The sequence below is a fragment of the Streptosporangium sp. LJ11 genome (assembly GCF_051918945.1).
Classification (GTDB): Bacteria; Actinomycetota; Actinomycetes; order Streptosporangiales; family Streptosporangiaceae; genus Streptosporangium.
In genome coordinates this window covers 112,038-226,553 of record NZ_JBPXMB010000019.1, presented here as the reverse complement: position 1 = coordinate 226,553, position 114,516 = coordinate 112,038, and the positions used below count along the sequence as shown (strand labels likewise).

The window sequence follows — 114,516 nt, the reverse complement described above, 5'->3', positions numbered from 1 at the left end:
GCCTCCACGGCGGGCGGACCGAGCCCCGCGGGAGCGTCGAGCACCTCCCGCACCCCGGGCGCCGGAGCCAGGGCGCGGTCGGGCCCGTAGATCAGGGCCATGGTGCGCAGCCGCTCGACCGTCTCCTTGAGGGCGCTCTGGAACTCCGGATCGGCCGCTCCAGGAAGGGCGCGGGCCATCTGGGCACGCAGTGACCTGTAGGCGACCGGGCCGGGCAGCACGGCCAGCGTCTCCACGACCGCGAGCGTGAACCGGTCGAGCCGGTCGAGTGCCCTGCCCACCGCCGACGGGCTGCTCGCCCGTCCGGCAAGTCCTTCCAGGTGGGCGGGCACGGGGGTGATGAGCTCGGGCCGCACGGAGACGAGAGCCCGCAACCGGTCGTCGCTCCGGCCGCGCAGCCACTCGGTGAACTCCGTGCTCATTCCGCCAATGGTAGGAGGCTTGACCGACATCGCGCGGCCTGGGGGAATTTCGGGATCCCGTGAAGAGGGCCGGCCGATCACGTGATGGACGGTGAATGGGGGAAGAAGCTCACGAGCGAGACGATGTCGAGAGAGGATGGCCAGTGTGATCGAGCGTGCGGACCAGCTCGTCCTGGACTACGTCAGCAAGGCGGCCGACGCGGCCCACGGCGTGCTGCCGCCGAGACAGCGGATCGACTTCGTCGCGGTGCTGCGCAGGCGGATCGACGCCGAGCGGGCCGGAGTGGACGACCCCGCCGCCGTGGCGAGGGTCCTGGCCCGGTTCGGCGACCCGGCCGCGCTGGTCAGTCGCGAGTTGCGCCGCCTGGGGAGGGAGGCGCCCTCCCGGGCTTCGGAGAATCCACCGGGGCGCCCCGAGCCGCGGGTTTCCGAGAAGGGTTCCCGGGGTTCCCGGAGATCCGGGGGTTCCGGGGGTTCCGGGGGCTCGCGTGAGGACTCCGGCACGGTTCCCAGGCCCCGGGAGGATCCCGCGGGGACCGCCGGCCGCTCCATCCGCGCCACGGATCTCACCGTCACCTCAGCCGTCGATCCGGTGGCCGCCATGCCTCTCTCCGCCCCCACCCCGGAAGGTTCGGTCCCCGAGGACCACGACCCCCCTCGGGGAGGGCACGTCCCCGAGGACCGCGACCCCACCTCCGAGAGGCCCGGTCCCGAGGATCCCGCTCCCACGCCGCAGGATGCGGTCTCCGGCCCGGGCGGTCCCGGTCGCACGCCGGAGGGTTCACCGTCTCCGGCCACCCCCGATCCAGCGGCGCCCTCGCCCACGCCTTCACCCACGCCCTCGCCCTCGTCTTCACCCGCGCCGGGTGAGGCGGAGACGGCCGGACGTGCCTCGTCGGCCGCCCGCGAGAGCACGCCGGGGGATCCCGGTCTCCCGCCCTCCCGCCGCCCCGTTCGGGGGCATCCGTACGCCTCGACCGGCGCCGGCCCGGACGCCGGCGAACCCGCGCGGGGTCATCGCACCCCGGATCGTCCCGAGCCGGAGCGCCCGGAGCCGGATGCTCCCGGGTCCTCGGCCTCGCGCGGGTCCAGGTGGGTGGAGCGGATCTTCCCGGCCCGCGCGCGGTCGTCATCGGCCGTCCCGGAATCATCGGCCGTCCCGGAATCATCGGCCGTCCCGGAATCATCGGCCGTCCCCGGATCATCGGCCGTCCCGGAAGAGGACGAGCCCGACATCCCCCCCGGTAGCCGCCCGGGAAGCGGGGGAGACGCCGCGGACGAGTGGGAGGACGCGGTGGAGAGCGACCCGCCGACCGAGGAGATCCCGTCCGTACAGGACCCTCTCCCGCCGCCGGTGGCACGGCGGGAGACACCGGAGCCGCCTCAGGAGCCTCAGGAGCCGAGGAAGCCGCGGGAACTTCAGGGGGAGCGGGTGGAGGATCCGAAGGGAGATCGAGTGGAGGCGCCGCGCGGGAAGCCGGGAGGCGCGGAGGGCCGCCCGGGGCTTCCGCCCGGCGTGGCCAGGGGAATGCGGGAGGCCGAGGAGCGGCTGGCCAGGAAGCAGGCGCGAAACCGGCCCGGCTGGCTGCGCCGGCGACGCCCGGCCCGGTCGAGGGAGGACGTCGTCCCCGGTACCCAGGACGCCCGGACGATCCTGCTGGGCCACCGGCGCGAGATGGTCGGTCTGGCCCTGCTCGCCCTGGCCGGTCTGCTGATCCCCTTCCCGTTCGCCCCGATCGCGATCTTCAGGATCCCGGTGCTGGTCTGGGCCGTCGCGGCGCTCGTCGTGATCGCCTGCGAGAACTGGCACACCTCCGACAAGGCGCTCGGGCTGGCCGCTCCGATCGTGAGCTACTCCCTTGGTGGCGGACTGGTCGCTCTCGTAAGGGCCAGGAACGACCTCGGCACGGTGGTGGACGAGTTCTTCACCATCAGCGGGCTCATGTTCATGCTCGGTACGGCGTGGGCCGTCTTCTGGCTGGCCTACCGCCTTCTCAATCCCCCGGTCCCCGTGGGAAGGGGAGTCCGCTGGCCCGGGTGACACCGGTGGAGTCCTCCCGGTCCCCGAAGGGCCGCCGGGCCTGTCAGCCGATGGCCTGGACCGCCGGCCGGGGCAGCAGGCCGAGGGCGAGGCGCACCCAGGAGGCGACGAAGCGGTCGCGCTCCACGCGACCGGGAGGCTCACCCACGGTCTCCTCGAACAGCTGGTAATTGATCACCGCCCCGCCGAGTACGGCACCGATGGCGGGCCAGTCGGCGGCGGCTCCGGCGTACTCGGGCTGGGCGCGGAACCACATGGTGATCGCGTCGAACATGGGCTGCAGCAGACCTTCGCGCACGGTCGCGACCAGCTCGGGGAACTGGCTCAGGTCGCGGAAGAAGACGCGCGTCAGCTGCCTCTCCTCACGGACCTTGGCCAGCCCCAACCCGCACAGGTGGGCCAGCCGTTCCTCGACGCCGGTCGAGGTGTCGACGACGCTGAGCTCGGCCAGGGTCTCGGTGATCTGTGCCCGCGTCCTGGCGGCGTGCTCGTTCATCGCCGCGGCCAGCACCTCGTACTTGGACTTGAAGTGCCGGTAGAGGCCACCGGCGCCGGGAGACAGCCCGGAGGCGGCCTCGATCTCGGCTACCGAGGTCGCCGCGTAGCCCCGTTCGGCGAACAGGCGCAGCGCCTCGTCGATGATCCGTTCGCGCGTCGATCTGGTCATTCTCTGCCGATACCTCCTCCGTGACCTTATCCAGTGCCACCCGGACCGGGTCGCACCGCACCGCGGCGCGCCGCTTCCCGCCCGTGCCGAAGGACCGCGGGTCCACCCGCGAGGCGGCCCACCGACCGGCCTCACCACCCGGTTCGGCTGCCCGGCCTCACCGGCCGGTCCACCGGGCGCTCGCGGACCCGTACACGGACCGGCACGATGGGTGGTCCCGAGGGGGGGAACCGGTCCCCGGGCCTGTCTTCGTGGACAGACCCACGGACAGGCCCATGGAGACCGGTCCGCGAAAACCCGTCCCGGAGGCCGGCCGCCCGGAGAAGCGCGGGAGAGGGACGCGCACCCAACCTTCCGGATAAGGAAATCTTTTCGCGAAGGGTTCCACAGCGAGGGGTCTCATGTACAACGCTTAGGATTAGCCATGTTTAGGGTGATTTGGCATTCTTTGAGGGCTTCTCGGAGAATCCTCTTCGCGAAGCCGACAAGGAGCGGTGAGTGACCTGATGAACTCCGTGGGATTCGACCTCGATCTGACGCTCGCCGACACGCGCGCGGGCATCGCCGCCGTTTACGACGAGGTGGCGCTGCGTACCGGCGTCTTCATCGACAGCGTCGCCGTGGTGGCCAGGCTGGGGCCGCCGCTGGAGTGGGAGCTGGCCAACTGGATGCCCGCCGAGGAGGTCCCCGCGGCCGCCGACGTCTACCGGGAGCTGTACCCGTCGATCGCCATCCCGGTCACCACCCTCATGCCCGGCGCGCGCGAGGCCGTCGAGGCCGTACGGCGGGCGGGGGGCCGGATCGCCGTCGTGACGGGGAAGAACGCCCGCGACGCGGCGAGCACGGTCGAGTTCCTCGGCCTGGAGGTGGACGAGGTCGCCGGGTCGGTTTTCGGGGCGGCCAAGGGTCCGGCCCTCGCGGCTTTCGGCGCCGCCGCATATGTTGGAGATCATGTCGCGGACATCGACGCGGCACGAGCGGGGGGAGTCGTCAGCGTGGCGGTGGCGACGGGTGTCTATCCGGTGGGAGAACTACGTGATCACGGAGCCGATGTGATCCTGGGTGATCTGACCGAGTTCGTCGAATGGTTCGACGGCTGGCGAACCCCCGCCGCTCTCGTGTAATTCGGGTCCCAATACACGGTCGCTCTCAGCGCCCGCGGGGCATAACCTACATCCATTCCTTTTCACGACAGTCTGAACGAGGTCACCCCTGTGCCGAGTGGCAAGGTCAAGTGGTACGACGCCGACAAGGGATTCGGCTTCCTCACCCGCGACGACGGCGGCGAGGTCTTCGTGCATTCTTCCGCGCTACCCTCCGGCGTGGACTCCCTCAAGCCGGGCCAGAAGGTCGAATTCGGCGTGGCGGAGGGGCGCCGTGGCCAGCAGGCGCTCTCGGTCCGAGTGATCGACCAGCCCCCCACCCTCGCCAAGACCGCCAAGCCCAAGGGCAAGCGCAAGAAGCCCGACGAGATGGTCGTCATCGTGGAGGACCTGATCAAGCTTCTGGACACGGTCTCCACGTCGTACCAGAGGGGCAAGCAGCCCGAGGCCGCGCACGCGAAGAAGATCGCCGCCGTGCTCCGGGCCGTCGCCGACGACCTGGACGACTGACACCCGCCGACCGCCCGCCGGTCGACCCGATCTCCCGTGCCCGCTCCGCGGCTCAGCCGTGCGGGTCCAGGCCCTCCCCGAACGCCGAACGCCCGGAGACCCTCGCGGCTCAGCCGTGGGGGTTGGTGAGCGGTCTGGTCCGCTTCTCCGTCGGGGGGTCCCCGTGGTGCACGACCGTGGTGGTCGTCCCGGCGGGGCGCGGCCTGGCCCGCTCCTCCGGCGTCGCGCCCCGCGAGGGCCGCTCTCCGTCCGTCGCGGGGTGCGGCCCGGACGGGGCGGGGCGCGCGTCCCTGGCGGCCTCGACCCTGGCGTCCACCTCGCGGACCCGCCTGCGGCGGCGTACCAGCAGCCAGCCGAGCGAGCCGGCCAGCACCGCGGCCATCACGGCCAGCCCCGCCGACCCGCCCGCGAACAGCGAGAGCCAGAGCCCGACCAGGCCGCCCAGCACCCAGGCGATCTGCAGGAAGGCCTCCACCACCCCGAACGTGGACGAGCGCACCTCCTCGCCGATCTCCCGCTGCACGATCGCGTCCAGCGCGAGCTTGCCCAGCCCCTGGGCGAACGCGGCCACCAGCGCGACCGCCACCGCGCTCCACAGCTGGAAGACGACGGCCGCCAGTATCGTGATCGCGGTCGTCATGGCGAGCGTGCCCAGCACGATGACCTGCGGGGAGTGGTTGCGCACCCACGAGGCCACGGCGGTGCCCGCCAGCCCTCCGACCCCGGCGGCCACCGCCAGCACGCCGATGGCGACCATCGGCGGCAGGCCGGGCAGGTTCTTGTCCTGGACGAGGAAGAGCAGATAGAAGAGCAGGAACCCGGAGTAGAGGCGGATGGCCACGTTGGCGTGCATCGCCTCGGCCACCACCGGGCCCACGTTCAGCATCGTGCGCCAGCGGGGCGGCCGTTCCTCTCCCTCGTCGTCCAGTCCCTCCAGGTCGGGGGAGTCGATATGGCGCGGGAGCCGTACGGCCAGCACGCCCTGGAGCAGGAAGAGCACCGTCGCCCCGCGCAGCACCCACTCGGCGCCCAGCCAGGCGCTGGCGCCCGCTCCGATCGGCACCGCGACGCCCGCCGTGACCAGCGCGAACAGGGCGACCCGCGCGTTGGCCGTGACCAGCGCGATGTCGGCGGGCAGCACGCTCGGCATGATCGCCGCGCGGGAGACGTTGTAGGCCTTCGACAGCACCAGCACGGCCAGCGCCGCCGGGAAGATCGTGAACACGTCGCCGGGGACGATCGCCGCCGCCATCGCGAAGCAGAGGAGCCCGCGGCCGAAGAGGGTTCCGGCCATCACGAAACGCCGCCCGGAGCGGAACCGGTCGAGGACCGGGCCGACGAACGGCGCGACCACCACGAACGGGATCATCGTGATCAGCAGGTAGAGCGCGACCTGGCCGCGTGCCTCGTTCACCGGGAGCTTGAAGAGGGTGCCGGCCAGGGCGGCGGTGACCAGGGCGTCGCCCGCGCTGTGCGCGGCGGTCAACTCGATCAGCTGGCCCAGCCCGGTGCGGCCCGCGCCCTGCGCGTGGGTCAGCCGCCGCGCGGCCCGGCCCGCCCGCTGGGTGCCGCTGACCGCCCCCCGGCCCGCCCGCGCCGTCGCCCGGCCCGCTCCCTTGCCGGCTCGCGCCGTCACCCGGCTCGTGCCGCGGCCCGCGCGCGCGGCGGCCCGGCCCGCGGCGGCGGCGGCCCCGCCGACCCGCCGAGAGGCCTCGCCCACCGTCTTCCGCGCCCGTTCCCACCCAGCTGCCACGTATCCAGTCATACCCGAAGGGCGGGTGAGTTGTCCGGTGCGCTAGGTCACTCCGTGGACGATGGGATGTCCACGGTGCCGTTCGCTCCGGTCATGGGCGAGAATGAACTGTGAGCGCAGTGAGCGAGCGAGCCAGTAGGGACAGCAGCCGTCGTGCTGCGAGGCTGACGGGAGACGACTCGTGAGCCGGACTCGATCCCGCGCCGTGGTCCTTGACCAGGCGTGCGTCGCGGCCGTCGACCTGGCCAGAGCCGCGGTCGAGGAGAACGTCAGGCCCGGAGAGGTGGGCGACCACCTCGGGGTCGAGGGCGAGGGAGACCGCGTCGTCACCCATTACTTCGCCTGTCTCGACCGTGCCTACCGGGGTTGGCGCTGGGCCGTCACGGTCGCCCGGGCCTCGCGGGCGCGCAACGTGACGGTCAGCGAGGTCGTGCTCCTGCCCGGCGCGGGGGCCCTGATGCCGCCGCAGTGGGTGCCGTGGAGCGAGCGGCTCCTGCCCGGTGACCTCGGCGTGGGCGATCTGCTGCCCACCTCCGACGACGACGACAGGCTCGCGCCCGGTTTCACCGAGACCGACGACGACTCCGACCATCAGATGATCTTCGAGTACGGCCTCGGCCGGGCCCGGGTGCTCTCCCCGATCGGCCGCGACCGCGCCGTGCGGCGCTGGCACTCCGGCGAGTCGGGGCCGCACACCCCGCTCGCGCACGCCGCGCCCGCCCAGTGCTCCACCTGCGGCTTCTACTGGCCGCTCGCGGGCGCGCTGCGCACCGGCTTCGGGGTCTGCGCCAACGAGTACGCCCCCGACGACGGACGGGTGGTCGCCGCCGACCACGGCTGTGGTGCGCACTCCGAGGCGGCCGTGCTGCCGCACCAGGTCGAGCCGACCTCGCCGATCCTCGACGACCTCTCCTACGACACCGCGGAGAACGGCACGGAACCGGATCTGGCCGGATCGGTGGACGACACCGCCTCCGAGCCGCTCGGCCACTCCTGACCCGGCGCCGCAGGGCCGTTCCCAACCCGGGGCACCGGGTCCATCCCGCCCCGCCGCCGTCCCGGCGGCACACCCGGCCGTCGCGGCCGGGCGCCGCTCCCGTGGCGTCCCGGCCGCCTGGGCCGTTCCGGCCGTTCCGGCCGGGACGCCCGGCCGTGCGGGGCATCGACCTTTGGAAGCATCGCCTTGACTGACATCTTCGGCACCGAACGACTGCGCTCCGCCGTCCTGGCCGCCTGGACCGCCTCGCCGGCCCGTTTCCGCGAGGACGCCAACGCGGAGGAGGACTTCGCGCTCGGCGGCTACCGTGACCGGCTGATCGTCGAGCTGGCCCAGAACGCCGCGGACGCCGCGCTCCGCGCCGGGGTGCCCGGGCGGCTCCGCCTCTCGCTGCGCGAGGGTGTGCTGTCGGCCGCCAACACCGGCGCCCCGGTCGACAGGGCCGGGATCGAGGGGCTGTCCACGCTGCGCGTCTCCGCCAAGCGCGACGACACCCACGCGGCCGGCCGTTTCGGCGTCGGGTTCGCGGCCGTGGTGTCGGTCTGCGACGAGCCGGTGATCGGCTCGCTCGGTTCCGGGGTCGTCCGCTGGTCCCGCGACCAGACCGCCGCCCTGGTGGCCGCCGAGCCCGAGCTGGCCAAGGAGCTGGCCGAGCGCGGCGGGCACGTCCCGCTGCTGCGCCTGCCCTTCCCCGCGGGCCCGGTCGAGATCCCCGCCGGGTTCGACACGCTCGTGCGGCTGCCGCTCCGTGACGAGGCGGCCGAGGAGGCCGTACGGGCGATGCTGAGGGAGACCAGCCCCGCCCTGCTGCTCGGCCTGCCCGCCCTGGAGTCGATCGAGGTCGACGTGGACGGCGAGACGCGGACCGTCACCTCCGAGGGCTGGAAGGTCGTATCGGCCTCCGGGCGGTTCACCCCCGAGCAGGTGGCCGAGCTCTTCGCCGACCGCCCGACCGAGGAGCGCTCCCGGCCGCACTGGCTGGTCCGCTGGGCCGTACCCGTCACCGGTCCCGGATCCGCCGGTCCCGGATCCGCCGGTCCCGGGTCCGTCACCGGGTCCGGGTCCGGTTCTGGATCCGCCGGGTTCGCGCCCGCCGCCGGTTCCGCGTCCGCCGGGTTCTCGGGCGGTGCCCCGGGCGGGACCGCGGCCGGTTCGGGGAAGGAGACGCCGGTCGGGGAGCCCCGGCCGCTGCCCGCCCTGGTGCCGCCCGTGGTGCACGCGCCCACGCCGAGCGACGAGCCGCTGGACCTGCCCGCGCTGCTGATCGCCTCGTTCCCGATGGCCACCGACCGGCGGCACGTCGCGCCGGGTCCGCTGGCCGACTTCCTGGTCGAGCGGGCCGCCGACACCTATCTGGAGCTGCTCGCCGGCCTGCCCCGCACGCCGCGGCTCCTCGACCTCGTCCCCGGCATGATGGGCAAGGGCGAGCTCGACGCCCGCATCCGCCGGGCGATCCTGCGCAGGCTCCCCGACACCCCGCTGCTCCCCGCGCTCTCCCCGCCCGCGGACCCGGCCTCGACGGGCAGGCCGGGCGGTTCCGGCACCTCGCTCCTGCTTCCCGACCCCTCCGAGGTGGCCGCCGGAGGCGGCGCCTCCCCGGCCCCGCTCTCCGAGGGTGAGGAGCTGGTCGTCTCCGGGCGGCAGGCCTCCGTGGTCGCGGCCCCGGCCGAGCTGCTGGAGCGGGTCGCCCCCATGATCCCCGGGCTGCTGCCCGCGGGGTGGCCGTCCCGGCATCCGGCGATCACCGCGCTCGGTGTCAGCCGGGTGCAGCTCTCCGAGATCGTGGACATGCTCTCCGGCGACGCCGTCAAGGACAGGGACCCGGCCTGGTGGCGGTCGCTGTACGAGGTGCTGCCCGCCGACGACCCCGAGGCCCTCGGCGCGCTGCCGGTGCCGCTGGCCGACGGCCGCCTGGTCAGGGGGCCGCGCGGCACGCTGCTGCTGACCGACGGCTCCGCGCTGGACCCGGCCGTCCTCGCCCCGCTCGGGCTGCGCGTGGTGCACCCGGACGCGGCCCATCCCCTCCTGCTCAGGCTCGGCGCGGGCGAGGCCACCCCCCGCACCGTCCTGGAGGACCCGCTGACCCGCTCCGCCGTATCGGAGTCGCTCGACAGCCCCGACTCGGAACCGGTGGCCCAGGCGGTGCTCGCGCTGGTCGACGCCGCGGGGCTGACCGCGGGCGACGCCCCCTGGCTGTCCGAGCTGGCGCTGCGCGGCGCCGACGGCGAGCTGTACCCGGCGGGCGAGCTGCTCCTCGCCGACGGGTCGCTGGCCGGGCTGCTCGACAGGGAGACGCACTTCGGCACGGCCGCTCCCGAGCTGGTGGAGCGGTACGGCCCCCGGGTGCTCGCCGCGGCGGGGGTGCTCGACGGCTTCGCCGTGGTCAACGACTCCGACGTCATGATCGATCCGGACGAGTGCGACCACGACCTGGATCGCGAGGACGAGTGGCTGGAGACCGTCCTCGACCTGCTGCCCGAGATGGACGTACCGCCGGTCGCCCGGGAGTTCTCCGCCGTACGCGACCTGGAGTACGTCGCCGACTGGCCCGCCGCCCTCGCCCTGCTGTCGCGCCCGCCGCTCCGCTCGGTGCTGCACCCGCTGCGGATCCTGGTGGCGGGGGAGATCGTGGAGGTCCCGTCCTACACCGCCTGGTGGCTCTCCACGCACCCGGTGCTCGCCGGCAGGCGCCCCACGCAGCTGCGGCTCCCCGCGGGCGACCCGCTGCTGTTCGGCCTGTACGGCGACGCCCCGGCCGTTGTCGACGAGGCCGCGCTGGCGATGATCGGAGTCCGGAGCACGCTGGCCGACCTCCTCGCCTCCCACGGCGGTCCCGACGAGCTGCTCGACCTGCTGGGCGACCCCGCGGTGGAGGTCGACCGCGCCCAGCTCCGCTCCCTGTGGGTGGCCCTCGCCGGTGTCGACCCCGCCCGCGTCGGGCCCCCGCGCGCCGTACGCGCCGTCCTCGGTGACGCGATCGTCGCCGTCGACGCGGAGGACGGCCGCCCGCTGTCCACCGGCACCGATGCCGGGGATGAGGCGGGCGAGCCGGGGGAGCCGGTCGTGGTCGAGGCGCCGGACCTGCTGCCGCTCGTCGCGGGCCGGCCGCTGATCCTGGCCCCGTTCGACCTGGCCGAGGCGCTGTCGGAGCTGCTCGACCTGCCGCTGGCGGGGGAGGAGGCCGCGGGTGAGGTGACGTCCTCGGGCGAGACGCGCGACGTCCCGGCCGCCGTACGGTCACTGCTGCCGACCGCGCCCGCGACCTACGTGGAGCACGAGAGGCTGCTGGTGGACGGTGTCCCCGCGGCCTGGCGGTTCTTCGAGGGCACGGTGCACGCCTCGGGGGTGGAGGGGCTGGCGCGCGGGCTCGCCTGGGCGTCCGGCCAGTGGGGTGACCGGCTCGCGGTGGCGGCGCTGCTGCGCGATCCGGCGGCGGTGCCGCTGCTGCTCGCCGAGGCCGACCTGGACAGCTGGACCGCCTCGACCTAGACGATCGCCCGGGAGCGCGTGGGGGTCACAGGATCGCGGTGGTCGGCTCGATCGGCTCTTCGGGCGGGGGCGGCGGGCGGCGGTTGCGGCGGCGTACGTACCAGAGGCCGAAAAGACCGCCGCAGATGCCCGACACGCAGGTCCAGATCCACCAGCGGTACTCGGGATCCGGCTGCACGACCAGGAGCACGACCAGGGCGATGACCCACATACCCGTACCCGTGAGGATCGTGAGCGTGTCGTTGGTCCTCAACGGCTGCAGATCCGGACGTCGTGGCTGGTTCACGCGCTCCAGACTAGGTGACGACGTCCCACTGTTCGCAAAACGGATTACGTCAAGACGCGAATCCATCTCGAAACCATCACCATCACCATCCGGGTCTTCCGGGATGGGAATCCCGCTGTCACTCTGCGTGAGTGAAAGATGTTAAAACCACCCAAATAAGTGGGATTGACCGTTTCTTCTTCATCTCCGACCGTGGCTCGTCCGTGGGCCGGGAGGTGCGCGGCGGGTTCGCCACGTTCTTCACGATGGCCTACATCGTCGTGCTCAACCCCTTGATCATCGCCACCGTCAAGGACGCCGAGGGCCAGTTCATCGGCGACGGGAGCACGCCCAACATCCCGCTCGTCGCGGCCGGCACCGCCCTCGTGGCCGGACTGCTCAGCATCCTGATGGGGGTCATCGGCAAGGTCCCCTTCGCGATGGCCGCGGGTCTCGGCCTGAACGCCTTCGTCACCTACGGCATCGCCTCGCAGATGTCCTGGGAGTCGGCGATGGGTCTGGTGTTCCTGGAGGGCGTGATCATCGCGCTCCTGGTACTGACCGGGTTCCGCACCGCCGTGTTCAACGCCATCCCACCCCAGTTGAAGACGGCGATCAGCGTCGGCATCGGCCTGTTCATCGCCCTGATCGGCTTCGTGGACGCCGGCTTCGTCCGCCGGGTGGCGGCCGGGCCGCCGCTGGAACTCGGCATCGCGGGCTCGCTGACCAGCTGGCCGATCCTCGTCTTCGTGGTCGGCCTGCTGCTGATCGTGCTGCTGGTGGCGCGCCAGACCAAGGGCGCCATCCTGATCGGCATCATCGCCACCACCGTCCTCGCGATCATCGTCGAGGCCATCGCCAAGGTCGGGGCCTCGGTGACGCCGGGCCAGCCGCCGAACCCCGCGGGCTGGCAGCTCGTCGTCCCCCGGCTGCCCGAGCAGATCTTCGGCTTCAACAACCCGCTGGTGCTGTTCAGGGAGTTCGATCCGCTCGGCGCCTTCGGCTCCATCTCGGTCGTCCTGGCCCTGCTGCTCATCTTCACCCTCCTGATCACCGACTTCTTCGACACCATGGGCACGATCGTGGGCGTCGGCGGGCAGGCCGGGCTGATCAGGGAGGACGGCACCCTGCCCAGAACCCGCGAGATCCTCCTTGTCGACTCGATCGGCGCGGCGGCCGGAGGCGCGGCCTCCGTCTCCTCCAACACGACCTATATCGAGTCGGCGGCGGGTGTCGGCGAGGGCGCCCGCACCGGCCTCGCCAGCGTCGTCACCGGCGTGCTGTTCCTGCTGGCCATCTTCGTCTCGCCGCTCGTCGCCGTCGTCCCCTACGAGGCCGCCGCCCCCGCCCTGGTCGTGGTCGGCTTCCTGATGATGACCGCCATCCGTGAGATCGACTTCACCGACTACGAGATCTCCATCCCGGCGTTCCTCACGATCGTCCTGATGCCGTTCACGTACTCGATCGCCACCGGTATCGGTGCGGGCTTCGTCACCTTCGTACTGATCAAGGCCATCAAGGGCAAGACCCGTGAGGTCCACCCGCTCATGTGGACGGTCGCCGGTCTGTTCGTGATCTATTTCGCGCTCGGTCCGATCAAGGCGCTGCTCAGCCTCGGCTGAGCGACGATCCGAAGGCCGTCATGGTGACCCAAGAAGATGATCGCCGTGACGGCTTTCCGCGTTCTCGTCCGCCGTGCCGGAGAGCGGAACCGCGGCGGACGGATCGCGGCCGCCGGGCGACGGTCGCCGACGCGCCAGGCATTCCATCCGCGATCCGAGTCCGTTCCAGGTCATGTCGGCAAGACGGTGGGTTCCGTTTTTCCGAAGAGGGATGGCAGGTCCACGAGGAGCACGTCGCCACGGCGGCGTGCGATCGTCACGAGGTCGGGGTGGAAGCCCTCCAGCGAGAAGATCGCCAGCCGGGTGGAGGTGACGTCATGCCCCTGGCCTCGGAGGATCTCCTTCAGCCGGTCGAGCCGTTCCAGGTCCGCGGGGCCTCGCCTTACGAGAGTGGCCTTCGCCTCCCCGATGAGCCCCACCGTGGCGCGGCCGGACCTCCGGTCCAGGGCGATGACGTCGATCTCGTGTTTGGCCCGTCCGCCTTGATCGTTGACCACTGTCGAGGCGATCGTGCTCGTTCCCGCGCGGAGGGAGGGGTCGGTGCGGCGGCGGAGCCACTCGCGTGAGCATTCCTCGAAATGAGGGCCCAGGATGCGAGAGATGAAGGTGGGCTGGGACTCGCGCCATGCCTGGGCGGAACCGCCCGTCTCGATCAGGTCCCGTTTCGGAACGGTGATCAGGTTGTGGAAGCGGATGATGGGATCCGCGACGGTGACCACCGGGCGGCGCTCCCAGAGCGGGTCGGTCGAGTAGTCGAGGTATCCCGAACTCGTCAGCATCTCAAGCGGACGGGTCAGGGACGTGCGATCACGTTCGACCAGTCCGCCGATCTTCGTTGGACTGGTGGCGCCGGTGGCGACCGCGTTGATGATCGCGTAATGGAGTGAGCTCCCGGTGAACCGCGGGTCCTCCCGCAGCAGGTACTCCGCCTCGCTCCGCGAGAAGAGCGCCTGGCCGGGATTGAGAACCGTCGCCGGGATCCAGGCGTCGAACTCCTGCGGGGTCTGAGGCGAAGGCACCGAGGTCAGGTTGCGGTATCCGGGAGATCCGCCGAGCGTGGCGTGCAGTCGCAGGGCGGTCGCCAAATCGTCGACGCCCCAGTGCCGTGCGGTGGTGCTCGGATCGAACGGCTGGAGACGCATGTCGACGGCCGCCCGCCCGCGCAGCGCCTTCGTGCCGGACAGGAGATCGTTCATCACGGACATGGCCGATCCGCAGACGATCACTCGTCCGCCCTCGTGGCCGTGACCGGTCTGTGAACGGTCGTAGAGCAGCTGGAGCAGGCCGGGAAGCTCCGGAGAGTGCGTCATCCAGTAGGGCAGTTCGTCGATGACCAGCAATCCGGAGGCGCCGCGTCGTCGTATGGTCAGGCTGATCGCCGAATCGAGGAGAGACTCCCAGCCGGCATCGTCGCGGAAGAGGCCGGAGCTCACTCCCGCGTATCGCGCGAGGTCGTCGGCGAATCGCTGCCGTGCGGTCACCGTGCCCTCCTCTGCGACAGCGGAGACATAAAGGCCGTCCATCGTGTCGGCCAGCGTGCGGAGGAGGTAACTCTTGCCGACCCGCCGCCGTCCTGACAGGACCGCCAGTCGCAGATGGGGGTCGGGATGCGTGACGAACTCGATGAGTGTGGACCATTCAGAGTCGCGTGCAAGCAGACGGGACGGCTTGAGCACTGATGCCTCCTAAACTGTAGGTTTCCAAGCATACAGTTCAGGTAGCAGCCGCACATGGGTTTGCTGGACCGTCCGCCGATGCGGGTCACGCAAGCGGTACGGGGTGTCGGAACGTGTATTCGTGCCGGTCGAAGTCGAGGGTCCAGGCGTACTTGTCGAGGAAGGCATGGGACAGCAGGCCGTCGACGCGTACGCCGCCGAACGATGCCCAGGGCACGCGCCGGGTCGGGGTCGTGGCCACGAACTGGTCGTCCTGGCGAAGCGGTCCCAGGTGGATCGGTTCGTCGACGACGAAGTGCGGGCGGGTCGCGCGGGCCCGACTCACACCCCAGGAGCGGTATCGCCGCGCGGTCGTGTAGAGGCATGCCTGGCGGGGCGGTGAGCCGTCCTCCTGGATGACGTAGACCAGTCCGGAGTCGATGAAGAAATTGAGGTCCTGCCGGGTGCCGAAGCCTCCGCGGGCGAACATGTAGTGGTCCGCCCACAGGTAGAAGGGGATCCGGGCGAGTTCCGGCTGGTCGTCGAGAAGCGCGAGATGGTCGGCCGCCTGCCGTGGGTCGCGGCGTCGCGACAGGAGCAGGCGCCCGCGGGGGTGGTCGACGGTGGTGAGAAACCGCTGCAGCACGTTGGTGCCGATGATGACGAGATCCTGGTCGCCGCGCAGCGTCGGCATGGCCTCCACCGGAACGTTGGTCAGGACGGCGTCGCCGAGCGTCAGCTCCCTGGCGATCCCGGTGTAGAGGTCGGTGCGGGTCGTACCGTGATGATCCTTTCCGTCGGGGGTCAGCCGGATGCCCAGCGCTTCGGCGCGCCCGGTTCCCATGACGAGGAACGTCCCGCCGGTGTCGATGTGGGCGCGTACGGGGTGGCCGTCGAGCGTGGCGTCCACGGCGGGCAGGTAGGGCGCCAGCGCGTGGTCGGCGAAGGGAAGGACGGTCGTGCGGTCGAGCTCGACTCTCAGCGGGTGATCCATCCGCGCCACGAGGTCGGGAGGCATCGGTCGTTTCCCCCGGCGCCGCTGTACGTGCGCGTGGGCCTCGGCCGGCCGGTCCAGATGCAGCAAGGCGTGCGCGACGGGTTCGTCCAGTTCCGTCCAGGCCGGATAAAGGCGGCGAACGGCCTCGTAGTGAGTCAGCGCCTGCTCGTAGTCTCCGCGCACGTAGCTGGTCAGGAACCGGAGGTGCGCGTGTTGCCGCCGGTCGGCATGGCCGGCCAGACGCTCGGCCTCGTCGATGTCCCCGCGCTCCCAGGCCCGCCACGCGGCGCGGGCGGACGCTCCCCGTGCGTGCCACCGGCGGGAGACCCGGCTCATTCCCCCGCCTCCCCGGTTTCCCCTGCCGTCTGATCGCCTCCGGCGCTCAGGTCCAGGGTGGCCGCGATAACGGTGAGCAGCGGGACCAGTGCGTGGGCGGCGAGCTCGTACTCGCCTCGCCGGGGCTGGACGAGCAGGCCCGCCGCCTGTAACCCGCGCAGGTGGTGGTAGAGGTGCCCGGTGGAGGTCGCCTCGCCGAGGACCTCCTGGAGCTGGGCGCGGGTGCGTGTCGTGCCGAGCACCGCGGTGAGCAACGCCAGGCGCGCCGGGCTCCCGAGGCACTCCAGCACGGTGGCGGTGCCCGACCGCTCCGCGCTGACAAGGTCGCGAACGGTGTGCTGCTTGGCCCACAGATACTCGCGGCCAGCGCGGCCGACGGCTCCCGCGTACGCGATCGCGCCGGTCGCCTCCAAGGGGCCGGGAGCCTGCCCGTCGTCGGTGCCGCCGACGTGCTCGCGCAGCCGGTCGAGCAACCGTAGAGGCGCGTCGCCGGTCGAGCCGCCGGCCGCCCGCTCCTTCCGCTGGGTGACCGGCGCAGTCTCCAGCCGTTCCACCCGCCTCTCCAGAGCGGCGAGCCGCTGCTCCGTCGTGTCCATTCGCACGCATCCTCAGGTCGCCATCGGGAGACAATTCCGTAATTTCGGAATAGCGTACATATGGTCTACGTGAGGGTCAACGACCCGTACGCGCTCGACCGGCCGCCCGGCCTGACGATCATCGCTTGCGGGGAAAGGTCGTCCTTCGTGGAAGGGCTTCCGCGTCCTGCTCAGCGCCCCCTCCCGTGCGCCGTCGTGCTCAGTGCCCTCCGGGGCCACGGCCCGCGTGCCGTCCTGTTTCTCTGGCCGGGCCCGCGTGCCGTCGTGCTCTCCTAGCGCCCTCTGGGGCCACCGGGGAGCAGCCCCGCGCGGTACGCCTTGAGGACGGCGTCGGATTCGGCCTGGGTGAGCGTGCCGGCGGTGACGGCCGCCTTCAGCCGTTCGGCCATGGCCGCCTCGGCCTCGGCGCCGCGTTGCCGGTGGAGCGTCTCCAGTGCGGCGGCGACCTTGTCCGCCGTGAGACCGAGCTTGGCGGCCAGGGCCTCGGCCCTGGCCCGTACGGCGGCCTGCCCGGCCTCCTCCCGCGGGGCGGCCTGCTCGGCGTCCTTGGGCGGGCGGCCCGGTCCGCCCTCCTTCCGGAGCTCCTCCAGGGCCGCGGTGACCTTGGCCTCGTCGACACCGAGGATCTCGGCGAGTTTGGCGGCCATCTCCCCGTGATGGCCACGGACGCCGGGACCGCCGTGGCCCCCGCGGGGGCCGTGCTCGGCGCCGTCGTGGCCGGTACCGGGGGTCACCGGAGAGGGGGACGACGGCGTGGGGGTGGGACTGGTCGCCCAGGCCGCCACGGGGACGGCCAGTCCGCCGGCCAGAGCGGCGCCGACGCCGGCGATGATGATCATGCGCTTGGTGCGGTTCATGTGACTCCTAGTCCGATGTGAAGCACCTACCGGACCGATGGTCGGGCGACCACATGAGACCCCTCTCATCCCTGTCTGAGAATCGGATGAGATCCGGAGTCCGCGAATCGGACGGCTGCCCAGGCGGGCGGAATCCCGTCCGGCCGGTCGCCCCGATCACCGGGAGCGCGGGGCGGCCGGTCCCCCCAGGAGCGCGGGAGCGCGAAGAGATAAAATGGCGGTTCTGGTGTACGAGGTCGCCCCGTCGAGGGCTTTCGGCTTCCGCAAGGGGAAGTACGGCCAGATCCGCTGGCGCTTCCAACAGGAGCCCCGCGCGGCGAACCCCTCGGATCTCCTGCGCTTTTCCCCGGGTTTCCGGGGGGCGGAGCCCGGCGCTCGGGGCGGGGTTGGCGATCCCTCATCCGTCTGGCACGCTGTACGGCCCGCTCCGAGTAGGAAACCCGCTGGAGGGAATCGCGTGCGTCCATATATTGTTAGCAAAGCTAATGAGTTACGCAAATGATGAAGGACCCCAGGAAGGACCACGTCGCGAACCTGCGCAGCGACGCCGGTCTGGCTTCGGCTCTGCGCGTGTCGCTGGCACGACTGAACAGACGCCTGCGCAGGCAGGCCGCGGTGCACTCGCTGACGCCCACCCAGCTCGCGACGCTCGCCGCCGTAGAACGGCATTCCGGGATAACCCCCGGCGAATTGGCCGAGTTGGAGAAGGTCCAGCCGCCCTCGATGACCCGCGTGATCGCCGTGCTGGCCGAGCGGGAGCTGGTGTCACGTACACCGCACCCGACCGACCGGCGCCAGGTGACCGTGGGCGTGACCGAGCAGGGCTCAACCCTGCTGAGGGAGGAGCGTCGCCTCAAGGAGGCGTGGCTGACGCAACGGCTGAAGGAGCTGACACCCGAGGAGAGGGCGACGCTCCGGCAGGCGGCTCCGATACTGGAGAAGCTCAGCCGGATCTAGCCGACCCCGAGGAACCCGAGGCCCCGGCGACCCCGCGCGACGCCGGGGCATCCGCCGCGCCGGGCGGAGAACCAGGGACGAAACCGCAGGAGGGACCGGGCCGGGAGCCCGGCGGGAAGACCGGGCTGAGGGCGAGGGTCCGGCGGTGGCGGGCCGCGAGGGCCGCCGCCACCGCGAACGAGTTCCAGGCCACGGAGAGCGGGACGGCCCAGCCCGTGCCCGAGACGCGGGGCGGGATGTTCCGGTCCCTGCGCGTCTACAACTACCGGCTGTTCGCGGCCGGAGGCGTGGTCTCCAACGTCGGCTCGTGGATGCAGCGCACCGCGCAGGACCTGCTGGTGCTCGACCTGACGAACGGCAGCGCCTTCGCACTGGGCGTGACCGTCATGCTGCAGTTCCTGCCGTTGCTGCTCTTCGGCCTCTGGGGCGGCATGCTCGCCGACCGCTATCCCAAGCGGCGACTGCTGATCGTCGCCCAGTCGCTCATGGGCCTGCTGGCGCTCACCATGGGCGTGCTCGTCGTGACCGGCTCGGCCCGGGTCTGGCAGGTGTTCGTGATGGCGTTCCTGCTCGGCCTCATCGCCTGCGTCGAGGTGCCGACCCGGCAGTCGTTCGTCGTGGAGATGGTCGGCCGCAAGGACCTGTCCAACGCGATCGCGCTGAACGCGTCGAGTTTCAACCTGGCCCGCGTGGTCGGTCCGGCCGTCGCGGGTGTCCTGATCTACGCGCTCGGCGGCACCGGCCCGATCTTCCTGATGAACGCGCTGTCCTTCGCGGGCGTGCTCGCCGGCCTGATGCTCATGCGCACCTCCGAGCTGACCACCCCGGAACCGGTGCCGAGGGCCAAGGGGCAGCTCCGCGAGGGTCTGCGCTACGTGATGGTGCGGCCCGAGCTGCTCATGCCGATACTGCTGATCGCCTTCGTCTCGTTGTTCACGCAGTCGTTCTCGATGTCGATCGCGCTCATGGCGCGCCAGGTCTTCGGGGCGGGCGCGGCCTCGTTCGGGCTGGCCTCCAGCATGTTCGCGGTCGGCGCGCTGGCGGGCGCGCTCATGGCGGCGCGGCGGGTACGGCCCAGCCGGCGGCTGCTGGTCGGCGGCGCGGTCGCGTTCGGCCTGTTCCAGATCGTCAGCGGCCTGGCGCCGTGGTACCCCCTCTACCTGGTCTCCCTGGTGCCCGCCGGTATCGCGTTGATCTCGGTGAACACCGCGGCCAACGCCAGCGTGCAGCTCGCCACCTCGCCGGAGATGCGCGGCCGGGTGATGGGGATCTACGTGCTCGTGTTCACCGGGGGAGCCCCCTTCGGCGCGCTGCTGCTCGGCTGGATCTCCGAGCTGGGCGGCCCGCGCGCGGGGGTCATGGTGGGCGGCGCGCTCACCCTGATCGGCTCCGGGGTGGCCATAATGCTGACAAAGGTGATCAGCAGGAGGTCGCATGCGGCTGTTCGTGGGGTTGCTGCCGCCGCCACCGGCGCGCGATGAGCTCATCCTCGCCCTCGAAGCCCACCGGCCGCGCTGGCCGGGGCTCCGCTGGCTGGACCCGGCGAGCTGGCATGTGACGCTGTCGTTCCTCGGGGAGGTGCCCGACCGGGTGCTGCCCGAGCTACGGGCGCGGCTCGCCGACGCCGCCACGCGCCACCCGCCGATGACGCTGTCCTTCACCGGTGCCGGGGCGTTTCCCTCGGCGGGCCGGGCGCGGGTCTTCCTGACCGGTTTGGGGGGCGACCGCGCCGATCTCGCCCGCCTCGCCGGTCAGGTGGGGGCCGGGGCGCTGGAGGCCGGAGCCGGGCAGACGGATCGCCGGCGGTTCACGCCGCATCTGAGCCTGGCCCGGTGCCGCGCCGACACGGACGTGAGCGCTCTGGTCGAGGCGTTCGGGACGTTCTCAGGAGCCGCGTGGGAGGCGGGGACGGTGCACCTGATGCGGAGCGACTTCGGGGGCGGGACCACCGGCGGGGGCGGGGCTCGCTACGAGACGGTCGAGGAATGGCATCTGACGGCCCCGGCACCCCCTGGGCAGGGCTAGGCTCCAGGACGTGGATCGTCCCCGTCGCTGGCTGCTGCCCACGGTGCTCGCACTGCTCGTGCTCCTCGTGGTGATCGGCGCCCTCGTGTCCTAGCCGCCGGGCGGCCGTCTTCCAGCCGCCCGGCGACCATGTCCCTCCCGGCCGTGTTCTCGGGTTCCCGGATCTCGCGGCGGTCAACCGGCCCGCTCCCGGCCCGTTCAGGTGTCTCCCGGACATTCCCGGCTCAGGTGCCGCCAGGGAATCCCCGTTCGTTCGGGTGCCGCCCGGCGACACCGTTCACCAGGCGTAGTGCTCGGGCGCCGTCTTGAAGCCGGGGAAGATCTCGTCCAGGCGGGCCAGTGCCTTCTCGTCCAGAACGATCTCCAGTGCCCTGGTGACGCCGTCAAGCTGGTCGAGCGTGCGCGGCCCGATGATCGGCGCGGTGACGACCTTCTGGTGGAGCAGCCACGCCAGGCCGACGTTCGCCGGATCCTCGCCCAGCTCGTCGCAGAACTCCTCGTAACGCTCGATCTTGTCGCGGTGCTTGTCCAGCTGCTTGGTGATCTGCTCCGAGGCCGAACGCCCCTTGTCGATCTTCCGGAGGATGCCGCCGAGCAGGCCGCCCGCGAGCGGGCTCCACGGGATCAGGCCCACACCGTAGTCCTCGGCCGCCGGGATCACCTCGAGCTCCGGTGCGCGGACGACCAGGTTGTAGTGGGACTGCTCGGAGACCAGGCCGACGCTGTTGCGGCGCCGCGCGCTCTCCTGGGCCTTGGCGATGTGCCAGCCCGCGAAGTTGGACGACCCGACGTACAGGATCTTGCCCTGCTGCTTGAGGATGTCCATGGCCTCCCAGAACTCGTCGAACGGGGTGTTCCGGTCGACGTGATGCGCCTGGTAGAGGTCGATGTGGTCGGTCTGCATCCGCTTCAGCGACGCGTCGGCGGCGCGGCGGATGTTGAGCGCGGACAGCTGGCCCTCGTTGGGCCAGTCCCCCATCGAGCCGTAGAGCTTCGTGGCGATCACCGTCTTCTCGCGGCGCCCGCCCCCCTTGGCGAACCAACGGCCGATGATCTGCTCGGTGATGCCCTCGCCCTTCTTCCAGCCGTAGACGTTGGCGGTGTCGAAGAAGTTGATCCCCAGCTCATGGGCGTGGTCCATGATCGCGAAAGAGTCTTCCTCCGTGGTCAAGGGGCCGAAGTTCATCGTGCCCAGGCAAAGGCGGCTGACCTTCAGGCCGGTACGGCCAAGCTGCGTGTAATCCATACCCTCACACTAGGTACCTGGAGCGCACTCCAGGCGAGCGGATTCGCGAGGAAACCCGTGTCGGCCGGACCCGCCACGTCTGTGACGCTCGCGCGTACCGCCGGGGCATGATGGCTGAATGCTGAGTAAGGCGGGGGAAGTCCTGGTTCGCGTGTTCGCCGTGGCCGGCCTGGCCACGGCCGCGGTCCTCGCGGGACAGGGCGCGTGGGCGGGCGAGGGGCAGGGAGTCCGGGGGGACGCGGGACACGGTACGCGGGCGGGGGCGGCGCGAGGGGCGGCGCAGGGCGTACCGACGGGTACCGGACGGGCGGACGGAGGGGAGCGGATCCTCTTCCGCTTCAAGGACAGCCGGATCACCGAGTCGAGCGGGCTGGCGGTCTCACCGACCGGCAAGGACGTCTACTACACCCACAACGACAGCTCCGCGGGGCCGGTCTTCTTCGCGGTCGGCCCCGACGGGCGGACCCGCGCGACCTTCACCCTGCGTGGCGCGGCCTCCCGCGACTGGGAGGGCATGGCGGCCTCCACCGATCCGCGGACAGGGCGGGGAGTGCTCTGGTTCGCCGACATCGGCGACAACCTCGAAGGGGCATGGCCCGACATCTCCGTGTACAAGGTGGCGGAGCCCGCCACGCTGAGTGACGCCGTCGTCCCCGCCGTGCGCTACCGGTTCCGCTACGAGGACGGCGGGCACAACGCCGAGGGCATCATGGTGCACCCCCGGACCGGTCGCCTCCACATCGTCACCAAGCAGTTCGCCGGTGCCGTCTACCAGGCTCCGAAGCGGCTGCGCGCCGACAGGGTCAACGTGCTCCGCAAGGTCGGCTCCGCGCCCATCATGGCCACCGACGCCGCCTACGCCCCCGACGGGTCGAGCTTCGTGATCCGTACCTACTTCTCCGCCACGGTCTACCGCGCGCCGGGAGAGCAGATCGCCCGGGTGACGATGCCGGAGCTGCGGCAGGCCGAGTCGATCACCTACACGCGCGACGGCAGGTACCTGCTGACCGGCAGCGAGGGAAGCCGCAGCCCGGTCTACCGGGTGCCGCTGCCCGCGAAGATCCTCGACGCGGCGGCTCCCGAGCCCACGTCCGCCCGGCGCCAGGCGGCTCCCACCCCGGTCTCCGGTGTCACCGGCGCTCCGGAGCCCACGCCGGCCGCCGGGGCGAAGGCCGATGAGGACGGCACCGGCACGGACACGGGGATACCGACCTCGGCCGTGCTCCTCTGGCTGGCCATCGCCGCGGGCGCCATCGGCGTCATCACCCTGATCGCCCGCAGAACCCGCTGAACCCGCAGAACCCGCAGAACCCGCTGGGATACTCAGACCCGCTGAGGTACTCAGACCCGGTTGAGTGATCCGACGCAAGCGGGCGGCAAGCCGCTTGCGCCATCCTTCGGACCATGCATGACGAGAACTCGGCGTCGAGCCCCCGCTCCTCCTCGCCGGTGGGCTGCCCTGAGTGCTCGGCCCCCATCGCGGGGACGCACGAGCGCTGCCCGCGCTGCGCGCTGCCTCTGAGAGGGCCGGTGGCGGCCGAACTGTGGCGGCTCGACGGTGCCCTCGCGGGGCTGCGCGCCCGCGAGGCGGAGCTTCTCATCCGGCGCGGTCACCTGCTCGGCCTGCTCAGGGAGGAACGAGCCGGGAAGGAACCGGCCGGACGGGAGCGGGCCGGACGGGAGCGGGCCGGGCAGGAACCGGCCGGGCAGGAGCGGGAACACCCGACCGATGGCGGACCCGCCGGGCGGCCGGAGGCGGTGCCCGAGCCGGGGAAGGACTTCTCGCCTCAGGCGGTGCAGAACCTGCTGCTCGGCCTCGGCGGGCTGCTGCTGGCCGTCGCGGCCGTGGTGTTCACGGTGGTCAGCTGGGGGAGCATGGGCCTCGGCGGCCGGGCGGCGATCCTGGCCGCCCTCACCGGGCTGACCTTCGCCGCGCCGACGCTCCTGGTGAGGCGCGGGCTCGTCACCACCGCCGAGACCATCGCGATGCTCGGCGCGGCGCTGCTCTTCCTGGACGGCTACGCGGCCCGGCGGACGGGGCTGGCCGGGGCCGACGGCATGGCCGTACTCCATTACGCCGCCCTGCTGTTCGCCCTGGTCGCGCTCGTCATGGCGGGCTACTCGCGGCTTCTTTCGCTGCGACTGCCGCTGCCCGTCGCGATCGTCCTCGCCCAGTTCCCGCTCCCGCTGCTCGCTCTCGGCGAGACGACGCCGTGGATCACCGCCGCGCTCGCCGCCACGGCCGCCGCCGACGCCGCGTTCCTGGCGTTCCTGGCGTTCCGCGTGGCGGGCCGGACTTCCGAGCCCGGCGGCCGCGGGCCACGGAAGACGGTCGCGGTCTGTTTCGGCGTGGTGTGGGGGCTGGGGGTGTGTCACGGCCTCCTGGAATCACTCCCGAGAAAGACGCCGAGCCCGTTCCCCCGCGACGTTCCGGCGATCGTCTCGCTCAGGGACGCCCTGTTGCTGGTCACGCTGGCGGTGATCGGGTTCGCGGTCGCGCGGAAGGTAAGGAACACGGACCGCCTCTGGGTCGTCACCGCCGTCTCGGCGCTCACGCTGACGGCGGGACTGGCGGCCCCCGCCTGGCCGCTGCCGCTCACCTGGTGGGCCGTACCGTACACGGTGGCGGCCCTGGTCACCGTGGCGGTCATGCTGTACGCGCCCGGCCTGGACGAGCCGCGGGTCCGCTCGGCCGGTGCCGTCTCCGCCGGGGTGCTGGCGGTGCTCACCGCACTGCCTTTCGCGAACGATGTGATCTTCACCCTGGTCGCCCCGTTCAACCGGCTCGGCGATGTGTGGTCGGGATCTCCGGGCTTCGCCGATGCCCGGCTGATCGCGCCGTTCCCGCAGTTCCCGGTCGTGTCGGGGCTGCTGGCCGTCGCCTCGGCACTGGCGGCCGCCCGGGGGCGGGCCTCCATGGGGTTCGCCGCGCTCGCCGCCGGGACCCTCGCGGTGGCCGTCGCCCCCGTCGCCTTCGGCTGGGGGCACGGGGCGGACCTCGTGGTCCTGTCGGCGCTGGCCGTCGTCCTCGTGACCGGTATGACCCTGGCCGGCCGGCCGCGGTGGGCGGGGGCCCTCGCGCTCGCCTCCGGCGCGGTGTCCGCGGTGGCGACGGCCACCGCGCTCGCCGAGCGGTCCAGCACGTACGCGACGCTCGGCGTCCTGCTCGTCGCGTGGGGCGCGGCGGCGTTCGCGGCCCGGGTACGTGAGGCGGCGGCGGTCTCGCTGGTCGCCGGTGTGCTCTCGGCGACCGGCCTGATGTGGGCGGTCGCCGCCGGGACCCGGTGGCTTCCAGCGGGTGACGGCCTGTCCCTGTCGCTGGCCGCCGGTGCGGTGCTCGCGGCGCTTCTCGCGCTGCGCGGCGGCTCACCGGCCAGGCCCTCGCCCGAGGGCGCGCCGGGGGAGAACGGTGATCTCCGGCGGTCCGCCGGGCTGGTGCTGAGCGCCGTGCTGGCGGTGCTCGCGGTCGTCTCCGCGCACGCCGCCGTCACCGCGACCCTCGGTTTCCACCGCCCCCTCGTACGGCCGTGGACGGCCGTGACAGGCCCCTCGGGCGGCCATCCGCTGCTCGCGGTGGTGGTCGGTCTCGTCGCCGCGGCGGCGGTGCTGGTCTCCTGGCAGGTCGCGCGGCGCAGGGGCGCGACCAGGGCGGCGCTGCTCGCCTGGCCCGCGGTGGTGGTGGCACTGCCGGTGTCGGTCGCCCTGCCGTACGGGGTGGAGCTGGGGCTGTTCGTCGCCGGTACCGTCCCGACGGCGTGGATGGCGGCGCGGAGCCGCGCGAACGCGGTCTTCGGCGGAGTGGCGGCGCTGTGGACCGCCTTCGTCGCGATCTCCTGGGCCCTCATGAGCGAGCCCGCGACCCTGCTCGTCCTTCCCGCCGTGGCGGTGATCGCCGTGGCGGTCGTGCTGGGTGACCAGGCGAGGGCCAGGGGAAGGGCCGGGGCGGAGGCGGCGGTCGCGTTCGGGGAACGGGCGGTGGCGCCGGTCGCGGCGGGGCTGGCGGTGCTGCTGGCGGGCGGGGAGGCACTGGCGGCCGGGCTGGCGCTGGACTGGCCGGTACGGCACGCGGCGTTCGGCCCGCTCGCCGTGGCCTGCGCGGCGGCGGCCGTGGCGGGCCGGTTCAGGAGGACGACGTTCGCGGTCGGTGTGGAGGCGGCGGGGTACGTCCTCGCGGGGGCGGGACTGCCGCTCGCCTCGGCCGACCTGCCGCTTGCGAGCCTGGCGTGCGCCGTGACGGGCGTGCTGATGGCCGGTACGGCGCTGCGGCCCGATCGCCGATGGGCCGGATACGCCGGAACGGGTTTCCTGCTGCTGGCCTCGTGGCTACGGCTGCTCGCCTCCGACATCAGCGTGATCGAGGCGTACACGGTCCCGTTCTCGCTGGTGCTGCTGGCGTTCGGCTGGTGGCGGGCGCGCGGAGGGGAGACGTCGTCCTGGGTCGCCTACGGTCCCGGACTCGTCTCCAGCCTGGTACCCGGCATGCTCGCGCTGCTCACCGGCTCGGGCTGGCTCCGGCCGCTGCTGCTCGGCACGGTCTCGCTGGCCGTGCTGCTGGCCGGTGCCCGGTTCCGGCTCCAGGCCCCGGCGGTCCTGGGCGGGCTGACCCTGGCCGTCGTCGCCCTGCACGAGCTGGCGCCGTGGATCGCGGAGGTGGTCGTGCTGGTGCCCCGATGGGTGCCGATGGCGCTGGGCGGGGTGCTGCTCGTGGTCGTCGGCGCGACCTACGAGGCGCGCCTGCGGGACGTGCGACGCCTGCGAGGCGCGGTCGGCCGGATGCGCTGACCGTTCCCGAGGTCGCTTCCCGAGGTCGCTCGGGGCTCAGCCGGGGGACTGCAGGCCGCGGCGGGCGGCGTGGTCGAGAGATGCCGCCACGTCGGGGTCGACGGGGAACCAGGTGAAGAGACCGGTCACCTGCAGAAGGCGTTTGAGGACATCCGATACCCCGGCGAGGCGCAGCCATCCGCCCGCCTCCGAGGTCACCCGCGCGCCGCTGAGAAGTATCCGCAGCCCTGTGGAGTCGCAGAAGGTGATGCCTCCGGCGTCGATGACGATCCGCGGGCGGTAGTCGGAGACCAGTTGTTCGATGGTCTCTCTGAGCAGCTCACTGGAATTACGGTCGATGTCACCCGTGACAGTGATCACGGTGCAGTCCAGGTGCCCGTGGTGGTCGACGCCGATGGAGAGTTCTCTGCTCATCGCCTCGTATCTCCACCCGGTGACGCGGTCGGTTTCGGCCGCCATCCGGCCTGATCAAGGTATACCCCTCCGTGACACCGGGGTGGGCGACGGACGGGAGACATGTGCGTAACGGCTGTGGACACCCGCCGTTCGCCGTCCGCTCCGGGAGCCGATGCGGGCGCGATCTCAGATGCAATCTCAGATGCGATCTCATACGTGATCCCGAGCGTGATCTCATGCCGAAAATGAATGACCGCATCACTCTTTACTGCCCCGACATATTCACGTATTCCTCGATCGGCCTGGACGTATTTCCCGCATAGGCAATGACGGTTAAGAACCAGGCCGGTTATCCCTTCTCTTGTGGTGAGGATTGCCGCTAACTTTCGAGCATGCGCGTTCTGATAACCGGGGCATCAGGTTTCGTCGGCTCGCATGCGGTCGCCGCGCTCCTCGCAGACGGGCATGAGCCGCTTCTTCTCATACGTAATCCAGAGAAAACACGCGAGGTGCTGGCCGCCGTCGGGGTGACGGGACCGATTCCCCTGCACCGGGCCGATATCCGAGACGCGGCGGCCGTGCGGGAGGGTCTCGAACAGTGCGACGCCGTCATTCACGCCGCCGCGGAAATCGGGGTGATCGGCCGGGCCGATGACCTGAACGGTACGAATGTGACCGGGGCCAGGAACGTCCTCGGGCAGGCCGTCGAACTCGGTCTCGACCCCATAGTGCATGTCTCCAGCGTCGGCGTCTTCGTGCCCCCCTCCGGACCGGTGATCACGACCGAGAGCCCGCTCTCCACGCCCAGGAACGGATACGGCAGAAGCAAGATCTCCGCCGAGCGCTATGCCAGGCGGCTCCAGGAGCAGGGGATGCCGATCACGATCGTCTATCCGGCCGGGGTCACCGGGCCGTACCAGCCCTCGCTGGACGCGATGGTGGAAGGGCTGCGCGCCGGCCTGGAACAGGGCTGGCCGATCACCGCGGGCGGCGTCAACATCGTCGACGTACGGGATCTGGCCGTCGTGCTCGCCCGCTGCCTCGAACCGGGGCGCGGGCCACGCCGGTTCATGCTGGGCGGGCACTACCTCACCTGGACGCAGCTCGCCGACGTCTGCGACGAGCTGACGGGGAACCGCGGCCGGAGGTTCAGGATCCACCGGTCGGTGTTGCGCGGCGCGGCGGCCGTGGGCGACGTGATGAAGCTGATCAAGGAGATCGATTACCCGCTGACCAGGGATGCCGTCGAGATGATGGTCACGATGGTCCGCACGTACGACACCCCGACCCTGGAGGCGCTCGGCGTGAGCCTGCGGCCGGTCCGGGAGACCATCGCCGACTCGCTGCGCTGGCTGGCACAGGAAGGACATCTCACCACCGGCAAGGCCGGGAGATTGGCGGGATAATGTCACGCGGTGACACGTTTCCCACCCTGGCGGAATCGAGCACCTCGGACCACGCCATGATCACCTTCAGGGGAAGCAGCCCCGCAGGGAAGCGACCTCGCAGGCAGACGGCCCTGTGAGGCGGCCTCGTACGAGGCAGGCGAACGAGCAGGGAGGAGCCGGCGATGAAGGTCGGGATCGTCGGTGCGGGGATCGTCGGGCTGGCCGTGGCCAGGGAGACGGCGCTGACCCACGGGGCCACCGTGACCGTCCTCGACAAGGAGGACCGCGTCGGGGCCCACCAGACCGGGCACAACAGCGGTGTCGTCCACGCCGGGATCTACTACCGTCCGGGCTCGCTCAAGGCCACGCTCTGCAGGGAGGGCGTGGCGATGCTCAGGCAGTACTGCGCCGAGCACCGCATCCCGTACGACGAGGTCGGCAAGCTCGTCGTCGCCTCCACCGGATCCGAGCGGCCCGAGCTGCGCGGGATCGCCGAGCGGGCCCGCGCGAACGGGGTTCCCGGCATCGCCGAGCTCGACGCGCTGGCCCTGCGCGAGATCGAGCCGCACGCCGTCGGCGTGGGCGCCGTGCACTCCCCGCACACCGCGATCGCCGACTTCCCCGCCGTCGCCCGGCGCCTCGCCCTGGACGTGGAGGAGAGCGGCGGCTCGGTGCTGCTGTCCCACCCGGTGCGCGCCGTACGGGAGACCGCGGGCGGGGTGAGCGTCCTGGCGGGGGAGCGGACGCTGAGGTTCGACCGGGTGATCGTCTGTGCCGGGCTCGGCACGGACACCGTCGCGCGGATGGCGGGGATCCCCGGCGACGTACGGATCGTCCCCTTCCGCGGCGAGTACTACGCGCTGGCCGGGGAGGCGAAGAACCTGGTCCGCGGGCTCATCTACCCGGTCCCCGACCCCCGCTACCCGTTCCTCGGCGTGCACCTGACCCGCAAGATCGACGGCGAGGTGCTGGTCGGCCCCAACGCGGTCATGGCGCTGGCGCTGGAGGGCTACTCCTGGCGGGACGTCGACCTCGCCGACCTGGGCCGGATCCTGGCCTGGCGGGGCACCCTGCGCCTCGCCGCCAGGCACTGGCGGACCGGGATCAGGGAGGTGGCCGGTTCGATGGGTAAAGGATCCTTCCTGCGGGCCGCGCGCCGCTACGTCCCGGCCCTGACCGCCGCCGACCTGGTCAGGACCGCCGGAGGCGTCCGCGCACAGGCTGTGGACGGGCGGGGCGGCATGCTGGACGACTTCGCGATCGACGTGCACGGCCGCGTCGCCCTCGTGCGCAACGCCCCCTCACCGGCGGCCACGTCAAGTTTGGCGATTGCCAGGCATATTGTGGGGTTAGCCTCAGTGTTGACCAGTTAACTGCTTTCTCATGTGGGCCGGTGAAAATAAACCAGTGACCGACTCACCCGAGGCCCGCCTGCTGATCGTCGAGGACGAGCCCAACATCCTCGAACTTCTGGCCGCGAGCCTGAGGTTCGCCGGGTTCGGTGTCAACACGGCGGGCAACGGCACGGACGCCGTCGCCGCCGTCCAACGGCACCGGCCCGACCTCATCGTGCTCGACGTGATGCTCCCCGACATGGACGGCTTCGACGTCGTACGGCGCCTGCGCGGCGGCGGCAGTGACACGCCGGTGGTCTTCCTCACCGCGCGTGACGCCACCGAGGACAAGATCCGCGGGCTGACCGTGGGCGGGGACGACTACGTGACCAAGCCGTTCAGCCTGGAGGAGGTCGTGGCCCGCATCCGGGCCGTGCTGCGCCGTACCGGCTCCGGCGATCTCGCGCCCCGGCCGCCCCGGCTCACCTTCGCCGATCTCGAGCTCGACGAGGAGAGCCACGAGGTGTGGCGCGGGGGCAGGGCGGTGTCGCTGTCGCCGACGGAGTTCAAGCTGCTGCGCTATTTCATGGCGAACGCGGGGCGGGTGCTGTCCAAGGTCCAGATCCTCGACCACGTGTGGGACTACGACTTCAGGGGCGACGTCGGGATCGTGGAGTCCTACGTCTCCGTGCTCCGCCGCAAGATCGACAATGTCGAACCGAGGTTGATCCACACCCTGCGCGGCGTCGGATACGTGCTGCGCCTACCACCGGCCCCGTGATGCTCGACGCGACTCCCCTGCGAGTGAAGCTGATCGGCGTCATCCTGGTCCTGCTGACGATCGCGCTCGCCCTCATCGGCATCGGCAGCGTCTCGATCATGCGCGGTTACCTGATCGACCGCGTCGACGGCCAGATCGACCTGACCACCGACTCCGCGCTGCGCCGCATGAACAACCGGGGGTCCGTCGCGCTGGTCGGCAAGTCGATGCCGTCCGACGCCAGGCTGGAACTCCGCGGCAGGAACGGCAAGACCCTCGTCCTGCTCAGCGGCATCGACGTGGAGGGCAAGCCGGGGCCGGAGGTGGCCCCGGGACAGGGCGGCCACTCGTTCGAGAACGGCGACTGGCGGGTCCGGGTGACCTCGCTGGACACCGGCGGAATCCTCATCGTGGCCGTGGACATGGGCGAGGTACGGCAGATCGTCGGCCAGCTCGCGCTGGTGGAGCTGCTCGGCGGGAGCGGCCTGGTGCTGATGCTCGCCGGGGCCGGTGTGGTGATCATCCGCAGGAGCCTGCGCCCGCTGGAGGAGATCGAGCGCACCGCGGAGGCCATCGCCGCCGGAGACCTGGGCCGCCGCGTCCCCGACGCCGACCCGCGCACCGAGGTGGGCCGCCTCGGCCGGTCGCTGAACGGCATGCTCGCCCAGATCGAGACGGCCTTCCGCGCCCGTTCGGAGTCGGAGTCCTCGGCCCGCAGCTCGGAGGAGCGCATGCGCAGGTTCGTCGCGGACGCCTCGCACGAGCTGCGCACGCCGCTGACCTCGATCCGGGGTTTCGCCGAGTTCTACCGGCAGGCGCCCGGCATCGACGCCGCGCCGTTGATGCGCCGGGTCGAGTCCGAGGCGGTCAGGATGGGCCTGCTCGTCGACGACCTGCTGATGCTGGCCCGGCTCGACCAGCAGCGGCCGATGGTCATGCGTCCGGTCGACCTGCTCGCCATCGCCGCCGACGCCGTCCACGACGCCCGCATCCTCGCCCCGGAACGCGAGGTCACCCTCTCGGTGGACGGTTCCGCGCTCATCGTCTCCGGCGACGAGGTACGGCTCCGCCAGGTCGTGGGCAACCTCATGACCAACGCGCTCACCCACACCCCCGAGCGCACCCCCGTACGGGTGGCCCTCTCCGGCGACGACGGCATGGCCGTCATCGAGGTCGCCGACGACGGGCCCGGCCTCACCGCCGAGCAGCGCGAGCGCGTCTTCGAGCGGTTCTACCGCGCCGACTCCGCCCGGGGCCGGCGCGCCCCCGAGGACGGCGGCAGCGGTCTCGGACTGGCCATCGTCGCCGCGATGGTCGAGGCGCACGGCGGCCGCGTCGCCGTGGAGTCGGAACCCGGCAAGGGCTCGACGTTCCGGGTGGTCCTTCCGCTCGCCCCCGAATCCGACTGAACCGCGCCTCCGGATCCGAACGGATCGCGCCTCCAGACCTGGCCGGGCCCCGCTCCCGGACCCGGCCGAACCCCACCGGAACCCGGCTGATTCCACCGGTCCAACCGGTCCAACCGGTTACCGTCGCCGCCCGGTTCAGGGCGCGCCGGTGCCGGGTTCCGGCCAGCTGCTGTCGGGGAACTCCCCTCCGGCCGCGCCGCCGGGCAGTACCACCCGGTCGTTCTCGGACAGCCCGGAGGTGATCTCGACGTACCGGTCGCCGCGGACCCCCGTCTCCACGACCCGCTCGGCGCCCCCCGGAACGGTGACCCTGGAGACCCCGTCCCTGGTCCGTACGGCCTGCGCCGGGACGTAGAGCGTCTCGGCGGACTCGGCGACGGCCACGGTGACCGAGGCGGTCTGGCCCACCAGGAGGTTCGCCGGGGGCTCGTCGAACGCGATCGTGACGCCGTACCTCACCAGCCGATCGCTGGTGGTCGCGGTGGGGGCGATCCCCGTCACGGTGCCCGTGTACCTCTCCCCCTGCCGGGTGGCCAGAGTGATCGCCGCCTGCTGCCCCGGCTTCAGACTGCCGATGTCCGACTCGGTGAACAGCGCCTCCACCTGAAGCTCGTCCAGGTCCCCGAGGGTGAGGAAGGTGCCGGTGCCCGCGCTGTCGCCGACCGCCCCGGCCACGGACATGACGGTGCCGTCGGCGGGGGCGACGATCCGCACGCCCGCGAGTTCCTCCGTGGCGTCGGTCAGCTCCGCCCGGGCCTGCTTCACGCGGGCCTCGGCCTGCTCCACGGTGAGCGTCCCCCGCCCGGCTCCGCCGTTCTGCTGAGAACCCTGCCGAGGGTCCTGCTTGGTGTTCCGCCCGGTGTTCCTGTCCGTTCCCGTTCCCGTGCTCGGCTTCGGGGTGGGGCATCCGGTGGTGGGCCTGGCGATGGCGGTCGGTAACGCCGTGCCGGTGGGACCGCTGGGACCGGTGGGGCTCGCCGTCGGTCCGGGATGCTCGCCGAGGCCGGTCGAGGGGCCCGAGGACGGGTCTGCGGGACCGGGGCCGGTGGTCACGGGCGGCTCGCCCCCGTGCGGCCTCGCGGTCACGGTGACCGTCGCGGTGGCCGTCACGGTCACCGTCGGAGCGGCCGTCACGGTGACGGTGACCGTCGGCGCGGGCTGGGGAGCGCCCTCATCCGTCCGCGCGGCCACCGGTGTCGCGGTGGGTGCCGGTACGGACGCGGAGCTCCGCGCCGGAGCGGGGGTGAGGGCCGGGGCCGGGGCCGCCGCGAAGCGGTACCCGGCGGGGACGATCCCGCCCGCGGGGACGACCCGCACCGTCCGCGCCGATCCGGCCGGCGCGGACGCCGGGTACGGCGAGAACGTGCGCGCCGATCCGGCCGGCGTGGATGTCGAGGGTGGTGAGAGCGTGCGCGCGGGCCCCGGCCCCTGCGTGGGGGCACCCGTCCTGGTCGGGGCGGGCGTGGGGGTGGCGTCCGTTCCCGGAGGCCGTGTCGCCGTGGGCTCGCAGCCGGCCTGCCTGGCGGGACCCGTCCGGTCGGACCCCGCCCGATCCCCGGTCCGGTCAGCCGTCCGGTCCCCGTCCTGGCCTCCGGCCCGCTGCCCGGCCTCGGTCGTCCCCGTGCTCTCCGGCGTGCTCCCCGCCGTGTCCAGCGCCTCCTCGGCCGCCGCGAGCTGCGCCTTCGCCGCGTCGTAGCGCTCGCGTGCGGGGGCGGAACCGATCCTGGCGAGCACGTCCCCCCTGCCGACCCTGTCCCCGGCCTTGACGTAGACCTTCGTGACCGTCCCCGAACCGCCGAAGGCCAGGTCGCGGGTGCCGTCGTCCACGGTGCTGCCCGCGGCCGACACCGCGGCGGTCACCGTCCCGCGCCTGGCGGACGCCAGTTCCACCCGGGGAGCCTGGTCGGAGCCGCCGTCGAACACGACGATCGCCCCCGTACCCACCAGGACGAGGGCGGCCAGGGCGAGTCCTCCCGCGCGCAGCTTCTTCGGGAGATGGGTCGGTCTCATGGCGGACATCCTGGACCGCCTGATTCACAGCATGCTCACGGGTCCCTGAAGGTTTCCTGTGCATCATGGGCGGTACGACCAGGTCTGCAGGAAATCTTCAGCCTTCGTCGGGGTGAGTCCAAGCCTGATGCGCCAGTGTCAGGCGCTGTGAAGCTGTCGACCAAGCGCGGAGCGCTGATCGTGAACGGGACCCTGGGGGTCCTGTTGCTGGGTGGAGTGGTGATCGCCTACTCCTCCCTCGGCGGCGAGGCCTCATCCGCCGACGCCGCGGTGCGGACCGTGCCGGTGACCCGTGCCACGGTCTCGGCCTCCGTCTCCGCCTCGGGAACCGTGGCCAGCGCCCGCGCCCGGTCCCTCTCCTTCGGATCGAACGGCACCGTCGAGAAGATCTACGTCAAGGCCGGTGACAAGGTCACCGCGGGGCAGATCCTCGCCCGGCTGGACGACGACTCGGCGCAGGAGAGCCTTGACGCGGCCGCCGCCGCCCTCGACTCCGCGGACGACGACACCTCCACCGCCGCGGCCTACGCCCAGTACGTCACGGCCAGGAACACCTACCGGTCCGCGAAGCGCGCGGTGGAGGGCACCGTCATCAAGGCGCCGTTCACCGGTACGGTCACCGCCGTCAACGGCACGGTCGGCGGCTCCTCGGGCACCGCCGCCAAAGCCGCGACCAACGCGAACAACTCGGCCGGGTCCGGAGCCAACGCCAACGCGAACGCCTCGGGCGGGTTCGTCGACCTCGCCGACACCCGCAGGCTCGAACTCGTCGGCGCCTTCACCGAGGCCGACGTCACCAAGCTCAAGATCGGCCAGACGGCCTCCATCGGGTTCGACGCGCTCACCGGGGTCACCGCCTCCGGCAAGGTCACCCAGATCCAGCCGACCGCCACCACCAGCAACAACGTGGTCCAGTACCCGGTGACGATCTCCTTCACCGAGGTGCCGAAGCAGGTCAGGCTCGGCCAGACGGCCACGGTCGGGGTCGTCGTCGAGCGTGCCGAGGACGTGCTCGCCGTCTCCTCCGCGGTGATCTCCACGGCGGGCGGGCGGAGCACGGTGACCGTACTGCGGGACGGACGCCAGGTGCCCGTCCAGGTGAAGACCGGGATCAAGGGCGACGCGCTCACCGAGATCAGGTCCGGGCTCGCCGAGGGCGACCGGGTGGTCCGCCCGGTGGTCACCGAGACCACCCGGCAGGGCGGGGGCTTCCCCGGCCTCGGCGGCGGGGGCGGCGGTCGCAACGGCGGTGGCGGCAACGGCGGCATCCGCCCCGCCGGGGGAGGAAACGGCCGATGACCGTCCCCGTCCTGTCCCTCACGGACATCACCAAGGTGTACGGCAGGGGAGACGCCGAGGTCCGGGCGCTGCGCGGGGTGTCGCTCAGCGTCGACCGGGGCGACTACGTCGCCGTCATGGGCGCCTCGGGCTCCGGCAAGTCCACGCTCATGAACATCCTGGGCTGCCTGGACGTGCCCACCTCCGGCGACTACCGCATCGACGGCACCGACGTCGGCTCGCTGGACGAGCGCAGGCTCGCCGTCCTCCGCAACCGGAAGATCGGATTCGTCTTCCAGTCGTTCAACCTGATCCCCCGGATGAGCGCGCTCGCCAACGTCGAGCTGCCCATGGCGTACGGCGGGGTCGGCGCCGCCGACCGGCGGGCCCGCGCCCTGGCGGCCCTGGAGCAGGTCGGCCTGTCCGACCGGGTCCGCCACGAGCCGAACCAGCTCTCCGGCGGCCAGCAGCAGCGGGTGGCCGTGGCCAGGGCGCTGGTCACCGCGCCCGCCCTCCTGCTCGCCGACGAGCCGACCGGCAACCTCGACACCGCCTCCACCGGGGACGTGCTGGGCATCCTCGACCGGCTGAGCGTCGCGGGCCGGACGATCGTGATCATCACCCATGAGGACGACGTGGCCGCCCACGCCAAGCGGGTCATCCGCCTGGTGGACGGCCGGATCGTCGAGGACCGTCGCCAGGCCCCCGCCGACGGCCTCCCGCCCCGCGTGCCGGAGGTCACCGCGTGAGCCGGCTCGAGATCCTGAGGTTCGCGCTCCGCGGGCTGGCCGCCAACAAGCTGCGCAGCTTCCTGACCACCCTCGGCATCCTCATCGGGGTGGCGGCCGTGATCCTGCTGGTCGCCTTCGGCGAGGGGGCCTCGCAGAGCATCCAGCAGTCCATCCAGCGGCTCGGCGCCAACACCCTTACCATCTCGGCGTCCTTCGCCGGAGGCGGCGGTGGCGGTGGTGGTGCTTTCGGGGGAGGGGGCGGCGGCGGGGGCCGGGCGGCCGGGGGCCAGAACGAGGGCCCGCGTACCCAGGCCAGGCAGCTCACCCTGGAGGACGCCAGGGCGCTGACCGACCGCGAGCGGGTTCCCTCGGTGCGGAGCGTGTCGCCCGTGGTGACCGCGAACGCGGCCACCGCCGTCCACGAGGGCGCCAGCCACACGATCGCGCAGCTCGTGGGCACCTACCCCAGTTACTTCGAGGCTACGAACAGGCCCGTCGAGAGCGGCACCTACTTCGTCAACGACGACGTGCTCGCCGCCAGGAAGGTCATGGTCATCGGGCGGACGGTGGCCGAGGAGCTGTTCGGCACGGCCGATCCGGTCGGCAGGCCGGTCAGCGTCTCCGGGGTGCCGTTCACGGTGATCGGGGTGCTCAGGGAGTCGGGCTCGGCGGGCATGCAGGACGCCGACGACGTGGCCGTCGTGCCGCTGCCCGCCGTGCAGCAGAGCCTGACGGGGTTCGGCGCGCTCGGCTCGATCATCGTGCAGGCGACCGGTGCCGACACGACCGACTCCGCCCAGGCCGAGGTGACCGCCGTGCTCGACCAGCGGCACGGCATCACCCCGGCGGGCGTCGCGGACTACCGGATCCTGAACCAGGCCACCCTGCAGGAGACCGTCAGCTCGACCGTGGGGATCTTCACCGCCCTGCTCGGCGCCGTCGCCGCCATCTCACTGCTGGTCGGCGGCATCGGCATCACCAACATCATGCTCGTCACCGTCACCGAACGGACCAGGGAGATCGGCATCAGGAAGGCCATCGGCGCGCCCAGGAGCGCCATCCTCGGCCAGTTCCTGCTGGAGGCGACGGTGCTGAGCCTGGTGGGCGGCCTGTCGGGGGTCGCGGTCGCGTTCGCCGGCACCCGCTTCACGATCGCCGGGATCTCACCGGTGCTCGTACCGTCCTCGATCGCGCTGGCCCTCGGCGTCTCCGTGGGCATCGGGCTGTTCTTCGGCGGCTACCCGGCCAACCGGGCGGCCAGGCTCCGGCCCATCGAGGCCCTGCGTCACGAGTGACCCGTACGGCTTACCCGGCTTAGGCAAGGAGAGAAACATGGGCGGCGACGCCGACGAGACGGTCCCGGCGGGGAGCGCGCTGGAGAGTTCCCCGTTCCGGGGGGACCTGGACAGCGAACTGGCGGCCCGGCCGCCGCGCCGCCTGCCGACGCTCACCCTCGTGCTGGGCGCCGGGGTGATGCTCGTGGCGGGGGTGATCGTGGGCATCCAGGCGCAGAAGGCGATGGGCGGCCCGTCCGGCGGCCCCGCGACGGCGACGCGGCAGGGTGACGTGGGCCCCGGCGGCTTCGGCGGTTTCGGCGGCGGCCAGGGCCGTCAAGGGGGCCAGAGGGCCGGTCAGGACGGTGGCGGCCGGGGCGGCATGACCGTCGGCACGGTGCAGCGGGTCGAGGGCGGCAGGGTCTACGTCCAGACGGCGGACGGCTCGGTCGTGACCGTGAACACCACGGACGAGACGTCCGTACGCGTCACAAAGGAGGGCAAGGTCACCGACCTCGAGCCCGGAGGCGCGGTGGTCGTACGCGGGGCGGCGGCCGACGACGGCTCGGTGACCGCGACCGCGATCACCGAGCCGTCGTCGGGCGCCGGACGCCGGTGAACCGGCCGCGGGCGAAGGGCGGGCCGTTTCCTGTAGGCGGTGGTGAATCGGGTTCCCGGGGGCGGCGCGCCGGTCGCCGTGAGCGCGGGCGAACCGCTTCGCGGGAGCGGTGCCGAGACGGTTCTCAGGAAACGTTCAGCCCTGGCTGAGCTGCGTTCCAGCGAGGTGGGCGAGCCTCGGGATGTGCTGGACAGAGTGGAAGCCCGATTGCTGGTCGTGGACGACGAACCGAACATCAGGGAGTTGCTCTCGGCCAGCCTGCGCCTGTCCGGGTTCGAGGTGGTGACCGCGGTGGACGGCCGGGAGGCCGTGCACTTCGCCGAGCGGATCCGTCCCGATCTGGTCGTGCTGGACGTGATGCTGCCCGACATGGACGGCTTCGCCGTGGCGGGGCGGCTGCGGGAGATGAGCGGGCAGATGCCCGTGCTCTTCCTGACCGCCAGGGACGCCACCGACGACAAGGTCGCCGGGCTGCGCCTGGCCGACGACTACGTGACCAAGCCGTTCAGCCTGGAGGAGGTCCTCGCCCGCATCCGGGCCGTGCTCCGCCGTACCAGGGGAGACCTCGACCTGCCGGTCCGCCTGCAGGTCGGTGACCTCGAGCTGGACGAGGAGGCGCACCAGGTCTGGCGCTCCGGCGTCCCGGTGCGGCTGTCGCCGACCGAGTTCAAGCTCCTGCACTACTTCATGGTCAACACCGGCAGGGTGCTCTCCAAGGCGCAGATCCTCGACCACGTCTGGAACTACGACTTCGGCGGCGACGCCGGGGTGGTCGAGTCCTACGTCTCCTACCTGCGCCGGAAGGTCGACACGGCCGAGCCCCGGCTCATCCACACCCTCCGCGGTGTGGGCTATGTGCTGCGACCGCCCCACAGTGATTGAACTTTCAGCTGATATTCAGCTTCAGCTGACCCGTTTCTGAGCTTTATGTGTTCCAATAGACAATGCACGACCCCCGATCACCTCGGAAGCATCCGATGGGCTCGGGCTCGCCTCCAGCTGCGGGGGAGACGAGCTCGGCACGGCCCGCGGATGAGGTCCGAGGGCTGGGCCCCACCGCTTTACCGAGTTCGCCCCCGTAACCCGGTCGAGCGGTGGGGCCAAACGCGTCTAGAGGGGCTCTCGCAGGGCAGGATCGACCGTATGGGTGACAACGACGGTCTTCTGGAGACGCTGCGGGAGTTGCGGCGGCATCTCGACCGCGAGCTGTTCCCCCTCGCGATCGGCGACGTGGTGGCCGACCGCCGGGCGCTGCGCGAGCTGACCGGCCAGCTCGACGACTACCTGATCCCCCGGCTGAGCGCGATCGACGCTCCGCTGCTCGCCGTCGTCGGCGGCTCCACCGGGGCCGGGAAGTCCACGCTGGTGAACTCCCTGGTCGCCGAGGACGTCTCCGAGCCGGGCGTGCTGCGGCCCACGACGATGGCCCCCACCCTGGTCACCAGCCCCGTCGACCGCGAGTGGTTCACCGCCCAGCACGTCCTGCCCGGCCTGCCGCGCGTCACCGGGAGCGGCAGGGGCGAGCCCGGCACGCTCCGGATCGTCACCGCCGCGGCCGTCCCGCCGGGCCTGGCCCTGCTCGACGCCCCCGACATCGACTCGATCGTCACCGCCAACCGCGAGCTGGCCGCCCAGCTGCTCGCCGCCGCCGACCTGTGGTTGTTCACCACCACCGCCTCCCGGTACGCCGACGAGGTCCCCTGGAGTTTCCTGCGTTCGGCCAGGGAGCGGAGCACGGCCCTCGCCGTCGTCCTGTCCAGGGTCCCCCCCGAGGCCATGGGCGTGGTGCGCAAGGACCTGAAGCGGTTGCTGGAGGCGAACGGCCTGGGCGGGACGCACCTTTTCGAGGTGCCCGAGCTGGTACTGCCCGACGAGAACGCCCGCCTGCCGCGTCAGGCGGTCCAGCCGATCGCCGACTGGCTCATCGCCATCGCCGCCGACTCCCGTTCCCGCGCCGAGGTGGTACGCCAGACCCTGTCCGGCGCGCTGGAGAGCCTCTCCACCCGCGTGCCCGCGCTCGCCGCGGCGGTCGACCGCCAGCACACCGGGGCCGAGGAGCTCCGCTCGATGGCGGACGCCGCCTACGCCGTGGGCCTGTCCACCTTCGACGAGGGCATGCGGGACGGGTCGCTGCTGCGCGGCGAGGTCCTGGCCCGCTGGCAGGACTTCATCGGCACCGGCGACCTGATGCGCTCCCTGGAGAGCCGGGTCGGCAGGTTCAGGGACCGGGTCGTGGCCTTCGTCACCGGGCGGCCCGCGCCCGAGAGCGAGCTGCGGATCGCTCTGGAGAGCGGGGTGGAGGCGCTGATCAGGGCCTCGGCCGACAGCGCCGCCGAACGCCTGCTGGAGTCGTGGTCGTCGCACCCCTCGGGGCGGGCCCTCCTGGAACGCGAGGGGGTCGCCGTCGCCGGGCGTCTCGGCCGCGCCTCCGCCGACCTGCCCGCCAGGGCCGAGGAGGCCGTCAGGGGCTGGCAGTCGTACGTGCTCGACCTGGTCCGCGAGGAGGGGGCGGACCGGCGGACCACCGCCCGCGTCACCTCGTTCGGCCTCAACGGGGCCGGGCTGCTGCTGATGATCGCGGTGTTCGCCTCGACCGGCGGCCTGACCGGCATCGAGGTCGGCATCGCCGGAGGCACCAGCGTGCTCAGCCAGAAGGTCCTGGAGGCCGTCTTCGGCGACCAGGCCGTCCGCGACCTCACCGTCAAGGCCCGCTCCGACCTGCGCGCCCGCGTGGCGATCCTCCTCGGCCAGGACGCCGACCGCTTCACCGACCTGCTGGACGCCGTCCAGCCCCCCGAGGGCACCGCCCCCGCCCTCCGCGCCACCGCCGGCGCCATCCGCGAGCACCTGCGCGAGCTCCCCGTCGCGGACCGCCGGGCCGCGCTTCCCGCGGGTTCCGTCCCGGCCGCCGTGGGGGAGTCCCGGAGACCGTCCGACGGCCTTCCACACGTGACCGGCGCACCCGACGGCGTCCCGCGCGCCACCGGTGCAGGAGAGGCGGGCCAGGCGTGAAGCTGCTGCGACGAGAGAAGACGGTCTCGCTGGACGACCGGCTGGCGGCGCTGGCGCGCGCCGCCGACCTGGCCGACGGGAGGCTGGACGCCGAGGCGGTCGCCGCGGCGCGTTCGGTCATCTCCCGCGCCGGCGTACGTGCGAGCCTGTCGGTCGACCACACCGCGGTCGCGCTGGCAGGGGCCACCGGCAGCGGCAAGTCCTCGCTGTTCAACCTGCTGTCGGGCACCTCACTCGCCACGGTCGGCGTCACCAGGCCGACCACCTCGACCGCTCAGGCCGCACTCTGGGAGGGCGCCGGGGCGGGACCACTGCTCGACTGGCTGGAGATCCCCCGCCGCCACGAGCTCCTCGACACCTCTGGCCAGGCCGCTCAGAGCCCGCGGCACGGGAACGGCGAGGGGCCCCGGCCCGGCACCGGCCGGTCGGCCGGTGCGAAGGGGACCGAGCTGAGCGAGCGGGCCGGCGGCACGGCCTTCGGGACGGACGGGGAGGCCGCCGGGCTGATCCTGCTGGACCTGCCCGACCACGACTCGATCGAGCCGTCGCACCGGCTGGAGGTCGACAGGCTCGTCGAGCTGGTCGACCTGCTGGTGTGGGTGCTCGACCCGCAGAAGTACGCCGACGCGGCCGTCCACGACCGCTACCTCAGGCCGCTGGCCCGGCACCGGGACGTCATGGTCGTCGTCCTCAACCAGGTCGACCGGCTCTCCCCGGCCGCCGCCGAGCGGTGCCTGAAGGACCTCCGGCGGCTCCTCGACGAGGACGGGCTGACCGGTGTCCCGGTGGTCGGGGTGTCCACCCGCACCGGCGCGGGCGTCCCCGAGCTGAGCTCGCTGCTCACCTCCCGGGTCGCCGACCGGCGGTCCTGGTCCGCCCGCCTCGCCGCCGACGCGGGGATGGCCGCCGACGCGCTTCTCCAGGCGTCCGGCGTCACCCCCGGCGAGACCCCTCCTGACGTCGCGAGCAGGCCGGACGGCCTGGCGAGGCCGCTGAGGGACGCGCTGTCGCAGGCCGCCGGGGTGCCGGTCGTCGTCGAGGCCGTGGCCAAGTCCCACCGGCACCGCTCGGTCGCCGCCACCGGCTGGCCGCCCACCCGGTGGATCCGCCGTCTGCGGCCCGACCCACTCCGCCGCCTCCGCCTGGACGCCACGAGCCGGTCCACCGGAGAACGGGTGGTGCCAAGGGAGCCCGGAGAGCCGGGGAACGTCATCGGGAGGACGTCGATCCCCGTCGCTACCGTCGTCCAGCGCTCCCGGATGGACACCGCGATCCGCGAGGCCGCCGGGGCCGCCTCCGCGGGGCTTCCCGCGCCGTGGGCCGCTGCCGTGCGGCAGGCGGCGAGGTCGCGCGGAGACGAACTGGAGGACGGCCTGGACCGGGCGGTGGCCACCACCTCGCTCGGGGTCTCCAAACGGCCCCTGTGGTGGCGGCTGGCCGGGCTGGCGCAGTGGCTGGCGCTCGCGACGGTGCTCGCCGGGGGGATCTGGTTGCTCGCCCTGGTAGCCCTCGACTATCTCCGGCTTCCGCAGCTCTACATGCCGACCGCGGGGGAGCTGCCCTGGCCGACCACGCTGCTGATCGGGGGCGTCCTGCTCGGTCTGCTGATCGCGCTGCTCTCCCGGGTGGCCGCCTGGCTCGGTGGCCGTCGCCGGGCCCGCAAGGCGGCGAAGGCGTTGCGGTCGAGCGTCGACAAGGTCGGCCGCGAGCTGGTGCTGGATCCCATGGAGGAGGAGCTGACCCGGTATCGGCACTTCACCGAGGCGGTCACGGTGGCCGGGAACGGAACCCGCGGATAGCCCGCGGACAGGCGGACGGTTTCGGCGGGGATCGAGCGCCTCCCGGGCGAAGGGGGACGGACCCTGGAGAAGGGATTCTGGCGTCCGTCTCTCAGGAGGCGCTCATCCGCGTCCTCTCCCACTGCCGTGCGGAGCCGGTCGGGCCGGTCGGCGCGTCAGGTGGGGGGAGCGCGTCAGGAAGTGAGATTCACGTAATAGCTCGAATAGCCGTTCATGTCGATCAGCCGGGTGCCGACGAGCCTGGCGGCGGTGCTGCCGATGCCGATGCAGGAGTCGAAGGCGTTCTGGTAGACGTACATCGGGCCGTAGGCGCCGGTCCAGACGGCTCCGTTGGCCGCTTCGGCGTAGTAGGCGGCATAGCGGTTGTCGGTGTTGAGGACGAACGCCTCGCCGCCCGGGTCGATGGGCCACCAGCCCCGGGTGCCCCACTGACCGTAGTCGCGGCAGCCGTCGGGGCTGTAGAACATGATCGCGACCCACACCTTGGAGGTGTAGCGGTTACGGAAGTGCAGTTGCATCTCTACTCCTCCGATTCCGTGAACCGCATGGCGAGGGGCCTGTCGTCGATCGGCTGGTCGGCCAGGGGCGGCAGGTGGTCGTCGGTCTTCGCGACCACGGCGGCGCGGTCGGCCGCCCCCGGCCGCTCGTCCGTCTCGCCCGTGTTGGCCGCCGCCGCGTCCGCGAACGCCACCCGGGGGTCGGGGGAGCGTTCGGTGCCGTTGTCCGGCATGTGGCTCACCTACATTCGTTGAGTTCGTAGAGTGATTGATTGACAACATACAGTCACCATCAAGGCCGTGTAAAGAATCGTTTTCATTTCCACGGGTGGCGCGGTGACGGAGAGGAGGCTGGTCGCCGAGGTCGCGGAGAGTCTCGTCCAGGCAGGACGGCGCCTGGCCTGTGCGACCCATCCGATCCAGGCGCGTCTTCGAAGTGGGGCCGTCCTTGCCCCGCACCTGGGCGTGCGGTGTCCCCAACCGCGTCGGTGGCTCGGGCCTCGGCCGCTCGGATCGTTTCACCTGCACCGATACGCTCGGCCGGTCCGCCGCCGACCGCGGCGGGTGCGGCGGGTGCGTCTGTCCGCCGCCGACAATTTTTCTTTTATTGACGATATGAGTCGTCGGCCGCTATCGTCGAGACGTGTTCGAAGCGGGGATTTCGAACACCGCACTGTGGATCGCCGCGGGCGGCGACGACACCAAGGAGCCCTGACATGTCGCACGAATTCCGTCTCACCCACGACGTGGACCTCCAGGCCACCCCCGAGGAGGTCTGGGAGGCGATCGCGACCGGCCCCGGCGTCGACTCGTGGTTCATGGGCAAGAACGAGATCGAGCCTCGCGAGGGCGGCAGGACGTCCATGGCGATGCCCGGCTTCACCGGCGAGGCCACGGTCACCGCCTGGGAGCCGCCGCACCGGTTCGGCTATCGCTCGGAGCCCGGAGAGGACGGTGCGTCCATGGCGTTCGAATACCTCGTGGAGGGCCGTGACGGCGGCGGCACCGCGCTGCGGTTCGTGCACAGCGGCGTCCTGACCGGCGACTGGGAGGCGGAGTACGACGCGCTCCGCAAGGGCAACCCGCTCTATCTGCGGACCCTCGCGCGGTATCTGGAGCACTTCCCGGGCCGCACCGCCGTGCCGGTCGCCGCGTTCGGCCCGCAGCAGCCCGACCAGGACCTGGTCTGGGCCGGCCTCACCCGTGCCGTCGGCCTGTCCGAGCAGGTCGGGGAGGGTGACAAGGTGCACTTCACGATCGCGGGGCAGACCGTCGACGGCGTGGTCGACACGGTGCTCGCCCCCGGCTTCCTGGGCGTGCGGACCGACGACGCGCTACTGCGGTTCGTCGGGGGCGGCGGCGTCATCATGACCGGCCACCACATCTTCGCCGACGTCGACCAGGCCGACGCCGAGCGGATCTGGGGCGCGTGGCTCGCGTCCGTCTACGCCTGAGTCGCCCGGCCATGAAGATCATGAAGTTTGTGTGGACACCCGCCCGGGTTGCCGCGGTCCGCCGTCACCCTTCCGCCCAGGGACGGCGGGCGGAAAGCCGCTCAGGCTGTCGTCACCGGTAGCGGAAGCCGTCGAAGAAGCGGCGGAAGACACCGCCGATGCGGGGCAGGGGCTCGGCCGGGGGCGGCGCCTGCGCGCGCTGCCTGGCGATGGGCTGGTCGTAGTCGGTCCGCGCGATGGCGTCGAGGACCTGCTGCTCGTCGAAGTCCTCGGAACCCTCGATCACGGGGACGAAACCGACCAGCATCCCGTTGCGCATCACCTGGGCTTCGAGGCCCGCGGTGCCGTCGGTGTCCCATTCGGCCTCGCGCCCGTCGGGCAGTGACACGCGTATCCCGAACTGATACACGCCGACCCTCGCCAGGTGGCCGTCTATTCCGCGATCGCGCAGCGCGTCAACGATCCGTCGTGCCCGGTTCTCTTCCACCTCTCCCAGGATAGGTCGGCTCTCCCCGGATGGGCCGGCCGGACCGCGTCCGCCCGTACGGCATGTCCGGGGCGCATGAGGCCGTCCGGGGCCGTCCGGTGTCTGTCCCGTGTCGGTCGGTGCGGATCGACAGCGGCCGGCGAAGCGGTCGGTGAAGTGGGAGGATCCCTCACTCCGAGCCGGTGACGGACGGTAACCCATCCGAAATATAGCTATAACGCATATATCGCACGCTTTGCGGGTGATCACCGCTTCCTCGGATGACCCAGCCGAGGCGAGACCTTCACCGAAGGACGTGCTGCCTCTCATGAACCGTTCTGGTCTCCGATCCGGACTGCGCCGCACGGCGTCCCGCACCAGCCTCTACGTCACCTCGTTCGCCACCGTCGCGGCCCTCGGCGCGGTGGCGCTGACCACCCCGACGCAGGCCGAGTCCACCGGCAGGCCGCCTTTCTCCATCGACCTGGAGACGGTGACCGTAAGTCAGCTCCAGCAGGCCCTGGGAGCGAGGAAAATCACCTCCGAGTGGCTCGTCAACGCCTACATCGAACGGATCCGCGCGCTCAACAGCGACGGGCCGGGACTGAACGCCGTCCGGGTGCTCAACGGCAGCGCCATGGACGAGGCCAGGCAGGCCGACAGGGATCGCGGCAGGGGGAGGGCACGTGGCCCGATGCACGGCATACCCGTACTGGTGAAGGACAACATCGACGTCAACCGGCTGCCGACGACGGCGGGCGCCCTGGCCCTGGCCGACTCCTATCCCCAGGACGACGCCTTTCTCACCAAAAGGCTCCGGGCGGCGGGAGCGATCATCCTGGGCAAGACCAACCTGACCGAGTTCGCCAACTTCACCACGTCGGGAATGCCGTCCGGATACAGCGGGCTGGGGGGACAGGTCCTCAACCCGTACGACGTCAGCCAGACCCCCAGCGGATCGAGCTCGGGGTCCGGATCGGCGGCGGCCTCCGCGCTCGCGGCGGTGACCATCGGCACCGAGACCTCGGGATCGATCCTCAGCCCGTCGGTGGCGAACTCGCTCGTCGGCGTGAAGCCGACCGTGGGACTGGTCAGCCGGACCGGCATCGTCCCGATCGCCGCGAGCCAGGACACGGCCGGGCCGATGACGCGCTCCGTGTACGACGCCGCGGCGCTGCTGACCGCGCTCACCGGCATCGACCCTCAGGACCCGGCGACCGCGGCCAGTAAGGACGTCGTCGGTACCGACTACACGGCGGCGTTGTCGAAGGACGCGCTCAAGAACGTGAAGATCGGTGTCGTCGGCGCCCCGACCGGGAACCAGGGCGTCGCCTTCACCCGGGCCGTCGACGTGCTGCGCGCGCAGGGCGCCACGGTCAGCGCCGTGACGGTGGACACGAGCGGGCTTCCGGCGAGCATCCTGAACTACGAGTTCAAGCGTGACCTGAACGCCTATCTCGCCCGGCTGGGCCGCCGCGCCCCCATGAAGACACTGGACGACGTCGTCCGCTTCAACCTCGCCCACGCCGGAGAGGGGGCGATCAAGTTCGGCCAGACCCTGCTGGAGACCTCGAACGCCATCAACCTGGACGACCCCGCCACCAAGGCCACCTACGAGGCCGACCGTGACAACGGCATCGCCACGGCCCGCCAGCGCCTCGACTCGGCGTTGCAGTCCGGCGGTTTCGACGCGCTCGTGTTCGCGGGCAACGGCTCGGCGGGCATCGGCGCGCGGGCGCAGTATCCCTCGGTCGCCGTGCCCATCGGGTACGACCCGGCCAACGGGCGCCCGTTCGGCATGACGTTCCTCGGCACCGCCTTCACCGAGGCCAGGCTCCTGGCCTACGCGTACGCCTACGAGCAGGCCTCGCGGGAGTGGCGCCCGCCGTCGGTGGTCAACCCGTCCCTCTTCCGGTGCGCCCAGCCGGGGGGCAGGCAGCCGCAGACCTGCGCGCCTTGACCCGTTGACCTCCTGATCCCCGCCGTCCTGAGGGCCGGGGACGTGTTCCGGCCCGTCTCGCGTCCGCCACCTCCGGGTGGGCGCGAGGCGGGCCTGGTATGTGCCGCTGTCGCCGCTGTAGGTTCTCAGATGCTCATATTTCTTGATCTTTGTCTCGGTCATCGCGAGCGAACCGGTACCTCTCCACCCCGCACTCCGGAGTAATTCCATGCCCGCAGCACTCGAGATCCACGGCCTGTGCAAGACCTTCGGTGAGAAGGTCGCCGTCGACCACGTGGATCTGAACATCCCCCAGGGCTCCTTCTACGGGCTTGTCGGCCAGAACGGCGCGGGCAAGACCACCACCCTGTCCATGGCCGTCGGCCTGCTCCGCCCCGACGACGGCCACGCGCGCATCTTCGGCGCCGACGTCTGGTCCGACCCGGCCACGGCCAAGACGCTGGTCGGCGTCCTGCCCGACGGGATGGCCATGCCCGAACGGCTCACCGGCCGGGAGGTGCTGACCTACCTCGGGCTGCTCCGCGGGCTGCCGCGCGAGGTCGTCGACCAGCGCGCCGAGGAACTGCTGTCGGTGCTGGAACTCGACGAGGCGGAGAAGACGCTCGTCATCGAGTACTCCACCGGGATGCGCAAGAAGATCGGCCTGGCCACCGCTCTGCTGCACGCTCCGAGGCTGCTCGTGCTCGACGAGCCCTTCGAGGCCGTGGACCCGGTGTCCGCCGCGACGATCAAGACGATCCTGCGCGGTTTCGTGGCCGGTGGCGGGTCCATCGTGCTCTCCAGCCACGTCATGGCCCTGGTGGAGCAGCTCTGCGACCACGTCGCGGTGATCGACAAGGGCAGGGTGGCCGCCGCGGGCTCCCTGGACGAGGTCCGCGGCACCGGCTCCCTCGAAGACACCTTCGTCGGCCTGGTCGGCACCTCCGACGGCGGAGTGAAGGAGCTGACGTGGCTGTCGAGCTGACCATGGTCAACATGAAGGTGGCCGTACTCCGGCACTCGATGACCGGACAGCGGGCCGGCTTCGTCGTCATGGGCGCGCTGGTCGGCCTGGTCCTCGCGGCCGGCACGATCTTCACGGCCCTCTCCTGGCCGGACCTGCTCCCGGCCGTCTACGCCGTCTGGATGCTGGGCTGGATCTTCGGTCCCGTCTTCGCCGGGGGCGGTGACGAGACGCTCCGCCCGGAGTACTTCACGCTGCTCGGCCTGCGACCGCGCCGCCTGGCCACGGGACTGCTCGTGGCGGCCTTCGTCGGGGTGGCGCCCGTGATCAGCCTGCTCGCCCTGACCGGGCTCACGGTCTTCGGCGTACGGCAGGGCGTCGCGGCCGCGCTCGTCTCGATCCCCGCGCTGCTGCTCCAGCTCACGGTGTTCGTCCTGCTCTCCCGGGTCGCGGTCGCCCTGCTCGGCCTGGCCCTGCGCTCCCGCGTGGGCGCGGTCGGCGCCGGGCTGACCAACGGCCTGATCCTGGCCTTCCTCGGCCAGATCTGGGTCGTCTTCATGGCACTCGGGCAGACGGCGGGGATCCCGCCGGTGGTGACGACGGCGGCCCGCTACCTGCCCTCCGGCTGGGGGACGGTCGCGGTCGAGGCCGCCGCGTCCGCCGACTGGTCGCGGGCCCTGGCGGCCCTCGGCGGGATGGCGCTGCTGGTCGTCCTGCTGCTGGCCGCGTGGGCGGCGCTGCTCACCCGGCGGGCCGGGGCGTCGAGGGCGGCCACGAGGGGACGCCGGCCGATCCGGGCCACCACCGCCTCCGGCGCCGTACTCGCCAAGGAGTTGCGCACCTGGTCGCGTGACCTGGTGCGCACCCACCAGCTGACCTTCGCCCTCGCCTACGGCGTGTGTTTCGCCGCGGCCCCGCTGCTGGTGGGCTGGACGGGGATGCTGCCCTGGGCGGGACCGGTGTTCGTCGTGATGGCCGCGGCCATGTCGGCCAACCTCTACGGCACCGACGGCACCGCGCTGTGGCTCGCGCTCATGACGCCCGGCGCGAGCGACGTCCGCGGGCGGCAGCACGCGTGGCTGCTGACCGTCGCGCCCGTCGCCCTCGTGGTGACGGTCTCCCTCGCCGCGGTCACCGGCGGGCCGTGGCCCATGCTGCTCGCCGTCCTCCTCGCCCTGCTGGGCGGCGGCGCCGGACTGGTCCCCCTGGTCTCGGTGTACGGGCTCATCCCCGGCACCGACCCGCACCGGCGCGGCGGCAACCCGCTGCGCTCCACGGAGGAGGACGGCGCGGTCACCGGCATGGTGTACGCGGTGCTGGCGCTGACGGCCCTCACCGCGGCTCCCGCGGCGATCGCGGCCGGGTTCCTCGGCTGGGCGGGAGTCGCCGTCGGCATCCTGACGGGGGCTCTCTGCTACTGGGGGTTCGGGCTGCTCGCCGAGCGGCGGCTGCTGGAGAAAGGGCCCGAGCTGCTCGACACGATGCGCACCGGCCGCCGACCGGCTCCGAAACCGGGCACGGTCAGCCGGCTCCCCTTCGAGTCCCTGCCGCGCCACAAGCAGATCATCATCGGGTTCTGCTTCACGGTCGGTGCGATCCCGCTGTTCCCGCAGGGGCTGCTGGCCGGCTATCTCAAGGCGTCGGAGAGCCCGACGCGCGCGTGGTTCCTCGCCCTCTACCTGCCGCCGTGGCTGCAGTGGCCCACGATCGTGTTCATGGTCCTGCTGGGGGTGGGCCTCTACACGACGGGTGTGGTCCTCTCCTACCGTCGTAAGGAGTCTCCGACGGTCAGCGGTGAACCCGGTGGTGAACTCGGTGGTGAACCCGGCGGTGAACTCAGCAGCGAACTCAGTGGTGAACGATGAGCCAGGTCGCGACGGCGGTGACGGTCTCCGAGCGGTTGCCGATGATGTGCGGGCGGCTGCACGGGAAGGTGATGGAGTCGCCCTCGGCGAGGGTGACGACCTCCGACTCGAAGTCGATGGTCAGCTCGCCCCGGGTCACCGTCCCGACCTCGTAGCCCTCGTGCTTGAGGAAGTGGCCGTGGGCGTTGGAGATCGAGCTCGGCGGATAGGTCGACTCGAAGAACTCCACGTCGGGTGACGGCGTGGGCGAGAGCCTGCGGAAGGTGATGCCGCCGCTGAGCCGGATGGGGGCGACCTCCCACGAGCGCCGGATGGCGAACCGCCCGGCGGGGGGGTCCTGCCCCGCCGGGCCGGCGCCGGCCGGCTCGGCGGTGTCGAACACGGCCGCGAGCGGCACGCCGATCGCGGACACGAAGGCGATGAGCCTGCTGACGGACGGCCGCATCGTGCCGAGCTCGATCTGGGAGACCGCGCTGGCCGAGATGCCGAGCTCGCGCGCCAGGGCGCGCAGCGACATCCCCGACCGGAGTCGCAGCTCGCGAAGCCTCCGGCCGAGGCGCTCGTTCGTGATCGCCTCGATCTCCGTGCCGGGTTCCGGGGTCATGCCTGTCACGGCCTCCACACCAATTGTCACAAGGCCTTTACGCGGGTGAAATTAGGACTCGGGTGTCAAGGCATACATTGACGGCAGCTGTTAAGTGACCACTTAACAGCCCACGCCACAGCCCCTGTGACGACCCCGGCCACAGCCCATGCCGCGGCCCGTCACACAGCCCGTCAAGCAGTCCCGAACGGTTGCCGCGGCTGCGCCGACCCGCCATTCTCGCCGATCCTCCGAAGCCGATTCCTCGCGCCGATCCCCCGAGCCGATCCCGGCACCTTCCGCCTCGGCGCGCCCGCACGCGGGACACCGGTTCCCGCGCCGTACCCCCCACGGAAGCTGACAATGACCGAACACAGCGCACCGTCCCAGCCGAAACTACACGACGTCGTCGAGGCGGCAGGCATGCCCGTCGGCGCCGGTCTCGTCAAGCCCGGCTACGACCCCCGGCTCGCGAACGAGGACCTGGCCCCGCTCCGCGAGCAGACGTGGTCCTCGTACAACATCTTCGCCTTCTGGATGTCCGACGTGCACAGCGTCGGCGGCTACGTCACCGCGGGCAGCCTGTTCGCCCTCGGGCTGGCGAGCTGGCAGGTCCTGTTCGCCCTGCTCGCGGGCATCGTGATCGTGAACGTGTTCTGCAACCTGGTCGCCAAGCCCAGCCAGGTCACCGGGGTGCCGTACCCGGTCATCAACCGGGCGGTCTTCGGGGTGCGCGGCGCGAACATCCCCGCCATCATCCGCGGGCTCATCGCGATCGCCTGGTACGGGGTGCAGACCTACCTCGCCTCCCAGTCGCTCATCATCGTCTTCCTCAAGTTCTGGCCCGCGTCGGCGTCGCTGAACGAGGGCGGCTTCCTCGGCCTGTCCGCGCTCGGCTACATCTGCTACGCCATCCTCTGGGTCGCCCAGGCGGCCGTGTTCTGGAAGGGCATGGAGGCGATCAGGCGGTTCATCGACTGGGCCGGTCCCGCCGTGTACGTCGTCATGGTCGTGCTCGCCGTCTACCTGGTCGGCCAGGCGGGCTGGGAGAACATCAGCCTCGACCTCTCCGGGGGCGAGAACCTCGACTTCGGCGCGTCCATCCCGGTCATGCTCGGCGCGATCGCCCTCGTCGTCTCGTACTTCTCCGGGCCGATGCTGAACTTCGGTGACTTCTCCCGGTACGGAAGGTCGTTCGCGGCGGTGAAGAAGGGCAACCTGCTCGGGCTGCCGGTCAACTTCCTGTTCTTCTCGCTGCTCACGGTGATCACCGCGTCGGCGACCGTGCCCGTGTTCGGCGAGCTCATCACCGACCCCATCCACACGGTCGAGCGCATCGACACGCCGTTCGCGATCCTGCTGGGCGGGCTCACCTTCGTCATCGCGACCATCGGCATCAACATCGTCGCGAACTTCATCTCCCCGGCGTTCGACTTCTCCAACGTGAACCCGCAGAAGATCAGCTGGCGGACCGGCGGCATGATCGCGGCGGTCGGCTCCGTGCTGCTCACGCCGTGGAACTGGTACGGCAACCCGGACGCCATCCACTACACGCTCGGCATCCTCGGCGCCCTGATCGGGCCGCTGTTCGGGATCCTGATCTCCGGCTACTACATCGTGAGCCGCCAGCGGGTGTGGGTGGACGACCTGTTCACCCTCGAACCGACCGGCCGCTACTTCTTCCGGAGCGGCTACAACCCCAACGCGGTCTGGGCGACGGTGCTCAGCGGGGTCCCCGCGATCGCGTCGGTGCTCCTGCCGAAGATGCTGCTGGACCTGGAGCTCACCACGGCCGACGTGACCTGGATCGCCGACTACAGCTGGTTCGTCGGCTGCGGGCTCGGGTTCGTGGCGTTCACCGTACTGGAGCGGATGTCGCCGAGGATCGGCGGTCTCGACCGCGACGCCGAGCGGGTGTCGGACGGCACGACCCTGGCCGGTTGATGACCCGCGTCGGAATCCGGGTGATCAACCCCAACACCGCCCGGGCCATGACCGAGAACATCGGCCGGTGCGCCCGGGCGGTCGCGGCACCGTCCACCGTCGTCACGGCCGTCAACCCGGCGATGGGCCCCAAGTCGATCGAGAGCCACTACGACGAGGCCCTGGCCGTGCCGGGCCTGCTGGCGGAGATCGCGGCGGGCGAGGCGGCGGGGGCGGACGGGTACGTCATCGCCTGCTTCGGAGATCCCGGCCTCGACGCCGCCCGCGAGCTGGCCTCGGGACCGGTGGTCGGGATCGCCGAGGCGGCCATGCACGCCGCCACCCTGGTCGGCCGGAGCTTCAGCGTCGTGACGACCCTGGCCAGGACCACGGGCCGGGCGTGGGATCTCGCCGGCCGGTACGGTTTCGCGGGCGCGTGCCGGGGGGTGCACGCCTGCGACATCCCCGTACTGGAGCTGGACGACCCCTCCTCGGACGCGCGGAAGGTGGTGGCCGCCCTCTGCGCCGAGACCGTGGAGCGGGACGGATGCGACTCGATCGTGCTCGGCTGCGCGGGCATGGCCTCGTTCTGCGCGGACGTCTCCCGAGCCGTCGGCGTCCCCGTGATCGACGGCGTGGCCGTGGCGACCAAGCTCGTCGAGTCGCTGGTCTCCCTCGGCCTGCGGACGAGCACCCGCGGCGAGTTCGCCCCTCCCGGCCCCAAGAGGTACACGGGCCTGCTGCGCGACTTCTCCGTCTGACCGTTCACTACGGCCGGGGTGCGCCGTACCAGCGCCAAGTGGTCAGGCGCGGGCGTCCGGGGAGTTCGGCGCGGCCGGTGGCCCACAGCAGGGTGGGCCAGGGGTCCGTGTCCGCCGGGGCGTCCGGGAACAGGCGGGCGAGCGTCCGCGCGCACAGGCCCGCGGGCGGGGTCCAGTCGAGCCCGAGCCCCCTGGTTAGGTCGTGGGTGTGCACCAAGGTCTCCACGATCCCCATCGCGGCGAAGCCCTCGGGGTCGGACGCCCCGTGCACATGGTGGGCGCGGACCTCCGGCGGCGTCGTCCGCACCATGGCGACCAGCAGCGCGCCGCACGCCTCCAGCGCCTGCAGCAGCCCGGCCGGCCCCGCCGCCCGGTCCACGTGGATCGCGTTCGCCGGGCCCTGAGGGCTTCTGCGCTCCCACGCGAAGGGCACGACGCCCTCCAACGGCGGTGTCCGGGGACCGATCTGGGTGGCGTAGGAGAAGAGGTCGTCGGCGAGGTGCTCGACGGTCTCCCAACAATCCCACTCCAGCGAGCCGGCCTTGCCCTCCCAGGCCGCCGGGGCTGCCTCCCGAAGGACGCCGACGGCGAGCTGAACGGCCAGGTCAAGGTCGTCCGCCGACACGGGGGAAGATCCGGTTTCGGTTGATCGGTGCATGGAGGGAACGATATCGCCGACCCGGAGCGTGCCGGTGGCGCGCTTTTTACCGGTTCTGGTCGGTGGGGCGGCGTGAGGGAGTCGCCGTCCCAGGCGAGACAGTGGTCGGCGCCGATCACCACGGCTTCGCGGGCGCGTGCCGGGGGGTGCACGCCTGCGTCGTCCCCGTACCTGATGACGGACACAATGGGGCCGGCGTCCTACCTGGAGTGCGGACGAGCATGAGGGATGGATCGACGGGACGCGGTAATCCGGACGCGTTCGGAGGGACTACTTGGTGTGGACGATCCCGAAGAACGATTCACCGACCTGTACGACCGGCACTACCGCAGCGTGCTCGGCTACGCCCTGTTGCGAGCCGAGCGCGACGCGGCCGAGGACGTCTGCAGCGAGACGTTCCTCGTGGCGTGGAGACGGCTCACGGAACTGCCCGAGCCGTCGCTGCCCTGGCTGCTCGGTGTCGCCCGCAACCTGCTGGCCAAGCAGCGCGACTCGCGCACCCGCCGCCAGGCCCTGGCCGACCGGATAGCCGCCCTCACCACCTCACGCGACCACGTGGCGTGGGACGTGGCCGAGCACGTCATCGACAGGGAGAGCGCCCTGGCCGCGCTGTCGGCCCTGCCCGAGCAGGACGTGGAGGCGATGGTGCTCGCCAGCTGGTACGGCCTGTCGCCGGAGCAGGCCGCGACCGTCATGGGTTGTTCGGTCCGCACGTACAACGTCCGGCTGCACCGGGCGCGCAAGCGCTTGATCCAGGCGATGCACGTCGGCGGCCCACGCCGCGTTCGCGTGTCGAATCCTGATCCGCACCTCTTTGGAGACCCCTTTCATGGATGAACGCACGTTCGCCCTGCTCAGGCCCAGTGAGCTGGACGAGCTGACCGAAGACGGCTACCGGCGCCGCCGGGCGGACGACCTGGCCCGCGCCTTCGCCACCCCACGTACCGAACCGGCCCGGCCCGCCCGCCTGGCCCGGCCGCGCTCGCGGCGGCCGTACTTCCTCATGGTCGGCACGCTGGCCGCCGGGCTCGCGGCCGCGACCGTCGTCGTCACGACCGGCGGCGGCCCCGGTCCGGAGCCGGGTGGCGCCGTGGTGGCCTCCACGACGCAGGGGGCGCCCGAACGCGTGGCGGACGCGCGCACGTTCCTGCTGGCCGCGGCCTCGACCGCGCGGCGGGAACCGGTGGGCTCCGGCCGCTACTGGTACGTCAACGAGCGCACCACGCAGAAGGTGTACAACGTCCCCGGCGAGCACACGGCCGAGATCAAGGCAAAGTCCGCCGAGTTGCCGTACGCGGCCTATCTGGCCAACACCCGCGAGACCTGGCGCGCCATGAAGGCGGGCGAGACCGGCCGGAGGGTGAGCAACCAGGACGTGGCGGTCACGTTCGGTTCCCCACAGGACGAGGCCGCCTGGAAGGCGGCGGGGTCGCCCGAACTGGCGGACGGCGAACCCCGGACCGACGACGCCTTCGAGTCGATCCTGTCGATCGACAACCCGAGCCTGACCCCGCGGAGTGTCACCGAGCTGCCCGCCGGCCAGGACGGGCTCAAGCGCCACCTGGACGACCTCTGGAAGCGCAGCCCCGACTCCGCGGGCTCCGGCAAGGCCGTTTACCTGTGGCAGACGGGCGTGGACCTGATGACGGCGCCGATCACGCCGGGTACCCGGTCCGCCCTGTTCGAAGTGCTCGCCGACCAGCCGGGCATCACCTCGCAAGGTGAGGCGAAGGACGCGTTGGGGCGCACAGGGGTCGCCCTCTCCTCGTCGACGGCCGACGCGTTCACCTTCCGTCTGATCATCGACCCGCGAACGGCCGAACTGCTCGAGTACGACGTGGTGGAGAAGGGCGTGACGCTACTGAGCGTGGCGCTGGCCGACATGGGTTTCACCGACAGGCTCGGCGAGCGCCCGAAGGACTGATCTCCCTCGTGACCGTCATCCCACACCCTCACCGTGACGGTCACGGCCCTGCCCTCCTGATCGGCGAGCCGCTCGAACCTCGGCGTGCCGCCGGTCAGGAGGGCCTTTCCACCCAGGACGCCGATCACGGGCCGACCCCAGGTCACGGCAGGCACCGGCAGCAGCGAGTGGGAGCGGTCGGCATCACTTCCCCGGACTTGCGGCGGCCCGCCGCGGTCCGCGAGCCGGGTGAGAAAATATGACACAAGGTGTCGGGTTTTAGGGCGAGCATGGTTCGACCGGCCGACGTCGACGGCGGCCATGGACCGGCCCCTACGGATGGACAAGGACTTCAATGCGCGAAACGCCAGAAGAGCTCAAAGAGCTTCAGGCCCTCCTCGACGCCTCCCTCTCCCGTTCCACCTCGCACCTCCGCTCGATCATCAACGGCGAGCGCACCCTGACCGCGGAACAGCTCACCCAGGTCCTCACCGGCATGTGCACCCTCGCCCTGTCCACCGTGACAGCGAAGGGCGAGCCGCGGATCAGCGGCGTGGACGGGCACTTCCTGCACGGAAAGTGGCACTTCGGCACGGCACGCAACGCCGCCAAGGCCCGCCACCTCGCCGCCAGGCCCGCCGTCAGCGCCGCGCACCTGCGCGGTGAGGAACTGGGTGTGTTCACGCACGGCACGGTGGAGATCCTCAACCCCCGGGACGGCGAGCCCGCCGCTGACTGGCCGGACCTGCTCGCGTACTTCAAGGGCTTCTATGGCGGCGACGCCTTCGACTGGGACGACGAGGTGGTCTACTACCGGCTGCATCCGCACTGGACGACCGTCTACGCCTCCGACGTCGCGAAGCTCACCGCGGCACCCCGGCCCTGATCCGCGACGGGACGGAGGCCGTCGTGTGAGCGGCGTGACTCGCTCCCGGTCACAGCGGGCGGTGCACGATGAACCGCGATGAGACCAAGCGGATCGCGGACCTGGTTTCCCCGGCACGCCCGGCGCCTTCATCCGAACGTCGGGTCAGCCGAGATCGCCGTTCTTGATGGTGGTGATGAAGGTGTTCCACGGTGGTGGCCAACGCCGTCCGGCACGCCCGGCGCGGGGTCAGCGGGCACCGGAAGACGACGTCGGCCGCCGAGGGCGCGGCTCAGGGGTGTGGCCCGCGCGTTCGCCTGAACCGCGCGGGCCGGGAAGGTCCTTCCCAGACGGTGGGCGCGAGCAAGGTAAAGCGCTTTCCAAAAAATGTACGAGTTGTGACGCATCCGTTGGCTCATCGTTTCGCGAAAAGCCGCATAAGAGACTTACGGGACGGGGTGGGTGATATGGATCTGGTGCTTCAGGCGGCGATCGCCGGGATGGTCGCCGCGACCGCCCTGATGGTGGTGGTGATGGGCCGTTACTGGCACCGGCACCGACGGCCCGTTCCGACGAGATCATGGGCGGACGAGAGCGAGGAGCTCTCCGCGCCTCCAGAACCCGAATGCCGGGACGGCGGGCATCGCGACGTCTCGTACATGGCGAAAGAGTCTTCGGTCCCATCGGACGTTCGCGATGCAAGGGTCATAGGGACGGGACCCGGCGCAGTGTCGTCGCGGCGTCCTGGAGAGCGTTCAGCAGTGGGATGAGCAGGGGATGCCGCTCGGCGCCCCGGCGTACGGCGGTGAAGACGCGGCGTTCGGGGCCGGGCACCGGGCGGATCACCACGCCGGACGGGTCGGTGCCGCGCAGGGCGAGGCGGGGCACCATCGCCACCCCCGCTCCGGCGGCGGCCAGCGCGACCACCGCGCTGAAGTCGTCGGAGGAGTGGGCGAACTCGGGGGTGAAGCCCGCGTGCTCGCAGGCCAGCGCGATCACGTCGTGGCAGGGGTTGCCCGGGTAGGGGCCGATCCAGGTCTCGCCCGACAGGTCCGCGACCGTCACCTCGCTCCCGGAGAGGCGATGGCCCCGGGGGAGCACCAGGTCGAACGGCTCGGAGTAGAGCGGGATGCGCGACAGCCGCCGGTCGTCCTCGGCCGGGGCCCCGCGGTACTCCACGGCCACGGCCGCGTCCACCGCGCCGTCCAGGACCATGGTGAGGCTCTGGTCGCCCTCGGCGTCCAGGACGTGCACCCGGATGCCGGGCTCCTTGTCCCGCAGGGTGCCGACCGCGGGAGCCACGACCAGCCCGATCGCGGTGGCGAAGGAGGCCACCTTCACCTCGCCCGCCGTGCCGGCCGTGTAGGCGGCGATGTCGGCCCCGGCCCGCTCCAGCTGGGCGAAGATCTCATTGGCGTGGTCGAGAAGGATGCGCCCGACGGCGGTGAGCCGCACGCCCCGGCCGTCGCGGTCGAGCAGCCGGTGACCCACCTCGTGCTCCAGGGCGACGAGCTGCTGGGAGACCGCCGAGGGGGTCAGGTGCAGCGCCGCGGCGGCGGCGGTGACCGTGCGATGGTCGGCCACCGCGCGCAGGGTCCTGAGCCGCCGCGTGTCTATCACTCCAGTATTCTCGCCGAGGTCACCCGTGAACTACGACAAACGGTCTTTCGGCGGCCGTTACGGGCGCCTGGCGATGGGGTGGGACCGCTGTCCGGCCGCGGGGCCCGTCCCCGGGGCGCGGCCGGTGTCCGGCCACCCTGTTCAGCCGCGGGCGGCGGCGAAGGCCTCCAGCGCGCGGTCGACGTCCTCGGCCGAGTGGGCCGCGGACAGCTGGACCCGGATGCGGGCCTGGCCGTGCGGGACCACGGGGTAGGAGAAGCCGATCACGTAGACGCCCAGCTCCAGCAGGCGTTCGGCCATCGCGGCGGCCTCGGCGGCGTCGCCGATCATCACCGGGACGATGGGGTGGTCGCCGGGCAGGATGTCGAACCCGGCCTCGGTCATGCCGGTGCGGAACCGCTCGGTGTTGGCGCGCAGCCTCGTCCGGGCCTCGTCCGAGCCGCTGATCAGGTCGAGGACGCGCAGCGACGCGGCGGCGATCACCGGGGCGAGGGAGTTGGAGAACAGGTAGGGGCGCGAGCGCTGGCGGAGCAGCTCGCAGATCTCCTTGCGCGCCGCCACGTAGCCGCCGCTGGCTCCGCCGAGCGCCTTGCCGAGCGTGCCGGTGAGGATGTCGACCCGGTCCCGCACGCCGTGCAGCTCGGGGGTGCCCCCGCCGTGCTCGCCGACGAAGCCGACGGCGTGCGAGTCGTCGACCATCACCATGGCCCCGTACCGCTCCGCCAGGTCGCAGATCTCCTCCAGCGGCGCGACGTAGCCGTCCATGGAGAAGACGCCGTCGGTGACGATCAGCCTGCGCCGGGCGTCGGCGGACTCCTTGAGCCGCGCCTCCAGCTCGGCCAGGTCGCGGTTGGCGTAACGCAGGCGTCGTGCCTTGGAGAGGCGGATGCCGTCGATGACGCTCGCGTGGTTGAGGGCGTCGGAGATCACCGCGTCGCGGTCGTCGAGCAGCGTCTCGAACACGCCGCCGTTGGCGTCGAAGCACGAGCTGTACAGGACGGTGTCCTCCTGGCCGAGGAAGTCCGACAGCCGCGCCTCCAGCTCCTTGTGCACCTCCTGGGTGCCGCAGATGAAGCGGACCGACGCCATGCCGAAGCCCCAGCGGTCGAGGGCCTCCTGGGCGGCGGCGACCACCTCGGGGTGGTCGGCCAGGCCGAGGTAGTTGTTGGCGCAGAAGTTGAGCACCTCGCCACCACCCGCGACCGCGATCCCGGCGCGCTGCGGGGTGGTGATGACCCGCTCGGGCTTGAGCAGCCCGGCCTCGGCGATCTCGTTCAGGGTCGTACGGAAGTCGTCGCGGAGGTTGTCGAACATCAGGCCGTCCAATCCAGAATGATCTTGCCGGTCTTGCCTCCGGCGGCGGTGTCGAAGGCCGCGTCGAAGTCGCGGTAGGAGAAGCGGTCGGTGATCACCGGGGAGAGGTCGAGGCCCTTCTCCAGGAGCACGGACATGGCGTACCAGGTCTCGTACATCTCCCGGCCGTAGATCCCCTTGAGGGTGATCATCGAGGTCACGATCGTCGCGAAGTCGACGGCGAACTCCTCGGCGGGCAGGCCGAGCATGGCGATCTTCCCGCCGTGCGACATGGAGGCGATCATGTCGCGGAGCGCCTTCGGGTTCCCGGACATCTCCAGGCCCACGTCGAAGCCCTCGCGCATGCCCAGCCCGTCCATGCCCTCCTGGACGGACGTCTCGGCGACGTTCAGCGCCAGGGTGACCCCGAGCTTGCGGGCCAGCTCCAGCCGCTCCGGGCTGACGTCGGTGACGACCACGTTGCGGGCGCCCACGTGGGTGGCCACCGCGGCGGCCATCAGCCCGATCGGGCCGGCGCCGGAGATCAGCACGTCCTCGCCGACCATCGGGAACGTCAGGGCGGTGTGCACCGCGTTGCCGAACGGGTCGAAGATCGCGGCCACGTCGAGGTCGACCGGGACCCGGTGCACCCAGACGTTGGAGGCCGGGAGTGTCACGTACTCGGCGAAGGCGCCGTCGCGGTTCACACCCAGCCCGATCGTGGCACGGCACAGGTGCCGCCGTCCGGCCATGCAGTTGCGGCACTTGCCGCAGACCAGGTGCCCCTCACCGCTGACCAGGTCGCCGGGGGCGATGTCCTCCACGCCCGGCGCCACCTCGACGACCTCGCCGCAGAACTCGTGGCCGATGACGAGCGGCGTCCGCAGCGTCTGCCGGGCCCACGCGTCGTAGCTCCGGATGTGCAGGTCCGTGCCGCAGATCCCGGTGCGCAGCACCCTGATCAGCACCTCACCGGGGCCGACGGACGGTTCAGGCACGTCGGCCAGCCACAGGCCGGGTTCGGCCCTCTCCTTGACCAGCGCTTTCATAGCGGATTCCCCCTCAGCTCCGACCCTACGCACTGTGCCCGGTCGCCTTCGGGGATGTCCATCGCGGTTTTCTTAACCCCACCCACAGCGTTGCTTCACGCCCGGTCCCCGAGACCTAGAGGGTTACCCAGACATTTGACCGCAAACCGACCAGGCGAGCGGTCCTCGCCGTCGATTCCCACCACGACGTCGGTCCTCCCGCCCGGACACGCCGGGCGGGAGGACCGAGGGAGAGACGAGGGGGTCGAGGTCGGGAGAGCCGGGAGAACCGGGAGGTTCAGGAGCCGTTCCGGCGGTGCTCCTCCCGCACTCCCACTCCCGTTCCCGCCCCTGTCCCCGTTCCCAGGAGGTCGTCGCCGGGCAGGTGAGCGGGGGGCGCGTTGAGCTGGCGGGGGCCCAGATCGGCCTCGGCCGCCTCGGCGACCGCGTCGGCGGCGGCCTGCTCGGCCTGCTTCCTCTCCTCGGCCGCGGCCTCGTTGATCCTGGGGGCCTCGCGGACGGCCGACGACTGCGGCAACGCCTCGGTGAACGCCTTGGAGACGCCCTGGATCGCGGAGGTGACCTCGCTGGGGATCACCCAGAACGTGTTGTTCGGGCCCTTGGCCAGCTCGGGCAGCACCTGCAGGTACTGGTACGCCAGCAGCTTGGGGTCGGGGTCGTTGCGGTGCACGGCCTGGAAGACCTCGTCGATGGCCTGGGACTGGCCCTCGGCCTTGAGGATCGCGGCGCTCCGGTCACCCTCGGCCCGCAGGATCGCGCTCTGCTTGTCGCCCTCGGCGGTGAGGATCTGCGACTGCCGCTGGCCCTCGGCGTTGAGGATCGCGGCGCGCTTGTCCCGCTCGGCGCGCATCTGCTTCTCCATCGCCTCCTTGATGCTCTTGGGCGGGTCGATGGCCTTGATCTCCACCCGGTTGACCCGGATGCCCCACTTGCCGGTCGCCTCGTCCAGCACCCCGCGCAGCTGGCTGTTGATCGTGTCGCGCGAGGTCAGCGTCATCTCCAGGTCGAGCGAGCCGACGACGTTGCGCAGCGTGGTGACCGTGAGCTGCTCCACGGCCTGGATGTAGTTGGCGATCTCGTACGCCGCGGCCCGGGGGTCGGTGACCTGGAAGTACAGGACCGTGTCGATCTCGACGACCAGGTTGTCCTCGGTGATCACCGGCTGGGGCTTGAAGGAGACGACCTGCTCGCGCAGGTCGATCATCGGGTAGACGCGGTCGATGTACGGGATCACGAAGTTCAGGCCGGGCTTCAGCGTGCTGTGGTATCGGCCCAGCCGTTCCACGTTGCGGGCCCGGGCCTGGGGGACGATGCGCACCGAGCGGATCACGGTGAACACCGCCAACAGGACGATGAGCAGTCCGGCTATGAGCAGAGCGTCCATGGTGTCACTCCCGTGGATACACGAGCGCGGTCGCGCCCTCGATCTCGATGACGTCGACGGTCGCCCCGGCGGGTATCACCAGGGTCTCGTCGTAGGCCCTGGCGGACCATTCCTCGCCGCCGATCCGCACCCGGCCGTCCCGGCCGGTCACCTCGCGCAGGACGTAGGCGGGCTTGCCCACGAGCGCCTGGATCCCGAACCGCTGGCTCCGGGGCTGCCGCATGGTGAGTTGGCGCTTGGCGATGGGCCGGACCACGGTCACTCCGGCGGCCAGGGAGGCGATGAACACCACGAGCTGGAGCGGGACAGGAAGCCCCAGCCCGGCGGCGACGGAGGTGATGAGGGCGGCGCCCCCGATCAGGCCGAGAGCGGTGGTCAGGGTGAGTATCTCGGCGACTCCCAGCGCCACCGCCAAGATCAACCAGATGACCCAGTACTCCATGCTCCGGCCCTCCTGCCTGTACAACGCGCCGGACGTCTGGGAGGTTCCTTTCCCACCGTATGTCCTCCACCGGATCGCCGACAGGCCCGGCTCTGCCGTCCGGCTCCGGGACTACCGCGCGGGCTCGATCGTTCCCGACACCTCTCCCAGGGTGATCACGGTTCCACCGGGTCCGGGGGCGGTCGCGGTGATCGTGACGGTGTCCCCGTCCTCCAGGAAGGTCCTGGCCGAGCCGTCGGGCAGCTTCAGCGGCTCGGTCCCGTTCCAGGTCAGTTCGATCAGCGAGCCGCGCTCGCCCGGTCCGGAGCCGGAGACCGTGCCGCTGGCGTAGAGGTCGCCGGTGCGCAGGGCGGCGCCGTTGACGGTCATGTGGGCGAGCATCTGGTCGGGCGTCCAGTACATGTCCCGGTACGGGGGGCGGGAGACGACCTCGCCGTTCACCGAGACCTCCAGCCGCAGGTCGAGCCCCCACGGCTCCTCGCGGCGCAGGTAGCCGAGCGGCTCCGGGTCCTGCGGCCTGCCCTCGATCCGCGCCTCCGACAGGGCCGCGAGCGGGGTGATCCACGGCGACACCGAGGTGGCGAAGGACTTGCCGAGGAACGGGCCCAGCGGGACGTACTCCCAGGCCTGGATGTCGCGGGCGCTCCAGTCGTTGACCAGGGTCACGCCGAACACGTGGTCCTCGAACCGCCCGGCCCGGTCGCCGAGGGCCGTGGGCGCGCCGACGACGAATCCCAGCTCCGCCTCGATGTCCAGCTTGGCGGACGGGCCGAAGACCCCCGCGCCGCGCTGCCCGCACGGCCGGGTGACCGGGGTGCCGGACGCGACGACCGTCCCTGACCTGCCGTGGTAGCCGACCGGCAGGTGCCGCCAGTTCGGCTTGAGCGGCTCCTCGTCGGGGCGGAACATCCGGCCCAGGTTGGAGGCGTGCTCCAGCGAGCAGTAGAAGTCGACGTAGTCGGCCACCTCGACCGGCAGGTGCAGCGTGACCTGGTCGAGCGGGACGAGGTGCGGCCCCATCACCGCCTGGTCGGTGCTCAGCTTGTTCTGGATCAGGACCCGGGTGTCGCGCCACGCGGCCGGGCCCCTGGACATGAAGGCGTTGAGCGAGCCGGTGGCGAACACCTCGTCGTGCAGGGCCCCGGCCAGGTCGACCACGTGGTCGCCGTATCGGACGCCGACGCGAGGGGTCTCCCCCTCGTGGCGGGAGAAGACTCCGTAGGGCAGGTTCTCCAGGCCCCAAGACATCACGCACTCTCCTCTGCTGCGCCGGTGGCCGCCGTGTCGGCGGCCGTTCCGTCGCCGGGTGTTCCTTCGGGGGACGCCGCGTCCGCGGACGCGGGCGGGCGCCGGGTGATCAGGCACAGGGCCGCCAGGTCCTCGATCGGGGTGCGCGTGTCGCACGACCCGTACGACACCAGCAGCTCCCTGGCGCGCGCCGCGGTGCCGTCGGGCACGGCCTGCGCCAGCCGTACCAGCTCGCCGACGTCGGTCAGCTTCAGCACCGGCACCGGATCGCGGTCCTCCACGGCCGCGCAGACCGCGAGGACCAGGTTGAGGAAGCCGTGCCGGTCCACGCCCAGCACGGGATCGAAGTGACGGACCGCGTTGTGCAGCCCCGCGGTCGCCTTGAACGGCACTCCGTGCCTCGCGCAGTGCGCGATGAGGGCGCCCAGGTCCGCGGCGCCGGGAAAGGCGCCGGCGGTCAGCCCGCCGCAGCGGAACTTCAGGCCGGGGCCGGTGGCGTCGCGCGGCAGGGAGGCGAGGTCGCCCGGGGACACCTCCACGAACAGCCGGGCACCGCCGGGCAGCCGTCCGGTCAGCCGCTCCGCCACGGCCCCCGGGGTCTCGCCCGGCGGCTGACGCACCTCGACGAGCTCGACGGCGACGTCCTCGAGGGACTCGAGGGACTCGAGGGACGGGACTTCGGGGGTGTCCAGGATCAGGCCGAGCCGGATCGGGAAGGTCAGGTGGTCGCGAAGCTCCGCCAGGCGTCCGGCCGGGCAGAGGAACCGGTGGGTGAGCACCGGGTCGTCGCCCGCCAGGTCGCTCCTGTGCCGCTCCAGGGCCTCGGCCGTCGGCAGCCCGGTCGGCGGGAACAGCCCGGCGTCGTCGACGAGCCCCCGGAAGAGCACCGCCGTTCCCGTCCCCACGTCGTTCACCTTCGCGCCCGTCCCCGTGCCCGTACTCGCGTGTGCGCTCATGGCCCTGTCCCTACCCCGTGGCGGGCCCGCGTTCGCGACGGGCCCGTGACCCGTCAACGGGCCCATGTCCACGCGTACGCGGGGTCCTCCACCGACAGCCCCGCCGGGCCCAGGTCGAGGGGGCGGAAGGTGTCGACCATCACGGCCAGCTCGCTCGTCCGCGTGTGGCCCTGCCGCACCGCCTCGATGACGGCCTCGACGGCGCCGGGCTGCGGGCCGTGCGTGAATCCCGCGGGGTGCAGCGAGACCGAGCCGACGTCGATGCCCGAGCCCCTGCGCGCGGTGTAGTCACCTCCCGCGTAGAACATCAGCTCGTCGGAGTCGACGTTGTGGTGGTTGTACGGGATCGGGATCGCTTCCGGGTGGAAGTCGAGCGGCCGGGGGCAGAACGAGCAGATCACGAAGTTGGGACCCTCGAAGGTCTGGTGCACCGGCGGCGGGGCGTGGGTGCGCTTCACGATCGGCTCGAAGTCGTCGATGTTGAACGCGTACGGGTAGAGGCAGCCGTCCCAGCCGACCACGTCGAACGGGTGGTCGCGGTAGACCAGCCGGGTGAGCCCGCCGCGCGTGCGGACCAGCACCGGCACCTCCTCGCCCTCGGCGAGCAGGGGCTCCTGCGGGGTGCGCAGGTCGCGCTCGGAGTAGGGGGCGTGCTCCAGGAACTGGCCGTACTTGGACAGGTAGCGCTTGGGCGGCCGGATGTGGCCCGACGCCTCGATGGTGAACGCCGTGACGCGGCCCCGCGGCACCCACCGGTGGATCGTCCCGGTCGGGACGACCACGTAGTCGCCCTCCCCGGCCTCGATCACCCCGTACGTCGACTCGAACCTGACCCGCCCGCTCGCGATGTAGACGCACTCGTCGCCCATGGAGTTGCGGTAGAGGCCGCTGGGGGCCTCGCTCGCGGCGTACGACATGCGGACGTCGGCGTTTCCGGCGAGCAGCCCGCGCCCGGTGACCAGGTCGCCCCCGTCCGGCAGGTCCTGGGTGCGCAGGTGGCGGGGGGAGAGGGGCACGTTGGGGGTGAGAAGCCCTCTCGACGCGTCGGGCTCGACGGCCTCGGCCTTGAGGATCGCCGTGGGGAGGTGACGGTGGTAGAGCAGCGACGAGTCGCTGGAGAACCCCTCCTCGCCCATCAGTTCCTCGGCGTACAGCCCGCCGTCGGGCCGCCGGAACTGCACGTGCCGCTTGCGGGGGATCTCCCCGACGACCCGGTAGTACGGCATCCGCTTCTCCCAGCTTTGTCCGTTTATCGGACGCATACGTCCTTTATACGAACAACCATCTGTCAGGGGCGGGGAGATGTCAAACGTCGTCCGGTGGCTGCCGGTTCTCGGCGCACCTGACCCGGTCGCACGAAAACGGACGGCGGGCCGCCGCCGGACGTGCCGCTGCCCAGGCACGGGTTCTCCGCCCGGTTCCGGGAACGGACGGAGCGTGTCTACCCGGCGCCGCGGCCGGTGCCCTCCCCGTCCGGACCGGGGGTGTCCTGTCCCAGGCCCCGGCGGATCGCGATCTCCACGGGTGAGTACGCGCCGTCGGCCCGCTCCAACTCGTACGGCGCGGCCGGCATCAGCGGCGGCTGGGCCATGAAGCGCGGCCGCACCCCATGGTGCGGTTGCGCCGCGTGCACCAGGAACGGATGGCACAGGAAGACGTCGCCGGGGGACCCGGTGGCGAGGGCGACTGGCCGGTGGTCGGACGCCGCCACCAGATCGGGCGCGAGGGCCAGCCCGCTCGCCCCGTCCTCCCCGTACCTCTCCAGCACCTTCGGCACGTCGAGGTGTGAGCCGACCCGGATCCGGGTCGGGGCGTCCTCCTCACCGACCTCGCTGAACAGGAAGAGCATCAGCAGCGCCCGGCCCCGGGAGCGCAGATTCGTGAAGTACCAGCTCTCGCCCTCCGGCAGATAACTCCCCTCGATGTGCCAGCCCGCGTCGTCCGGCTCCTCCTCGTGCGGGAAGCGCAGCGGGAACGTGCCCAGCGAGTAGCGCGGCTCCCAGCGTCCCGCGCCGACGAGCAGGTCGTACGCGTGCTGCAGGAACGGGGAGTTGGGTGCGGCGGCGAACGGCCCCTGCGCCATGCCGGCCACCCAGTGCACGGGCCGCGTCCACGTCGCCGGATCGTCCGGGTCGCAGCCCGTCTCCCGCCACAGCAGCCGCGCGCAGTCCGCGGCCACGCGCGGCGCGACGGCGCCCTCCACCTTCACGAAGCCGTCGCGCAGGAAGCGGGATACCAAGGTCGTGTCATCCATGCCCCCATCGTGCGGCGACACCGGTCCCGGCCGCCCGACATCTTCCGCGCCGCCTTTGTCGGGTGTTCACCGAACCCCTTCCCGCCCCTCCGAGCCCGGAGGCGACCGCCCCCACGGCACCGTCGTGCACTCAGGGACGTGCCTGGTAGACGTCGGGGATGCCGTCGTGGTCACGGTCGGCGATCTCGGCCTCGTGGATGCGCCGGTAGACACGATCGCGCAGCCGGAGGACGAGCGCCGCGGCCAGGGCCGCGATCAGGGAGCCCGCCAGGACCGCCACCTTGACGTGGGCGTCGCTCTCGCTGCCGGCGCCGAAGGCCAGTTCCCCGATGAGCAGGGAGACGGTGAACCCGATACCGGCCAGTACCGACAGCCCGCCCACATCGACCCAGGCCAGGTTCTCGTCCAGGTCGGCACGGGTGAAGCGGGCCACCAGCCAGGTCGCGGCCATGATCCCGACAGGCTTGCCGGCCACGAGCCCGATGACGATGCCCACCGCGATCGGGTCGGTCAGGGCGGTGGCCAGGCCGCTCGTCCCGCCGAGGGCCACCCCCGCCGACAGGAACGCGAACACCGGCACGGCCACCCCGGCCGAGATCGGTCGCAGACGGTGCTCGAAGTGCTCGGCCAGGCCGGGCCCGGCGTCGGGGCCGCCGGCCCGCTCGCTGCGGACGACCGGCACCGTGAAGGCCAGCAGCACCCCGGCGACGGTGGCGTGCACGCCCGAGGCGTGCATCAGCGCCCAGGTCGCGGCGGCCAGCGGCAGCAGCAGCCACCAGGCGCGCACCCGGCGCTGAACCAGCAGGGCGAAGATCGCCAGCGGCACCAGCGTGCCCAGCAGTGGCGGCAACGACAGGTGCTCGGTGTAGAAGACCGCGATGATGACGATGGCCAGCAGGTCGTCGACCACGGCCAGGGTGAGCAGGAAGGTGCGCAGCGCCGCGGGCAGGTACCGGCCGATGACCGCGAGCACGGCCAGCGCGAACGCGATGTCGGTGGCCGTCGGGATCGCCCAGCCCCGCGCCGCGCCGTCGGCGCCGCTGGAGAGGGTGACGAGCAGGTACAGCACGGCCGGGACGATCACGCCGCCGAACGCGGCCGCGATCGGCACCGCGGCCCGCCGCGCCTGGCGCAGGTCACCGGCGACGAACTCGCGTTTGAGCTCCAGCCCGGCCACGAAGAAGAAGATCGCCAGCAGCCCGTCGGCGGCCCAGGCCGCGAGGGTCAGATCCAGGTGCAGGGCCGCGGGCCCGATCTTGACTGCGCGCAGCCCCTCGTAGGCGCCCGACCACGGGGAGTTCGCCCAGATCATCGCCGCCACGGCGCCGGCCAGTAGCAGCGCTCCGCCGACGGTCTCCCCGCGCAGTATGTCCGCGATGCGGCGGGTCTCGGCCCACGAACCCCGGCTGAACAGGCGAGGCGTGCTGGTTGAGGTGCCGCTCATGGGCGCTCCACTTCGGGGGTCGGGTCGGACATTGCCGACCAGACTTCCCGGCGCACCCGCGTTCACCCTACCGGCGGGTCCATCGGAGCTCCGGCGCGGGGGGTGCCGCGCCGGAGCCCGGGGTCAGGGCTTGCGGCCCACGGCGCAGAACTCGTCCACCTCGCGGTTGCCGCCGACGATCGACGGCCCGGGACGCCAGAGCGGGCACGAGACCACGCCGGGTTCCACCAGCTCCAGGCCCTCGAAGTAGCTCGCGATCTGTTCTGGGCCGCGGAGGGTGTACGGGACCGAGCCGGCCTCGTTCCAGATGGCGATGGCCTTCTCGAACTCCGCGCCGCGGATCACGTTGGTGCCGTCGGCGACCGCCAGGTAGCTGCCGGAGGGCAGGGCGGCCAGCAGCCGGCGCGTGATCGCCCGTCCCTCGTCGATGTCGGTGAGGTGACCCAGGATGTTCATCAGCATGAGCCCGACGGGCTTGTCGAAGTCCAGGGTGGCCCTGGCGGCCTCCAGGATCGCGTCGGGGTCGCGCACGTCGGAGTCGATGTACTCGGTCGCGCCCTCGGGGGTACCGGTCAGCAGGGCGCGGGCGTGCGTCAGAACCATGGGGTCGTTGTCGACGTAGACGACGCGCGCGTCCGGTGCCACCTGCTGGGCGACCTGGTGGGTGTTGTCGACGGTGGGCAGCCCGGTGCCGATGTCGAGGAACTGGCGGATCCCGCCTTCGCCGGCCATGTACCGGACGGCGCGGGAGAGGAACGCCCTGGACGAGCGGGCAATATCCACGATGTCCGGAAAAATCCCGACGAACTGGTCGCCGATTTCCCGGTCGACGGCGTAGTTGTCCTTGCCGCCGAGCCAGTAGTTCCAGATCCGGGCGGAGTGGGCCACGCTGGAGTCGATCGGGGTGGGAGTGTGCGGGGAGGGCTCGTCGGGCACGGGGTGCTCTTTCTCTGGCGCCGGAGAGTGAAGATCCTTAGTATTGCCATCTTGCCGGTTCTACGCCGCTCTTGGGCGGGTTTGTCTGGTTATTTAGTGATTCGCGATGAAGGGACCGTCAGGTCAGCGAGCCCGACAGCTCCGCCGCGGCCGCGGCGACCCGGGGGCCCACGGCGTCCGGGTCGAGCGCGGTGAAGGTGACCACGCCCACCGACGCCTCCAGCCAGGGAAGGCCGGGCACGGGGGCGGCGACGCCTCTGGCCCCCTCCTGGAGCTGGCCCTCGGAGACCAGATAGCCGGTACGGCCCGCGCGCAGGGCGAGGATGGCCAGTCCGGCGGCGCCCCGTTCCAGCGGGTGGCGGGAGCCCTCGCGGTAGGCGACGTGCATGTTCGTCCAGGAGGGTTCGACCACCGCCACGGCCAGGCCGTCGTCGCCCTCGGCCACCGTCAGGTGCGCGGTCGCCCCGACCTCCTCCGCCAGCCTGCGCAGGGTGGGCAGGGCGCCCTCCCGCAGCAGCGGTTGCACGGCTCGGGCCAGGACGAGGACCCCGAAGCCCAGATGGACCCGCCCGTCGCCGTCCCGGCGGACGAAGCCCTCGCTCTGGAGGGTGGTGAGCAGCCGGTACACCGCGGGGCGGCTCAGCTCCAGCTCCGCCGCCAGCTCCGTGGGGGTGCGGCCCCGCCGCCCGTCGGCGAGCAGGCGCAGCAGCCGCAGGCCGCGCTGCAGGGTCTGCGAGGATTCGGCCGGCATCTAGGACGCCCGCTGGGCTGGAAGCATGTCCCGATTATCGCGTGCCGCCCCGGAACGCCCGCCGGGCCGGAGACATGTCCCGATCATCGTCACCGTCTTCACGCCCTCCGGCAGACCCGGCGGATCTCTCAGCGGGCGTCGAGGAAGGTCAGCACGGCGAGGACGCGGCGATGGTCGTCCTCCGTCCCCGGTATCCGCATCCTGGACAGGATGCTGTGCACGTGCTTCTCGACCGTGCCCTCGGTGATCCATAGTTTGTGCGCTATGCCGGAGTTGGAGCGTCCCTCGGCCATCAGAGCCAGGACCTCCTGCTCGCGCGCCGTGAGGAGTCCCAGCGGATCGCCCCTGCGGTGGGTCCTGATGAGTTCCCGTACGAGACTCGGGTCGACGACCGAGCCGCCCTGGACGATGCGCTCAAGCGTCTCCACGAAGTCGTCCACCCCGGTCACCCGGCTCTTGAGCAGGTAGCCGACCCGGTGCCCGGTGGCGAGCAACTCCATCGCCTCCTCCACCTCGATGTGCGCCGACAGCAGCAGGATCCCCGTCTCCGGGAACTCCTCGCGGATCACCCGCGCCGCCTCGATGCCCTCGTTGGAGTGGGCCGGGGGCATCCGGATGTCGAGAATGACGAGATGGGGCCGGTGCAGCCGGACGAGGGCGAGGATCTCCGCCGCGTCCCCCGCCTGGCCGACGACCTCGAAGCCCGACCGCGACATGAGGCTCGCGACTCCCTCGCGAAAAAGCACGTCGTCGTCCGCCAGCGCTATTCGTATTCGGTCCGCACCCACGGCTCCCGCCCTTTCGCCATGCACTTCTCTCCGAATTTTGGTTAAAGAAATGGTCACGCGGGTTTAAAAAAAATGACATCTCGGAGGTTCGGGCGGCCGTACGTGTGGAGCGCGGTCGGGAAACAGTCGTCAAACCCCTCCTTGACATGCGAGTATCTTAGTCTCCATGCGCGAACGGCTTTTGTCGTTATTGCTGCGCACAAAGCGGCCGCCCCTCGCGGTGGGGATCATCTGCAGCGCTCTGTGTATCGCGGCGGAAGCCACGCTGTCCCTTTTCCTGGAGCGCGTGACGTCGGGCGACTTCCTCGGAGGGATCTATCTGCTCGGTGTTCTGCTGATCTCGATCCAGTGGGGGCTGGGTCTGGGACTGGCGACCCTGGTGGGCAGCGCCGTCGTCTTCAACTACTTCAACCTCCCGCCCGCGTGGAGCTTCTCGTACGGGACGCGCGGGCTGTGGACCCCGATCCCGATCTTCCTTCTCGTGGGGTTCGCGATCAGCTCGATCGCGGCGCTGGTGCGCTCACTGAACATCCAGGCGGAGAGCCGTCGGCACGAAGTGGATCTCACCGCGCAACTGGCCCACGTCCTGTTGCGCACGAAGGACCTGAAAACCGCGCTGACACCGGCCTCGCGTCTGCTGGCACGGGCTCTGGAGGCACCGAACCTGGAGATCCGGCTTGAGGAGTTCCCCGGGGAGGAGCACGGAGAGGCGCTGCCGCTCGTGGAGAACGGGGTCAGGGTCGGCACGCTGCTCCTGCCCCCCGGCGTGCCCGAGCCCGTACGGAGGCGTCTGCGTGAGCGGATGGTGCCGTCCCTGGAGGCGCTGCTGAGGGCGGCCCATGATCGCGAGAACACCGAGACGGTCCTGGCGTCGAGCCGTGACGAGATCCGCCGGATCGCGCAGGAGCAGGCGGCGTTGCGGCGGGTCGCGACCCTCGTGGCGCGGGGCATCTCCTCGGCGGAGCTGTTCAACGCGGTCGCCTTCGAGATGGGCTCCCTCATGAAGGCGGATCACGTGGCGATCAACCGCTACGACCCCGGCCACGTGACGGTGCTGGGCTCGTGGAGCTGGCAGGACGGCACGGAGAAGGTGCTGCCCCTCGGCTCACGGTGGCCGCTCAACGAGGTGAGCGTCTCGGCCACCGTGCTGAAGACCGGGTGTCCGACGCGAAAGGGGAGCTACGAACAAAGCGGCGGAAAGATCGCGACATGGGTACGGAAGATGGGAGTCACCTCTACCGTCGGTTCTCCCATCATCGTCGACGGAAGCCTGTGGGGTGTGATGCTCGTCTTCTCCAGCGCCCGGGAGCCGAGGTTCGAGGGGGTGGAGGAACGCATAATGGACTTCACCGAGCTGGTCGCGACCGCCATCTCCAACGCCCAGGCCCGCGCCGATCTCGCCGCCTCCCGCGCCCGCGTGGTCGCCGCGGCCGACGAGACCCGCCGGCGCATCGAGCGCGACCTGCACGACGGAGCCCAGCAGCGCCTGGTCTCGCTCGGGCTGGAGCTACGCGCGGTGGAGGACGGCATGCCGCCGCCGATGACCGAACTCAGGGAACAGCTGTCCCGGGCGGTCCAGGGACTGAACGGGGTCGTGAACGATCTGCAGGAGCTCTCACGGGGCATCCACCCGGCGATCCTCTCGAAGGGCGGGCTCGTGCCCGCGCTGAAGGCGCTCGCACGCCGCTCCGCCCTTCCCGTCGAGCTCGAACTGGAGCCCGTCCCGCCTCTGCCGGAGCACGTCGAGGTGGCCCTCTACTACACGGCCGCGGAAGCGCTGACCAACGTGGCGAAGCACGCGAACGCCTCCGTGGTGTACGTCACCCTGGGCATGGCCGGAGCGGCCGTCCGGCTCTCGATCCGCGACGACGGGTGTGGAGGGGCCGACTACGGCAAGGGGTCGGGGCTCATCGGGCTCAGGGACCGCGTCGAGACGCTCGGCGGCAGGCTGCGGGTCGCGAGCTCCGCGGAGGAGGGGACGTCGCTCTCCGCGGTGGTACCGATAGTGATGACACCGATCGTGATGGTTTCGACTGATCACTCCTGATATCGCCGATCTCAGGAGTGATCTGGCAGCTCACGGCCGGCGAGGGGGAGGCGGAGGACGAACCGCGCGCCACCGGTGCTGGAGTCCTCCACGTCGATGGTCCCTCGGTGGGACTCGGCGATGTCACGGGCGATCGTGAGGCCGAGCCCGGTGCCCCCTCGGTTACGGCAGCGGGCGGTGTCCAGCCGGGTGAACCGCTCGAAGATCCTCTCCCGGTCGGCGGCGGCGATGCCGTCACCGTCGTCGGTGACGGCCAGCTCGCCGTACCGGCCGTTCCGGCACACCTCGACCAGCACCGCGTGCCTGGCGTGGCGCTGGGCGTTGTCCAGAAGATTGGCGAGGAGACGGGTGATCTCAGCGTCGATGACGTTCGCCCGCACCCCGGGGGCGAGCCGAAGCCGTACGGGGACACCGTTCTCGCGCCGCGAGATCGCGGCACGGACCATTTCTCCCAGGTCCACGTTGACGAACGCGTCAGGCGTGTGCGCCCCCACCTTCGCCAGCACCAGCAGGTCGGTGACGATCGTCTGGAGCCGGTCGACGCCCTCCAGCGCGTCTGCCAGGAGTTCGTCCAGATCCGTCTCGTCGGGGTGCAGCCGCGCCTCTTCCAGGAGTGTTCTGAGCCCGGCGATCGGGGTGAACAGCTCGTGGGAGGCGTCGGACACGAATCGCCGCTGCTGGATCAGCGACTGGTCGACCCGGCTTCTGGCGCTCTCCAGCCGGTTCAGCAGGTTGCCGGTGGCCAGGGCGAGATGCATGATCTCGTCCGCCCTGGGAAGACCGTGGAACCCGTTGCTCAGATCCTTGGTACGCCGCGACATGAGGATTCGTTTCGAGATGCGTCGAGCGGTGCGCTTCCGTCGACGGCGACGGGATTTCTCACCGGCGGTTCGACGGCCGGGGGGAGCCCTCCCGCCTCTGGACAGTTGTTCACCGAATCATGATGTCGTCTCCGCCGCCCGTCGTCTGCGCTGGCAGCCTCCGTTTGGTCCTTCATGCCAGCGGGGCCTCCGGCACTACCGCTAGCCGTAATGCCCCGGCGTCCTCACCCGAGTACCATCCGCCGCCCGAGCCGGGCGGGCCCACCGCGGCACGGCGGTGGTGTGAGGGGTGACGGCCGGTACGGGTTCGGCGGGAGATGCGGAGATATCAGAATGCTGATGATTCCTTGACTGGGACTGTCGAGCCCATCGTGATCTGGGTAAAGTGCGGATCGATCGTTTTGACCAGCTTTCCGGGGAGTTCAGGACATGCGACTTACTCTGCGCCGGGCTCTCGCCGTGAGCGCCACGCTCGCGCTCGTCGGTGTCATGACGCCCGGGGCCGCATACTCGCAGGACGATCCCCGCAGCTGTAACGACCTGATGGGAGCCGACACCCCGGCCTACGTCGTGTGCACCTGGCTGGCCAAGCCGGACGAGGCCCTCGGGGTCGCGCTGTTCTGGGGTGCCGACGACGGGGCCCACCTCAAGGAGGCCACCCCGAGCGACGGCAAGTTCCTCGACTGCTCGGCCGCCGGGTCGGTCTGCCCGGAGGCGCCCGACGGCGGTTCCGAGGGCGACGAGAACTCGCCCTTCCCCGAAGGGGCCGGAGACGGCGGCGCGCCCGACTGCGAGGCCGGCCGGCAGTGCTCGGTCGACGGGCACGGCGAGGGCGGCGACGGCACGGTCGCCGGGGACGAGCAGACCGGCACCTCCACCCCGACGCCGACCCCCACCCCCACGGGCGCTCAGGACCCCGCGGTCGCGGCCGCGGCGCAGACTCCCGCCGGTCAGGCGATCACCGCGGCGAAGGCCGTACAGCTGAGGGTCTGGATCGACACCGAGCTGGCCGACGACTGGAAGGCCGGCACCGAGACCTTCACCGCCGCCGTCAAGCGCATCGGCGCGCTGGCCGCGCGCCCGGAGGTGGCGGGCATCAGGTTCACCTCCCAGCTGGGCTACAACACCACGTTCAAGACCGACGCCGAGATCACCGCGTTCGTCACCGCGGCCTCCGACGCCCTCCGCCAGGCCGCGCCCGGCAAGCGGCTGGGCATCCACACGGTGGTGCCCGAGCTCGCCTGCGGCGCGAACGACACCTGCAAGGCCGAGATGCGCAAGCGGTATCCGCTGCTCGCTCCCGAGAAGATCGAGTCTCCCCTGATCGCGGGCCGCGTCGACCAGCTCTCCCTGGACAGCGGCCTGCTGTACGGCGGCTACGACGCCTGGAAGATCAACGCCGAGCAGGCCCACCTCAACCAGTGGATCCAGGTCCGCGCCCGTTCGTGGGACGTCCTGGCCCAGGTCGCCGCCGAGGAGACCGGGCTCGTCGGCCAGGTGACCGCCGCCAAGATCGCCTCCCGGCTGTCGGCGCCCGTCAAGGACGGTGCCGCCCAGCAGGTGAACGTGTGGACCAGCGTCCAGAACGCCCAGGGCGCGGTGAACCGGCTGACCGCCTGGGACCAGCTGAAGAAGCTCCTGCCGATCCAGCGCCGCCTGGCCGGCGTCTACAACCCGGCCAGTCCCGAGACGGACATGACCACCGACCTCAAGAAGCTCTCCGAGGTCTTCGGCCAGATCTATCTCACGACCGTCTGACGCCCCCGCCGGCGGGCCGCCTCGGGAGTCACCTGCTCCCGAGGTCGGTGAGGTGCTCCATCGCGGTGAGGTCGATCTCCATGGCGCTCGTCCTCGGGGGCAGGCCCAGCGCCTGAACCGTACCGGCGCGCAGTTCGCCCGCGTGGCCCAGCACGGCCCCCCCGACGAGCAGTTCCAGGCAGCGTCCAGGCAGCCAGGGTGCGTACTCGGTGGGCCGGGTGACCAGTCCGGCCCCCATGATGTGCGCCGCCGTACGCGCGGCGTCGACCGCGCGGGCCCATGACGACTCGCCGGTCAGGGCGGCGGCGAGGTGGCGGGGCTGAACGGGGATGGCGGTGTTCAGCGCGTCGAGCTGGTCGTCGGTGGGGCGGCGGTCGGCCCGGGGGACGGGCGGGAGGTCGCCGCTCGCGGGCGGCACGAAGACCGTCCCCTGCTCGAAGAGCGCCGGGGCGGGGTTTCCCCGGGTGAGGTTGAGACCCAGCGCGGCCAGCAGCCCGGGGAGAAGCGTGGTGCGCAGTGACGGCTCGCGCGGGCTGATCGGGTTCGTGAGCGTCAGTGTGGCGCGGCGCGGGTCGTCGGGCGCCAGGCCGAAGGCGTCCCACGCGGCGTCGCAGACGAAGGGAAAGCACGGCGTCTCGACGTATCCCGCTCCCGCCAGCGCGTGCCCGATCCGCCGCCGCAGGTTCTGTGACCGGGTGAGCCCTCCACCGGCCTCCCGTCTCCGTGCGGCCCTGGCACCGTGGCCGCGCGCCAGCGGGATGGTCTCCATGTCGGGCACGGCCCGCGCGGCCGGCACGGCCCGCGTCGGGGGCGTGGCCCGGGGAAGAGGCCTGGGCCGCGGTCTTCCGGGGGCGAACTCGTCCATCCCGAGGGGGAAGCGGACGTCGCCGTCGACGACGTCGCGCATGTCCTTCAGCCCGTGCCGCAGCATCAGCGTTCGCTCGACGCCCATGCCGAAGGCGAAGGCGCCGTATCGGTGCGGATCGACACCGCAGGCCGCCAGCACCCGGGGATGGACCATGCCGCACCCGCCCCACTCGATCCATCCCTCGCCGCCGCAGGTCCCGCACGGGTCCGCGGGAGCGTCTCCGGCGGCGCCTTCCCGAGGAACCGCGTCGCGATCCTCCGCGCCGGTGCCCCGGCAGACCGCGCACTCCACGTCCACCTCCACCGACGGGTCGGTGTAGGCGAAGCGGTGGGTGCGGAGCCGGGTCACCGTGCCGCCGCCGAACGTGGAGGTGGCGAAGTGGTCGAGGGTCTTCTTCAGGTCGACCATGGTGAGGCCCAGGTCGACGGCGAGGCCCTCGATCTGGTGGAACACCGGGCTGTGGGTGGCGTCGGCCGGGTCGGGACGGTAGGCGCGGCCCGTGCAGACCACCCGCAGGGGAGGGGGCGTGCCGAGCATCGCCCTCACCTGCACCGGTGAGGTGTGCGTGCGCAGCACGAGACCCGACCTCCGGCCGGGGGCCGAGGGGTGCTCGACGTAGAAGGTGCGTTCGGGGGCGCGGGAGGGGTGGCGGTCGTCCATGTTGAGGGCGTCGAAGCTGAACCACTCGGCCTCGACCTCGGGCCCCTCGGCGACACGGTAGCCGAGGTCGAGGAAGACATCGGTCATCTGCTCGGCCATGACGGTCACCGGATGCCGGGCACCACGCGAGTCATGCGGCGCGCTCCCGGCGCGGCCGCTGGATGCGCTCCTCATTTTTCTGCCCTCTTCCTCTGTGAGGCCTCCCGAGCAGGCCGGCTCCCGAGGCGGTCAGGCGAAAGACGCCGGATCGCCTTCCGGCCGGGACGTGACGGGAAGCGAGCGGAAGCGCGGATCGTGGCGACCGGACGACCTCACGCGCGAGACGCGAGATCGCCTTCTGAAAGGGATCGGCGTGCGACGACCGTTCGGGAACATCGGTGTTCACACGTCGATCCGAGCCTTCGCTACGCTGTGCGCTCATATGACTACCCAAAGTTATTGCGCGGTCAATGGCGCGTCAACATGCCACCAGGTCGGTAGCGAGGCCGGTCGGGGGCGCCCCGGCCGTGCGCGAGGGGGAATGGCGGCGCACGCCGGCTTTCCCGGCAGGGGGTTTCGGCCGGGATCAACGAGGCCGGGGGCGGCGGGGCCGGGGTCGGTTTGCGGTGAGGGTGGCTGGACCGGATCCGATCGGGGTGCCCGGCCCAGGGGGCGGGCGGGATGCCCCGATCGGATCCGGTTCGCCGGCCGGTCCGGAACCTGGTGTCCGGCTCCGGTCTGGCCGATCCGGTCTGAGGTGTCCGGGTCGGGGCCGGAAGGTCAGCCCGCCCGGGTCTGGGCGAGGTATCCGGCGAACTCCTCCAGGGAGATGAGGCCGTCGCTGTCCTGGTCGATCCTGGCGACGGCCGCCGCGGCCGCCTCCGGGGTGATCGGCTGGCCGAGCACCTCCATGAGCCTCGTCAGCTCGGGAACCGAGATGAGGCCGTCACCGTCAACATCAACGATTTTGAAAGTCGTCGCGTAGTCGTCCGCCACGATTGCATCCGCCTTCGGCAGCAGGGAAATCAGACGCCAAGCACACTAGCGGGATTCGAGGCGCGGTCTCCCGTTGAAAGCGGAGGATTCCCGTCGTTCCGGTCATGACGGGGGCGCCGCCGATCGGATCGGCGGCGCCCTTTCACCCTCTTTCACCTTCTGTCCCGCCATGTCGCCCCGCGTCCCGTCCACGCCATCCCTCTGCCGACGTGGACGGCCCGGCGAAGACCGGCCGGACGGTCGTTCAGGCTCGCGCGCCGACCATGGACTGGCAGGCCTCGGCGCACATCCGGCACGCGTTGGCGCACTCCTTCATCATGGAGTCGTCGCCCATGGACATGCAGGCCTCGGCGCACTTGCCCGCCACCTTCGCGCACATCGCGGCCATCTCCATCGCCATCGGCGACTGGCGCATCATCATGTCCGCGCACATGCGGGTCATGTCGGCGCAGTCCATGAGCGGGCCCATCATCGCCATGTCGGCGTGCCGGCCCCCCTGCATGAGGCAGTAGGTCATGGTCTGCTCGCAACGGCTGTGGCTCTCCATGCACGCATCGATGCTCTTCTGCATCTGAGGGCTCATCTTGACCGCGTGGCTCATGCTTTCTCCCCGTTTTCGTGACCGTTCTGCTTCAACGGCCGAAGATCTCGCAACAGTGTTGTGCCCCTGCCGAGGACCCTTGCCAGCCGGGGAGTTCTGCCTTTAGTCCCAGATGGCAATAGTTTTGTGTATAAATTCACCCATCATTTGTAGGGTTAGTAGGAAAGGCGGAGGCGGTCAGACCACCGCGCCCGAGCCCTGGCGGGCCGGGGCCGGCCCTCTTCGCTTGGGCCGGGGCGGCGCGGTGGGCCTGCGCCGCTCCAGCTCGATCGCGATCGGCGCCGCGACCAGCGCGGAGGAGAGCGTGCCGACGACGATCCCGATCAGCAGCGCCACCGCGAAGTCGGTCAGCGAGTCACCGCCGAGCACCGCCAGCGCGGCCAGGATGAACAGCGCGCCCAGGCCGGTGTTGACCGTACGGGGGACGGTCTGCAGGATCGCGGTGTTCGTCACCTCGGCGAACGGGGCCTTCGGCCGCGCACCCCACAGCTCGCGGACCCGGTCGAAGACCACGACCTTGTCGTTGACCGAGTAGCCGATCACGGTGAGCATCGCGGCCAGGAACACCCCGTCCACCGGCTTGTCCAGCCACGCGAACGCGCCGACCACGATCGCCGCGTCGGCCACCAGGGCCAGCACCGCCGCCAGCCCGAACGTCCAGCGGAACCGGAAGGCGAGATAGGCGAGTTGCGCGGCGAGCGCGACCCCCAGCGCGATCAGCGCGTTGCGGCGCAGTTCCTCCCCGAGGCTCGGCCCGACGAGCTCGTCGCGCTCCTTGGTGACCGACGCGCCCCCGCTCTCCAGCGCGCTCTCGATCCGCACCACGTCGGCGGGACTGATCTGACCGGCCCGTACGGAGATGTCCTCGCCGGAGGACTGCACCACCGCGTTGGGGAACCCGGCGTCGCTGACGAGCTCGCGGGCTGCGTCGGCGGTCATCGGGGTGCTCGTGGAGTACTCCACGAGCCTGCCTCCGGTGAACTCCACACCGAAGTCGAGTCCCCGCACCGCGACCCCTGCCACGGACGCGGCCACCAGCACGCAGGTGACCAGGAAATACACCGAGCGGCGGCTCATCAGGTCAGGCTTGCGCGCGTTCAGCCAGGTACGGACGCGCCCGATGTCGGACAGGCCGGTCAGCCTGGGCCGCGAGGAGACGGCCTGGAGGCTCACCGCCCACTGGGCGAGGACGCGCGTGATGACCATCGCGGTGATCAGCGAGGCGATCACACCGATGCTCAGCGTGACGCCGAAACCGCGTACCGGTCCGGACGCCAGGAAGAACAGCAGTCCGGCGGCGAGCAGCGTGGTGATGTTGGAGTCGGCCACCGCGCTCCACGCGTTGCGGAAGCCCTTCTCCAGCGCGCCCCGCAACCCCGGCTCCGCCGCGTACTCCTCCCGCGCCCGTTCGAAGACCAGCACGTTGGCGTCGACCGCCATGCCGATCGCCAGGACGAAGCCGGCCAGTCCCGGCAGGGTGAGCGTGGCGCCGAGCCCCACCAGCGCCGCGTACGAGATCAGCGCGTAGCAGGCCAGGGCGAAGGCGGCGATGAGGCCCACCAGCCGGTAGGTCACGACGATGAACAGCGCGGTGAGCGCGACGCCGATCACCGCGGCCTGGGCGCTGGCCGTGATCGCGGCCGCGCCGAGCGTCGGGCCGACGGTCCGCTGCTCGACGATCTCGACGGGTACCGGCAGCGAGCCGCCCTTGATCAGCAGGGCCAGGTCGGCGGCCTCCTCCGAGGTGAAGGTGCCGGTGATCTGGGTGGACGCGCCGGGCAGGCCGACGTCGCAGGCCACGTCCTCGTTCACCTGGGGTGAGACGATCACCTTGGAGTCGAGCACGATGGCGACCCGCCGTTTGGGGTCGCCCGCCGGGTTGCAGGCGGCCTGGCCGGTCAGCTCGGCCCACTCCGCGCGCCCGCTGTCGCGGAAGTCGACGGTGACGAACCAGCCGCTGCCCTGCTGGGCGTCGATGCCCGCCTCGGCGCCGCTGACGCCGTCACCGGTGAGGGCGGCCGGTCCGATGTGCAGCGGGCCGCCACGCTCGTCGGGCAGGATCTGTTCGCCCTTCCCCGGCCGGGTGCCGGCCGCCGGGTCGGGGACGCCGAGGACCGGGTGGAAGGTGAGCTGCGCGGTCTTGCCGATGACCTCGGCGGCCTTGGTCGGATCCTGCACGCCGGGCAGCTCCACGATGATGCGCCGCTCGCCCGAGCGGGCCAGCGGCGCGTCCGCCACGCCCAAGCCGTCGGCCCGGCGGCGGAGCACCTCGAGGGTGCGGTCGGTGGCCGCGGCGTCGGCCTTGACGGTCGGTGAGTCCCTGGTCTCCAGGACGAGCTGGGTGCCGCCGCGCAGGTCGAGGCCGAGGCGCGGCGACATGGTCAGGGCGATGAACAGCGAGGTGGCGATGACGGCGAGCGCCGCCACCGCGCGTACCACCGGGGCACGCGACATGGGAGCCTCCACAGGCTGGGGAACTGTCCTCGGGTCATGCCGGAGGAGCCGGTCTCAGGACGCCGGCGTGCTTCGCGTACGGCGGCTTTCAGGCACGGGAAAGGCGTTTTCCGGTACGGCGAAGGCCCGGAGCGGCTCCGGGACGGTTCAGCCGGCGGTGGAGGCGGGCGGCGCGCGCCCCGGCCTGACGAGCAGGGCCGCGAGCGGGCGGGTGTCGTCGTCGCGGGCCGGACGCGAGTCCTGGCCGGTGGTGAGGGAGAGGTGCCGCGGGTCCGCCGGCGGGGTAGCGAGCGGGTGGCCGCCCCCGCCCCCCAGGCCGATCCCGGTGGCGGAGAGGCCGGTGACGAGGGCGTTCCTGTGCCCGCTGTCGGAGGCCGGGCGAGAGAGCCGCTGGTGCTCGCCGGAGGACTGGGTGACGGTGGCGTGCCGCAGGAGGACGGTGGCGCCGCCCCCGCTCAACCCGCCGGAGACGAGCAGCGGCAGCAGCAGGGCGAGCAGCCAGCCGAAGGGCGCGCCGCGCCTCAGCTGTCGCATGATCTCCTCCTGGCCGTCCCGTCCACCGTAACGCGCCGGGGGGCTCGCCGACCTCTCCGGCGTCGGCCCAATGTCGGGGTTGTCTCATAAAAACGTCAAGGGAGGGTAGTGCGCACGCATGCGACTCACCTATACGGCTGATCTGTGGTGGAAGAACGCCGTCGTCTACTGCCTGGACGTCGAGACCTACAAGGACGGGAACGGTGACGGCATCGGTGACTTCCGGGGCCTCACCCAGCAGATCGACCACCTGGACCGGCTCGGGGTGACCTGTATCTGGCTGATGCCGTTCTTTCCCAGCCCCAGCCGCGACGACGGCTACGACATCAGCGACTTCTACTCGGTCGACCCCCGGCTGGGCACCCTTGGCGACTTCGTGGAGTTCATGCGCACCGCCAGGGACCGCGGCATGCGGGTGATCGCCGACCTGGTGGTCAACCACACCTCCGACGAGCACCCCTGGTTCAAGGAGGCCCGCTCCAGCCGCGACTCTCCCAAGCGCGACTGGTACGTCTGGCAGGACGAGCCGGGACCCGTCGACCCCAAGGCGATCGTCTTCCCCGACAAGGAGGACAGCCTCTGGGAGCTGGACAAGAAGACCGGCCAGTACTACTACCACAGCTTCTACAAGTTCCAGCCCGACCTGAACACGGCGAATCCGCAGGTCCGCGACGAGATCGCGCGCGTTCTCGGCTTCTGGATGGAACTCGGCCTGTCCGGCTTCCGGGTGGACGCGGTGCCGTTCCTGATCGAGGGCATCGGCGGCGACCCGCACGAGTTCCTCGCCGACCTGCGCGCCTTCATGAACCGCCGCGACGGCACCTCGATCCTGCTGGGCGAGGTCAACCTGCCCTACCCGGACCTGATGAAGTTCTTCGGTGACGCGGGGAACGGCGACGAGGTCACCATGTGCTTCGACTTCATCGCCATGCAGCGCTTCCACCTGTCGATGGCCCGCCAGAACCCGGAGGCCCTCGCCGAGGCCCTGCGCGACCGGCCGGAACCGCCCGACGACTCCCAGTGGGCGATGTTCGTCCGCAACCACGACGAGCTGACCCTGGACAAGCTCACCGAGGCGCAGAAGCACGAGGTCTTCGACGCCTTCGGCCCGGAGAAGAACATGCAGGTGTACGACCGGGGTCTGCGCCGCCGCCTTCCCCCGATGCTCGGCGGCGACCTGCGGCGGCTCAAGCTGGCCTACAGCGTGCTGTTCTCCCTGCCGGGCACCCCGGTGCTCTTCTACGGCGAGGAGATCGGTCTCGGCGAGAACCTGAAGGCCGAGGGCCGGATGGCGGTCCGGGTCCCGATGCAGTGGTCGGCCGGAGGCGGCTTCTCGCCCAACCCGAAGACCAACGTCCCCTCGCCCACCGGCAAGTTCGGCCCGCGCAACGTCAACGTCGCCGACCAGCGCCGCGACCCCGACTCGCTGCTCAGCTGGATCAAGCTCCTGATCGAGCGCTACCGGGAGTCGCCCGAACTGGCCTGGGGCGCGTACGAGATCCTGGACGCCGGTGACGTGGCCGTGCTGGCCCACCGGGCCGACGCCGAGGGCGGCACCGTGGTCGCCGTCCACAACTTCGCCGACCGCGAGGCGAAGGTGGATCTCGTGCTCGAGAAGCTCGACGGCTGCGAGACGCTGGTCGACCTGCTGGTGGACGGCACCATCGACCTGCCCTCCGACGGCCGGGTGAAGTTCACGCTGGAGCCGTACGGCACCCGCTGGTTCCGCGCCTCCGTCCCCGACGCGGCCCCGGAGGACACCTCGGCCAAGAGCGGGTGACCCGGCCCGGGGATCACTCCCGGCCGCGTCCGGGGTGCCCGTCCGGAGCGTCTCGCCGGGCGGGAGGGTGCTCGTCCGGAGTGCCCTCCCGTTCCCCCGGCCAGGCGAGCATCGCGAGCTCGGCGATCCGTTCCAGATCCCGCCGGGTCGCGCCGTCGCGGGACTGGGCGGACATGCCCTGGATCGTGGCCGCGTAGAACAGGGCGAGAGCTTCGGCGTCGGTGCCCTCGGGGAGCAGGCCCGCCGCCACGTCCGAGGCGATGTGCGCCGTGAGCGCGGCCTTGGCGCCCTCCCTGATCCCGCGCATCGCCTCCCGCACGTCGGCCGACTCCGGGCCGACGTTGGCCGCCGCGCTGAAGATCAGGCAGCCCGGCGGGTGCCCGGGGTCGGTGTAGTTGGCCGCCGCCTCGCGCAGCATCCTGAAGATCGCCGCCCGCGCGGTCGGCTCCTCGGCCAGCGCCCGCGCGGAGAAGTCGTACCTCCTGTAGCGCTCGACGACCTCCTCGAACAGGTGCCGCTTGTCGCCGAAGGCGGCGTACAGGCTGGGCGGGCGGATGCCCATCGCGGCGGTGAGGGAGGCGATGGAGGTGGCCTCGTAGCCGTGCCGCCAGAACTCCAGCAGCGCTATCTCCAGCACGGTGTCGCGGTCGAAGGCTCGCTTCCTGCTCACCGGAGCATTGTATAGCGAACGCTACAAAACTCTGCTACGGTTCGATTTTGTAGCGATCGCTATAAAATCTGGGAGGCGATGTGAGAACCGCGCTGGTGACGGGTGCGAGCAGGGGGATCGGCAGGGCGATCGCCCTGCGGCTCGGGCGCGAGGAGGTCCGGGTGGCCGTCCACTACGCCAGGGACGAGGCGGCGGCAGGGGAGGTCGTGACGGCGATCACCGAGGCCGGGGGAGAGGCGTTCCCCGTCCGGGCGGAACTCGGTGTGGAGGGGGACGTGGAGACGCTCTTCACCGCCCTGGAGAAGGAGGTGGACGGGCTCGACATCCTCGTCAACAACGCGGGGATCATCGTCCCCGGCGGCATCTCGGAGGTCACACCCGAGGCCTACGACAGGATGTTCGCCGTCAACGTCAGGGCACCGTTCTTCATCATCCAGCGGGCGCTGCCCCTCCTGCGCGACGGCGGGCGCGTCGTCACCATCAGCTCCGGCGTGACCAGGATCGCCTTCCCCCAGAGTCCCGCCTACGTCGCGACCAAGGGGGCGATGGAGGTGCTGAACCGGACGCTGGCCAAGGAACTCGGTCCGCGCGGGATCACGGTGAACTCGGTCTCGCCGGGCATCACCGACACCGACATGAACGCGGGCTGGCTGCGCGGCGACCCCGAGGCCGAGAGCTTCGCGGCCGGGCAGTCCGCCCTCGCCAGGGTCGGCGCCCCGGAGGACGTCGCCGACGTGGTCGCCTTCGTGGTCTCCGACGACGCCCGCTGGGTCACCGGGACCACCCTCGACGCCACCGGCGGCTCCGTGCTCTGAGCCATCTCCGGCTCCTCGCGACCTCGGGGCCTCGGGGCCCGAGTTTCGCACGACCTCTCGGAAGAAGGACCGTACGAAATGCGCCGGTGACATGCTGTGAAAATCGCTAAAATGTTTTTTCCTCCGGCTGTGGCCGATCGGAAGTGAATTGATCGCTGTGGCCTGTCCCGTGCGGCGCGTTCAAGGAACGTGAGGAGCGGAAATGGCCCGTCCGGACCCCGACGACCATCTTCGGCGCCAGCTGCGCACCTTACAGCGGGTCGTGGGCGGACCTACCGACGCGACGCTGGCTCGCCGTAGCGGGGTCGCGGCGGCCACGTTCTCCGAGGTGATGGCCGGCAAACGGCGACTGCGGGACGAATTCGTCGCGAAGGTCGTCGCGGGCTGCGTGGCCTGTGCCCGCGCCGCGGGGAGGGTCGCCCTCGACGAGCAGCACGTTCTGCAAGCACTGCGACTGCCTGGTCACACCGCCGCGGACAACGGCATCTTCGAACGCGACGACGATCTGAATTCCTGTTCATCGTCGCTCGACGACGTCCGCAGAAGGGCGGGGGCCACGATCGTGGTCGAGGGCCCGGCGGGAATCGGCAAGTCCGAACTGCTGGCGCGGGTGTGCTCGGAAAGCGCCGTGCGTGGGATCACTCCCTTGATGGTGCGCGGCAATCAACTCGATCAGACGATGGCCTTCTGCGGCGTCCGAACACTGCTCGGCCGCTGGGCGGCCGGTCACAGTGGCCAGGATCGGCAGCGTCTGTTCGCCGGCGCCGCCGCGTTCGCGCGGGTACCGCTCGGCCTGCCGCATACGCGGCGAGGGGGCTCGATGATCGGCTTGACCGAAGCCCTGTACTGGCTCCTGGTCAACGCCACCGACCCTGCCGGACGCGACGACGCGCTGCTGCTGGCCGTCGACGACGCGCACTGGCTGGACGAGGAGTCGCTGAACTGGCTGGAGTTCCTCAGTGCCAGGCTGGCCGGACTGCCTGTCGTTTTGTTGCTCGCCTGCCGGCCGGACGAGCCCACGACGTCCCCGGCGCTCACCCGCATCATCCTGCGCGCGACCTCGATCATCCGGCCCCGGCCGCTCAGCCTGGACGCCGTGCGTGCCATCGTCGACCGCAGCCTCGGGCGCCGGAGCGGCCCTCCCGACGAGACGTTCTGCTCGGCCTTCCACCGGCACAGCGGCGGCAACCCGTTCTATCTGCGGTGGATGCTCGACCTGGCCCACGAGCGCCGGCTCGCGCCGACGGCCGAGTCCGCCACGCGCGTCGCTCGTCTCATACCTCGCCAGGTCGTGGTCCACCTCAACGAGCGGCTGAGCATGCTGGGGCCGTCGGCGGGGCGGCTGGCCCGAACGCTCGCCGTGCTCGGCCCCGGTATCCAGCTTGACCAGGCCGTACGTCTCGCGGGACTGACCTCTGAGGAAGGTGGGCGCGAATACGACCGGCTCTGCAGGGCCGCGATCCTGGCCGACCGGTCCAGTGTCGACTTCCGGCACCCGATCATCCGAAGCGCGGTCTACGACGCCATCGACCCCTCGCAGCGCAGCGACACCCATCTCGCGGCGGCAAGGCTGCTGCACCATGCCGATGCCGGCCTCGAGACGGTGGCCGCTCACCTGCTGCGGGTCAACACCGCGGGCGATCCCTGGGTGGTCGACCGGCTGGCCGCCGCAGCCGCCGAGGCGATGAGCTCCGGCCTGGCGGGCACGGCGGCCCGCTACCTCGGGCGCGCGGTCGCCGAGCCGCCCCCGCCCGGCCGGCGTTGCCAGGTACGAATGCGCTACGGGCAGGCGCTGGCGCTGGGCGAGGTGGCCACGGCCATCCCCGAACTGCTCGCCGCCCGCAAGCAGGCCGCCGATGACGCCCAGGGCGTCGAGGCGGCGATCGCGCTCGCCAAGGCGTACGGCTACGCCAACCGGCTCGGCGACGCCGTCCGATCCCTCGACCGGGCACTGGACGGTTGCCGTGACGACGCTCTGCGTGACCGCCTGCGGGCAGAGCAGCTGTTGTGGGCGACATGGTGGGCCGACGACCCGCACCGGCCCGACCGCATGCTGCTGCTCGACCGGGCCGCCCCACCGCTGTCCGGCACCGGCCACGTGGAGCGTCTGCTCATCGCCACGCACGCATGGAGCCTGGTGCTGCGCGGTGAGCCGCGGACCGCCGCGGCGGAGGCCATCCGGCCCGTGCTCCGGAACGGTGTGTCGTTCGCCGACCTCGACCAGGGCATGGAGGTGGGTACCATGACCGGATTCGTCCACCTGTACTCCGACGACCTCTCGATGGCCGGACGTCTGTTCGAGCAGGCGATGGAAGAGTTCGGCCGCAACGGCTGGCGCGGCACCCACCTCACGTTCACCCGCGCCCATGTGGCGAACGTGGCCCTGCGGGAGGGAAGACTCGCTGACGCGGTCGCCGACGCCGAGATCGCGTTGCGCCTGGCCGACCGCACCGGTCCGGGAACGCCCGGGGAGCAGTTCGCCACCGGCACCCTGATCGAGGCATTGCTCGCGCGCGGCGACGTCGATCGTGCGCAGGCGGTGTGCGGCGACCGCGAGTACGGCACGTCCTTGGCCGACGCGTTGGTGCTCCCGGTGCCGAACGCCGTTCGGGGCGCCCTTCAACTCGCGCGCGGTCAGACCGCCGGTGCCGCCGCCACTCTGCGCCGGGTCGGGCAGTGGCTCGAAAACGCGTGCCTGCTCAACCCGTCCGTGTGCCTGTGGCGCTTCGATCTCGGCCGGGCGTTGCGACACTCCGCGCCGGACCAGGCCCGCGAGGTCGTGACCGTCGGGATGCGGCGAGCGGATCGATTCGGCGGCGAGCTGACCCGTGCGCGAGCCCTGCGGACCCTCGCCGTGTTGCAGCCGGACTCGGCCGCGGAGCTTCTCGAGGAGGCGATCCGGATCTTGCGCCCCACGCCGCACCGCCTCGAACAGGCCCACGCTCTCGCCGAACTCGGCACAGCCCTGACCCGGAGCGATCACGATGCCCGCGTTCTGCTGTCCGAGGCACTGACACTGGCCGAGGAGTGCGGCGCCGTGTCGCTCGGCGACGCCGTCGCGCGGCGGCTCGGGTCCGCTCCTCGCCTCCGGCGCCGGCGGGTGGACGCCCTGGACCCGTGTCGGCAACGCATCGCCCGGCTCGCCGCGGACGGGCACTCCAAGTCCGAGATCGCCTACAGCATGGTCCTCGACCTGGACACGGTCACCACGCTCCTCCGCGAAGCACACGACGTCCTCGGAGTCGACTCGCTCGCGGAACTGCGCCGTGCCCTGACGCCGTGAGCGTCATGGCAGGACCGTGATCGCCACCACCCTCCGGGGCCGGTACGGCCCCTGTCTCCGGGTGCCGGAAACGTTCGGTTATTCGGCGGCGATGGCGGAGCCCCGGCGCGGCCGGTGAAATGAGTCATCCGGTGACCGCGCCCCGCGGACCGGAACTCTTCGAAGGCGAAACGGACCCCGTGACGGTTCCTCCTGTCGTCTCCACGACCAAGGGAAAGTGATGGCAATGGCGAAGCATTACACGAAGACGGTCGGCGTGCTCCTGGCGGCGATGGTCGCGACCGCGGGGATGGCGCCGTCCGCACCGGCGGCCTCAGCCGCCCTGGCGTCACCCGTGCCGGCGGGGGCCCTCACCTGGATCAGGAACTTCAACAGCTTCAAGTGCCTGGCCATCGCCGGTGCCGACCGGAACGACAACGCCCCCGCCGTCCAGTTCAGCTGCGACAGTCACGGGTCGCGTGTCTGGTATCTCGTGGACAGAGGCAACAACCATTACTGGATCAAGAACAACTACACCGGTAAGTGCCTCACCATCGCCGGCGGCAGCCCCTACGAGAACGCCCCCGCCGTCCAGTACTACTGCGACGCACATCCGTCACGCCTGTGGTCCTTCGTCGACAAGGGCGATTCCAACTACCACATCCGCAATTACAACAGTGACAAGTGCCTCACCGTCGCCGGCGGCGGCACCACCAACAACGTCTACGCCAACCAGTACTTCTGCGACAACCATCGGGCGCGTCTCTGGTACTTCGTCACCCGATGACCCTCAAGATCGAAGGCCTGAACGGCTAACGGGCGCCCTGGGGATCGGCGGCCTCCCCCAGCTCGGTGAAGAGCGTGAGCTGGAGCCCGGCGGGCCCCTCAAGGCGGGAGTTGAGCGAGTTCCACGGGGTCCGGACGGGTTCGGCGACCACCGTCGCCCCGGCCCCGGCCAGCTCGGCGGTGACGGCGGCCGAGTCGTCCACCTCGAACGCCACCCGGATGTGCCCGGCCACCCTCCGCTCCCTCAGCCGCTCCTCGCGCCCTCGCCGCGTTCGTGGCCTTCGCCCCGGATGGCCGCGTACCGACGGGCGGCACCCTACTCCCCGCGCCCTCGACTTTCCCCGACACGGCACCGTATCGACGAACCGCCCGGGTGAAGCGTGTTGGATGTCCACCACACGGATCAGATCGTGGACGAGGAGGTGACCGCGGTCATGCCCCCGCGCCCCCTGATCGTCGAGACCCGGTTCTCGCCCGCCCGACGTCCCGTACCGCCATGATCGGAGAGAACGCAGTGACAGCCACCGTCGCGGCGCAGCCGCAGACCTCGGAGTCGTTCCTGGCCGGGCCGCTGCCCGCATACGTCTACGACCTGGTCGAACTCGGCGCCCACGTCAGGGACATCCGCGCCGCGCTGGGAGACGTCGAGCTGTACTACGCGGTGAAGGCCAACCCCGACCCGGAGCTGATGCGGACGCTCGCCCCGCACGTCGACGGCTTCGAGGTCGCCTCGGGGGGCGAGCTCGCGCACGTGCGGGAACACTTCCCGCACGCGCCGATCGCGCTGGGCGGGCCGGGCAAGACGGACGCCGAGCTGTTCGGCGACGTGACCCGCCTGCACGTCGAGAGCCCCGGCGAGCTGCGCCGCCTGCTCGCGTCCGGCCGCTCGGCGGACGTGCTGCTGAGGGTCAACCTGGACGTCCCGATCGCGGGGGCCTCGCTGGCGATGGGCGGCGGCGCCACACCGTTCGGGATGGACCCCGCGGGGATCGCCGAATGCGTCGCCCTGCTGGAGGCCCAGAGTGCCGTACGGCTGCGCGGGATCCACGCGCACCTGGCCAGCGGGCTCGACGCGCCCCGGATGCTGGAGCTGGCGGCGGCCGTCCTGGACTACGCGCGGACGCTGGGGGCGACCGAGATCAACCTCGGCGGCGGCATGGCCGTCTCCTACGCCGACCCCGACGACCGCTTCGACTGGACGGCCTACGGCTCGGGCCTGGCCGCCCTCCGTCGTCCCGGGGAGACGCTCCGGATCGAACCGGGACGCTCGCTGACCGTCTACTGCGGGAGGTACGTGACGCGCGTCATCGACGTCAAACGCGTCCACGGCGAGCTGTTCGCGATCGTGGCGGGCGGGACCCACCACATCCGCACCCCCGCCACCAAGGGCCACGACCAGCCCCTGGTCATGACGGAGGCCGGTGAGCCGATCACGATCGTCGGCCAGCTCTGCACTCCCAAGGACACCCTGGCCCGCCGGGTCCCCATCGCGCTCAAGCCCGGCGACCTGGTGGAGTTCACGATGGCGGGCGCCTACGCCTGGAACATCTCCCACCACGACTTCCTGATGCACCCGAAACCGAGCTTCCACTATCTGAGCCGCTAGGAACCGGCGGAGGCCGAGCCGGAGAAAGCCGCCGGCCGGCCCCGACCCGGGTACGGGAACGCCTGCCGATACGCATATGCTGCGCATCGTCGTTTTCATGTCAGGCAGCACCCAGAGGGAGAAGCTCACCGTGTACAAGGAGTTCGCGATCGAGGCCGTGGTCTGGGTGATCCCCGTCGTAGTGCTGCTCGGGCTCGCTTTCATGATCACTGCCTGATCCGGCAGGGCCCCGCCCCGGCGGGTCAGCGCTCGGCCAGGACGATCACCGAGTCGCCGGGGCCGAGGCGCAGCGGTCGCGACTTGTCCGGGTTGAGGACGACGCCGAAGTGCGGGGCCTCGTTCACGCGGTCCGCCAGGCGGTAGCCGATCGCGGTCTCGCCGCGGCGCCGGGCCGACTCGATCACCGAGGCGAAGTCGACCGGCGCCCCGGGGCGGACGTACCGCTCCGCCGGGCGCGGGTAGACCTCCGAACCCCCCGAGTCGAAGAGCTGGCCGAACACCTCGGCCAGGTGCCGGTTCTCGGCGAGCTGGGCCAGCAGCAGGCCGATCACCGTGTCGCTGATCACGATGTCGTCGGCCTTGGTGACCTCGGCCAGGCTCCGGTTGTTCTCGTCGTGCATCTCGCTGACGATGGAGTAGCGCTCGCCGAGCGAGGACTGCATGTCGCGCAACTGGAGCAGGGTCGTCAGGGTGCGCGTGTCGGCGTGGCCGGGGCTGTAGCGGTCGTCGGAGAGCACGATCACGTGCTGGTACAGGCCCAGGCCGAGCGACTCCAGCGCGTAACGGTCGGAGGTGTCGCACTCCTTGACGTTGACCGTCAGGTTGGACAATCCCTCGAAGCCGGTCGCCGCGTCGGGGTGGTCGGAGGCGATGTCCAGGACCGAACCCGGCGCGACGTAGCCGTCGAGATAGCGGACGACCCGGCGGCCCCGGCCGTTCCAGTTGAGGACCAGGGTGCGCTCGGGGCCCGGTCTGGTGTGCTCGACCATGACGATCGACTCCTCGCGGGCCGAGGGCATGCCGGCGGCCAGGTGGATCATCGAGTCGTCGTTGGCGATCACGATGATCTCGTCGGAGTCGGCGATCACGGTGCTCATGGGCGGGTTCAGCATGACCTTCCCGGCCTGGCGCAGCCCGATCACCGTGGCGGTCTGGTACGCCGGGAGCACCTCGCCGTACGTCATGCCGGTGAAGTCGGGGTCGGAGCGCAGGTAGATCTCCCCGTCGCCGAAGTCGAGCAGGTCCATGCAGACCACGGACATGCCCGACTGCCGCGATGACTGCACGATGAGCCGGGAGGCGGTGTCGTCGGAGTCGACGAGGTGGACGCCGGGACCGCCCGCGAGACGCGCGGCGGCCATGTTGGAGCTCTCGGCGATGGCGGCCACCACCGGCGGGTGGCTGCCGGGCCGTTTGGCCAGGGCGAGCAGCGTCTTGATGACGTGCGCGTCGGGGTCCTCGCCCTGCGGGGAGAGGACGACCACCGAGCGGGCCCCGGCGAGGTTCATCAGGTCGAGGTCGGTCGGTTCGGTGGGCCGCCCGGTCCGGCAGACCAGCCTGGTCCTGCCGGTCTCGCCCGCGAACTGCCGGATCTCGTCCTCCATGGCGATCTTGTCCTTGTCGGCGAGGATCGTGATGACCGACCTGCGGTCGCTCGCGTGCGCCTGGACCAGCTCGCTGACGATCGTGAAGACCTGCTCCGACCAGCCCAGGACCACGATGTGGCCGGTCTCGATGATCCGGGACCTGCCCTTGCGCAGCTCCTCGAACCTGCTCTTGAGGTCGTTGGAGAGGATGCCGACCAGGGCGCTGACGATGAAGAGCCCGCCCAGCGACGCGACGAACATCAGGGCGACGAACGGCGCGCTGCCGGTGTCGCTGGCCACCTTCCCCGGGCTCAGCGCGCGCATCAGCGTCATCCACAGCATGCCCGGGGCGCCGTGGTGCTTCGCGGCCTCGTGCGGGGTCAGCCACAGACTCAGCGTCGTGACCAGCAGGATGAGGCCGAGAGAGACGAGGGCGAGCCATCCGATCAGCGCGGGCGTGCCCCGGGACATGGTGTTGTCGAACCAGTAACGCAAGCGTTCTCGAAACGTCGCCCTTGGCACGGAATTCCTCCCCCATAGGTAAAGCACAGTCGACAATTGTACAAAAATTACAGGTCGCCGAGTGGGGGTCGGGTGAACGCGCCGGAGGTCGCCGGTACGGGCGCCCGGCGCCGCGCGGGCCGGGAAACCTCGTGGGCCGGGAAACCCTCATGGGCCGGGGACGGGCGAGGTGCGCGAGCCGCGACGGCCCCGCGGCGGGGCGGTTCTCAGGGCCGTTCCCGGGCCCTTCCCCGAGATCGCGTCCTTCGTCCTCGGGAAGGGCCCGGAAGCGCCGTGAGGAAATGGCCAAGGGCCTTTATGCGGGCGACTCCCGGAATAAGGCCCTGAGTCGCCAGAAAACCACATGAAACAGGTGAGTCGGGTTATTTAGCCGTTTATCCGGTTTTCGGTTCGCCGCAACGCCGGAGCCGGTGCCCGTCGCGATCTCCGGAGGCCCGGCCGGTGCCGATGGCGTGTCTCCGTCCCGGTCGGGTCTCCGGTCGCGGGCCCGGGTTCGTCAGGGAAGTTTGGTCCAGGGGCCCGGGGCGTGGTCGTCCTTCGGGATCCACAGCGCGGGCTGGAGCTCGCGGAGTCGCGGGGCACAGCCGTCGTTCCAGGGGAAGCGGCCCGCGGCGTCCGGCCAGACGATCTCCATGAAGGACAGCGGGGGCCGCCGGTAGAAGTGCAGTGCCGTGCCGAACAGCGACCGGTACCAGCTCGTGTCCACCGTTCTCGCGACGACCGGGTAGTTCCTGATCACGTCGTCCCGCTCCCGGGCCTCGACCAGGTGACGCCCGGCGGCGACCTCGTCGGCCAGGGTGTCGAGGCAGTTGCCCATCACGTCCACGCGGAGACCGAACATGGCCACCTCGGGGGAGCGGAGCGTGTGCCACAGCCCGACGGTGAACGCCCAGCCCGGCCCGTCCTCGTCCTCCGGGACCATGACGACCGCCCACCCGCGATCCCGGACACTTCGCATCGTCCTGAGGCCGGCCTCGTCGAGTTCCACCTCCTGCTCGACGCACAGCAGACAGTGACACGCGCTCTGGTCGAACATATGCCTGATCGTAGTGCTTTGTGGTCGTTCATGCCTACAAGTCCGACCGTGCCTGCCCTGCTCCGGCCTCACCCCGGGCGGGGACTATTTGTGCGCGAGGGTTGACAGTGGTTATCGCCGATGTAACTATCGCAAAAATCTTACAAATATCTGAAAATAGATTCGAGTAACTCGAATGAAAAGCGGTAGGAAATCATCAAGCGTCGACAAGGCATTTGAGCTGATCAGTGCCGTGTCCGGAAGCGGTCAGTCCGGAATGACCCTGGGCGAACTCGCGGCGCATACCGGCGTCGCCGTCAGCACCGCCCACCGCTACGCCATCTCGCTGCTGGAACTGGGCGTTCTGGAGCGGGACGCCACCGGGGCCTTCCGGCTCGGGGTCACCCTCATCACCCTCGCCGGGCGCTACCTGGAGGAGGACGGGCTCCGCGCCGCGGCCCAGCCGTACCTGGCCGAGCTGGTGGAGATCAGCGGGGAGACCGTTCACCTCGGGGTCCCGGTCGGCCACCACATCGTCTACGTCGACAAGGTGGAGAGCGCCAAGTCGGTGCGCCTGGTCTCCCGGATCGGCAGCCGCGTACCGCTGCACTGCACCGCGATGGGCAAGGCGGTCCTCGCCTTCCTGGACGAGCCGCGCCGCGCCGAGATCCTGGGCGTGCGGGCGGAGCCCCGCACGCCCAGAAGCCTCACCGGCGACGCGCTGCTCGCCGAGCTCGACACCGTACGCGACCAGGGCTTCGCGATCGACGACGAGGAGAACGAGGAGGGGGTGCGCTGCATCGGCCTGCCGATCATGAACGCCTCCGGCCGCCCGGTGGGGGCGTTCAGCGTGTCGGCACCGGCCGGACGGTTCAGCGTCGGCGACTGCCACCGCCTGGCGCCGGCCGCGCTCGGGATGGCCGCGGACATCGGCCGCCGCATCGGCTACGCCGCCCCCAGGACCCGCAAACCCGCCTGATCCCGCCCCCTCCACGGATCCGCAGCTCGCAACGCAAGGCCTGTATGGAAGGAAGTGCAACGAATGTCCGCTCTCACCTCGCCGGACGCCTCCGTCATCACCGTCCGTAACCCCGGCACCGGCGAGCAGCTCGGGGAGGTGGAGGCGGCGAGCGCGGAGCGGGTGGCCGCGGTCGTCGAGACCGCCCAGGAGGGCCGGCGGGCGATGGCGGCCATGCCCGCCCACGAGCGCGCGGACCTCCTGCGCCGGGTGGCCGGCCTGATCGAGGCCGAGCGGGACGATCTCGCCGCGCTGCTCGCCGCCGAGAACGGCAAGCCCGTGCAGCAGACCCGGGGCGAGGTCGACGCCGCGATCCGGATCTTCCGCGGGTACGCGGGGGAGGCCACCAGGCTCTTCGGCCGCCAGATCCCGCTCGACGCCGTTCCCGGCCTGGAGCGGCACCTCGCGGTGACGATGCGCGAGCCCCTCGGCGTCGTCGCGGCGCTGGTCCCGTTCAACTACCCGGTCGAGCTGTACGCGCACAAGGCCGCCGCGGCCCTCGCCGCGGGCAACGCCGTCGTCGTCCAGCCGCCCGCCCGCTGCCCGCTCGCCCTGCTCAGGGTGGCCGAGCTCGTCGAGCGGGCCGGCGCGCCCGCCCACGCCCACCAGCTGGTCGCCGGAGGCGTGCAGGTGTCCCAGGCGCTGGCTCAGCACCCCGGGATCGCGGCGGTGAGCCTCACCGGCAGCACCGCGGCGGGCCGCGAGATCGCCCGCCTCGGGGCCGCGACCCTGAAGAAGGTCTTCCTGGAACTCGGCGGGAACGACGCGCTCATCGTCTGCGACGACGCCGACGCCGAGGAGGCCGCCCGAGCCGTCGTCCTCGGCCGCCTGGCCAGGGGGAACGGGCAGATCTGCTGCGCGGTCAAGCGCGTCTACGTCCAGGACGGCATCCACGACGCCTTCGTCGAGTCGCTGCTCGGCCAGACGGCCAAGCTCTCCGTGGGCGACCAGCTGCTCGAGGAGACCGACGTCGGCCCCCTCATCGCCGAGGAGGCCGCCGAGCGGGTCGAGGCGGCCGTCGGCAGGCTCGTCGGGGAGGGGGCCAGGCTCGCCGCCGGAGGCGGCAGGCGCGGCGCGTTCGTCGACCCGGTCGTGCTGGTCGACGTGCCCACCGCCAGCCCCACCTTCGCCGAGGAGATCTTCGGCCCGGTGGCGCCCGTCGCCCGCTTCACCGATCCCCTCGACGCGGTGCGGATGGCCAACGAGTCCCCGTACGGCCTGCACGCCGCGGTCTTCACCCGGGACGTCTCGCGGGCGTTCTCCATCGCGCGGCGCCTCGACGTCGGCGGGGTCGTCATCAACGGTTCGACCGCGCTGCGCGCCGAGAACCTGCCGTTCGGCGGTACCAAGGACACCGGCGGCTACCGCGAGGGCCTGCACGAGACCGTCCTCGACTTCACCCGGCAGAAGACGGTCGTCGTCATGGAGGCGTTCGGATGAGCCTGGAGCTCCGGGGCGTCCGCAAGGACTACGGCGGCGTCGAGGTGCTGCACGGGGTGGACCTGGTGGGCCACCCCGGCGAGGTCCTCGCCGTGGTCGGCGCGAACGGAGCCGGCAAGTCGACCCTGATCAGGATCCTCGCCGGTGCCCAGCCCATGAGCGCGGGCGAGATGTGGATGGACGGCGAGCGGGTCGAGCTGCGCTCGCCGCACGACGCGCACGCCCGGGGCATCCGCACGGTCTACCAGGAGCTGACCCTGGTACCCCAGCTGTCGGTCACCGAGAACCTGCTGATGGGGCACTTCCCCAGGAAGCGCGGCGGGCTCATCGACTGGCCGGCGGCGCACGCCCGCGCCGGGGAGCTGCTGGAGAGCATCGGCTTCGGCGCGATCGACCCGCGTACCGTCGCGGGCCGCCTGACGGTGGCCAGGCAGCAGATGGTGGAGATCGCCAAGGCGCTGGTGGACGAGCCGCGGGTGCTGGTGCTCGACGAGCCCTCCGCGGTGCTGGCCGGAAGCGACCTCGAGTCGCTGTTCGCGCTGATCAGGCGGTTGCGGGAGCGCGGGGTGCTGGTCGTCTACGTCTCCCACCGGCTCGCGGAGGTCCTGGAGCTCGCCACCTCGATCGTGGTGATCAAGGACGGCAGGATCGTCGAGACGACCGAACCCGCCCGTACGGGCGAGAACGAGCTGATCCGCCTCATGGCGGGCCGCCGCCTCGAACAGATCTACCCCGACCGGCGCGCGGACCCCGGCGAGGTACGGCTCAGCGTCTCCGGGCTCACTCGCGGGGGCGAGTTCGAGGACGTCTCGTTCTCCGTGCGCTCGGGGGAGATCGTCGGGCTGTTCGGCCTGGTCGGCTCCGGCCGCAGCGAGCTGGCCCGGTGCGTCTTCGGCGCCGAGCCCGCGTCCGCGGGCCAGGTGCGCGTCCGGTCCGGTGCCGGGCTCGTGGAGCGGCCACGTTCCCGGCCGGGCGCCGAGTCCCTGTCCGCGGGCGAGGCGGGTGCCCGGTCCGGCGCCGAGCCCGCGTCCGGTGTCGAGCCCGCGTCCGGTGTCGAGGCCGCGTCCGCCGACCGGGCACGCGGCCGGTCCGGGGCCGTCGGCTTCCGTACGCCGGCCGAGGCCATCGCGGCCGGGCTCGCGCTCGTCACCGAGGACCGTAAGCGCACCGGCCTGGTACTCGGCATGAGCGTGCTCGACAACATCACGCTCACGACCCTGCACTCGGCCACCCGGGGCCCGCTGATCGACACGGGCCTCAGGCGCAGGAACGTCGCCGGCATGATCGACCGGCTGGGCATCCAGCCCTCGGGGTGCGCCTCGATGCCGGTGGCCAACCTCAGCGGCGGCAACCAGCAGAAGGCCGTGCTCGCGAAGTGGCTGCTGGCCGAGCCGCGCGTGCTCATCCTCGACGAGCCGACCCGCGGTGTGGACATGGCGGCCAGGGTCGACATCTACCGCATGATCGACAACCTCGCCCGGCAGGGCCTCGCCGTCCTGCTCATCTCCTCGGACCTGACGGAGGTGCTCGGCGCCACCGACCGGGTGCTCGTGATGAACCAGGGGCGCATCACCGGCGACCTGCGTTCCGACCGGACCACGGAGGACGAGATCCTCGCCCACTCGATCGGGCGGACGGCATGACCCGCACACCCCCGGAGGACAGCATGACCCGGCCAGCCCGGAGTGACCACATGACCCGGCCCACCCGGAGGCCCGCCCGGCCCGGGGGGATCGCGTGACCGGGCAGCCGGCGGGGCCCGCGTCCACCGACGCGGCTCCCACCACCCCGAGTCCCGAGGCCTCCTCCGGCCCGGCGCCCGCCGGTCCGGCGGCCTCGATCCACGGAAGGTTTCCCCGGCTGGTCCTGGCGGGCCGGGACCTCACCGCGCAGGTCGCGTTCGTCACGCTCATCGTGGCGCTCGTCGCGGTGGCGGCACTCACCTCCGACACGTTCCTCACCCCGCCCAACCTCACCAACCTGCTCAAGCAGATGGTCACCACCGGCCTGCTCGCGTACGGCATGCTCGTGGTGATCCTCACCGGCGGCATCGACCTGTCGGTCGGGTCGGTGGTGGCCTTCTCCGGCATCATCACCGCCGGTCTCGTCTCCGACCTCCCCATCCCGATGGCGACGGTCGTGGGCGTCGCCTGCGGGATCGGGTTCGGGCTGGTCAACGGCGTGCTGGTCGCCCGGTTCGGGCTGGCGCCCTTCGTGGTGACCCTGGCGGCGCTGACCACCGTCAGGGGCCTGGCGTTCGTCTACTCCGAGGTGCCGATCACCCCCGAGGACCCGGCGTTCCTCACGCTCGGCTCGGCGATGCTCGGCCCCGTCCCGCTGAGCACAGTGATCATGCTGGCCGTGTTCCTCGCGGGCGGCCTGTTCCTGACCCGCTTCCCCGCCGGTCGCTCCATCGTCGCGATCGGCGGCAACGCCGAGGCCGTCCGGCTCGCGGGCATCGACGTGCGCGGGCACGTGATCCTCGCCTACACGATCAGCGGCGCGTGCGCCGGTCTCGCGGGCGTCATCCTGGCCAGCCGGGTGGGCATCGCCCAGCCGAGCGTCGGGGTGGCCTTCGAACTCGACGCGATCGCCGCGTGCGTGATCGGCGGGGCGAGCCTGGCGGGCGGGCGCGGGTCCGTGAAGGCCACCTTCGGCGGCGTCCTGGTCCTCGTACTGATCAACAACCTTCTCAACCTGTACGGCGTGCAGAGCTTCTGGCAACAGGTGCTCAAGGGACTGATCATCATCGCCGTCATCCTCGTCCAGCGTGCCAACCAGACGCGCACCTGACGTACCCGCTCCACCACACCCCCCGAGGTATACCGAAATGAACGCCAGAAAATTCAGCGGCCTGCTGGCCACCGGCCTTCTCGCTCTCAGCCTTGCCTCCTGCTCCTCGTCCGGTGAGGGCGGGCCCGCCGCCTCCGCCTCCGGCGACGGCTCCTACACGATCGGCGTCGCCAACTTCATGCTGAGCGGCCCCTACTTCAGCGGCATGGACAAGGCGATCGCCGCCCAGGCGAAGAAAAAGGGCAAGATCGAGATCATCAGCACCGACGCCAACGGCGACGCGGCGAAGCTCGCCTCCAACGTCGAGGACCTGCTGAGCAAGAACGTCGACGCCATCATCATCTCCGGCGGCCCGCTGGAGTCGGCGCCCGCGGCGCTCAACGCGGCCAAGACGGCGAACAAGCCCGTGGTTTTGGTGGACCGCAAGTTCCAGACCGGCGAGTACACCAGCTGGATCGGCCCGGACAACAAGGCGATCGGCGTGCAGAACGGCCGGTTCCTCGCCGAGAAGCTGCCCAAGGGCGGCAAGGTCGCGATCATCAAGGGCGGTCCCGCCGACAACAGCATCGGCCTCGCCCGTACCGAGGGCGTGAAGTCGGTGCTCGCGAGCACCGCGGGCATCACGCTCGTCGAGGCCCCCGACTTCGGCAACTGGGGATCCGACGGCGGCCTGACCGTGATGGAGGGCCTGCTGGCGACCAACCCCGACCTCGTCGCGGTGTTCTGCGAGAACGACGCGATGTGCCTGGGCGCGCAGCGCGCCATCGCGGACGCGGGCAAGGCCGAGCAGATCGTCATCGCGGGCGTCGACGGCCAGGCCGAGGCGCTCAAGGCGATCCTCGACGGGACCAACTACCTGGTGACCGGCCTGAACGACGCGGACATCATCGGCGCCATGGGCCTGGACCGGGCGGTCGAGATCCTGGGCGGGGCCAAGGTCGAGAAGGACACCGTGGTGCCCTCCCCGAGGGTCACCAAGGAGAACGCGGCCGAATACCTCGACCCGAAGGGCGGCTTCTAGCCCCTTTCCGGTCCGCGGCCGTCCGGGGGACGGCTCGTGGAGTACGGCCGGTTGTGAACGGCACCCGGGTGGCGGTCGGCGACGCCACCCGTGGTCGCCCGGTACCGGGAACGGAGGTGCGCACACCCGCGAGGGCGCGGGTCGCGTCCAGGCACGAGCAACGCCTTACTCGTCGAGTGAAGGGCACGTAACCCATGCGAAGCAACGTCAGAGGGGCCGCGCGCAAGGCGGCCCTCGCCGCGGTCACCACGACCGTCGTGGCAATCACCTCGTTCGGGGTCGGCACCCCCGCGACGGGCGACGCCGCGGCGCCGGCCGGGGCCCGTACTCCCGGTCCGAGCATCCCGAGCACCCCGAGTGCGTCCGGTGCGCAGGCCAAGGCGGGCGCGGAGAGCAGGGCGGGTGCGGCGAAGAGCGCCGCCGCCTGGACCCTGCTGCACTCGGAGAACTTCTCGGCTCCCATCAACACGGGCAACGCGCCGTGGGTCAGGGAGAACTACACCACCCCGTTCGACACGATCATGGACGACTCCGGCCAGTGGTACCGCAACGACTACGGGTCGGCCTGGACCACCGCGTTCAACTCCTTCGCCACCTACCGCAAGGAGTTCCCGGTCGGCCAGGGAGGCTGGCTGACGGCTTCGCTCTCCGCCCGCGACTGGAACAAGGACGGCGTCATCGAGTCGCCGCCGTCGATCACCACCGCGACGGTGGGCGGCGCGCCCGCGGCGGTGCTCAACGTGCCCGACCACACCGGCGGGGCGATCTTCCGGCCCACGAACAAGTTGCCCGACCAGTACCGCGTCGAGTACAAGCTCAAGACCATCGACTTCGGCGGCAAGCGGAACGGCTCGATCGAGTACGACGGAAAGATCAACGGCTACGGCACGCAGGGATGCAAGACGCAGCACCCCTGGGGCGAGGGGTCCAGGAGCCCGGGCTGGAGCGGCAACGCCGCCGCGCCCTACTGCGAGTGGCAGGACGTGCGGTCGGGCCCGTACGGCTACAACGGTTTCCACTTCATGTCGATCGTGGACTTCGCCAACCCCGCCCCGAGGAACAACCACTTCTGGCACTACCGCCGCAAGGTGCTGATGGACTCCTTCTCCCAGCACCCCGACCGGGTCGGCAGCGGCACCGGCGGGCGGGTCTGCGACTCCAACACCAACCAGTACTACAACTACCGCGACGGCAACTTCAACACGGTCAACATGTGGATCAGCGGCCTGCCCAACTGGACGCCGGGACCGGGCGGCCTCGCGGGCAACTCCCAGTGGTTCATGACGAGCTGCTCCGGCGGCGTGGCCGAGCAGCAGCTGTCGTCGGCGGCCGAGCTCCAGCCCGAGCTGATGCCGAACCAGTCCTACACCTTCGCCATCGAGCGCGACGCCACCGGCTACGTGCTCGAGGCCAGCGGCAACTTCGCCCGGGTCGGGCAGAAGACGATCCGCTTCCACCGCCCCTTCATCGTCGGCAACGCGCCGATCTGGCACTACAACGTCAAGCCCGGCGAGTACGACGGCCGCTACAACGCCACCCTCGTCCAGAACGACGTGAACGGCAGCGCGTCCTGGCCGAACCAGTGGCCGGCCGGCTCCCAGTATCCCGACTACTTCGTGATCGGCGACCTCTACACCAACGTCTACGAGGGCAGCGCGAGCCTGACGGACATCCGCCTCTACGTCCCCGAGACGACGCAACCGACCCCCAACCTGGCGCTGAACAAGCCGGCCACCGCCAGCGGCCAGTGCGCGGCCGGCGAGGCTCCCGCCAAGGCCGTGAACGGCAGTTGGACGGCCGGCACCTCCGACAAGTGGTGCGCGCTGGGCGCCGGCAAGTGGCTCCAGGTCGACCTGCAGTCGAGCACGCAGGTGGGGCGGTTCGTGCTGCGCCACTCCGGCGCGGGCGGTGAGAAGACGGCCTGGAACACCCGCGACTTCGACCTCCAGGTCAGCACCAACGGCACCACCTGGACGAACGTCGTGAGCGCCCGGGGCAACACCGCCAACGTCACCACCCACACCGTCACACCCGTCAGCGCCCGGTACGTCCGGCTCAACGTCCTCACCCCGACCAGCGACAGCGATACCGCGGCCCGCATCTTCGAACTGGAGGCCTACGCGAGCTGACGAGGCCACGCCCGGCCGGCGAGCCCCCATCCGGCGGGCGTCCCGTCGGCCGGGCCGGGGGTGGATCGCCGGTTCCGGCCGGGCGTGAATCGCCGGTCCGGATCCAGCGTGAATTGCCGGTCCGAATGCTGCCAGCCCGGGGCCGAGTGCCCGCCATAGCTTTGCTCGCGTGAAGGGCCCCTCCCGCCGTACGGGGCCCGACGACGAGAGGACATTCCATGGACCTGCAGCTTTCCGGCCGTGTCGCGGTCGTCACCGGCGCCTCCAAGGGCATCGGCCTGGCCGTCACCCGTACCCTGCTCGACGAGGGGGCCCGCGTCGTCGCCGCCTCGCGCAAGAGCACCCCGGAGCTGGAGGCGCTCGACGGCGCGGACCTTCTCCACGTACCGGCCGACCTGACCGACCCCGAGGCTCCGGGCCGGATCGTGGCGCGGGCCGTGGAGGTGTTCGGCGGGCTGGACATCCTGGTGAACAACGCCGGCGGCCCGCCGCCCGGTGTGGCCCTGCCGCGCTTCTCGTTCCTCGCCCCCACCGACGACGACTGGCGGGCGATGTTCGAGTTCAACCTGTTCTCGGTCGTACGGGCCGTCCGCGCCGCCGTTCCGGTGATGCTCCAGCGGGGCGGAGGCTCGATCGTCAACGTGTCCTCGGGCAGCGCCCGGCTGCCCGCCCCCATGAACGTCGACTACAACGCGGCCAAGGCGGGCCTGAACAATCTCACGAAGGCGCTGTCGGAGGAGTTCGCGCCGCAGGGCGTCCGGGTGAACACCGTGTCGCCGGGGCCCGTGCGGACGGCGTGGTGGACCGAGGAGGGCGGCGCGGCCGACATCATCGCCGCGCAGGCGGGCACCGACCGCGACGCCGTGCTGAACGGTGTCGCGGCGGAGATGATGAAGCTGACCACCGGCCGCCTCGTCGAGCCGCAGGAGGTCGCCGACGTGATCGCCCTGCTCGTCTCGCCGCGCTCGGCGAGCACCACCGGCGCCGACTTCGCCGTCGACGCCGGCTTCCTCAAGGAGATCTGAGGCCGCTTTCCGTAGGGAGATCCGAGGCCGCGCAGGCCCGTGGCCGCCGGCCCTTCCGCAGACCGGGTCCTGGTCTTCTGGCCCCTGGCTCCAGAAGACCAGGACCCCGGGTGCCGGTTCAGGCGGGCAGGCCGACCAGCTCGACGTCTCCGGTCAGGAAGGCGGTGAGGAACCTCTCCCGGCCGACGATCTGGAAGATCTGGTCCGCGTACCGCCCATCCGCCCCGTAGCTGAGTTCCTTCTTCTTGATCGGAGGCAGCAGGTCGCCCTCCACGCCGACCATGAGCCTCCTCGTGGACGCCTCGCCCCCGTGGTCGATCATCCAGTTGTAGATCTCCCTGGTGACCACCTCGACGAACCCCTCCGAGATCACCAGCGGCCTGTTCGTGTTCTTCATCTTCGCGGCCAGACGTGGATGGATGAGCGAGTGCGTCATCTCGTGGACGATCGTCTCGATCACCTCCCAGCGAGACCGCGACTGCGGCTGGTCGGGCCTGAACTCGGTGACCAGGCCGATGCCGCCGCCCTTGTCTCCATGGGAGTTGGAACCGATGTGCTGGGCGTAGAAAAGCGTGAGCCGCTTCACGACGTCCTGCCCGTTCATCCATTTACCGAGCGCTTCGAAGAGGAATACGTTGTCCGCGCCTCGGGTGCTGTCGTATCCGGCCGCGTCGAAGACCGTTTTTCCCGGTGCGCCCTGCCCACCCACCAGGAAGGCGCGGTTCATCAGGTGCCTCACCAGGTCGTTCTCGGTCGGTACGGTCGTGGTCTTGTCGTATATGTTCTTGAAATAGTCGAAGCCCTTCACGAACGGGCTGTCCTCCCTGGCCGCCGCGTACGGTTGCAGCATCTCCCAGGCCACGGACTGGGCGAGTTGCGCGATCATCTCGAAGTCGGACATCTTCTGGAACGCGCGCTTCACCCCGGACGGCCTACGCCATATCGTGACCTCTTTGATGAGAAAGTCCTGCAGTCGCGGCAGCAACTCCTTGAGGAGAAGCTCCTGGTCGAGCGGGGGCCGTTCACCCGGCGCCCCGGGAGGCGGGGCGCCGTAGCAGGCGGCGGCCCGTTGCCGCGCCTCCTCCGGGAGGCGCGGCACCTTCGCGCCCAGGGCCGCCTTCAGCCATCCGGTGCGGCCGAGCACCTGGAGTTCGAAGCCGTCGCGGTCGGAGAAAGGCATTCGAGGCCGCACCGTGGTGACGTTGTTCACCAGCCAGGCCAACGCCTCCTTGACGTTGAAGCCGGGGGCGCCCGTCTGGTTCACCGCCAGCAGGTTGGCCGCGTACAGCAGCCAGTGGCGGAGCTGCGGATCCGTCAGATTCCCGACCAGACCGGGGTCCTGGCCGACGGCCCTGTGGATGCTTACGAGCTTCTCCGTCACCCCCGCCTCGTCGAGACCCGCCAGGGCGCTGTGCCGGACGTTGATCTGGAGCGGTCCAAGATTGAGCATCCGGTCAGCCGGAAGGTCTCGCCGGACCACGGCAAGGGCGTCCTCGGTGGTGGGGATCTGTGGCGTCGACATGCCTGCCTCCGTGCTGCGGATCGGTGGTGGCCCCATCAAATCCGCTCGACGCCGAATTGGGAACGGCGCGACGGCATGGAATTCGAAGCCCGGGATTTGTGAGCATCCGAAAACGCTTCAACAACGCGACCTGACAGGAGCGGCGATCCAGAAGTGGTTCTCGCGTGACGCGCTCGACTCCGGCCGCGTTTCCTGGTCGCGGGCCGCGATTATGTTTCCCGCTCTCGTTCCGGCTTTTCTGATGCGTCCTAAGTTTTCGGCGCGTTTTCAAAACTGGAAATGACGCGACCGGTGCGCGGGCATCCAGGCGTCAGCCGGTGCCCGCGGTCCGCACGCCCGCCGCGTCCGCGATGACCCGCGGCCCGCGCCGGTGGGCTCCCCGTCGTGTCGACGGTCTCCGCCTCGCGGCGTGGTCAGGGCAGGGTGTCGCGGTCGTTGGCCTGTCCGCACCGGATGTCCCGTTCAATCGGATGATCATGGCGTTCGCCGTATGCGTCTCGCCGTTCTGTCGTAGGGGAATGCGAGACTCGCAAAACCGCGCCACGCGTTCCCGCGAAGCCGGGTTTCCGCAACGTGGTGTCCTCGTGCCGAGGGGTTTCCCGTGGCGCGGGACGACCGGCTCACCCGTTCCGCAAGGAGGCAGCATGACGACCCGCGACCAGAGCGGTCAGGGCGACGTTCTCATCGACATCCCCACCAACATCGGACGTCCCGCGCGTAGGGCCCTGGCCGCGGCCGGCTACACGACGCTCGCCCAGGTGGCCGCCACGAGCGAGCGGGAGCTCCTGCGGCTGCACGGCATGGGCCCCAAGGCCATCGGGCTCCTGCGCGAGGCGCTCGCCGAACGCGGCCTCGCCTTCGCCGAGGGGTGAGCCCGAGCGTTGAGTCCGGCCGGACCCCGGCCGGAACGCGGGTCTCGCGGGTGGCGGGATGTCAGCTGTGGTGCCGCATCTCGGGCCAGAGCAGCTGCCACGGGCGCAGCGGGTCGCGGCAGACGAGGATGGGCAGGTGCTGCTCCTCGTTGGACAGGCCGACGCCGTTGTCGACCCTGCCGCGTTCCTCGCAGGTGGCGAACACCCGGGAGTAGCCGCCGGTGGAGTCGGTCACGACCACGGCGATCCGGGCGGACGGCGACGGCGGGCCGCGCCAGTAGAGCTCGTTGTGCCCGCTGTGGACCTCGGGCAGGCCGTACTCCCCGCCGTAGCGGTCCAGCGCCCCGGCTTCTCCGTAGTTGTCGGTGAGGAGTACGGTCCGCGCGCGCTCCTGAGGCGTCAGCCCGCCGACCACCGCCGCGACCCGCGCGGCGAGCTCCGGCCATCCGATCGACTCGCGCGCCACCTCGTTGATGCCGGCGACCGGGGTGCCCTCCAGGGCCGGGGGAGGGATCACCGGCAGCGCGATGACGACGGAGAGGACCGCGTTGACCGCCAGGGCGCCGACGACCAGCGCGCGCCGTCCCGCACCCGACATCCACCGGCTGACCGGGCCGCACCCCGCGGCGAAGAGCAGCACGAGCAGGCCCGCCACGTAGTCGGGGCGCCCGCCGGAGTAGAGCGTCAGCGCGCAGGCCGACGGGTAGGCCAGGGCGAGGCAGCGCAGGCGGGGCTCCCGCCACAGCCGTACGGCACCGACCACCTGGACGACCGCCTGGGGCGGGCCGAGCAGCAGGAGCTGCAGCGGTACGAAGGAGAGACGGTTGTCGGCGCCCTCGTCGGCCTCCAGCGCCCCGGCCATCACCAGCTGTGGCCAGCCGTGGGTCGCCTGGTAGACCAGGTTGGGCGCGGCGATCACGAGGGCCAGCAGCGCGCCGAGCCAGAGCCTGCGGTCCCGCAGCACCTCGCGCGGCCCCGCCGCCAGCACGCCCACGCCCACGCTGACCAGGAGCAGCACGATCAGCTGCCGGTTGTACGTCGCCACCCCCGCGACGGCGCCCAGCGCGAGCCACCAGCGGCCGTCGCCCCGCAGCGCCCGTACGGCGAACAGCGCCGCCGCGACCCAGAGCGGCAGGTCGACCCCGAGGGTCAGCAGGGAATGGCCACCGATCAGGAGCAGGGTCGTGGTGGCGATTCCCGCAGCGGCGACGGTCTGCGCCCTCCGGTCGCCGCCGAGCTCCCGGGCCAGGAGGGCGACCAGGACGACGACGAGCGACGCGATCAGGGCGGGAACGACGCGCAGGGCGACCACGGTGTCGCCGAACACGGCGACCGAGGCCCGCGCGATCAGCGGGGTCAGCGGCGGGGTGTCGAAGTACCCCAGGGCGGGCCGCTCGCCCAGCATCCGGAAGTACAGCTCGTCCCGGTGATAGCCGTAGCGCGGGCTCGCGACCAGCAGCACGGCGAGCGTGGCCAGTGCGACCGCGCCGACGGGCCGCCGGGCGAAGGGGGCGGCCCGGACGGTCGTGCCGATGGTGTGCGGGGCGGAGGGAGAGGGCGTGTCAGGGGTGTGCGACGCGGAGGAGGACTCGGACACCTGTTCATCATCGGCTCTCGACGCCGGTGACGCGAGGGGTGATCCCGATCCGCTCGCCATCCGGCGACGGGCGCTCGCGCGGCCTCCGAGCGTTGGGGGAAAAATCCCTCGACGTCCTTGATGTCGTACTGAGACACTGGCCGCTGCCGGATGCCCGGGAGCACCTCGGCCTGACCGAGACCCGTCCCGGCCGGGCCTGACCGGGCTGTGGCCTGGCCTGGCCTGATCTGGTCTGGCCGCCCGCCGGTCGGCGGAGGCGCCGATCGCGGGGCCGGAGCCGGGGTTCCGGGGGCCTTTTTCAATGATCGTCATGACGGTAGGTGAACCATGAACCCGGTCGGCGAGCGAGAGATACGCGAATCCTTCGTCAACTGCTCGAAGGGGGAGGCGCGCAGGCTCAACCTGCCCAGGAACCTTTCCGAGCTCTCCTGGGCCGACCTCGACTTCCTGGGCTGGCGCGATCCCGGCGCCCCCGACCGGGGTTACCTGGTCGTCGAGCGGCAGGGCGAGCTCGTCGGCGTCACCCTGCGCGTCGCGCAGGATGTCCGCAGGAGTTTCACCAAGAGCACCGTCTGCTCGATCTGCCTGACCCCCCACTCCGGCACCGGGGTCGCCCTGTTCGTCGCGCCCAGGGTCGGCGCCGCGGGCCGCCAGGGCAACACGGTCGGCACCTACATCTGCGCCGACCTGGCCTGCTCCCTCTACGTGCGCGGCACGAAGCGGGCGGAGTCCGGCGTGCGGTTCGAGGAGACGCTCACCACGGAGGAGCGGATCACCCGGACCGCTTTCAACCTGGAGGGCTTCCTGGACAAGGTCTTCGACGGCGACCTGCGCTCGGCGTGACCGGATCGCGGGTCCGCCCGCCTCCCGGAGGGCCCCAGGTGCCCCGGGCGCCCGCGTAGTGGCCGCGTGGTCGTCGTGGGATGACATCCCCCGGTCTGATGCGCCGCCTCCGGAATCAGACCGGGCTCCGATGCGGCCGGGGTGGCCGTTCGGAGATCGTGGCCTTCATGCTGACGTCGATCGCCGTCGCCCTGACCCTTCTGGGTTCGGGCGTGCAGGCACCACAGACCGATTCCCTCGACTGGAGCACCTGCCCGGGTGACAAGATCGGGATGGAGTGCGCCGACCTGCGGGTACCCGTCAACTGGCAGCAGGCCGGCGGACGCGAGATCACCCTGAAGCTGGGCCGCCTGAAGGCCACCGGCACCTCCGAGGGCTCCGTCCTGATCGCCTACGGCGGGCCGGGCGCGCCGGGGATCGCCATCACCCGGTCCGGAAACCGGTGGGCCGAGCTCCGCGAGCGCATGGACATCGTCACCTGGGACACCCGGGGCTACGGCGAGCAGATCGGGGGCCTGAGCACCGGCCTGCCGTGCACCTGGACGCGCATCCCGCTGCCCGAGTTCCCCGAGGACGACGCCGACTTCGGGCGGCTCTCCGACACCAACCGCGGCTACGCCGAGGCCTGCCGCAACAAGGATCCCGAGTTCTTCGCCAACATGAGCTCGGCCGACCAGGCCAGGGACATGGAGGCGATCAGGAAGGCCCTCGGCGGCGCCAAGCTCAACTTCTACGGCGCCTCCTACGCCGGGTTCTACGGGCAGGCGTACGCCAGGCTCTTCCCCGGCCAGGTGCGCACGATGGTGCTCGACGGCACGTGGAACCACAGCACCGCCGACTGGGCCGGTGAGCTGGAGGCGATGGCCAGGAGCAACGAGGAGGCCATCGGCCGCTTCTTCGACTGGTGCGCCGCCGGACAGTGCCGCGACGTACCCGCGAAGTGGCGCAAGCTGGTCGCCAGGGCCGATCGCACGCCGATTCCCGCCAGGCAGGCCGGCATCGCGTACGGCGGGCGCGACCTGCAGGCCTTCGCGGTGAGCTCCGCCAGGAAGGGCGCCGAGGCGTGGCCGAAGCTGGCACGGGACATCCGCGCGGCCGCCGGCGGCGACGCCTCCGGCTTCGTGCCCGAGCGCGGCGCCCGCTATCCCGACCAGTCGACCGGCGTCACCGAGTGCGTCGACTGGCCCCGTCCCGCCGGCCGCGCCGAGCTGGAGGCGACGATCGCCCGGCTGCGCGAGGTCGCGCCCAACGCGGGCACCGCGAGCACGATGGCGACCGCGACCCTCGGCTGCGTCGGCTGGCCGGTACGGGTGACCAACCCGCCCGCCCCGCTGCCGAAGGGGCTGCCGCCCATGCTCGGCGCGGGCGCCTGGGGCGAGTCCGACGCCGTGCAGCGGGTGCTCAGGCAGGTGCCGGGCAGCGTCGTCGTCCGGCACGAGGGGCCCGGCCACACGCTCCACGCCTCCAACCCCTGTGCCCGCGACCACATCGACCGCTACCTCACCGACCGCGTGCTGCCCGCCGCCGGGACGAAGTGCTGACGCGCGAGCGGGCCCCCGCGGTCACCGGGCAGGAGACGGGTCCCAGGCCGGGATGATTCCGGATTTGTAGTGGTTCGTACCATTTTTTGAAGAAGGCAGGTAACAAACGAGGAGCCCCGGCCATTTCCCGGTGTCAGAACAACACATCCGGTACGAAGGGGGCGGGGCGGTGACGGACGACTCGCAGCGGTTCACCAGCATGTACGACGAGTGCCGGCAACGTGTCTGGGCCTACGTGGTCAGCCGCGCGGGACGGCAGGTGGCGGACGAGGTGGTGAGCGAGACGTTCGCGATCGCCTGGCGGAGGCTGGAGGAGGTGCCGGAGCCGGCCCTGCCGTGGCTCCTCGGGGTGGCCCGCAACGTGCTGCGCGACAACATCCGGGCGGAGGTCCGGCGCGACGCGCTCAGTGCCGAGCTGCGGGCCTGGACCGAGGACGACGTCGCCGAGCAGGTCGCCGAACGGCTCAGCGTGCTCAAGGCGCTGACGGGGCTGTCGGAGGACGACCGGGAACTCCTGATCCTGACCGCCTGGCAGGGGCTCTCCCCCCGCGACGCGGCGCGGGTCGTCGGCTGCTCTCCGACCGCCTTCCGGGTACGGCTCCACCGCGCGCGTAAACGGCTCAAGCAGGAGATGGACACCGCCGCGTACCCCGGACCCCGGATGAGGAACCTCAGCGAGGAGTGGTCATGAACCCCATCGATCAGCTGCGGGCCGCACGCCCCGAGCACCTGGGGGACACCCCGGTCGACCCGCGTACCAGGGCCGCCGAGCTCTCCCGCGCCATGGCACAGCCCCGGCGGGCGCCGGCCGGGCGCAGGGCCGTCCGCCCGGGGTGGGGCCTCGGCCTTGGCCTCGGCCTCGCCGGAGCCGCCGCGGCCGTGACCGCGGTCGCCGTCACGATCTCCGCGACCGGCGGCACGGTCCCGGACGCGCCCTCCGCCCAGGCCGATCCGGGCCGGACGGCCTCCAGCCAGGCGTCCTCCAGCCCGACGCCCTCCGCCTCGCGCGTCGAGCTCTCCAGCCGGTCCATCCTGCTCGCCGCCGCCCACGGAGCGGCCCGCCAGCCGGACACGACCGGCGCCTACTGGCACACCGCGTCGGTGACCCGGATACTGTCCGAGGCGGCGGACGGGGACTACACCGTCGTCGAGCGGACACGGAACGAGGGCTGGACCCCGTCGGCGACCGGCGGGGACCAGTGGAGCCGGACGCGGTCACTCGGGGCGCGGCCCGCGAGCCCGGACGACGAGGCGGCCTGGCGGCGGGCCGGTTCCCCGACCGAGATCGAGGTCGAGGTCCCCGGCAAGGGCGGGGGTCAGAGAGGCGGTTACGTCCTGTCGACCGAGCCGGGAGAGGCGAAGGACAGCCACATTCCGCTCGTCGACGGGGACAAGGTGTTCTGGCTGGGCCGCAACGTCACCATGAAGGACCTGCGCGGCCTGCCCGACGACCCCGACGACCTCAAGGCCTGGCTGCTGCGCTCGTACACGGGGAGCGGCACCGAGTCGGACGACCCGATGTCGTCGGACGCCTGGTTGTTCGCCGTCTCGATCGGGCTGATCACCGACATGCCGGTCACCTCGCAGGTGCGCGGCGCCGCCTTCCGGATGCTCGCCGACCTCAAGACCATCAAGGTCTCCCGCGGCGTCACCGACGCGGAGGGCCGTACCGGCAGCGCGGTCGCCATCGAGGTACGGGTCAGGGCGAAGGCGGACGCCAAGGGCGCCGGCGGAGTCCTGCTGGACCGCCTGATCTTCGACGAGACGACCGGCAGGGCGCTGGCCAGGGAGAGCGTCGTCGTACGGCCGGGCGGCCCGCAGGCCGGATTCGAACCGGGCACCGTGTGGCACTCCCAGACCGTCCTCGAAGCCGGCTGGACCGACGAGAAACCCGCGTCCTGAGTCCCCGGACCCGCGTTCTGAACCCCCGAGCCCGCGTCTTGGGTTCCCGACCCGTCGTACTCCCGGGGGCGTACGACGGGTCGGGGACATGCGAAGCCGCCCGCGATCCGCACCCGCCCTCGTAGGCTCGGAACATGCTCCTGTGGATCAACGGCCCCTTCGGCGGCGGCAAGACGCAGACCGCGCACGAGCTACGGCGGCGGCTCCCGGGAAGCGTCGTCTGCGATCCCGAACACGTCGGCTTCGGGCACGCCATGCAGTACGTGGCCGGTAAGGGCGCACCCCTGCGCCGGGAGAGCTTCGCCGTGTCCAGGCTCGACCGGTGCCTGGAGCGGCTGCGCGAGGCGGAGTTCGCCGAGCACGTGTGGACCGACCTCCTCACGATCCCGCAGGTCGCCGACCACATCGCCGCCTCGTCCGGGTTGGCGCTCGCCCCGAACACGGACGGCGCGCTGCGAGGACGCCTGCGCCGTGCGTGGACGGGTGTGAAACACATCCGGTTCGGCTGATCGAGGGGGCGACGCCGGTCCCCGTATCCCCGTGTCCCCGTGTTCCCGTGTCCCGTGGACGACGTCCGCCACCCGATCGCGTGCGCCCCTCCCGCTCGGTTTTCGACGTGGCGGTGAGCCGGTTCGGGATCATGTTCTTCGCCGATCCGGTCGCCGCGTTCGCCAACATCGGCCGCGCGCTGCGGCCGGGCGGGCGCCTGGCCATCCTGTCCCTGCGAAGGATGACCGACAACGACCTGGGCACCGTCTTCGCGGCGATGGCCGAGCACCTGCCGCCGAGCCCCGCCCCGGCCGGGCCCGGCGCTCCCGGCCCGGAGTCGCTGGCCGACCCGGCCCGTGTCCGCGAGGTGCTCACCGGCGCGGGCTTCGAGAAGGTGACCTCCACACCGGTCGACGCGCCCCAGATGTGGGGCCGGGGCGCCGCCGACGCGGCCGGTTTCCTCGGAGCACGGGGCCCCGTCCGCTTCGCTCTCGACCAGGTCGACAGGGACACCGCGGCCCGAGCCCTTGCCGCGCTCACGGTGGCGCTGCGGCCCTACGAGGAGCCCGACGCCGTACGGCTGCGCGGCGCCGCCTGGCTGACCACCGCCACCCGCCCCTGACCGCCACCGTCCCCGACCCGCACCCGCCCATGACCGACACCTGTCCCTGACCCTCATCCGACCCTGACCGCCACCCGCTCCCGGTGATCATTTGCTCCCGGCGGTCACTACGATGCGATGTGATGTCCCCGAGAAAAGCAGCGGCCCTGCGTGACGGCGAGGGCGATCGGAGCCTGCGCGAGCACCTGATCGCCGCCGCCGAACGCCTCATGGCCCAGCGTGGTACCGCCGGGCTCACCGTACGCGACCTCGGCCGCCTGGCCCCGGGCGCCAATCCCGAGGCCGCCGCCGCCATGATCATCGGTGCCTGCCACGAGCTGGTCCTGCCCCACCTGCTCGGCGGTGGCGCGGCGACCGCCCTGGAGATTCCCCCCGGCTTCGTCGAGGACCTGCTCACCACCGTCCTGAACGGCATCGGCCCGGCCGGAAGCCCTGGAAACATCGCGGGAGCGGGGAGGCCGGCCTCCCCGACGTGAAGCCGATGAACAGTCCGAGGGAACGCATTCTGATGATTCCGACCGTGAAACGGCAAGAAGGGTAGGAGGCCGATGGACACCGAGGGATGGGCGGTCAGTGTTCCCCGCGGATACCGCGTCGGTGACTGGCAGGTCGGCAGGCCCATCTCCACGGGGAGCTGGGCGAGCGTCTACCTGGGAGTACGAGACGGGGATGGCGCGGCACACGCGGCGTTGAAGTTCCTGCCCACGGGCACGGTCACCCGGCGGCAGCTGGGACACCTCAAGGACATGACGCAGCGGGAGATACGCCTGCACAGCAGGCTGCGGCACGCTCGCCTGATCCGGTTGCACGAGACGCTCGTCATCGACGACGCGGGAAATCCCGAACTCGACGGCGCGTGCGTCCTGGTGATGGACCTGGCGGAACGGTCGCTGGCCGACCTGATCCGGGGAGGGGCTCCCGTTCCCGGCGCGCCGAGGCTGATCGCCGAGATCTGCGAGGGAATAGCGCACATGCACGCCGAGGGGTGGGTGCACGGAGACCTCAAGCCCAACAACGTGCTCGTGATGGCCGACGGCTCGGTGCGTCTCGCCGACTTCGGCCTGGCCACAGAGATCGACGGGACCCACGGCTACCTTCCCCCGATGGGGTCGGTGGACCACGTGCCTCCGGAGCGCTGGAGCGAGCCCCTGAGCGAACGCGGACACGCCGTGTGGGTCTCGGCCGATGTGTGGGCGCTCGGCGTGACGGCCTGCCAGCTGCTCACCGGCCACCTTCCCTTCAACGCCCCGACCGCCCGTGCGCGCTATGTGGCCGCCGCCGAGTACGCGGCGGGCGAGCGGCCCCTGACGCTTCCGGTCTCGCTGCCCGAGGCCTGGCGCTCCTGGGTGACCGACTGCCTGACACCCGATCCGAGGCTCCGGCCCAGCGCGGCCCGCCAGCTCTACCGGGCCCGGGTGCTGGCCGGCACGACCAAGGCCCCGTCGCGGCGAACGGGCGCGCGGCTGGCGGGGGCGATGGCCGCGGCCCTTCTGGTGATGGCCGGCGTCTCAGGGGCCGGGATGGTCGACTCGTCGGTGGCCGATCCGTTCGGGCGCTGGTTGCGCCCCGACTCCGACATCCCCCAGGAGTACCGCGCCCTGATCGTCGAAGCCGGCACGATGTGCGCCGAGCCGGGCCTGAGCCCGGCACTGGTCGCCGGAATCCTGAAGGCGGAGAGCAACTTCGACGCGGGACTGTTCGACGTGGCCAAGGACGAGTACGGCCTCGCGCGCTGGACGCCGTCGGTGCTGCAGTACTACTTGCCCGCCGACCGCCGCGGCGTCGTCCCCACCCCGCCCTTCTCCCCCGAGGACACCATTCCCGCCGTCGGCCGCTATCTGTGCACGCGGCTGCCCCTGATGGCCGGGGTGCCCGGAGATCCCGGTCTGCTGGGAGCCGCGGCGTTCCGCTCCTCCGACGATGTGGTCCGCCGGGAGAACGGGGTTCCCGAACGCATCCGGCCGTTCGTCGAACGGGTGCGGAAGCACCGGGCCGAATACCAGCCGTGATCGCATACGCGACCGGGCCGCACGTCAGACGCGATCACCTGCGAGGCCGGGCCGCACGTCAGACATGGTCACGTACGAGGCCGCGTCGCACGTCAGACACGGTCGCCTACGCGTCCGGCCCGGTCACGTACGCGACCGGGCCGGACGTCAGACGTGATCACGTGTTCAGCCATTTCAGGTGCTCCTCCCGCACCAGGTCGAAGCGCAGCGCGACCGAGACCAGCGCGGCGCGCTGCCAGTCGGCCTTGCGCGAACCGGACGACGGCTTGACGCGCAGTTTCGTCCGCGCGAGATAGTCGATGTGGAAGTTGACCGCGGCCCGGGTCAGTCCCGCGCAGCCGGGGACCTCGTGCAACCGCTCCAGCACCTCCGGCACCGTCGGGATGACCGCGGACGCACAGTCGCGAAGGCGCGGCTCGCAGAGCGCGATCAGCACGAGGAAGTATTTCGCCGTCTCGTCCAGGGGAAAGCCGGAGACGGTCGGCTCACCGACCGCCGCGGCCTCGGGCGCGTCGAGGTCGATGAAGCTGTGCTGTGAGGCGAAGACCAGAAAGGAACAG

97 protein-coding genes (2 of these 97 running past the window's edge) are annotated in these 114,516 nt (G+C 71.4%); 55 read left to right on the top strand and 42 right to left on the bottom strand.

Annotation, left to right across the window (positions count from 1 at the left end):
- Positions 1 to 422, bottom strand: partial view of a helicase-associated domain-containing protein gene (locus ACTOQ3_RS27460; RefSeq protein ID WP_440086276.1) — the 5' end (the start) only. The gene continues 2,014 nt to the left of window position 1, outside the view; only the first 422 of its 2,436 coding nucleotides appear in the window; it begins with the start codon at positions 420 to 422; its stop codon lies beyond the left edge, outside the window.
- 145 nt (positions 423 to 567) lie between these two features.
- Here ACTOQ3_RS27460 and ACTOQ3_RS27455 point away from each other — a divergent pair, with 145 nt between their 5' ends.
- Complete coding sequence (locus ACTOQ3_RS27455; protein ID WP_440086275.1) at positions 568 to 2,463, top strand: hypothetical protein; 1,896 nt, start codon at positions 568 to 570, stop codon at positions 2,461 to 2,463.
- A 43-nt stretch (positions 2,464 to 2,506) separates the two neighbouring features.
- Here the strand turns inward: ACTOQ3_RS27455 and ACTOQ3_RS27450 are convergent, their stop codons facing one another.
- Complete coding sequence (locus ACTOQ3_RS27450; protein ID WP_440086274.1) at positions 2,507 to 3,130, bottom strand: TetR/AcrR family transcriptional regulator; 624 nt, start codon at positions 3,128 to 3,130, stop codon at positions 2,507 to 2,509.
- 494 nt (positions 3,131 to 3,624) lie between these two features.
- Between ACTOQ3_RS27450 and ACTOQ3_RS27445 the strand changes: the two genes are divergently transcribed.
- The gene (locus ACTOQ3_RS27445) at positions 3,625 to 4,254 is read left to right on the top strand and encodes an HAD family hydrolase (protein WP_440086273.1); all 630 of its coding nucleotides are present in this window, start codon (positions 3,625 to 3,627) and stop codon (positions 4,252 to 4,254) included.
- Between the two features lie 90 nt (positions 4,255 to 4,344).
- Positions 4,345 to 4,743, top strand: coding sequence for a cold-shock protein (locus ACTOQ3_RS27440; RefSeq protein ID WP_344744291.1), 399 nt, complete (start codon positions 4,345 to 4,347; stop codon positions 4,741 to 4,743).
- Positions 4,744 to 4,852: 109 nt separating this feature from the next.
- Here ACTOQ3_RS27440 and ACTOQ3_RS27435 read toward each other — a convergent pair whose 3' ends face one another.
- Positions 4,853 to 6,496 carry an MFS transporter gene (locus ACTOQ3_RS27435; RefSeq protein WP_440086272.1) on the bottom strand — a complete coding sequence of 548 codons (1,644 nt, stop codon included), beginning with the start codon at positions 6,494 to 6,496 and terminating at the stop codon, positions 4,853 to 4,855.
- 181 nt (positions 6,497 to 6,677) lie between these two features.
- Between ACTOQ3_RS27435 and ACTOQ3_RS27430 the strand changes: the two genes are divergently transcribed.
- Positions 6,678 to 7,493 carry a DUF3027 domain-containing protein gene (locus ACTOQ3_RS27430; RefSeq protein WP_440086271.1) on the top strand — a complete coding sequence of 272 codons (816 nt, stop codon included), beginning with the start codon at positions 6,678 to 6,680 and terminating at the stop codon, positions 7,491 to 7,493.
- 186 nt (positions 7,494 to 7,679) lie between these two features.
- On the top strand, positions 7,680 to 10,982 hold the full coding sequence (locus ACTOQ3_RS27425) for a sacsin N-terminal ATP-binding-like domain-containing protein (RefSeq protein WP_440086270.1): 3,303 nt from the start codon (positions 7,680 to 7,682) through the stop codon (positions 10,980 to 10,982).
- Between the two features lie 25 nt (positions 10,983 to 11,007).
- Here the strand turns inward: ACTOQ3_RS27425 and ACTOQ3_RS27420 are convergent, their stop codons facing one another.
- Complete coding sequence (locus tag ACTOQ3_RS27420; RefSeq protein ID WP_440086269.1) at positions 11,008 to 11,268, bottom strand: DUF2530 domain-containing protein; 261 nt, start codon at positions 11,266 to 11,268, stop codon at positions 11,008 to 11,010.
- A 203-nt stretch (positions 11,269 to 11,471) separates the two neighbouring features.
- Between ACTOQ3_RS27420 and ACTOQ3_RS27415 the strand changes: the two genes are divergently transcribed.
- Positions 11,472 to 12,869 carry an NCS2 family permease gene (locus tag ACTOQ3_RS27415; protein ID WP_440086268.1) on the top strand — a complete coding sequence of 466 codons (1,398 nt, stop codon included), beginning with the start codon at positions 11,472 to 11,474 and terminating at the stop codon, positions 12,867 to 12,869.
- A gap of 170 nt (positions 12,870 to 13,039) precedes the next feature.
- Here the strand turns inward: ACTOQ3_RS27415 and ACTOQ3_RS27410 are convergent, their stop codons facing one another.
- The 4 genes from ACTOQ3_RS27410 to ACTOQ3_RS27395 form a co-directional block, all read right to left on the bottom strand.
- Positions 13,040 to 14,545, bottom strand: a complete 1,506-nt coding sequence (locus ACTOQ3_RS27410) for an ATP-binding protein (protein ID WP_440086267.1) — start codon at positions 14,543 to 14,545, stop codon at positions 13,040 to 13,042.
- A gap of 85 nt (positions 14,546 to 14,630) precedes the next feature.
- Positions 14,631 to 15,857 (bottom strand): aspartyl protease family protein, encoded by a 1,227-nt coding sequence (locus tag ACTOQ3_RS27405; protein ID WP_440086266.1) that lies wholly within the window; start codon positions 15,855 to 15,857, stop codon positions 14,631 to 14,633.
- Positions 15,854 to 16,453 (bottom strand): hypothetical protein, encoded by a 600-nt coding sequence (locus ACTOQ3_RS27400; RefSeq protein WP_440086265.1) that lies wholly within the window; start codon positions 16,451 to 16,453, stop codon positions 15,854 to 15,856. The genes ACTOQ3_RS27405 and ACTOQ3_RS27400 overlap by 4 nt, the downstream gene beginning before the upstream one ends.
- A gap of 272 nt (positions 16,454 to 16,725) precedes the next feature.
- Positions 16,726 to 17,310 (bottom strand): hypothetical protein, encoded by a 585-nt coding sequence (locus ACTOQ3_RS27395; protein ID WP_440086264.1) that lies wholly within the window; start codon positions 17,308 to 17,310, stop codon positions 16,726 to 16,728.
- 501 nt (positions 17,311 to 17,811) lie between these two features.
- Between ACTOQ3_RS27395 and ACTOQ3_RS27390 the strand changes: the two genes are divergently transcribed.
- The 3 genes from ACTOQ3_RS27390 to thpR all read left to right on the top strand — a co-directional run bounded on the left by ACTOQ3_RS27390 (position 17,812) and on the right by thpR (position 20,292).
- Positions 17,812 to 18,267 (top strand): MarR family winged helix-turn-helix transcriptional regulator, encoded by a 456-nt coding sequence (locus ACTOQ3_RS27390; protein ID WP_440086285.1) that lies wholly within the window; start codon positions 17,812 to 17,814, stop codon positions 18,265 to 18,267.
- A 215-nt stretch (positions 18,268 to 18,482) separates the two neighbouring features.
- Positions 18,483 to 19,748, top strand: coding sequence for an MFS transporter (locus ACTOQ3_RS27385; protein WP_440086263.1), 1,266 nt, complete (start codon positions 18,483 to 18,485; stop codon positions 19,746 to 19,748).
- Entirely contained in the window at positions 19,702 to 20,292 is a 591-nt protein-coding gene (gene thpR, locus ACTOQ3_RS27380) for an RNA 2',3'-cyclic phosphodiesterase (protein WP_440086262.1), read from the top strand. Before ACTOQ3_RS27385 ends, thpR begins: the two co-directional genes overlap by 47 nt.
- A 277-nt stretch (positions 20,293 to 20,569) precedes the next feature.
- Here the strand turns inward: thpR and ACTOQ3_RS27375 are convergent, their stop codons facing one another.
- The gene (locus tag ACTOQ3_RS27375; protein ID WP_440068930.1) at positions 20,570 to 21,538 is read right to left on the bottom strand and encodes an aldo/keto reductase; all 969 of its coding nucleotides are present in this window, start codon (positions 21,536 to 21,538) and stop codon (positions 20,570 to 20,572) included.
- Between the two features lie 118 nt (positions 21,539 to 21,656).
- On the opposite strand from ACTOQ3_RS27375, the gene ACTOQ3_RS27370 reads away from it, so the two are divergent.
- A complete protein-coding gene (locus tag ACTOQ3_RS27370; RefSeq protein WP_440086261.1) occupies positions 21,657 to 22,829 on the top strand; it encodes a hypothetical protein in 1,173 nt (390 codons plus the stop codon).
- A 113-nt stretch (positions 22,830 to 22,942) separates the two neighbouring features.
- Positions 22,943 to 26,320 carry an SCO7613 C-terminal domain-containing membrane protein gene (locus ACTOQ3_RS27365; RefSeq protein ID WP_440086260.1) on the top strand — a complete coding sequence of 1,126 codons (3,378 nt, stop codon included), beginning with the start codon at positions 22,943 to 22,945 and terminating at the stop codon, positions 26,318 to 26,320.
- A gap of 36 nt (positions 26,321 to 26,356) precedes the next feature.
- Here the strand turns inward: ACTOQ3_RS27365 and ACTOQ3_RS27360 are convergent, their stop codons facing one another.
- Entirely contained in the window at positions 26,357 to 26,734 is a 378-nt protein-coding gene (locus tag ACTOQ3_RS27360) for an STAS domain-containing protein (RefSeq protein ID WP_440086259.1), read from the bottom strand.
- 374 nt (positions 26,735 to 27,108) lie between these two features.
- Here ACTOQ3_RS27360 and ACTOQ3_RS27355 point away from each other — a divergent pair, with 374 nt between their 5' ends.
- The 4 genes from ACTOQ3_RS27355 to ACTOQ3_RS27340 all read left to right on the top strand — a co-directional run bounded on the left by ACTOQ3_RS27355 (position 27,109) and on the right by ACTOQ3_RS27340 (position 31,607).
- Complete coding sequence (locus ACTOQ3_RS27355) at positions 27,109 to 28,122, top strand: NAD-dependent epimerase/dehydratase family protein (protein WP_440086258.1); 1,014 nt, start codon at positions 27,109 to 27,111, stop codon at positions 28,120 to 28,122.
- A 164-nt stretch (positions 28,123 to 28,286) separates the two neighbouring features.
- On the top strand, positions 28,287 to 29,477 hold the full coding sequence (gene lhgO / locus ACTOQ3_RS27350; RefSeq protein WP_440086257.1) for an L-2-hydroxyglutarate oxidase: 1,191 nt from the start codon (positions 28,287 to 28,289) through the stop codon (positions 29,475 to 29,477).
- A 34-nt stretch (positions 29,478 to 29,511) separates the two neighbouring features.
- A complete protein-coding gene (locus tag ACTOQ3_RS27345) occupies positions 29,512 to 30,219 on the top strand; it encodes a response regulator transcription factor (RefSeq protein ID WP_440086256.1) in 708 nt (235 codons plus the stop codon).
- The gene (locus ACTOQ3_RS27340) at positions 30,219 to 31,607 is read left to right on the top strand and encodes a HAMP domain-containing sensor histidine kinase (RefSeq protein WP_440086284.1); all 1,389 of its coding nucleotides are present in this window, start codon (positions 30,219 to 30,221) and stop codon (positions 31,605 to 31,607) included. Before ACTOQ3_RS27345 ends, ACTOQ3_RS27340 begins: the two co-directional genes overlap by 1 nt.
- A 135-nt stretch (positions 31,608 to 31,742) precedes the next feature.
- Here ACTOQ3_RS27340 and ACTOQ3_RS27335 read toward each other — a convergent pair whose 3' ends face one another.
- Positions 31,743 to 33,617: an efflux RND transporter periplasmic adaptor subunit gene (locus ACTOQ3_RS27335; protein ID WP_440086255.1), complete on the bottom strand. Its 1,875-nt coding sequence runs from the start codon at positions 33,615 to 33,617 to the stop codon at positions 31,743 to 31,745.
- 135 nt (positions 33,618 to 33,752) lie between these two features.
- Between ACTOQ3_RS27335 and ACTOQ3_RS27330 the strand changes: the two genes are divergently transcribed.
- The 7 genes from ACTOQ3_RS27330 to ACTOQ3_RS27300 all read left to right on the top strand — a co-directional run bounded on the left by ACTOQ3_RS27330 (position 33,753) and on the right by ACTOQ3_RS27300 (position 42,330).
- On the top strand, positions 33,753 to 34,916 hold the full coding sequence (locus ACTOQ3_RS27330; RefSeq protein WP_440086254.1) for an efflux RND transporter periplasmic adaptor subunit: 1,164 nt from the start codon (positions 33,753 to 33,755) through the stop codon (positions 34,914 to 34,916).
- Complete coding sequence (locus tag ACTOQ3_RS27325) at positions 34,913 to 35,644, top strand: ABC transporter ATP-binding protein (RefSeq protein WP_440086253.1); 732 nt, start codon at positions 34,913 to 34,915, stop codon at positions 35,642 to 35,644. The genes ACTOQ3_RS27330 and ACTOQ3_RS27325 overlap by 4 nt, the downstream gene beginning before the upstream one ends.
- Positions 35,641 to 36,921 carry an ABC transporter permease gene (locus ACTOQ3_RS27320; RefSeq protein ID WP_440086252.1) on the top strand — a complete coding sequence of 427 codons (1,281 nt, stop codon included), beginning with the start codon at positions 35,641 to 35,643 and terminating at the stop codon, positions 36,919 to 36,921. Before ACTOQ3_RS27325 ends, ACTOQ3_RS27320 begins: the two co-directional genes overlap by 4 nt.
- Positions 36,922 to 36,958: 37 nt before the next feature.
- Positions 36,959 to 37,519, top strand: a complete 561-nt coding sequence (locus ACTOQ3_RS27315; RefSeq protein WP_440086251.1) for a hypothetical protein — start codon at positions 36,959 to 36,961, stop codon at positions 37,517 to 37,519.
- A 183-nt stretch (positions 37,520 to 37,702) separates the two neighbouring features.
- The gene (locus ACTOQ3_RS27310; protein WP_350969699.1) at positions 37,703 to 38,401 is read left to right on the top strand and encodes a response regulator transcription factor; all 699 of its coding nucleotides are present in this window, start codon (positions 37,703 to 37,705) and stop codon (positions 38,399 to 38,401) included.
- 261 nt (positions 38,402 to 38,662) lie between these two features.
- Positions 38,663 to 40,531, top strand: coding sequence for an ABC transporter (locus tag ACTOQ3_RS27305; protein WP_440086250.1), 1,869 nt, complete (start codon positions 38,663 to 38,665; stop codon positions 40,529 to 40,531).
- On the top strand, positions 40,528 to 42,330 hold the full coding sequence (locus tag ACTOQ3_RS27300) for a GTPase family protein (protein ID WP_440086249.1): 1,803 nt from the start codon (positions 40,528 to 40,530) through the stop codon (positions 42,328 to 42,330). The genes ACTOQ3_RS27305 and ACTOQ3_RS27300 overlap by 4 nt, the downstream gene beginning before the upstream one ends.
- 173 nt (positions 42,331 to 42,503) lie before the next feature.
- Here the strand turns inward: ACTOQ3_RS27300 and ACTOQ3_RS27295 are convergent, their stop codons facing one another.
- On the bottom strand, positions 42,504 to 42,848 hold the full coding sequence (locus ACTOQ3_RS27295; protein ID WP_440086248.1) for a DUF1036 domain-containing protein: 345 nt from the start codon (positions 42,846 to 42,848) through the stop codon (positions 42,504 to 42,506).
- A gap of 2 nt (positions 42,849 to 42,850) precedes the next feature.
- A complete protein-coding gene (locus tag ACTOQ3_RS27290; RefSeq protein ID WP_362841132.1) occupies positions 42,851 to 43,060 on the bottom strand; it encodes a hypothetical protein in 210 nt (69 codons plus the stop codon).
- 483 nt (positions 43,061 to 43,543) lie between these two features.
- Here ACTOQ3_RS27290 and ACTOQ3_RS27285 point away from each other — a divergent pair, with 483 nt between their 5' ends.
- Positions 43,544 to 44,281 (top strand): SRPBCC family protein, encoded by a 738-nt coding sequence (locus ACTOQ3_RS27285; protein WP_440086247.1) that lies wholly within the window; start codon positions 43,544 to 43,546, stop codon positions 44,279 to 44,281.
- A 112-nt stretch (positions 44,282 to 44,393) separates the two neighbouring features.
- Here the strand turns inward: ACTOQ3_RS27285 and ACTOQ3_RS27280 are convergent, their stop codons facing one another.
- Positions 44,394 to 44,768 (bottom strand): hypothetical protein, encoded by a 375-nt coding sequence (locus ACTOQ3_RS27280; protein WP_329086781.1) that lies wholly within the window; start codon positions 44,766 to 44,768, stop codon positions 44,394 to 44,396.
- A gap of 307 nt (positions 44,769 to 45,075) precedes the next feature.
- Between ACTOQ3_RS27280 and ACTOQ3_RS27275 the strand changes: the two genes are divergently transcribed.
- The 3 genes from ACTOQ3_RS27275 (at position 45,076) to ACTOQ3_RS27265 (ending at position 49,515) form a co-directional block, all read left to right on the top strand.
- Positions 45,076 to 46,707, top strand: coding sequence for an amidase family protein (locus ACTOQ3_RS27275; protein ID WP_440086246.1), 1,632 nt, complete (start codon positions 45,076 to 45,078; stop codon positions 46,705 to 46,707).
- A gap of 208 nt (positions 46,708 to 46,915) precedes the next feature.
- A complete protein-coding gene (locus ACTOQ3_RS27270) occupies positions 46,916 to 47,671 on the top strand; it encodes an ABC transporter ATP-binding protein (RefSeq protein WP_440086245.1) in 756 nt (251 codons plus the stop codon).
- Positions 47,656 to 49,515, top strand: coding sequence for a hypothetical protein (locus tag ACTOQ3_RS27265; RefSeq protein WP_440086244.1), 1,860 nt, complete (start codon positions 47,656 to 47,658; stop codon positions 49,513 to 49,515). The genes ACTOQ3_RS27270 and ACTOQ3_RS27265 overlap by 16 nt, the downstream gene beginning before the upstream one ends.
- On the opposite strand, the gene ACTOQ3_RS27260 is transcribed toward ACTOQ3_RS27265, so the two are convergent.
- A complete protein-coding gene (locus ACTOQ3_RS27260; RefSeq protein ID WP_440086243.1) occupies positions 49,499 to 50,119 on the bottom strand; it encodes a helix-turn-helix domain-containing protein in 621 nt (206 codons plus the stop codon). The genes ACTOQ3_RS27265 and ACTOQ3_RS27260 overlap by 17 nt on opposite strands.
- 342 nt (positions 50,120 to 50,461) lie before the next feature.
- Here ACTOQ3_RS27260 and ACTOQ3_RS27255 point away from each other — a divergent pair, with 342 nt between their 5' ends.
- Entirely contained in the window at positions 50,462 to 52,042 is a 1,581-nt protein-coding gene (locus ACTOQ3_RS27255; protein WP_440086242.1) for an NCS1 family nucleobase:cation symporter-1, read from the top strand.
- Entirely contained in the window at positions 52,042 to 52,782 is a 741-nt protein-coding gene (locus tag ACTOQ3_RS27250) for an aspartate/glutamate racemase family protein (RefSeq protein WP_440086241.1), read from the top strand. Before ACTOQ3_RS27255 ends, ACTOQ3_RS27250 begins: the two co-directional genes overlap by 1 nt.
- A gap of 7 nt (positions 52,783 to 52,789) precedes the next feature.
- On the opposite strand, the gene ACTOQ3_RS27245 is transcribed toward ACTOQ3_RS27250, so the two are convergent.
- Entirely contained in the window at positions 52,790 to 53,440 is a 651-nt protein-coding gene (locus ACTOQ3_RS27245; RefSeq protein ID WP_440086240.1) for a hypothetical protein, read from the bottom strand.
- Positions 53,441 to 53,719: 279 nt separating this feature from the next.
- On the opposite strand from ACTOQ3_RS27245, the gene ACTOQ3_RS27240 reads away from it, so the two are divergent.
- The 3 genes from ACTOQ3_RS27240 (at position 53,720) to ACTOQ3_RS27230 (ending at position 56,229) form a co-directional block, all read left to right on the top strand.
- On the top strand, positions 53,720 to 54,277 hold the full coding sequence (locus ACTOQ3_RS27240; RefSeq protein WP_440086239.1) for an RNA polymerase sigma factor: 558 nt from the start codon (positions 53,720 to 53,722) through the stop codon (positions 54,275 to 54,277).
- On the top strand, positions 54,270 to 55,364 hold the full coding sequence (locus ACTOQ3_RS27235; RefSeq protein WP_440086238.1) for a CU044_5270 family protein: 1,095 nt from the start codon (positions 54,270 to 54,272) through the stop codon (positions 55,362 to 55,364). Before ACTOQ3_RS27240 ends, ACTOQ3_RS27235 begins: the two co-directional genes overlap by 8 nt.
- 334 nt (positions 55,365 to 55,698) lie before the next feature.
- Positions 55,699 to 56,229, top strand: a complete 531-nt coding sequence (locus ACTOQ3_RS27230; protein ID WP_440086236.1) for a pyridoxamine 5'-phosphate oxidase family protein — start codon at positions 55,699 to 55,701, stop codon at positions 56,227 to 56,229.
- Between the two features lie 684 nt (positions 56,230 to 56,913).
- Here ACTOQ3_RS27230 and ACTOQ3_RS27225 read toward each other — a convergent pair.
- The 13 genes from ACTOQ3_RS27225 to ACTOQ3_RS27165 all read right to left on the bottom strand — a co-directional run bounded on the left by ACTOQ3_RS27225 (position 56,914) and on the right by ACTOQ3_RS27165 (position 70,373).
- Complete coding sequence (locus ACTOQ3_RS27225; protein ID WP_440086235.1) at positions 56,914 to 57,828, bottom strand: LysR family transcriptional regulator; 915 nt, start codon at positions 57,826 to 57,828, stop codon at positions 56,914 to 56,916.
- 141 nt (positions 57,829 to 57,969) lie between these two features.
- The gene (locus tag ACTOQ3_RS27220; RefSeq protein ID WP_440086283.1) at positions 57,970 to 59,142 is read right to left on the bottom strand and encodes a glycine C-acetyltransferase; all 1,173 of its coding nucleotides are present in this window, start codon (positions 59,140 to 59,142) and stop codon (positions 57,970 to 57,972) included.
- Complete coding sequence (tdh, locus tag ACTOQ3_RS27215) at positions 59,142 to 60,170, bottom strand: L-threonine 3-dehydrogenase (RefSeq protein WP_440086234.1); 1,029 nt, start codon at positions 60,168 to 60,170, stop codon at positions 59,142 to 59,144. The genes ACTOQ3_RS27220 and tdh overlap by 1 nt, the downstream gene beginning before the upstream one ends.
- Positions 60,171 to 60,447: 277 nt before the next feature.
- The gene (locus ACTOQ3_RS27210) at positions 60,448 to 61,554 is read right to left on the bottom strand and encodes an SPFH domain-containing protein (RefSeq protein ID WP_440086233.1); all 1,107 of its coding nucleotides are present in this window, start codon (positions 61,552 to 61,554) and stop codon (positions 60,448 to 60,450) included.
- Positions 61,555 to 61,558: 4 nt separating this feature from the next.
- On the bottom strand, positions 61,559 to 61,996 hold the full coding sequence (locus ACTOQ3_RS27205; protein WP_440086232.1) for an NfeD family protein: 438 nt from the start codon (positions 61,994 to 61,996) through the stop codon (positions 61,559 to 61,561).
- A gap of 111 nt (positions 61,997 to 62,107) precedes the next feature.
- A complete protein-coding gene (fahA, locus tag ACTOQ3_RS27200) occupies positions 62,108 to 63,244 on the bottom strand; it encodes a fumarylacetoacetase (RefSeq protein ID WP_440086282.1) in 1,137 nt (378 codons plus the stop codon).
- Entirely contained in the window at positions 63,244 to 64,200 is a 957-nt protein-coding gene (locus tag ACTOQ3_RS27195; protein WP_440086231.1) for a hypothetical protein, read from the bottom strand. Before ACTOQ3_RS27195 ends, fahA begins: the two co-directional genes overlap by 1 nt.
- Positions 64,201 to 64,253: 53 nt before the next feature.
- Complete coding sequence (locus ACTOQ3_RS27190; protein ID WP_440086281.1) at positions 64,254 to 65,426, bottom strand: homogentisate 1,2-dioxygenase; 1,173 nt, start codon at positions 65,424 to 65,426, stop codon at positions 64,254 to 64,256.
- A gap of 215 nt (positions 65,427 to 65,641) precedes the next feature.
- A complete protein-coding gene (locus ACTOQ3_RS27185; protein ID WP_440086230.1) occupies positions 65,642 to 66,454 on the bottom strand; it encodes a phytanoyl-CoA dioxygenase family protein in 813 nt (270 codons plus the stop codon).
- Positions 66,455 to 66,584: 130 nt separating this feature from the next.
- Positions 66,585 to 67,898, bottom strand: a complete 1,314-nt coding sequence (nhaA, locus tag ACTOQ3_RS27180; protein ID WP_440086229.1) for a Na+/H+ antiporter NhaA — start codon at positions 67,896 to 67,898, stop codon at positions 66,585 to 66,587.
- Positions 67,899 to 68,021: 123 nt separating this feature from the next.
- Positions 68,022 to 68,834 (bottom strand): SAM-dependent methyltransferase, encoded by an 813-nt coding sequence (locus ACTOQ3_RS27175; protein ID WP_440086228.1) that lies wholly within the window; start codon positions 68,832 to 68,834, stop codon positions 68,022 to 68,024.
- A 118-nt stretch (positions 68,835 to 68,952) separates the two neighbouring features.
- Positions 68,953 to 69,585: an IclR family transcriptional regulator gene (locus tag ACTOQ3_RS27170; RefSeq protein WP_362696195.1), complete on the bottom strand. Its 633-nt coding sequence runs from the start codon at positions 69,583 to 69,585 to the stop codon at positions 68,953 to 68,955.
- Positions 69,586 to 69,713: 128 nt separating this feature from the next.
- Positions 69,714 to 70,373: a response regulator transcription factor gene (locus ACTOQ3_RS27165; RefSeq protein WP_440086227.1), complete on the bottom strand. Its 660-nt coding sequence runs from the start codon at positions 70,371 to 70,373 to the stop codon at positions 69,714 to 69,716.
- A 166-nt stretch (positions 70,374 to 70,539) separates the two neighbouring features.
- On the opposite strand from ACTOQ3_RS27165, the gene ACTOQ3_RS27160 reads away from it, so the two are divergent.
- The gene (locus ACTOQ3_RS27160) at positions 70,540 to 72,420 is read left to right on the top strand and encodes a sensor histidine kinase (protein ID WP_440086226.1); all 1,881 of its coding nucleotides are present in this window, start codon (positions 70,540 to 70,542) and stop codon (positions 72,418 to 72,420) included.
- Positions 72,421 to 72,431: 11 nt separating this feature from the next.
- On the opposite strand, the gene ACTOQ3_RS27155 is transcribed toward ACTOQ3_RS27160, so the two are convergent.
- Positions 72,432 to 73,241, bottom strand: a complete 810-nt coding sequence (locus tag ACTOQ3_RS27155) for a sensor histidine kinase (protein ID WP_440086225.1) — start codon at positions 73,239 to 73,241, stop codon at positions 72,432 to 72,434.
- Between the two features lie 429 nt (positions 73,242 to 73,670).
- Between ACTOQ3_RS27155 and ACTOQ3_RS27150 the strand changes: the two genes are divergently transcribed.
- Positions 73,671 to 74,999: a hypothetical protein gene (locus ACTOQ3_RS27150; protein WP_440086224.1), complete on the top strand. Its 1,329-nt coding sequence runs from the start codon at positions 73,671 to 73,673 to the stop codon at positions 74,997 to 74,999.
- Between the two features lie 28 nt (positions 75,000 to 75,027).
- Here ACTOQ3_RS27150 and ACTOQ3_RS27145 read toward each other — a convergent pair whose 3' ends face one another.
- From ACTOQ3_RS27145 to ACTOQ3_RS27125, 5 genes are all read right to left on the bottom strand, one after another.
- A complete protein-coding gene (locus tag ACTOQ3_RS27145) occupies positions 75,028 to 76,626 on the bottom strand; it encodes a tRNA ligase subunit PheS family protein (RefSeq protein ID WP_440086223.1) in 1,599 nt (532 codons plus the stop codon).
- A 660-nt stretch (positions 76,627 to 77,286) separates the two neighbouring features.
- Positions 77,287 to 77,502 carry an EF-hand domain-containing protein gene (locus ACTOQ3_RS27140; RefSeq protein WP_329086723.1) on the bottom strand — a complete coding sequence of 72 codons (216 nt, stop codon included), beginning with the start codon at positions 77,500 to 77,502 and terminating at the stop codon, positions 77,287 to 77,289.
- Positions 77,503 to 77,746: 244 nt separating this feature from the next.
- On the bottom strand, positions 77,747 to 78,103 hold the full coding sequence (locus ACTOQ3_RS27135) for a four-helix bundle copper-binding protein (RefSeq protein WP_440086222.1): 357 nt from the start codon (positions 78,101 to 78,103) through the stop codon (positions 77,747 to 77,749).
- A gap of 177 nt (positions 78,104 to 78,280) precedes the next feature.
- A complete protein-coding gene (gene secD, locus ACTOQ3_RS27130; protein ID WP_440086221.1) occupies positions 78,281 to 80,557 on the bottom strand; it encodes a protein translocase subunit SecD in 2,277 nt (758 codons plus the stop codon).
- 147 nt (positions 80,558 to 80,704) lie between these two features.
- A complete protein-coding gene (locus tag ACTOQ3_RS27125) occupies positions 80,705 to 81,091 on the bottom strand; it encodes a hypothetical protein (protein ID WP_440086220.1) in 387 nt (128 codons plus the stop codon).
- Between the two features lie 118 nt (positions 81,092 to 81,209).
- Between ACTOQ3_RS27125 and ACTOQ3_RS27120 the strand changes: the two genes are divergently transcribed.
- Positions 81,210 to 82,871 (top strand): alpha-amylase family protein, encoded by a 1,662-nt coding sequence (locus ACTOQ3_RS27120; RefSeq protein WP_440086219.1) that lies wholly within the window; start codon positions 81,210 to 81,212, stop codon positions 82,869 to 82,871.
- A 13-nt stretch (positions 82,872 to 82,884) separates the two neighbouring features.
- On the opposite strand, the gene ACTOQ3_RS27115 is transcribed toward ACTOQ3_RS27120, so the two are convergent.
- On the bottom strand, positions 82,885 to 83,541 hold the full coding sequence (locus ACTOQ3_RS27115) for a TetR/AcrR family transcriptional regulator (RefSeq protein ID WP_440086218.1): 657 nt from the start codon (positions 83,539 to 83,541) through the stop codon (positions 82,885 to 82,887).
- A gap of 80 nt (positions 83,542 to 83,621) precedes the next feature.
- On the opposite strand from ACTOQ3_RS27115, the gene ACTOQ3_RS27110 reads away from it, so the two are divergent.
- The 3 genes from ACTOQ3_RS27110 (at position 83,622) to ACTOQ3_RS27100 (ending at position 88,405) form a co-directional block, all read left to right on the top strand.
- Positions 83,622 to 84,356, top strand: coding sequence for an SDR family oxidoreductase (locus ACTOQ3_RS27110; protein ID WP_440086216.1), 735 nt, complete (start codon positions 83,622 to 83,624; stop codon positions 84,354 to 84,356).
- Positions 84,357 to 84,558: 202 nt separating this feature from the next.
- The gene (locus tag ACTOQ3_RS27105; protein WP_440086215.1) at positions 84,559 to 87,639 is read left to right on the top strand and encodes an ATP-binding protein; all 3,081 of its coding nucleotides are present in this window, start codon (positions 84,559 to 84,561) and stop codon (positions 87,637 to 87,639) included.
- Between the two features lie 226 nt (positions 87,640 to 87,865).
- Entirely contained in the window at positions 87,866 to 88,405 is a 540-nt protein-coding gene (locus ACTOQ3_RS27100) for an RICIN domain-containing protein (protein WP_440086213.1), read from the top strand.
- 25 nt (positions 88,406 to 88,430) lie between these two features.
- Here ACTOQ3_RS27100 and ACTOQ3_RS27095 read toward each other — a convergent pair whose 3' ends face one another.
- Positions 88,431 to 88,637 carry a VOC family protein gene (locus ACTOQ3_RS27095; protein ID WP_440086212.1) on the bottom strand — a complete coding sequence of 69 codons (207 nt, stop codon included), beginning with the start codon at positions 88,635 to 88,637 and terminating at the stop codon, positions 88,431 to 88,433.
- A 281-nt stretch (positions 88,638 to 88,918) separates the two neighbouring features.
- On the opposite strand from ACTOQ3_RS27095, the gene ACTOQ3_RS27090 reads away from it, so the two are divergent.
- Positions 88,919 to 90,010, top strand: coding sequence for an alanine racemase (locus ACTOQ3_RS27090; protein ID WP_440086211.1), 1,092 nt, complete (start codon positions 88,919 to 88,921; stop codon positions 90,008 to 90,010).
- 242 nt (positions 90,011 to 90,252) lie between these two features.
- On the opposite strand, the gene ACTOQ3_RS27085 is transcribed toward ACTOQ3_RS27090, so the two are convergent.
- Together ACTOQ3_RS27085 and ACTOQ3_RS27080 are read right to left on the bottom strand one after the other, a co-directional pair.
- A complete protein-coding gene (locus tag ACTOQ3_RS27085; protein ID WP_440086210.1) occupies positions 90,253 to 92,118 on the bottom strand; it encodes a CASTOR/POLLUX-related putative ion channel in 1,866 nt (621 codons plus the stop codon).
- A gap of 496 nt (positions 92,119 to 92,614) precedes the next feature.
- Positions 92,615 to 93,154, bottom strand: a complete 540-nt coding sequence (locus tag ACTOQ3_RS27080) for a DUF4262 domain-containing protein (protein ID WP_440086209.1) — start codon at positions 93,152 to 93,154, stop codon at positions 92,615 to 92,617.
- A 175-nt stretch (positions 93,155 to 93,329) separates the two neighbouring features.
- Here ACTOQ3_RS27080 and ACTOQ3_RS27075 point away from each other — a divergent pair, with 175 nt between their 5' ends.
- The 7 genes from ACTOQ3_RS27075 (at position 93,330) to ACTOQ3_RS27045 (ending at position 102,559) form a co-directional block, all read left to right on the top strand.
- Positions 93,330 to 94,112 (top strand): IclR family transcriptional regulator, encoded by a 783-nt coding sequence (locus ACTOQ3_RS27075; RefSeq protein ID WP_440086208.1) that lies wholly within the window; start codon positions 93,330 to 93,332, stop codon positions 94,110 to 94,112.
- Positions 94,113 to 94,175: 63 nt separating this feature from the next.
- Positions 94,176 to 95,591 carry an aldehyde dehydrogenase family protein gene (locus tag ACTOQ3_RS27070; RefSeq protein ID WP_440086207.1) on the top strand — a complete coding sequence of 472 codons (1,416 nt, stop codon included), beginning with the start codon at positions 94,176 to 94,178 and terminating at the stop codon, positions 95,589 to 95,591.
- Positions 95,588 to 97,234 carry a sugar ABC transporter ATP-binding protein gene (locus ACTOQ3_RS27065; RefSeq protein ID WP_440086206.1) on the top strand — a complete coding sequence of 549 codons (1,647 nt, stop codon included), beginning with the start codon at positions 95,588 to 95,590 and terminating at the stop codon, positions 97,232 to 97,234. The genes ACTOQ3_RS27070 and ACTOQ3_RS27065 overlap by 4 nt, the downstream gene beginning before the upstream one ends.
- 94 nt (positions 97,235 to 97,328) lie before the next feature.
- Positions 97,329 to 98,384 (top strand): ABC transporter permease, encoded by a 1,056-nt coding sequence (locus ACTOQ3_RS27060; RefSeq protein ID WP_440086205.1) that lies wholly within the window; start codon positions 97,329 to 97,331, stop codon positions 98,382 to 98,384.
- Positions 98,385 to 98,421: 37 nt separating this feature from the next.
- On the top strand, positions 98,422 to 99,405 hold the full coding sequence (locus ACTOQ3_RS27055) for a substrate-binding domain-containing protein (RefSeq protein ID WP_440086203.1): 984 nt from the start codon (positions 98,422 to 98,424) through the stop codon (positions 99,403 to 99,405).
- A 194-nt stretch (positions 99,406 to 99,599) separates the two neighbouring features.
- Complete coding sequence (locus ACTOQ3_RS27050) at positions 99,600 to 101,534, top strand: discoidin domain-containing protein (RefSeq protein ID WP_440086202.1); 1,935 nt, start codon at positions 99,600 to 99,602, stop codon at positions 101,532 to 101,534.
- Between the two features lie 218 nt (positions 101,535 to 101,752).
- Positions 101,753 to 102,559: an SDR family NAD(P)-dependent oxidoreductase gene (locus ACTOQ3_RS27045; protein WP_440086200.1), complete on the top strand. Its 807-nt coding sequence runs from the start codon at positions 101,753 to 101,755 to the stop codon at positions 102,557 to 102,559.
- Between the two features lie 118 nt (positions 102,560 to 102,677).
- On the opposite strand, the gene ACTOQ3_RS27040 is transcribed toward ACTOQ3_RS27045, so the two are convergent.
- Positions 102,678 to 104,081, bottom strand: coding sequence for a hypothetical protein (locus tag ACTOQ3_RS27040; protein ID WP_440086198.1), 1,404 nt, complete (start codon positions 104,079 to 104,081; stop codon positions 102,678 to 102,680).
- On the opposite strand from ACTOQ3_RS27040, the gene ACTOQ3_RS27035 reads away from it, so the two are divergent.
- Positions 104,080 to 104,364 (top strand): hypothetical protein, encoded by a 285-nt coding sequence (locus ACTOQ3_RS27035; protein ID WP_440086196.1) that lies wholly within the window; start codon positions 104,080 to 104,082, stop codon positions 104,362 to 104,364. The genes ACTOQ3_RS27040 and ACTOQ3_RS27035 overlap by 2 nt on opposite strands.
- Positions 104,365 to 104,725: 361 nt before the next feature.
- Complete coding sequence (locus tag ACTOQ3_RS27030) at positions 104,726 to 104,953, top strand: helix-hairpin-helix domain-containing protein (RefSeq protein ID WP_440086195.1); 228 nt, start codon at positions 104,726 to 104,728, stop codon at positions 104,951 to 104,953.
- A gap of 61 nt (positions 104,954 to 105,014) precedes the next feature.
- On the opposite strand, the gene ACTOQ3_RS27025 is transcribed toward ACTOQ3_RS27030, so the two are convergent.
- Positions 105,015 to 106,550, bottom strand: a complete 1,536-nt coding sequence (locus tag ACTOQ3_RS27025) for a glycosyltransferase family 39 protein (RefSeq protein WP_440086194.1) — start codon at positions 106,548 to 106,550, stop codon at positions 105,015 to 105,017.
- Positions 106,551 to 106,877: 327 nt separating this feature from the next.
- On the opposite strand from ACTOQ3_RS27025, the gene ACTOQ3_RS27020 reads away from it, so the two are divergent.
- From ACTOQ3_RS27020 to ACTOQ3_RS26985, 8 genes are all read left to right on the top strand, one after another.
- On the top strand, positions 106,878 to 107,393 hold the full coding sequence (locus tag ACTOQ3_RS27020; protein ID WP_440086193.1) for an FBP domain-containing protein: 516 nt from the start codon (positions 106,878 to 106,880) through the stop codon (positions 107,391 to 107,393).
- A 167-nt stretch (positions 107,394 to 107,560) separates the two neighbouring features.
- Positions 107,561 to 108,934, top strand: coding sequence for an alpha/beta fold hydrolase (locus tag ACTOQ3_RS27015; RefSeq protein ID WP_440086192.1), 1,374 nt, complete (start codon positions 107,561 to 107,563; stop codon positions 108,932 to 108,934).
- Between the two features lie 169 nt (positions 108,935 to 109,103).
- A complete protein-coding gene (locus ACTOQ3_RS27010) occupies positions 109,104 to 109,625 on the top strand; it encodes an RNA polymerase sigma factor (RefSeq protein WP_362696255.1) in 522 nt (173 codons plus the stop codon).
- Positions 109,622 to 110,836 carry a CU044_5270 family protein gene (locus tag ACTOQ3_RS27005; protein WP_440086191.1) on the top strand — a complete coding sequence of 405 codons (1,215 nt, stop codon included), beginning with the start codon at positions 109,622 to 109,624 and terminating at the stop codon, positions 110,834 to 110,836. The genes ACTOQ3_RS27010 and ACTOQ3_RS27005 overlap by 4 nt, the downstream gene beginning before the upstream one ends.
- 134 nt (positions 110,837 to 110,970) lie before the next feature.
- Positions 110,971 to 111,345 carry a hypothetical protein gene (locus tag ACTOQ3_RS27000; protein ID WP_440086190.1) on the top strand — a complete coding sequence of 125 codons (375 nt, stop codon included), beginning with the start codon at positions 110,971 to 110,973 and terminating at the stop codon, positions 111,343 to 111,345.
- Entirely contained in the window at positions 111,312 to 111,947 is a 636-nt protein-coding gene (locus ACTOQ3_RS26995; RefSeq protein ID WP_440086189.1) for a class I SAM-dependent methyltransferase, read from the top strand. The genes ACTOQ3_RS27000 and ACTOQ3_RS26995 overlap by 34 nt, the downstream gene beginning before the upstream one ends.
- Before the next feature lie 122 nt (positions 111,948 to 112,069).
- The gene (locus tag ACTOQ3_RS26990; protein ID WP_440086188.1) at positions 112,070 to 112,423 is read left to right on the top strand and encodes a hypothetical protein; all 354 of its coding nucleotides are present in this window, start codon (positions 112,070 to 112,072) and stop codon (positions 112,421 to 112,423) included.
- 72 nt (positions 112,424 to 112,495) lie between these two features.
- Positions 112,496 to 113,956 carry a serine/threonine-protein kinase gene (locus ACTOQ3_RS26985; protein WP_440086187.1) on the top strand — a complete coding sequence of 487 codons (1,461 nt, stop codon included), beginning with the start codon at positions 112,496 to 112,498 and terminating at the stop codon, positions 113,954 to 113,956.
- Positions 113,957 to 114,113: 157 nt separating this feature from the next.
- Here the strand turns inward: ACTOQ3_RS26985 and ACTOQ3_RS26980 are convergent, their stop codons facing one another.
- Positions 114,114 to 114,516 carry the 3' portion of a hypothetical protein gene (locus tag ACTOQ3_RS26980; protein ID WP_440086186.1) on the bottom strand. Its footprint extends 326 nt past the window's final position, so only the last 403 of its 729 coding nucleotides appear in the window; its start codon lies off the right edge, out of view — the gene reads right to left on this strand; its stop codon occupies positions 114,114 to 114,116.

Coding starts and splice junctions, on each gene's coding strand:
- ACTOQ3_RS27450 (WP_440086274.1), bottom strand. CDS start 3,130: ATGACCAGATCGACGCGCGAACGGATCATCGACGAGGCGCTGCGCCTG.
- ACTOQ3_RS27405 (WP_440086266.1), bottom strand. CDS start 15,857: ATGAGCCGGGTCTCCCGCCGGTGGCACGCACGGGGAGCGTCCGCCCGC.
- ACTOQ3_RS27400 (WP_440086265.1), bottom strand. CDS start 16,453: ATGGACACGACGGAGCAGCGGCTCGCCGCTCTGGAGAGGCGGGTGGAA.
- ACTOQ3_RS27395 (WP_440086264.1), bottom strand. CDS start 17,310: ATGAACCGCACCAAGCGCATGATCATCATCGCCGGCGTCGGCGCCGCT.
- ACTOQ3_RS27390 (WP_440086285.1), top strand. CDS start 17,812: ATGAAGGACCCCAGGAAGGACCACGTCGCGAACCTGCGCAGCGACGCC.
- thpR (WP_440086262.1), top strand. CDS start 19,702: ATGCGGCTGTTCGTGGGGTTGCTGCCGCCGCCACCGGCGCGCGATGAG.
- ACTOQ3_RS27375 (WP_440068930.1), bottom strand. CDS start 21,538: ATGGATTACACGCAGCTTGGCCGTACCGGCCTGAAGGTCAGCCGCCTT.
- ACTOQ3_RS27370 (WP_440086261.1), top strand. CDS start 21,657: ATGCTGAGTAAGGCGGGGGAAGTCCTGGTTCGCGTGTTCGCCGTGGCC.
- ACTOQ3_RS27365 (WP_440086260.1), top strand. CDS start 22,943: ATGCATGACGAGAACTCGGCGTCGAGCCCCCGCTCCTCCTCGCCGGTG.
- ACTOQ3_RS27360 (WP_440086259.1), bottom strand. CDS start 26,734: ATGAGCAGAGAACTCTCCATCGGCGTCGACCACCACGGGCACCTGGAC.
- ACTOQ3_RS27355 (WP_440086258.1), top strand. CDS start 27,109: ATGCGCGTTCTGATAACCGGGGCATCAGGTTTCGTCGGCTCGCATGCG.
- lhgO (WP_440086257.1), top strand. CDS start 28,287: ATGAAGGTCGGGATCGTCGGTGCGGGGATCGTCGGGCTGGCCGTGGCC.
- ACTOQ3_RS27340 (WP_440086284.1), top strand. CDS start 30,219: ATGCTCGACGCGACTCCCCTGCGAGTGAAGCTGATCGGCGTCATCCTG.
- ACTOQ3_RS27335 (WP_440086255.1), bottom strand. CDS start 33,617: ATGAGACCGACCCATCTCCCGAAGAAGCTGCGCGCGGGAGGACTCGCC.
- ACTOQ3_RS27325 (WP_440086253.1), top strand. CDS start 34,913: ATGACCGTCCCCGTCCTGTCCCTCACGGACATCACCAAGGTGTACGGC.
- ACTOQ3_RS27315 (WP_440086251.1), top strand. CDS start 36,959: ATGGGCGGCGACGCCGACGAGACGGTCCCGGCGGGGAGCGCGCTGGAG.
- ACTOQ3_RS27305 (WP_440086250.1), top strand. CDS start 38,663: ATGGGTGACAACGACGGTCTTCTGGAGACGCTGCGGGAGTTGCGGCGG.
- ACTOQ3_RS27295 (WP_440086248.1), bottom strand. CDS start 42,848: ATGCAACTGCACTTCCGTAACCGCTACACCTCCAAGGTGTGGGTCGCG.
- ACTOQ3_RS27290 (WP_362841132.1), bottom strand. CDS start 43,060: ATGCCGGACAACGGCACCGAACGCTCCCCCGACCCCCGGGTGGCGTTC.
- ACTOQ3_RS27285 (WP_440086247.1), top strand. CDS start 43,544: ATGTCGCACGAATTCCGTCTCACCCACGACGTGGACCTCCAGGCCACC.
- ACTOQ3_RS27275 (WP_440086246.1), top strand. CDS start 45,076: ATGAACCGTTCTGGTCTCCGATCCGGACTGCGCCGCACGGCGTCCCGC.
- ACTOQ3_RS27270 (WP_440086245.1), top strand. CDS start 46,916: ATGCCCGCAGCACTCGAGATCCACGGCCTGTGCAAGACCTTCGGTGAG.
- ACTOQ3_RS27260 (WP_440086243.1), bottom strand. CDS start 50,119: ATGACCCCGGAACCCGGCACGGAGATCGAGGCGATCACGAACGAGCGC.
- ACTOQ3_RS27255 (WP_440086242.1), top strand. CDS start 50,462: ATGACCGAACACAGCGCACCGTCCCAGCCGAAACTACACGACGTCGTC.
- ACTOQ3_RS27250 (WP_440086241.1), top strand. CDS start 52,042: ATGACCCGCGTCGGAATCCGGGTGATCAACCCCAACACCGCCCGGGCC.
- ACTOQ3_RS27245 (WP_440086240.1), bottom strand. CDS start 53,440: ATGCACCGATCAACCGAAACCGGATCTTCCCCCGTGTCGGCGGACGAC.
- ACTOQ3_RS27235 (WP_440086238.1), top strand. CDS start 54,270: ATGGATGAACGCACGTTCGCCCTGCTCAGGCCCAGTGAGCTGGACGAG.
- ACTOQ3_RS27230 (WP_440086236.1), top strand. CDS start 55,699: ATGCGCGAAACGCCAGAAGAGCTCAAAGAGCTTCAGGCCCTCCTCGAC.
- ACTOQ3_RS27220 (WP_440086283.1), bottom strand. CDS start 59,142: ATGTTCGACAACCTCCGCGACGACTTCCGTACGACCCTGAACGAGATC.
- tdh (WP_440086234.1), bottom strand. CDS start 60,170: ATGAAAGCGCTGGTCAAGGAGAGGGCCGAACCCGGCCTGTGGCTGGCC.
- ACTOQ3_RS27210 (WP_440086233.1), bottom strand. CDS start 61,554: ATGGACGCTCTGCTCATAGCCGGACTGCTCATCGTCCTGTTGGCGGTG.
- ACTOQ3_RS27205 (WP_440086232.1), bottom strand. CDS start 61,996: ATGGAGTACTGGGTCATCTGGTTGATCTTGGCGGTGGCGCTGGGAGTC.
- fahA (WP_440086282.1), bottom strand. CDS start 63,244: ATGTCTTGGGGCCTGGAGAACCTGCCCTACGGAGTCTTCTCCCGCCAC.
- ACTOQ3_RS27195 (WP_440086231.1), bottom strand. CDS start 64,200: ATGAGCGCACACGCGAGTACGGGCACGGGGACGGGCGCGAAGGTGAAC.
- ACTOQ3_RS27190 (WP_440086281.1), bottom strand. CDS start 65,426: ATGCCGTACTACCGGGTCGTCGGGGAGATCCCCCGCAAGCGGCACGTG.
- ACTOQ3_RS27185 (WP_440086230.1), bottom strand. CDS start 66,454: ATGGATGACACGACCTTGGTATCCCGCTTCCTGCGCGACGGCTTCGTG.
- nhaA (WP_440086229.1), bottom strand. CDS start 67,898: ATGAGCGGCACCTCAACCAGCACGCCTCGCCTGTTCAGCCGGGGTTCG.
- ACTOQ3_RS27170 (WP_362696195.1), bottom strand. CDS start 69,585: ATGCCGGCCGAATCCTCGCAGACCCTGCAGCGCGGCCTGCGGCTGCTG.
- ACTOQ3_RS27160 (WP_440086226.1), top strand. CDS start 70,540: ATGCGCGAACGGCTTTTGTCGTTATTGCTGCGCACAAAGCGGCCGCCC.
- ACTOQ3_RS27155 (WP_440086225.1), bottom strand. CDS start 73,241: ATGTCGCGGCGTACCAAGGATCTGAGCAACGGGTTCCACGGTCTTCCC.
- ACTOQ3_RS27150 (WP_440086224.1), top strand. CDS start 73,671: ATGCGACTTACTCTGCGCCGGGCTCTCGCCGTGAGCGCCACGCTCGCG.
- ACTOQ3_RS27145 (WP_440086223.1), bottom strand. CDS start 76,626: ATGGCCGAGCAGATGACCGATGTCTTCCTCGACCTCGGCTACCGTGTC.
- ACTOQ3_RS27135 (WP_440086222.1), bottom strand. CDS start 78,103: ATGAGCCACGCGGTCAAGATGAGCCCTCAGATGCAGAAGAGCATCGAT.
- secD (WP_440086221.1), bottom strand. CDS start 80,557: ATGTCGCGTGCCCCGGTGGTACGCGCGGTGGCGGCGCTCGCCGTCATC.
- ACTOQ3_RS27125 (WP_440086220.1), bottom strand. CDS start 81,091: ATGCGACAGCTGAGGCGCGGCGCGCCCTTCGGCTGGCTGCTCGCCCTG.
- ACTOQ3_RS27120 (WP_440086219.1), top strand. CDS start 81,210: ATGCGACTCACCTATACGGCTGATCTGTGGTGGAAGAACGCCGTCGTC.
- ACTOQ3_RS27105 (WP_440086215.1), top strand. CDS start 84,559: ATGGCCCGTCCGGACCCCGACGACCATCTTCGGCGCCAGCTGCGCACC.
- ACTOQ3_RS27100 (WP_440086213.1), top strand. CDS start 87,866: ATGGCGAAGCATTACACGAAGACGGTCGGCGTGCTCCTGGCGGCGATG.
- ACTOQ3_RS27080 (WP_440086209.1), bottom strand. CDS start 93,154: ATGTTCGACCAGAGCGCGTGTCACTGTCTGCTGTGCGTCGAGCAGGAG.
- ACTOQ3_RS27075 (WP_440086208.1), top strand. CDS start 93,330: ATGAAAAGCGGTAGGAAATCATCAAGCGTCGACAAGGCATTTGAGCTG.
- ACTOQ3_RS27070 (WP_440086207.1), top strand. CDS start 94,176: ATGTCCGCTCTCACCTCGCCGGACGCCTCCGTCATCACCGTCCGTAAC.
- ACTOQ3_RS27065 (WP_440086206.1), top strand. CDS start 95,588: ATGAGCCTGGAGCTCCGGGGCGTCCGCAAGGACTACGGCGGCGTCGAG.
- ACTOQ3_RS27055 (WP_440086203.1), top strand. CDS start 98,422: ATGAACGCCAGAAAATTCAGCGGCCTGCTGGCCACCGGCCTTCTCGCT.
- ACTOQ3_RS27050 (WP_440086202.1), top strand. CDS start 99,600: ATGCGAAGCAACGTCAGAGGGGCCGCGCGCAAGGCGGCCCTCGCCGCG.
- ACTOQ3_RS27045 (WP_440086200.1), top strand. CDS start 101,753: ATGGACCTGCAGCTTTCCGGCCGTGTCGCGGTCGTCACCGGCGCCTCC.
- ACTOQ3_RS27035 (WP_440086196.1), top strand. CDS start 104,080: ATGCCTGCCTCCGTGCTGCGGATCGGTGGTGGCCCCATCAAATCCGCT.
- ACTOQ3_RS27040 (WP_440086198.1), bottom strand. CDS start 104,081: ATGTCGACGCCACAGATCCCCACCACCGAGGACGCCCTTGCCGTGGTC.
- ACTOQ3_RS27030 (WP_440086195.1), top strand. CDS start 104,726: ATGACGACCCGCGACCAGAGCGGTCAGGGCGACGTTCTCATCGACATC.
- ACTOQ3_RS27020 (WP_440086193.1), top strand. CDS start 106,878: ATGAACCCGGTCGGCGAGCGAGAGATACGCGAATCCTTCGTCAACTGC.
- ACTOQ3_RS27015 (WP_440086192.1), top strand. CDS start 107,561: ATGCTGACGTCGATCGCCGTCGCCCTGACCCTTCTGGGTTCGGGCGTG.
- ACTOQ3_RS27005 (WP_440086191.1), top strand. CDS start 109,622: ATGAACCCCATCGATCAGCTGCGGGCCGCACGCCCCGAGCACCTGGGG.
- ACTOQ3_RS27000 (WP_440086190.1), top strand. CDS start 110,971: ATGCTCCTGTGGATCAACGGCCCCTTCGGCGGCGGCAAGACGCAGACC.
- ACTOQ3_RS26990 (WP_440086188.1), top strand. CDS start 112,070: ATGTCCCCGAGAAAAGCAGCGGCCCTGCGTGACGGCGAGGGCGATCGG.
- ACTOQ3_RS26985 (WP_440086187.1), top strand. CDS start 112,496: ATGGACACCGAGGGATGGGCGGTCAGTGTTCCCCGCGGATACCGCGTC.